At 44.7% G+C, this 115,343-nt stretch carries 105 protein-coding genes, 1 tRNA gene and 4 pseudogenes (1 of these 110 running past the window's edge); 70 read left to right on the top strand and 40 right to left on the bottom strand.

Annotated elements, in window-relative coordinates; genetic code table 11:
* From R7M72_RS08380 to R7M72_RS08400, 5 genes and pseudogenes are all read left to right on the top strand, one after another.
* Nucleotides 1-466 (top strand): annotated as a pseudogene (locus R7M72_RS08380) (hypothetical protein); the annotation flags it as partial.
* Nucleotides 467-470: 4 nt separating this feature from the next.
* Nucleotides 471-1,238, top strand: a complete 768-nt coding sequence (locus tag R7M72_RS08385; protein ID WP_080996661.1) for a CDP-alcohol phosphatidyltransferase family protein — start codon at nt 471-473, stop codon at nt 1,236-1,238.
* Entirely contained in the window at nt 1,231-2,163 is a 933-nt protein-coding gene (locus tag R7M72_RS08390; RefSeq protein ID WP_017635765.1) for a phosphatidate cytidylyltransferase, read from the top strand. The genes R7M72_RS08385 and R7M72_RS08390 overlap by 8 nt, the downstream gene beginning before the upstream one ends.
* A gap of 9 nt (nt 2,164-2,172) precedes the next feature.
* Nucleotides 2,173-2,817, top strand: coding sequence for a lysophospholipid acyltransferase family protein (locus R7M72_RS08395; protein ID WP_017635764.1), 645 nt, complete (start codon nt 2,173-2,175; stop codon nt 2,815-2,817).
* A 545-nt stretch (nt 2,818-3,362) separates the two neighbouring features.
* Nucleotides 3,363-4,613: a DEAD/DEAH box helicase gene (locus R7M72_RS08400; protein ID WP_053303745.1), complete on the top strand. Its 1,251-nt coding sequence runs from the start codon at nt 3,363-3,365 to the stop codon at nt 4,611-4,613.
* 151 nt (nt 4,614-4,764) lie between these two features.
* Here R7M72_RS08400 and R7M72_RS08405 read toward each other — a convergent pair whose 3' ends face one another.
* The gene (locus R7M72_RS08405) at nt 4,765-5,181 is read right to left on the bottom strand and encodes a VF530 family DNA-binding protein (protein WP_005375544.1); all 417 of its coding nucleotides are present in this window, start codon (nt 5,179-5,181) and stop codon (nt 4,765-4,767) included.
* A 418-nt stretch (nt 5,182-5,599) separates the two neighbouring features.
* On the opposite strand from R7M72_RS08405, the gene R7M72_RS08410 reads away from it, so the two are divergent.
* On the top strand, nt 5,600-7,057 hold the full coding sequence (locus R7M72_RS08410) for a DUF3360 domain-containing protein (protein WP_053303744.1): 1,458 nt from the start codon (nt 5,600-5,602) through the stop codon (nt 7,055-7,057).
* A gap of 131 nt (nt 7,058-7,188) precedes the next feature.
* Here the strand turns inward: R7M72_RS08410 and trpB are convergent, their stop codons facing one another.
* From trpB to R7M72_RS08430, 4 genes and pseudogenes are all read right to left on the bottom strand, one after another.
* Nucleotides 7,189-8,412, bottom strand: coding sequence for a tryptophan synthase subunit beta (gene trpB / locus R7M72_RS08415; RefSeq protein WP_053303743.1), 1,224 nt, complete (start codon nt 8,410-8,412; stop codon nt 7,189-7,191).
* A gap of 399 nt (nt 8,413-8,811) precedes the next feature.
* Nucleotides 8,812-9,118: pseudogene (locus R7M72_RS08420) on the bottom strand (S1 RNA-binding domain-containing protein); the annotation flags it as partial.
* Nucleotides 9,119-9,475: 357 nt separating this feature from the next.
* Nucleotides 9,476-9,688, bottom strand: coding sequence for a cold-shock protein (locus R7M72_RS08425; RefSeq protein ID WP_005375644.1), 213 nt, complete (start codon nt 9,686-9,688; stop codon nt 9,476-9,478).
* Between the two features lie 306 nt (nt 9,689-9,994).
* Nucleotides 9,995-10,243: a hypothetical protein gene (locus tag R7M72_RS08430; RefSeq protein WP_005375646.1), complete on the bottom strand. Its 249-nt coding sequence runs from the start codon at nt 10,241-10,243 to the stop codon at nt 9,995-9,997.
* A 288-nt stretch (nt 10,244-10,531) separates the two neighbouring features.
* On the opposite strand from R7M72_RS08430, the gene pcp reads away from it, so the two are divergent.
* The 4 genes from pcp (at nt 10,532) to R7M72_RS08450 (ending at nt 14,145) form a co-directional block, all read left to right on the top strand.
* On the top strand, nt 10,532-11,170 hold the full coding sequence (pcp, locus tag R7M72_RS08435) for a pyroglutamyl-peptidase I (RefSeq protein WP_053303742.1): 639 nt from the start codon (nt 10,532-10,534) through the stop codon (nt 11,168-11,170).
* Nucleotides 11,171-11,368: 198 nt separating this feature from the next.
* The gene (locus R7M72_RS08440; protein ID WP_053303741.1) at nt 11,369-11,632 is read left to right on the top strand and encodes a hypothetical protein; all 264 of its coding nucleotides are present in this window, start codon (nt 11,369-11,371) and stop codon (nt 11,630-11,632) included.
* Between the two features lie 63 nt (nt 11,633-11,695).
* A complete protein-coding gene (locus R7M72_RS08445) occupies nt 11,696-12,682 on the top strand; it encodes a CobW family GTP-binding protein (protein ID WP_017821090.1) in 987 nt (328 codons plus the stop codon).
* A 170-nt stretch (nt 12,683-12,852) separates the two neighbouring features.
* On the top strand, nt 12,853-14,145 hold the full coding sequence (locus tag R7M72_RS08450) for a DEAD/DEAH box helicase (RefSeq protein WP_005375652.1): 1,293 nt from the start codon (nt 12,853-12,855) through the stop codon (nt 14,143-14,145).
* Between the two features lie 65 nt (nt 14,146-14,210).
* On the opposite strand, the gene R7M72_RS08455 is transcribed toward R7M72_RS08450, so the two are convergent.
* The 3 genes from R7M72_RS08455 to R7M72_RS08465 form a co-directional block, all read right to left on the bottom strand.
* A complete protein-coding gene (locus R7M72_RS08455) occupies nt 14,211-17,237 on the bottom strand; it encodes a DUF6701 domain-containing protein (protein WP_315957215.1) in 3,027 nt (1,008 codons plus the stop codon).
* Nucleotides 17,238-17,544: 307 nt separating this feature from the next.
* The gene (locus R7M72_RS08460; protein ID WP_025768977.1) at nt 17,545-18,384 is read right to left on the bottom strand and encodes an arginase family protein; all 840 of its coding nucleotides are present in this window, start codon (nt 18,382-18,384) and stop codon (nt 17,545-17,547) included.
* A 6-nt stretch (nt 18,385-18,390) separates the two neighbouring features.
* Entirely contained in the window at nt 18,391-19,125 is a 735-nt protein-coding gene (locus R7M72_RS08465; protein WP_005386192.1) for an IclR family transcriptional regulator, read from the bottom strand.
* A gap of 348 nt (nt 19,126-19,473) precedes the next feature.
* Between R7M72_RS08465 and R7M72_RS08470 the strand changes: the two genes are divergently transcribed.
* Nucleotides 19,474-20,946 (top strand): EAL domain-containing protein, encoded by a 1,473-nt coding sequence (locus R7M72_RS08470; RefSeq protein WP_315957214.1) that lies wholly within the window; start codon nt 19,474-19,476, stop codon nt 20,944-20,946.
* On the opposite strand, the gene modF is transcribed toward R7M72_RS08470, so the two are convergent.
* Nucleotides 20,934-22,388, bottom strand: coding sequence for a molybdate ABC transporter ATP-binding protein ModF (gene modF / locus R7M72_RS08475; RefSeq protein WP_025768975.1), 1,455 nt, complete (start codon nt 22,386-22,388; stop codon nt 20,934-20,936). The genes R7M72_RS08470 and modF overlap by 13 nt on opposite strands.
* A 285-nt stretch (nt 22,389-22,673) precedes the next feature.
* On the opposite strand from modF, the gene R7M72_RS08480 reads away from it, so the two are divergent.
* A complete protein-coding gene (locus R7M72_RS08480; protein ID WP_165401664.1) occupies nt 22,674-24,224 on the top strand; it encodes a PAS domain-containing methyl-accepting chemotaxis protein in 1,551 nt (516 codons plus the stop codon).
* A 161-nt stretch (nt 24,225-24,385) separates the two neighbouring features.
* Here the strand turns inward: R7M72_RS08480 and R7M72_RS08485 are convergent.
* Nucleotides 24,386-24,476: transfer RNA gene (locus tag R7M72_RS08485), tRNA-Ser, on the bottom strand.
* Nucleotides 24,477-24,805: 329 nt separating this feature from the next.
* Here R7M72_RS08485 and R7M72_RS08490 point away from each other — a divergent pair.
* Nucleotides 24,806-25,486, top strand: a complete 681-nt coding sequence (locus tag R7M72_RS08490; RefSeq protein WP_005375670.1) for a MaoC family dehydratase — start codon at nt 24,806-24,808, stop codon at nt 25,484-25,486.
* Nucleotides 25,487-25,549: 63 nt separating this feature from the next.
* Here the strand turns inward: R7M72_RS08490 and R7M72_RS08495 are convergent, their stop codons facing one another.
* Entirely contained in the window at nt 25,550-26,374 is an 825-nt protein-coding gene (locus R7M72_RS08495) for a phosphate ABC transporter substrate-binding protein (RefSeq protein WP_017635752.1), read from the bottom strand.
* Nucleotides 26,375-26,640: 266 nt separating this feature from the next.
* Here R7M72_RS08495 and R7M72_RS08500 point away from each other — a divergent pair, with 266 nt between their 5' ends.
* A complete protein-coding gene (locus tag R7M72_RS08500; RefSeq protein ID WP_017821084.1) occupies nt 26,641-26,994 on the top strand; it encodes a DUF3024 domain-containing protein in 354 nt (117 codons plus the stop codon).
* Between the two features lie 33 nt (nt 26,995-27,027).
* On the opposite strand, the gene R7M72_RS08505 is transcribed toward R7M72_RS08500, so the two are convergent.
* Both R7M72_RS08505 and rnb read right to left on the bottom strand, forming a co-directional pair.
* On the bottom strand, nt 27,028-27,837 hold the full coding sequence (locus tag R7M72_RS08505) for a helix-turn-helix transcriptional regulator (protein ID WP_017635750.1): 810 nt from the start codon (nt 27,835-27,837) through the stop codon (nt 27,028-27,030).
* Nucleotides 27,838-27,908: 71 nt separating this feature from the next.
* Nucleotides 27,909-29,912: an exoribonuclease II gene (gene rnb, locus R7M72_RS08510; protein ID WP_054579642.1), complete on the bottom strand. Its 2,004-nt coding sequence runs from the start codon at nt 29,910-29,912 to the stop codon at nt 27,909-27,911.
* Nucleotides 29,913-30,325: 413 nt separating this feature from the next.
* Between rnb and R7M72_RS08515 the strand changes: the two genes are divergently transcribed.
* Entirely contained in the window at nt 30,326-32,257 is a 1,932-nt protein-coding gene (locus R7M72_RS08515; protein WP_005375680.1) for a DEAD/DEAH box helicase, read from the top strand.
* Between the two features lie 72 nt (nt 32,258-32,329).
* Here the strand turns inward: R7M72_RS08515 and R7M72_RS26295 are convergent.
* Nucleotides 32,330-32,573, bottom strand: a pseudogene (locus R7M72_RS26295) (EAL domain-containing protein); the annotation flags it as partial.
* 71 nt (nt 32,574-32,644) lie between these two features.
* The gene (locus tag R7M72_RS26300) at nt 32,645-32,875 is read right to left on the bottom strand and encodes a hypothetical protein (RefSeq protein ID WP_224721257.1); all 231 of its coding nucleotides are present in this window, start codon (nt 32,873-32,875) and stop codon (nt 32,645-32,647) included.
* A gap of 468 nt (nt 32,876-33,343) precedes the next feature.
* On the opposite strand from R7M72_RS26300, the gene R7M72_RS08525 reads away from it, so the two are divergent.
* On the top strand, nt 33,344-34,537 hold the full coding sequence (locus R7M72_RS08525) for an acetate/propionate family kinase (RefSeq protein WP_053350660.1): 1,194 nt from the start codon (nt 33,344-33,346) through the stop codon (nt 34,535-34,537).
* A gap of 169 nt (nt 34,538-34,706) precedes the next feature.
* Nucleotides 34,707-35,141, top strand: a complete 435-nt coding sequence (tnpA, locus tag R7M72_RS08530) for an IS200/IS605 family transposase (protein ID WP_017633711.1) — start codon at nt 34,707-34,709, stop codon at nt 35,139-35,141.
* Nucleotides 35,142-35,219: 78 nt separating this feature from the next.
* On the opposite strand, the gene R7M72_RS08535 is transcribed toward tnpA, so the two are convergent.
* Entirely contained in the window at nt 35,220-36,149 is a 930-nt protein-coding gene (locus R7M72_RS08535; protein ID WP_062730945.1) for a LysR family transcriptional regulator, read from the bottom strand.
* A gap of 128 nt (nt 36,150-36,277) precedes the next feature.
* Between R7M72_RS08535 and R7M72_RS08540 the strand changes: the two genes are divergently transcribed.
* The 4 genes from R7M72_RS08540 to R7M72_RS08555 all read left to right on the top strand — a co-directional run bounded on the left by R7M72_RS08540 (nt 36,278) and on the right by R7M72_RS08555 (nt 40,132).
* A complete protein-coding gene (locus R7M72_RS08540) occupies nt 36,278-37,192 on the top strand; it encodes an alpha/beta hydrolase (RefSeq protein ID WP_017821078.1) in 915 nt (304 codons plus the stop codon).
* A 72-nt stretch (nt 37,193-37,264) separates the two neighbouring features.
* On the top strand, nt 37,265-38,203 hold the full coding sequence (locus tag R7M72_RS08545; RefSeq protein ID WP_005375705.1) for an alpha/beta hydrolase: 939 nt from the start codon (nt 37,265-37,267) through the stop codon (nt 38,201-38,203).
* Nucleotides 38,204-38,408: 205 nt separating this feature from the next.
* Nucleotides 38,409-38,711, top strand: coding sequence for a hypothetical protein (locus tag R7M72_RS08550; RefSeq protein WP_005375707.1), 303 nt, complete (start codon nt 38,409-38,411; stop codon nt 38,709-38,711).
* A 401-nt stretch (nt 38,712-39,112) separates the two neighbouring features.
* Nucleotides 39,113-40,132 (top strand): alpha/beta hydrolase family protein, encoded by a 1,020-nt coding sequence (locus R7M72_RS08555; RefSeq protein ID WP_062730946.1) that lies wholly within the window; start codon nt 39,113-39,115, stop codon nt 40,130-40,132.
* A 123-nt stretch (nt 40,133-40,255) separates the two neighbouring features.
* Here the strand turns inward: R7M72_RS08555 and R7M72_RS08560 are convergent, their stop codons facing one another.
* Nucleotides 40,256-41,062, bottom strand: a complete 807-nt coding sequence (locus R7M72_RS08560; protein WP_062730947.1) for a sulfite exporter TauE/SafE family protein — start codon at nt 41,060-41,062, stop codon at nt 40,256-40,258.
* A 122-nt stretch (nt 41,063-41,184) separates the two neighbouring features.
* Between R7M72_RS08560 and R7M72_RS08565 the strand changes: the two genes are divergently transcribed.
* From R7M72_RS08565 to R7M72_RS08590, 6 genes are all read left to right on the top strand, one after another.
* Nucleotides 41,185-41,979 carry an AraC family transcriptional regulator gene (locus tag R7M72_RS08565; protein ID WP_005375710.1) on the top strand — a complete coding sequence of 265 codons (795 nt, stop codon included), beginning with the start codon at nt 41,185-41,187 and terminating at the stop codon, nt 41,977-41,979.
* Nucleotides 41,980-42,318: 339 nt separating this feature from the next.
* Nucleotides 42,319-42,987 carry a DUF1826 domain-containing protein gene (locus R7M72_RS08570; RefSeq protein ID WP_005375711.1) on the top strand — a complete coding sequence of 223 codons (669 nt, stop codon included), beginning with the start codon at nt 42,319-42,321 and terminating at the stop codon, nt 42,985-42,987.
* 4 nt (nt 42,988-42,991) lie between these two features.
* Nucleotides 42,992-43,462 (top strand): Fur family transcriptional regulator, encoded by a 471-nt coding sequence (locus R7M72_RS08575; RefSeq protein WP_017821073.1) that lies wholly within the window; start codon nt 42,992-42,994, stop codon nt 43,460-43,462.
* A gap of 82 nt (nt 43,463-43,544) precedes the next feature.
* Nucleotides 43,545-44,879, top strand: a complete 1,335-nt coding sequence (locus tag R7M72_RS08580; RefSeq protein ID WP_318056128.1) for a dihydroorotase — start codon at nt 43,545-43,547, stop codon at nt 44,877-44,879.
* Nucleotides 44,880-44,923: 44 nt separating this feature from the next.
* Nucleotides 44,924-45,484, top strand: coding sequence for a carbonate dehydratase (locus R7M72_RS08585; protein ID WP_315957213.1), 561 nt, complete (start codon nt 44,924-44,926; stop codon nt 45,482-45,484).
* A complete protein-coding gene (locus tag R7M72_RS08590; RefSeq protein WP_318056129.1) occupies nt 45,474-46,487 on the top strand; it encodes a GTP-binding protein in 1,014 nt (337 codons plus the stop codon). Before R7M72_RS08585 ends, R7M72_RS08590 begins: the two co-directional genes overlap by 11 nt.
* A gap of 207 nt (nt 46,488-46,694) precedes the next feature.
* On the opposite strand, the gene R7M72_RS08595 is transcribed toward R7M72_RS08590, so the two are convergent.
* Nucleotides 46,695-47,567, bottom strand: coding sequence for an aspartoacylase (locus R7M72_RS08595; protein ID WP_054574360.1), 873 nt, complete (start codon nt 47,565-47,567; stop codon nt 46,695-46,697).
* A 147-nt stretch (nt 47,568-47,714) separates the two neighbouring features.
* On the opposite strand from R7M72_RS08595, the gene R7M72_RS08600 reads away from it, so the two are divergent.
* Together R7M72_RS08600 and R7M72_RS08610 are read left to right on the top strand one after the other, a co-directional pair.
* Nucleotides 47,715-48,980 (top strand): peptidoglycan DD-metalloendopeptidase family protein, encoded by a 1,266-nt coding sequence (locus tag R7M72_RS08600; protein WP_318056130.1) that lies wholly within the window; start codon nt 47,715-47,717, stop codon nt 48,978-48,980.
* 523 nt (nt 48,981-49,503) lie between these two features.
* Nucleotides 49,504-50,718: a CobW family GTP-binding protein gene (locus R7M72_RS08610; protein ID WP_062730951.1), complete on the top strand. Its 1,215-nt coding sequence runs from the start codon at nt 49,504-49,506 to the stop codon at nt 50,716-50,718.
* 147 nt (nt 50,719-50,865) lie between these two features.
* On the opposite strand, the gene zigA is transcribed toward R7M72_RS08610, so the two are convergent.
* Nucleotides 50,866-52,065: a zinc metallochaperone GTPase ZigA gene (gene zigA, locus R7M72_RS08615; RefSeq protein ID WP_005375723.1), complete on the bottom strand. Its 1,200-nt coding sequence runs from the start codon at nt 52,063-52,065 to the stop codon at nt 50,866-50,868.
* Between the two features lie 190 nt (nt 52,066-52,255).
* Here zigA and R7M72_RS08620 point away from each other — a divergent pair, with 190 nt between their 5' ends.
* Both R7M72_RS08620 and R7M72_RS08625 read left to right on the top strand, forming a co-directional pair.
* Complete coding sequence (locus R7M72_RS08620) at nt 52,256-52,681, top strand: TraR/DksA C4-type zinc finger protein (protein ID WP_062730953.1); 426 nt, start codon at nt 52,256-52,258, stop codon at nt 52,679-52,681.
* 279 nt (nt 52,682-52,960) lie between these two features.
* Entirely contained in the window at nt 52,961-53,569 is a 609-nt protein-coding gene (locus tag R7M72_RS08625) for a MarC family protein (RefSeq protein WP_054576790.1), read from the top strand.
* Between the two features lie 291 nt (nt 53,570-53,860).
* Here the strand turns inward: R7M72_RS08625 and R7M72_RS08630 are convergent, their stop codons facing one another.
* The gene (locus R7M72_RS08630; protein WP_005375731.1) at nt 53,861-54,301 is read right to left on the bottom strand and encodes a phosphate-starvation-inducible PsiE family protein; all 441 of its coding nucleotides are present in this window, start codon (nt 54,299-54,301) and stop codon (nt 53,861-53,863) included.
* 174 nt (nt 54,302-54,475) lie between these two features.
* Between R7M72_RS08630 and R7M72_RS26305 the strand changes: the two genes are divergently transcribed.
* From R7M72_RS26305 to R7M72_RS08645, 4 genes and pseudogenes are all read left to right on the top strand, one after another.
* Nucleotides 54,476-54,670 carry a hypothetical protein gene (locus tag R7M72_RS26305; protein WP_258508929.1) on the top strand — a complete coding sequence of 65 codons (195 nt, stop codon included), beginning with the start codon at nt 54,476-54,478 and terminating at the stop codon, nt 54,668-54,670.
* A 504-nt stretch (nt 54,671-55,174) separates the two neighbouring features.
* Nucleotides 55,175-55,861: pseudogene (locus tag R7M72_RS26310) on the top strand (PAS domain-containing protein); the annotation flags it as partial.
* Between the two features lie 129 nt (nt 55,862-55,990).
* The gene (locus R7M72_RS26315) at nt 55,991-56,395 is read left to right on the top strand and encodes a methyl-accepting chemotaxis protein (RefSeq protein WP_372059180.1); all 405 of its coding nucleotides are present in this window, start codon (nt 55,991-55,993) and stop codon (nt 56,393-56,395) included.
* A gap of 391 nt (nt 56,396-56,786) precedes the next feature.
* A complete protein-coding gene (locus R7M72_RS08645) occupies nt 56,787-57,665 on the top strand; it encodes a DMT family transporter (protein ID WP_053303726.1) in 879 nt (292 codons plus the stop codon).
* A 46-nt stretch (nt 57,666-57,711) separates the two neighbouring features.
* On the opposite strand, the gene R7M72_RS08650 is transcribed toward R7M72_RS08645, so the two are convergent.
* The 5 genes from R7M72_RS08650 to R7M72_RS08670 form a co-directional block, all read right to left on the bottom strand.
* Nucleotides 57,712-58,620, bottom strand: a complete 909-nt coding sequence (locus tag R7M72_RS08650) for a hydroxymethylglutaryl-CoA lyase (protein WP_315957209.1) — start codon at nt 58,618-58,620, stop codon at nt 57,712-57,714.
* A complete protein-coding gene (locus R7M72_RS08655; protein WP_053303724.1) occupies nt 58,620-59,459 on the bottom strand; it encodes an enoyl-CoA hydratase-related protein in 840 nt (279 codons plus the stop codon). Before R7M72_RS08655 ends, R7M72_RS08650 begins: the two co-directional genes overlap by 1 nt.
* Nucleotides 59,460-59,488: 29 nt before the next feature.
* Nucleotides 59,489-61,093 (bottom strand): carboxyl transferase domain-containing protein, encoded by a 1,605-nt coding sequence (locus R7M72_RS08660; RefSeq protein ID WP_136976445.1) that lies wholly within the window; start codon nt 61,091-61,093, stop codon nt 59,489-59,491.
* Nucleotides 61,094-61,118: 25 nt separating this feature from the next.
* Entirely contained in the window at nt 61,119-62,288 is a 1,170-nt protein-coding gene (locus R7M72_RS08665) for an isovaleryl-CoA dehydrogenase (protein WP_318056132.1), read from the bottom strand.
* 66 nt (nt 62,289-62,354) lie between these two features.
* The gene (locus tag R7M72_RS08670) at nt 62,355-62,729 is read right to left on the bottom strand and encodes a MerR family transcriptional regulator (RefSeq protein WP_017821195.1); all 375 of its coding nucleotides are present in this window, start codon (nt 62,727-62,729) and stop codon (nt 62,355-62,357) included.
* 275 nt (nt 62,730-63,004) lie between these two features.
* Here R7M72_RS08670 and R7M72_RS08675 point away from each other — a divergent pair, with 275 nt between their 5' ends.
* The 13 genes from R7M72_RS08675 (at nt 63,005) to R7M72_RS08735 (ending at nt 77,933) form a co-directional block, all read left to right on the top strand.
* On the top strand, nt 63,005-64,216 hold the full coding sequence (locus R7M72_RS08675; protein WP_053303721.1) for a thiolase family protein: 1,212 nt from the start codon (nt 63,005-63,007) through the stop codon (nt 64,214-64,216).
* A 23-nt stretch (nt 64,217-64,239) separates the two neighbouring features.
* Nucleotides 64,240-65,733 (top strand): CoA-acylating methylmalonate-semialdehyde dehydrogenase, encoded by a 1,494-nt coding sequence (locus R7M72_RS08680; protein WP_315957435.1) that lies wholly within the window; start codon nt 64,240-64,242, stop codon nt 65,731-65,733.
* Nucleotides 65,734-65,752: 19 nt separating this feature from the next.
* A complete protein-coding gene (locus tag R7M72_RS08685; RefSeq protein ID WP_318056133.1) occupies nt 65,753-66,907 on the top strand; it encodes an acyl-CoA dehydrogenase family protein in 1,155 nt (384 codons plus the stop codon).
* A gap of 38 nt (nt 66,908-66,945) precedes the next feature.
* Complete coding sequence (locus R7M72_RS08690) at nt 66,946-67,731, top strand: enoyl-CoA hydratase (protein WP_318056134.1); 786 nt, start codon at nt 66,946-66,948, stop codon at nt 67,729-67,731.
* 8 nt (nt 67,732-67,739) lie between these two features.
* On the top strand, nt 67,740-68,879 hold the full coding sequence (locus tag R7M72_RS08695; RefSeq protein WP_206952832.1) for an enoyl-CoA hydratase/isomerase family protein: 1,140 nt from the start codon (nt 67,740-67,742) through the stop codon (nt 68,877-68,879).
* An 11-nt stretch (nt 68,880-68,890) separates the two neighbouring features.
* Nucleotides 68,891-69,796, top strand: a complete 906-nt coding sequence (gene mmsB / locus R7M72_RS08700; protein ID WP_005375775.1) for a 3-hydroxyisobutyrate dehydrogenase — start codon at nt 68,891-68,893, stop codon at nt 69,794-69,796.
* Between the two features lie 110 nt (nt 69,797-69,906).
* Complete coding sequence (locus tag R7M72_RS08705) at nt 69,907-70,665, top strand: SDR family oxidoreductase (protein ID WP_005375778.1); 759 nt, start codon at nt 69,907-69,909, stop codon at nt 70,663-70,665.
* 798 nt (nt 70,666-71,463) lie between these two features.
* Nucleotides 71,464-72,345 (top strand): ubiquinol oxidase subunit II, encoded by an 882-nt coding sequence (gene cyoA, locus R7M72_RS08710; RefSeq protein ID WP_005388604.1) that lies wholly within the window; start codon nt 71,464-71,466, stop codon nt 72,343-72,345.
* A gap of 5 nt (nt 72,346-72,350) precedes the next feature.
* Nucleotides 72,351-74,387, top strand: coding sequence for a cytochrome o ubiquinol oxidase subunit I (gene cyoB, locus R7M72_RS08715; RefSeq protein WP_258624125.1), 2,037 nt, complete (start codon nt 72,351-72,353; stop codon nt 74,385-74,387).
* On the top strand, nt 74,377-74,979 hold the full coding sequence (gene cyoC / locus R7M72_RS08720) for a cytochrome o ubiquinol oxidase subunit III (RefSeq protein ID WP_318056135.1): 603 nt from the start codon (nt 74,377-74,379) through the stop codon (nt 74,977-74,979). Before cyoB ends, cyoC begins: the two co-directional genes overlap by 11 nt.
* Complete coding sequence (gene cyoD, locus R7M72_RS08725; RefSeq protein ID WP_005375783.1) at nt 74,979-75,290, top strand: cytochrome o ubiquinol oxidase subunit IV; 312 nt, start codon at nt 74,979-74,981, stop codon at nt 75,288-75,290. Before cyoC ends, cyoD begins: the two co-directional genes overlap by 1 nt.
* The gene (gene cyoE, locus R7M72_RS08730; protein ID WP_318056136.1) at nt 75,251-76,165 is read left to right on the top strand and encodes a heme o synthase; all 915 of its coding nucleotides are present in this window, start codon (nt 75,251-75,253) and stop codon (nt 76,163-76,165) included. Before cyoD ends, cyoE begins: the two co-directional genes overlap by 40 nt.
* Before the next feature lie 661 nt (nt 76,166-76,826).
* The gene (locus R7M72_RS08735) at nt 76,827-77,933 is read left to right on the top strand and encodes an NADH:flavin oxidoreductase (RefSeq protein ID WP_033906956.1); all 1,107 of its coding nucleotides are present in this window, start codon (nt 76,827-76,829) and stop codon (nt 77,931-77,933) included.
* Nucleotides 77,934-78,013: 80 nt separating this feature from the next.
* On the opposite strand, the gene R7M72_RS08740 is transcribed toward R7M72_RS08735, so the two are convergent.
* Nucleotides 78,014-78,904, bottom strand: coding sequence for a LysR family transcriptional regulator (locus R7M72_RS08740; protein ID WP_005375788.1), 891 nt, complete (start codon nt 78,902-78,904; stop codon nt 78,014-78,016).
* 155 nt (nt 78,905-79,059) lie between these two features.
* On the opposite strand from R7M72_RS08740, the gene R7M72_RS08745 reads away from it, so the two are divergent.
* The 7 genes from R7M72_RS08745 to R7M72_RS08775 all read left to right on the top strand — a co-directional run bounded on the left by R7M72_RS08745 (nt 79,060) and on the right by R7M72_RS08775 (nt 86,848).
* Nucleotides 79,060-79,458 (top strand): RidA family protein, encoded by a 399-nt coding sequence (locus R7M72_RS08745; protein WP_318056137.1) that lies wholly within the window; start codon nt 79,060-79,062, stop codon nt 79,456-79,458.
* A gap of 73 nt (nt 79,459-79,531) precedes the next feature.
* The gene (locus tag R7M72_RS08750) at nt 79,532-80,992 is read left to right on the top strand and encodes an aldehyde dehydrogenase family protein (RefSeq protein ID WP_025767670.1); all 1,461 of its coding nucleotides are present in this window, start codon (nt 79,532-79,534) and stop codon (nt 80,990-80,992) included.
* Between the two features lie 69 nt (nt 80,993-81,061).
* Nucleotides 81,062-82,051 carry a membrane dipeptidase gene (locus R7M72_RS08755; RefSeq protein ID WP_213876118.1) on the top strand — a complete coding sequence of 330 codons (990 nt, stop codon included), beginning with the start codon at nt 81,062-81,064 and terminating at the stop codon, nt 82,049-82,051.
* Nucleotides 82,052-82,160: 109 nt separating this feature from the next.
* Complete coding sequence (locus R7M72_RS08760; RefSeq protein ID WP_213876120.1) at nt 82,161-83,762, top strand: BCCT family transporter; 1,602 nt, start codon at nt 82,161-82,163, stop codon at nt 83,760-83,762.
* A gap of 101 nt (nt 83,763-83,863) precedes the next feature.
* Nucleotides 83,864-85,600 (top strand): hypothetical protein, encoded by a 1,737-nt coding sequence (locus R7M72_RS08765; protein ID WP_213876122.1) that lies wholly within the window; start codon nt 83,864-83,866, stop codon nt 85,598-85,600.
* Nucleotides 85,597-86,328 carry a DUF3726 domain-containing protein gene (locus R7M72_RS08770; protein ID WP_213907622.1) on the top strand — a complete coding sequence of 244 codons (732 nt, stop codon included), beginning with the start codon at nt 85,597-85,599 and terminating at the stop codon, nt 86,326-86,328. Before R7M72_RS08765 ends, R7M72_RS08770 begins: the two co-directional genes overlap by 4 nt.
* 142 nt (nt 86,329-86,470) lie before the next feature.
* Nucleotides 86,471-86,848, top strand: a complete 378-nt coding sequence (locus R7M72_RS08775; RefSeq protein ID WP_005390944.1) for a nuclear transport factor 2 family protein — start codon at nt 86,471-86,473, stop codon at nt 86,846-86,848.
* Between the two features lie 82 nt (nt 86,849-86,930).
* Here the strand turns inward: R7M72_RS08775 and R7M72_RS08780 are convergent, their stop codons facing one another.
* Both R7M72_RS08780 and R7M72_RS08785 read right to left on the bottom strand, forming a co-directional pair.
* Nucleotides 86,931-87,926, bottom strand: a complete 996-nt coding sequence (locus tag R7M72_RS08780) for an ABC transporter substrate-binding protein (protein ID WP_005375798.1) — start codon at nt 87,924-87,926, stop codon at nt 86,931-86,933.
* 141 nt (nt 87,927-88,067) lie between these two features.
* Nucleotides 88,068-90,302: a hypothetical protein gene (locus tag R7M72_RS08785; protein WP_064354640.1), complete on the bottom strand. Its 2,235-nt coding sequence runs from the start codon at nt 90,300-90,302 to the stop codon at nt 88,068-88,070.
* A 425-nt stretch (nt 90,303-90,727) separates the two neighbouring features.
* Between R7M72_RS08785 and artP the strand changes: the two genes are divergently transcribed.
* The 5 genes from artP to R7M72_RS08810 all read left to right on the top strand — a co-directional run bounded on the left by artP (nt 90,728) and on the right by R7M72_RS08810 (nt 94,355).
* On the top strand, nt 90,728-91,456 hold the full coding sequence (gene artP / locus R7M72_RS08790) for an arginine ABC transporter ATP-binding protein ArtP (protein ID WP_086013014.1): 729 nt from the start codon (nt 90,728-90,730) through the stop codon (nt 91,454-91,456).
* An 88-nt stretch (nt 91,457-91,544) separates the two neighbouring features.
* Complete coding sequence (locus tag R7M72_RS08795) at nt 91,545-92,288, top strand: arginine ABC transporter substrate-binding protein (protein WP_318056138.1); 744 nt, start codon at nt 91,545-91,547, stop codon at nt 92,286-92,288.
* Between the two features lies 1 nt (nt 92,289).
* On the top strand, nt 92,290-92,979 hold the full coding sequence (artQ, locus tag R7M72_RS08800) for an arginine ABC transporter permease ArtQ (protein ID WP_005388570.1): 690 nt from the start codon (nt 92,290-92,292) through the stop codon (nt 92,977-92,979).
* Entirely contained in the window at nt 92,976-93,644 is a 669-nt protein-coding gene (artM, locus tag R7M72_RS08805) for an arginine ABC transporter permease ArtM (RefSeq protein ID WP_238762777.1), read from the top strand. The genes artQ and artM overlap by 4 nt, the downstream gene beginning before the upstream one ends.
* Nucleotides 93,645-93,782: 138 nt before the next feature.
* Nucleotides 93,783-94,355 (top strand): protocatechuate 3,4-dioxygenase, encoded by a 573-nt coding sequence (locus tag R7M72_RS08810; protein WP_193837729.1) that lies wholly within the window; start codon nt 93,783-93,785, stop codon nt 94,353-94,355.
* Nucleotides 94,356-94,364: 9 nt separating this feature from the next.
* On the opposite strand, the gene R7M72_RS08815 is transcribed toward R7M72_RS08810, so the two are convergent.
* Entirely contained in the window at nt 94,365-95,195 is an 831-nt protein-coding gene (locus tag R7M72_RS08815) for a LysR family transcriptional regulator (protein WP_193837728.1), read from the bottom strand.
* A gap of 118 nt (nt 95,196-95,313) precedes the next feature.
* Here R7M72_RS08815 and R7M72_RS08820 point away from each other — a divergent pair, with 118 nt between their 5' ends.
* A complete protein-coding gene (locus tag R7M72_RS08820) occupies nt 95,314-95,961 on the top strand; it encodes a glutathione S-transferase family protein (protein ID WP_193837727.1) in 648 nt (215 codons plus the stop codon).
* 84 nt (nt 95,962-96,045) lie between these two features.
* Here R7M72_RS08820 and R7M72_RS08825 read toward each other — a convergent pair whose 3' ends face one another.
* On the bottom strand, nt 96,046-96,717 hold the full coding sequence (locus R7M72_RS08825; RefSeq protein WP_170893282.1) for a type 1 glutamine amidotransferase domain-containing protein: 672 nt from the start codon (nt 96,715-96,717) through the stop codon (nt 96,046-96,048).
* A 117-nt stretch (nt 96,718-96,834) separates the two neighbouring features.
* Here R7M72_RS08825 and R7M72_RS08830 point away from each other — a divergent pair, with 117 nt between their 5' ends.
* Complete coding sequence (locus tag R7M72_RS08830; RefSeq protein ID WP_042521059.1) at nt 96,835-97,719, top strand: LysR family transcriptional regulator; 885 nt, start codon at nt 96,835-96,837, stop codon at nt 97,717-97,719.
* A gap of 59 nt (nt 97,720-97,778) precedes the next feature.
* On the opposite strand, the gene R7M72_RS08835 is transcribed toward R7M72_RS08830, so the two are convergent.
* A complete protein-coding gene (locus R7M72_RS08835; protein ID WP_318056139.1) occupies nt 97,779-99,440 on the bottom strand; it encodes an electron transfer flavoprotein-ubiquinone oxidoreductase in 1,662 nt (553 codons plus the stop codon).
* Nucleotides 99,441-99,577: 137 nt separating this feature from the next.
* Between R7M72_RS08835 and R7M72_RS08840 the strand changes: the two genes are divergently transcribed.
* Nucleotides 99,578-100,543, top strand: coding sequence for an electron transfer flavoprotein subunit alpha/FixB family protein (locus R7M72_RS08840; protein WP_318056140.1), 966 nt, complete (start codon nt 99,578-99,580; stop codon nt 100,541-100,543).
* Between the two features lie 67 nt (nt 100,544-100,610).
* Here R7M72_RS08840 and R7M72_RS08845 read toward each other — a convergent pair whose 3' ends face one another.
* Genes R7M72_RS08845 through pdhA form a run of 3 tightly spaced genes read right to left on the bottom strand, consistent with a single transcriptional unit; the run spans nt 100,611 to nt 103,826 of the window.
* Nucleotides 100,611-101,759 (bottom strand): dihydrolipoamide acetyltransferase family protein, encoded by a 1,149-nt coding sequence (locus R7M72_RS08845; RefSeq protein WP_005375831.1) that lies wholly within the window; start codon nt 101,757-101,759, stop codon nt 100,611-100,613.
* Nucleotides 101,756-102,739, bottom strand: coding sequence for an alpha-ketoacid dehydrogenase subunit beta (locus R7M72_RS08850; protein WP_042521051.1), 984 nt, complete (start codon nt 102,737-102,739; stop codon nt 101,756-101,758). Before R7M72_RS08850 ends, R7M72_RS08845 begins: the two co-directional genes overlap by 4 nt.
* On the bottom strand, nt 102,732-103,826 hold the full coding sequence (gene pdhA, locus R7M72_RS08855) for a pyruvate dehydrogenase (acetyl-transferring) E1 component subunit alpha (protein ID WP_213967636.1): 1,095 nt from the start codon (nt 103,824-103,826) through the stop codon (nt 102,732-102,734). The genes R7M72_RS08850 and pdhA overlap by 8 nt, the downstream gene beginning before the upstream one ends.
* Before the next feature lie 65 nt (nt 103,827-103,891).
* Here pdhA and R7M72_RS08860 point away from each other — a divergent pair, with 65 nt between their 5' ends.
* From R7M72_RS08860 to yegD, 4 genes are all read left to right on the top strand, one after another.
* Complete coding sequence (locus tag R7M72_RS08860) at nt 103,892-104,086, top strand: hypothetical protein (protein WP_127891143.1); 195 nt, start codon at nt 103,892-103,894, stop codon at nt 104,084-104,086.
* A 396-nt stretch (nt 104,087-104,482) separates the two neighbouring features.
* The gene (locus R7M72_RS08865) at nt 104,483-104,803 is read left to right on the top strand and encodes a DOPA 4,5-dioxygenase family protein (protein WP_005375836.1); all 321 of its coding nucleotides are present in this window, start codon (nt 104,483-104,485) and stop codon (nt 104,801-104,803) included.
* Nucleotides 104,804-105,129: 326 nt separating this feature from the next.
* Nucleotides 105,130-105,753: a hypothetical protein gene (locus R7M72_RS08870; RefSeq protein WP_258470237.1), complete on the top strand. Its 624-nt coding sequence runs from the start codon at nt 105,130-105,132 to the stop codon at nt 105,751-105,753.
* 121 nt (nt 105,754-105,874) lie between these two features.
* A complete protein-coding gene (yegD, locus tag R7M72_RS08875; protein WP_258470236.1) occupies nt 105,875-107,227 on the top strand; it encodes a molecular chaperone in 1,353 nt (450 codons plus the stop codon).
* Between the two features lie 341 nt (nt 107,228-107,568).
* Here yegD and R7M72_RS08880 read toward each other — a convergent pair whose 3' ends face one another.
* Nucleotides 107,569-108,042, bottom strand: a complete 474-nt coding sequence (locus R7M72_RS08880) for a copper chaperone PCu(A)C (RefSeq protein WP_042521048.1) — start codon at nt 108,040-108,042, stop codon at nt 107,569-107,571.
* Between the two features lie 93 nt (nt 108,043-108,135).
* The gene (locus R7M72_RS08885) at nt 108,136-108,597 is read right to left on the bottom strand and encodes a hypothetical protein (protein WP_005388493.1); all 462 of its coding nucleotides are present in this window, start codon (nt 108,595-108,597) and stop codon (nt 108,136-108,138) included.
* Nucleotides 108,598-109,036: 439 nt separating this feature from the next.
* Between R7M72_RS08885 and R7M72_RS08890 the strand changes: the two genes are divergently transcribed.
* Nucleotides 109,037-110,086: a hypothetical protein gene (locus R7M72_RS08890; protein ID WP_017634220.1), complete on the top strand. Its 1,050-nt coding sequence runs from the start codon at nt 109,037-109,039 to the stop codon at nt 110,084-110,086.
* 476 nt (nt 110,087-110,562) lie between these two features.
* Here the strand turns inward: R7M72_RS08890 and R7M72_RS08895 are convergent, their stop codons facing one another.
* The 4 genes from R7M72_RS08895 to R7M72_RS08910 form a co-directional block, all read right to left on the bottom strand.
* Entirely contained in the window at nt 110,563-110,841 is a 279-nt protein-coding gene (locus tag R7M72_RS08895) for a hypothetical protein (RefSeq protein ID WP_033906986.1), read from the bottom strand.
* 3 nt (nt 110,842-110,844) lie between these two features.
* On the bottom strand, nt 110,845-111,426 hold the full coding sequence (locus tag R7M72_RS08900; RefSeq protein WP_318056141.1) for a hypothetical protein: 582 nt from the start codon (nt 111,424-111,426) through the stop codon (nt 110,845-110,847).
* Between the two features lie 309 nt (nt 111,427-111,735).
* The gene (locus R7M72_RS08905; protein ID WP_033906987.1) at nt 111,736-112,032 is read right to left on the bottom strand and encodes a hypothetical protein; all 297 of its coding nucleotides are present in this window, start codon (nt 112,030-112,032) and stop codon (nt 111,736-111,738) included.
* Between the two features lie 149 nt (nt 112,033-112,181).
* Nucleotides 112,182-113,381: a DUF5666 domain-containing protein gene (locus R7M72_RS08910; RefSeq protein ID WP_206952853.1), complete on the bottom strand. Its 1,200-nt coding sequence runs from the start codon at nt 113,379-113,381 to the stop codon at nt 112,182-112,184.
* A gap of 89 nt (nt 113,382-113,470) precedes the next feature.
* Between R7M72_RS08910 and R7M72_RS08915 the strand changes: the two genes are divergently transcribed.
* Nucleotides 113,471-114,139 carry a response regulator transcription factor gene (locus tag R7M72_RS08915; protein ID WP_064369211.1) on the top strand — a complete coding sequence of 223 codons (669 nt, stop codon included), beginning with the start codon at nt 113,471-113,473 and terminating at the stop codon, nt 114,137-114,139.
* On the top strand, nt 114,111-115,343 hold the 5' portion of the coding sequence (locus R7M72_RS08920) for a sensor histidine kinase (protein WP_017634216.1). Its footprint extends 9 nt past the window's final position; only the first 1,233 of its 1,242 coding nucleotides appear in the window; it begins with the start codon at nt 114,111-114,113; its stop codon lies beyond the right edge, outside the window. The genes R7M72_RS08915 and R7M72_RS08920 overlap by 29 nt, the downstream gene beginning before the upstream one ends.

Below are 115,343 nucleotides of genomic sequence, written 5' to 3' on the forward strand. Positions count from 1 at the left end.
CGATGTTTGACGCCGCGTCTATTGCTAAGCAATTCGGGGATATGAACATTAAGGCGGATCTTGTTGAGAGCAGAGGAAAAATCATTGTCGCATTCAATGGGACAGATCAGAACGGGAAAGCACTCAAACATGCGTTTGTGAATGGCGCTCGTATCAACATGAACGGAAAAAATACTCGCTTAACTCATTTAAAGCAATGCAACCGGGTTTTAGCCCGAAATCTAGGGTTGCAAACTTTAAAGGTTCAGGAGCTTTAACGTTTGTTGTATCGGCGAGTATTGCTGCCAGTGACCTAGTGTTTAAAGATGATTACCACCTAGTGTATTGGTTTGGGAATGTTCGCTCTGACATGTTCAAATTTATACTCCAGAGCGCACATGGTGAGGCCGCGTTGTTTGCTGCTGCTTTCTTAGGTCAACCGATAATTATATGTGCAATTGCTGTAACAGCGACAAAACTTATTTAAGGACATGGACTGCATGGAATCCAAAAACGAGTCTAATCGACGCCCTCTTGCAGTGCGTAAAATCTCAGTTATCAAACGAATTGCTATTTGGCTGAGCCAAAAAAACATTACCCCTAACCAAATCTCACTGATGAGCATCCTCTTTGCCGCTATTGGCCTTGCTTTTGCAGCTAGTTATCGCTTCTGGCCTACGCCAATTTGGTTAGTGCTGTTCGCTCTGATGGTTCAAATGCGGTTATTGTGCAATCTATTTGACGGAATGGTCGCTGTAGAAGGTGGGAAGAAAACCCCTGCTGGTGAGTTGTTTAACGATGTTCCAGACCGTATTGCCGATCCGCTGTTGATTATCGCTGCTGGTTTCGTTGCTCATTCAGCATTTTCTATGCCTCTAGCTTGGATTGCGGCACTATTAGCGGTACTCTCAGCTTACATTCGCGTTTTGGGTGTTAGCATGGACTGCTCGGCCGACTTTCGAGGACCAATGGCTAAGCAGCATCGAATGGCCCTACTCACAGTAACTCTTTTAGTAATGGCGATTAACCATTGGTTTACGTTATCACTTGGCATTTATTTGATGGACATATCGCTTGCAATCATGGTAATTGGCTGTGCTGTAACTTGTTGGCGTCGTTTGGTATGTATTTTTAATGCTAAAAAAGAACTCGCTAACTTATTATTGAACCATGAAAAAAATCATCAGGCCAAGCATTCTAAGTCTCTAACAGCCAACGAGACAATCGATAAGGCGGTAGGTGAAACTAACCATGATTAATATCCCTACGCATTCGTTATACATGATGGCCGCCATCACACTCGTACTAGTGATTGGCACTTTGGTTTACCTGTATTTGTCACGCCATAATCTTAATAAGGATTACCACGAGCTTAAACTTCGCATTCGTTCTTGGTGGTGGATGATCGGAATCGTCTTTGTTGTGCTCTATCTGCCCACTCAATACACGCTGATTTCTGTCGCCTTTTTGAGTTTTATGGCGCTGAAAGAGTTTCTCTCTGTAGTACCAACGCGCATGACAGATCGACGTGTGATCTTCTGGGCTTACCTTTCGATCCCGTTTCAATACTACTGGTTATCAATCGGTTGGTATGGCATGTATATCATCTTTATTCCTGTCTTCACCTTCCTCTATCTTCCAATGGTCGCGGTGCTGATTGGTGATACCAAAGGTTTCATTCGCTCAGCAGGTATCATTCACTGGGCGCTAATGCTGACGGTATTTTGTGTTAGTCATATGGCATATTTATTGGTATTGCCCAGCAAGAATCCAGAGACCGGTTCAATGGGAATGCTACTGTTCTTATTGGTATTCACTCAGTTTAGTGATGTTTGTCAATACGTATGGGGTAAGAGCTTCGGTAAACACAAAATCGTACCGAAAGTCAGTCCAAACAAAACATGGGAAGGCTTTATTGGTGGTGCGGCAACCATCATCATCACTAGCTATTTTGTGGCACCTTACCTGACACCATTAACTTCAGTTCAAGGTTTAGTTGCAGGGATGATTATCGCCTTGAGTGGCTTTATTGGCGATTTGGTAATTTCATCGGTTAAACGTGACTTACAAATTAAGGATACCAGCCAGTTTATCCCCGGCCATGGCGGCATTTTAGATCGTATTGATAGCCTGATGTTCACCGCCCCCTTATTCTTCCACTATATTTATTACCTCTACTACTAAGAAGACGATATGAAAATTTTAAAAGTTTTGTTCGTCTTGCTGTTTGTGAAACCACTGGTGTTTGTTGGTTTGGGGCTCAACATCATTAATCGGCAAAATCTGCCAAGCAATGGTCCTATGGTGGTCGCGGCTAACCACAATAGTCATCTCGATACTTTGGTATTACTGGCACTCTTTCCTATCAGTATGGTACATAAGGTGCGTCCTGTGGCAGCAGCCGATTACTTTCTCAAAAACAAAGTATCAGCATGGTTATCACTCAATATTTTGGGCATTATTCCCATCCATCGTTCACCGAGTAAAAGCGAGCGGCATACTGTATTTGATGAGTGCCATAAGGCACTTAATCAAGGAGATATCTTGATTATCTTTCCTGAAGGTAGTCGCGGTGAACCTGAAACTATGAGCGGGTTAAAGAAAGGGATTTATCACTTAGTTAATGAACATAAAACTTGTCCTGTCATTCCGGTGGTGATGCGCGGATTAGGTCGAGCGCTCCCTAAAGGAACAGCGATGCTTGTTCCTTTTAACTGTGATGTTGTATTGGGAGTGCCAATCGCGAGGTTTGAAAATGCAGATGACTTTCTAATAACCATGCAAGTTGAATATCAACAGCTTGCACAAGCATGTATTGTGACTAACCACGAAGAGTAGATACGTTCTAGCTCGACAGTACTCCATTATCGTTTAAAGCAAGAGCCCCAAAAACTTAGGGAATCCGTTTGTCTTACTAGATCCGAACCAGCAATTTTGGACACTGAATTAAGTAATTTTCTATACTTGAAGTTACTCGTACATTACTAATTTAAGTAGAAGTTCTAAGTAACTTTGCCCACCTGCAAGCTATAGTATTTTCTCAAGCTATATTAAGTTCTTAAAACCGCAGAGCTTAAATAGTGTGGTTAAGCCTTTGATTCGGATGTGGCCTGCCTTTGTAATCTCTTTCCCCAAAATACAATGTGTTTTGTTTTACAGGAGTCAGAATGCCTGACTCCTTTTCCCTTTGCTTGTCGTGAGCTCTACCATCTTGGTCGTAGAGTATTGGTTATCGAAATCATTAACTCATGTTAGTGAAAGGAAGTTCCTGAACCCTATAGTGCTTCTTTCACCAATCTTCTGTTTGGGCCATTATCTCTAACATCCAGACGCGAAATAGCATAAGATACACGGCCTTTACTAGCACTGAGCCACTCATCGTAATGACAGATAAAACACAGCAAGCGACATTTGCCGATCTTGGCCTGATTCCAACCTTAGTCGAGCGACTAGAAGCGTTAGAATACAGCCAACCGACGCCCATTCAATCCCGTTCTATTCCTGATATCCTTGAAGGGAAAGATATTATTGGTGGTGCCAATACGGGGTCTGGTAAAACCGCTGCTTTTTCGCTGCCAATCTTGCAAAAAATTGTTCAGCAAGACGAATCAAACAATCGCCGTGGTAACTTCGTTTCTCACCTGATTTTAGTTCCAACTCGTGAGTTGGCATCACAGGTGGCATACAACGTCAAATCTTACTCATACCATCTTCGAGATAAGATCAAAACGGTTGCCGTATTTGGTGGTGTATCGGTGAACCCACAAATGCTGGCGCTTCGTGGTGGCTGTGACATCATTGTTGCAACGCCGGGTCGATTACTTGATCTGGTATCCAGTAACGCGATTAAGTTGGACCAAGTAAAAACGCTCGTGCTCGATGAAGCTGATCGTATGTTGAGTTTAGGATTTACCGAAGAACTGAATAAGATTCTTGCGTTACTCCCAGAGAAGAAACAGACGCTGTTATTTTCTGCAACTTTCCCTGATAAAGTCACGACGCTGGCTCAGCAGTTGCTCCGCGACCCTGTTGAAGTTCAGTTGCAGAGCGCAGAAGCCAGCACTTTGGTGCAGCGCGTGTTTAGTGTAAATAAAGGTGATAAGACGGCGGTACTCGCGCACTTAATCAAACAGCATCAGTGGCGACAGACTTTGATTTTTGTGAATGCTAAGAATGCCTGTAACCATTTAGCTCAAAAGCTATCAAAACGCGGTATTACCGCTGAAGTTTTCCATGGTGATAAAGGGCAGGGCGCTCGTACTCGTGTCCTTGACGGTTTTAAGTCTGGCGAGATTCAAGTTCTTATTGCCACCGATATCGCAGCACGCGGCCTTGATATTGAAAAACTTCCAGTGGTGATTAACTTCGATCTTCCGCGTAGCCCTGCTGATTATATGCATCGAATCGGTCGTAGTGGTCGTGCTGGTGAAGTAGGTTTAGGGTTATCTCTTATCGATTACGACGACTACCACCATTTCAAAGTGATAGAAAAGAAAAATAAGTTCCAACTTGAACGCGAGCAGGTAGTCGGTTTTGAAGTGGAAGACGATCAGAGTGAAGCTTACTTTTTACCAATGAAGCCGCGAGCGAAGCCAGCAGGTACGGGTAAAAAGAAGAAAAAGCGTAATCAATAGAAAACGTAAACTACATGTGAGTTTACTTACGGGAGTTGCTGGAGAAAGGGAATGCTCACTAGCTTGAGTCTTCGCTTCTAGCCATTCCTTTAAAGAACAATAGAGCCCTGCTGGAACTACCAGTAGGGCTCTATTGCTTTTCAAGATAGTGTTATTGGCGACGAGCAGGGCGTCCGCGAGGTGAACGCTTTTTAAATGCAGACGCTGCTTTAGCTTGTGACTTAAGAATAGAGTCAACGGTTAGTGGCATAGGTTCTTTAGGTTCAAGGCCATGAGGGAACGTACGAGCTCTTGGCGGTAAGTTGTATTCTTCTTCGCTCGCGCGTGGCATGCGCTTAAAGCGATAAAGGTAAAAGTTTTCTAATTTTTCTCTCGCCCATTCGGTTTTCTTTAAATACTTCACGCTACTTGCAATCGAAGGCTTAGTGTTAAAGCAATTAAAACGCATTGCTGTATCTAGAATGTCCCAGCCGTAAAAATCTACTAACTCTTGCAACATAGTCTCTAGCTTTAACCCGTGCAGTGGATTGTTCTGTTGCAGCTCGATTCTCTCTTCGTCAGTCATCATTTTTAAGGGCCTTACTCATTAAAGGGCGGAGTTTAACAAAGTATACAATGCAGAGATATCGATAGTTACTTTGCGATGGATGCGAGCACAGTGCTCTCTACCTTGAAAGTATAAATAGGAATTAGCCGTTCTACTTGGATCTCTGCTCAAAAATGACTCAGAAAAGTTCAAGCGTCCTAGCTCGATGTTAAATTATTGTATAATAAGTGAGATTCTTGTTGTTCTTTTACTAATGTCTAATATTCCTACCCATAGCAACACATGCTTAATAAGCTCAAAATCAAAATTGGTTCATGCCGCTTTCTTAGTATGGCCTAGAAGTTTGATGTGGGTGTTGTCTCGTATTGGTCGAAGGTCTGTCTACCAAGCGAAACTCTAGTTGACGTAGTTCAACGTTGAAACATAAAAGGATGACTCAATGTCTGACAAAAGTAAGACTTTTTACAGGGATGTGCGCAAAAAACCGCATGAATTTGAAAGCCGAGAAGACTTTCTAAATCATGATTTAACCGTCATGAGTTTCCGTCGCTGGGGAATTCATTTGCCTTCACGTGATTACAGTATTGAAATCGAAGACTGGGTACCGGCATTAGCAGCAACCATTGGTAAAGTGGTTATGGTCACTGCCATGGTTTCCGCTTTTGCTGCTCAGTTTGGTTTATCTCCGGAATTCATTGCAGAAAACGTGCGTTACGAATTACTTATCGCTGGAGCCCTGTTCGTCATACTGTTTTCTGCCATCCTAAACCCGAATGCAAACTTAGCGGGAACCCATGGCCCAATGATACCGCTGATTCCTATGATTGCAGCTGCAGGAGGGCACCCTCTCGCGCTAGGTTTGATGGTGTGTGTTTTTGGGTTAATTCTCGCCTTAACCAAAGGTGGCTCTAAACTCATGACTCTTACTGGTATCGGGGTTCGAGGAGGGTTGTTGATCTACCTTGGTGCCGTTGGGTTGCTCGGGCAAATTAATAAGACGGAAGCGTGGGCTGCAAGTACGGACCAAGGTTACATTTCGTTTGTGGTCATAGGCCTAACCGTTATGGTTTACGCTTACTTAGCCAAGATCAATAAACGTTGGCTCGCTATCCCATTGTGCTCTGCACTCGCGGGTATTGTTGCTTATTTGATGGGCGCTGAGTTTGCTTTTACCACAGAACCGGGCCTACCTAATTTCAGTCCATTCTACTGGTGGGGGGAAGATACAGGCTGGCAGCTAGGCTGGCCAACCCTAGAGCACTTTATTGCCGTGACTCCATTTGCTCTACTGGCAGTCGCTATGTGGTCCCCTGATTATCTCGGCCATCGTGTGTTTCAAGAACTTAACTACCCAAAAGAAGCGAAAGGTGTACTCATGGATGTCGACGACACGATGGTCGGAGCATCTGTTCGTCAGGGGGTTGGTTCACTCTTAGGGGGCGGAAACCTAGCTTCTTCTTGGGGAACGTACATGATTCCTGCCGCAATTGCCAAGCGTCCTATTCCAGGTGGCGCTCTGTTGACGGGTTTCATGTGTATTGCGGCGGCGGTAATTGGCTACCCAATGGATCTAGCAATGTGGGAACCTGTTCTGCGCGTTGCTTTGATTGTGGGTGTATTCTTACCACTCCTTGAAGCGGGTATGCAGATGATCCATAAGCATAAAGATTCACTCAGTGCAGGTATCTGTATTTTTGCCTGCGCATTCGTTAATCCAGTCTTCGGTTGGGCAATCACGATGCTGTTGGATAACCTCGGGCTTATCGGCGACCATGAGCGTGCTAACGAACTATCGCGCAAAGATAAATATCTGATTCCTGGCACTGCGTTTATCGTTTGTGCAGGCTCCCTTGCTATTGTTGGTCAGCTTCCAGGCATTCCAGCTCTTATCGGTTAATCGAATTATGCTCTAAAGGTATAGTGAGAGCAGTGAGTAAAGGGACTTGCTTCTTAAAATAGTAGACAAAAACAAAAAGCTACCTAGTACCAGGTAGCTTTTTGCATGTAGGGTTAGGCTACGGAGTTAGGCTATATGAGTGATTCAATGCCGTATTTTGCGCCGTAGTGTTCAACGACAAAATCAATGTCTTTGTCACCACGGCCTGATAAGTTGATCAAAATCGAGCCGGTTTCTCCTTGCTGTGCGAGTTTAATTGCGTAAGCGACAGCGTGTGAGGATTCAATAGCAGGGATTATTCCCTCTTCACGAGACAGCTCAAAGAAGGCATCAATCGCTTCGTCATCACTGATTGAGCCGTAATTGACACGGCCAATGTCTTTTAAGTAACTATGCTGAGGCCCAACCGATGGGTAATCCAAGCCACTTGCTACAGAGTACACTTCCTGAGGTTCGCCTTGCGCATCTTTAAGCATGTAAGACTTAAATCCGTGCATGATACCTGGCTCACCGAGTGTGAGTGTTGCAGCATGCTCGCCAACCTTTTGCAAAGAGCGGCCCGCAGGTTCAACGCCGTGAATGGCGACTTGTTCATCCTCTAAGAAAGCAGTAAATAGCCCCATCGCGTTAGAACCACCTCCAACGCATGCGACGAGATTATTGGGTAACTTGCCGGTCATTTCTTTGAATTGAACTTGTGCTTCGTTACCGATAATTGATTGGAAATCTCGTACCATTTTAGGGAATGGGTGAGGGCCAACGACAGAGCCTATCGCATAAAGTTGTGTATCAGGATCTTTCAGATAAGCTTCGAATGCAGAATCTACCGCTTCTTTGAGAGTCTTGCGCCCATGAGTGGCAGGAATGACATTAGCACCAAGGATTCTCATGCGGACGACATTCGGATGCTCTTTGGCGATATCAACTTCACCCATGTAAATATCGCATTTCAAGCCAACCAATGCCGCGGCTGTAGCAAGCGCAACACCGTGTTGCCCTGCGCCAGTTTCAGCAATCAGTTTCTTCTTACCCATCTTTTTAGCGAGAATGGCTTCCCCTAAGCAGTGGTTAATTTTATGTGCGCCTGTATGGTTTAAGTCTTCGCGCTTTAGGTAGATGTCTGCTCCGTATTTTTTAGACAAGTTTTCCGCATGGAAGATTGGGCTAGGTCGTCCAACAAAGTGCTTATATAGGCGAGCGAGTTCCGCTTTAAATTCAGGATCTTTGCTGCATTCCTCATAAGCTGCGTTGATGTCATGCATGATTTGTTCAAGCTCAGGTGGAACAAAGCTACCACCGTATTCACCAAAGTATCCTTCTTCGTTGGGCATAGTGAGATCAAACGAGTTTTTCATTATTTACATCCTAGTTAACGAAAGTATTGATACTTTATACCCAAAATTTGGAAGAGGTTGTGTGATCAGTTGCTTAAATAACAATTGTAGAGCTAGTGAACTAGTTAAAAAGTACAGCTTGGGTAGGGGATAATAGTTGGGATGTAGAATCAGGTGGTTTGAATAGGTGCAAAAAAGCCTCGAGAGATCCTAGGCTGTCATAAGAACCTCTCGAGGCAAACAGAGTGCTGGAAATACACTCTGCGATGGTGTCTGGAAACAAAAATTAGATTCGTTTCCTTTGTCAGATGTTAGGGTTTTAGAATGAGTCGATGTCAGCGAAATGTCACAAGTTAATTGCGGTATTAAAAGCTTATTTTTTATTTTTGATTAATGGATTAGAAAGTAACCTAAAACAGGCTAACCTACCGAGTGTTCCGCGTCTTTTAAGTTGAACATGATCTTTCTTTGTCTCGAATCGGCGTCTTTAACCAACACGTGCACTTTGGTCCCTAAAGTAAACGTGGCGCTCTGGCTGGAAATTTTTTGTTTGACTACATCAAATTCGAACTCACCATTTTGGAAACTTGATAAAGGAATGAGACCTTCGATTCGGTTCCTCTAACTCAACAAATCCCGCGAAGTATGTGACTCCAGACGCTGTCCCTATGAAGTGTTGTCCGATAAATGGCTTCATGTAATGACATTTCAGTGCTGACTCAACCTCTTAGCTAGGGATTATGTGCTCGTAGTTATTAGAATTTATTGATTGAGCAGATATATTTAATTTCATTTTTTCTCTTATATTCGCCAATCGCTTTTATTTTATAAACTTTATTTTTATGAGCAAAGCATGAGGCGAAGTGATTCAGATATAAATGAGATTAATTTAGCCAAACTGGAATTGCAAGGTAGGCTGTGTGATTACCTAAAGATGTATACCAAAGTGACTTTATTGAAAGTAATTAATGATGGTGTGGGAGAGGTAAGTGATTTGGGTATATAAACTTAGATAGAGAATAGTAAGGGCAGTAATAAGTGGAAGGGGATGGTGGCACCAACAACGTTGATGCCACACAAAGAATTACAGTGCAGTTACTTCAGCAGCTTGTAAACCTTTGTTACCTTGTTCAACAACGAACGATACTTTTTGGCCCTCAGTAAGAGTTTTGAAGCCTTCAGAAACAATAGAACGGAAGTGAACGAATACGTCATCACCACCATTGTCTTGAGAAATAAAACCAAAACCTTTAGTTTCGTTGAACCATTTTACTGAACCAGTTAATTTATTAGACATAGATACCTCTATATTTGATTGTTTTAAATATTGAATTTTTAGCTAATATCAAGTGCTACTATATGATTTTAGAGATAACTATTTTGTCGCAGGAACGTAAACGAGGAATTCGATGTGGAACTGAGAGAAACTTTGATCTTTAATTACATTAATAGCTCTTTCCGTAAGAGCTGATGTGCAGTATACCGACAAAATTAATAAAGGCTAGCCTTTTCTTTTTTATTTTTTGAGTACACCAAGCGCATTGCTTTCAAAGCATACGCTTGGTGTATAAGACGGCGTGATGTTATAGGTGGTGTCGAGCGCTTAGTGTTTTCTGGTTGGGCCGTTACGAACGATGTCTTTACCATTGTCATATACGTGCTGCGAAACCCAGCGACCGAGGAGTAATTGGTGCTTTTCTCCTAATACGGCAACAAATGGACGACCATCGGTATTAGAGGTGGCTAGCGCAACGCCAGTGACACCTTCAAGGCCCAGAGCGCCGCTTTCTACTAAATGCAGAAATGCCTCTAACTCTTCAATCGTTTCGATTACATGGTTATCAATATTCATTGTATTCAATCTCTTCGAATTGCATTGCGGTCGCGTACTCTACCTAAGTTAAGCGTGGAAACCAAGTTTCTGCGTGAGTCATGTAATAAGAGAGCTTCGCCCTGCCATTAATCATCGATAGTTAGTCTCGATAGTCCGGAACTTGCCTAGATTTAATAAGTCTGAAAACACTCTCTGGTTAGACATGAGTCACATAATGTTGTCTGGTTTATCTCATCAATACTTTTGCTATTGGATGGGGGGAAGGGGAGTGCAATAATTTGTAAAACTCTTTTCCTAAAGGCTGTTATGAAGAAAGTCCTGATTACCGGTTTTGAACCTTTTGGTGGTGACGCCATTAACCCCGCCTTAGAAGCGGTCAAGCAATTAGAGGCTGCGGCCATAAAAGGCGGTGTGATAGTTACTTGCCCAGTCCCCGTAGTTCGATATGACTCGGTGAAAGTCGTTATTGAAGCAATAGAAGCGCACCAGCCAGACTGTGTAATTACTGTAGGTCAAGCGGCCGGGCGTAGCGCGATAACCCCAGAGCGTGTCGCAATTAATGTCGATGATTTTCGTATTCCAGATAACGCTGGTCATCAGCCGATTGATGAACCCGTGGTGGCTGATGGTCCTGATGCTTACTTCTCGACACTACCGATAAAGCGTGTTGTGCAAACATTGCAAACGCAGGGTATACCTAGCCAGATTTCCAACAGTGCTGGAACATTTGTATGTAACCACCTTTTTTATGGCATCCAACATTACTTGAAAGACAATCCGATTCGTCACGGGTTTGTTCATATTCCATTATTGCCAGAACAAGCAGCAGGTGGCAGTCAGCCTTCTATGTCTCTGGAGATGATAGTCGAAGGGCTAAGGCTGGTGGCGCAAGTTTGTATTGCCAATGAAAACGACATATTGGTCAGCGGCGGGTCGATTTGCTAGTAAGTGTTTTAAAATCCAGTAAGTATATGAAAGATAATAATAAGCTCGTCGTTTGATGTTGTAGTAAATGTTAGCTTTGTCAAATTTCACAAGTAGCGAAAGGAGTAGCATTGAATAGTCAGGTTGGATGTTGTTCAAACTGACATTCCTCTAGTACAGGAGGTGTTAGGGGGCTAACTTTACGAAAGGCGAGTTATTATGAAAAGCAACAAAAGTAAGTCAATCGCACTTATCTCTGTCGTTGTTTTCGCGTTGGCTATTGCTGCGCTTAAATTCGAAAACACGCTCGGAGTTCTTCCCATCGTAGTAGCTATTATCGCGTTTTTTACCTGCGTTATTTATACCGGTAGGTACTTGTCCGATATGAAGCGTTCAGAGTTGATAAGTCAACCCAAACAAGCTCGAAAAATGTGTGCCAACGCATCACGCAATGAGCTTGATGAGTGCGATAAAAAGCGTTGAAGCGAGTCACATTCTCCGTATACTTTGCTGGAGCATTAATGCACTAACGTGTCGGAGATAAGCATGTCAAATCGAGTACCAACCAACATACTGACCGGATTTTTGGGTGTCGGTAAAACGACCACGATTTTAAATCTACTGAAGAACAAACCGGAAAAAGAAAACTGGGCGGTTTTGGTCAATGAATTTGGTGAGATTGGCATCGACGGTGCATTGATGACCGACCAAGGCGCGCTGATTAAAGAAGTGCCAGGTGGTTGTATGTGCTGCACTGCGGGTGTGCCGATGTCGGTAGGTATCACCGCATTATTGCGTCAAAAACCGGACCGTTTATTGATTGAGCCAACAGGCCTTGGTCATCCAAAACAGGTTATCGCGACGCTTACCTCACAGCAGTATGAACCTTACGTTGATCTTAAAGCGACGATTGCCTTGGTTGATCCGCGTAACTTAAGTGATGAAAAGTATCTTTCTAACCAAAACTTCGTGGACCAGTTAGACAGTGCAGATGTGGTTATTGGTAGTAAGGTTGACCTATGTTCCAGCCACGATCTTGATGTGTTTAATGACTGGGTGACGGACCAATCCCCTTCAAAAGTATTCAGTAAGCTTATTCATGACGGTGAGTTACCGATAGAAGTCTTGGATATCGAGCGGGTTTACGGCAGCGCTTCTTCCCATATCGAGTCACATCATCATGACCACGCTCATCAAGAGCCTCAATTCCAGTTGGCGCCTGGTGAAGCCTTTGTGCGCAAAGAGAACAAAGGGCAGGGTTATTTTAGTTGTGGGTGGTTGTTTGGGGCAGAGTATAAGTTTGATTTTGAAAAGCTTTTCTCTATGCTTTCGGACTTGACCGCAGAGCGTGTTAAAGCAGTGGTCAATACGGATCAAGGTTGTTACGCGTTTAATGTTGCCAACCGAGTCGTGTCGGTGAATGAAATCAGCTTAGAAGGGTTTGAATCACGATTAGAAGTGATAGATTCTCAGCTGTTGCCATGGGATGAGCTTGAGCGAATTCTCCTTCAGTTATCTGGCATCAAACATTAAATTGCGCAAAGGTTAAACGAAAACGGTGAACCACTGATATATCTGTGCTCACCGTTTTTTCTTTTGTAGGATTTCAATGAGAAAAGTGAGATAAATCACTCAAATTCGGGTATAGTGCACGGCTAAATTTTTAAAGCTATTTTTAGTGGTTTGTTTAAGGAATACGCTCAATGTCATTTTCATCTCAAGGTTTTGCGCCAGAAGTGGTTAAAGCACTGGCAGAATGCGGTTATGAAAAGTTAACGCCAATTCAACAGAAGGCGATTCCAATGGCTCGCAAAGGCCATGATATTTTCGCTACAGCACAAACAGGTACTGGTAAAACGGCTGCGTTTTCTCTGCCTATGATTCAGCAGCTGCTAGACAGTAACCGTAGCGCTTCTCGTAAGACTGCTCGCGCACTTATCTTGGCTCCAACTCGTGAGCTTGCTGAACAAATTGCTGACAACATCAAAGCTTACACGAAGTACACGAACCTGTCGGTGGCTGCGATTTTCGGTGGCCGTAAAATGTCTTCTCAAGTAACGGCATTAGAAAACGGTGTAGATATCCTAGTGGCTACACCAGGTCGATTGGAAGAGCACATTGAACAAGGTAATGTCTCGGTCGCACACTTAGAGTTTTTAGTGTTTGATGAAGCAGACCGTATCTTGGACATGGGCTTTATTCACGCAGTACGTAAGATCATGCTAGATGTGGATACTGATCCGCAAATTATGATGTTTTCAGCAACGACTTCGAGCCAACTAAATCTGTTAGCAAAAGATATCCTGCGTAAGCCTAAGCGTATTGAAGTTGAGCGAGCGAATACGACAGCACAGACAGTTGCTCACGTGTTATATCCAGTTGATCAAGAGCGAAAAACGGAACTGCTTTCGGAGCTGATTGGTCGTAAGAACTGGAAACAAGTGTTGGTATTTGTGAACTACAAAGAGACCGCAAACGAAGTAGTAAAAGAGCTGAAACTTGATGGTATCAAAGCGGTGGTTTGTCATGGTGACCGTGCTCAAAGTGCTCGTCGTCGTGCGTTAGAAGAGTTCAAGTCCGGTAAAGCACGTGTCATGGTGGCTACCGATGTCGCTGCTCGAGGTCTAGATATTGAAGATTTACCTCACGTTGTGAACTATGACATGCCTTTCCTAGCGGAAGATTACGTTCACCGAATTGGTCGTACAGGCCGTGCAGGTAAACAAGGTCATGCCGTTTCATTTGTAAATCGAGATGAAGAACTCACGGTTGTTCAGGTTGAAAATTTAATCCAGCAGCGAATTCGGCGTATTGAGCTTGCTGGCTATGAACCAAAACAGCGTGAATCTTACATTGAAAAGCTGCACTCAAAACCAGCATTCAAGAATCGTCAAGGTCGTCGTAATAATCCGAACCAGTCGGCAACAGACCAAGGGTCGGCAGAGCGTCGTCTTGCTATGGTGAAGCGCCTGAAAGCGCGTCGTGGCGCAAAGTAAATTACATCAGTTTGTGATGAAAAGAGCCCCTCAATTGAGGGGCTCTTTTTGTTTGCCGTTTCGCGTTAATTTAGGCCAAGCATATTGGGTTCACCACGATAAATAATGCGATCGTTTCCTCGGTGAATACCAAACGTAACTGTAACAGGTGGATTTTCCTCTTCACTTGTAGAGCTATCCCAGTCGTATTTCAGCCAAGGGATGCGATTGCCTGAGCTGTCTAAATCTAGGTGGAATTGTATTTGCTCGCGCGCTGAGTCAATTTGGCTTGCAACGATATCGGTCATTCTGCCAATACTCATCGTTCCAACGCCAGAAAGCAGGGCGTTGTTTGCAGGCGCATGCGACCAAATTGGCGTGCTGAAGTAATATTCACCATTCGCCGTTGTTGAGCTGTCATCGAAGTTAGTCGTAAATCGACCGTTTTGCCAAATTTCCACACCAAGTGGCACTTTGATCACCATGCCTTGGTTGCCACCTACATCTTGAAAGTTCAAACGACCGAATCGAATGTCCGGTTGTTGAGTGAGCATTTCGCTGTTATCAAAGAAATTTACCTCATCAACGGCTTTAGTCGTGACTATACCTATTTGGCTGCTGTCACTATTAGTCTCGGTATTGAATGGACCATCAGGATATTGCTTATCTGTCGTGTTCTTTTTCCAGCATGGGCTATTGTTACAAGTCGCATTGGTCGAGGGCTTCTCTATAACAAACGTTCCAACACTCGCGCTACCCAGTAGTTTCCAGTCTACCTTCTTAGGCTTAGGCGGCAAAAACCGATCGGAGTATGAGCTTAGCTCGCCTAAATCGAAATGTTGTTGAAGGTTAGACGAAAAGTGGACGTAATTCTTCACGTTTTCCTTATTCGCATTGAGTGCGACAACATCGTAAGTGACTTTCTCAAAAGGTTGATTCATGTAAGCAAAAGTTTGGCCATGTGGGTAGTGCCATTCTTGGTCTTGCACTTGAAAATATTTTGGGTAAAAACGACCAACGTAACGATAGCCTTCGTTAACAGTCATACCTAGATATTTACTTTCTAGGTTTGTTTTTACTCTCAAGCTCCCGACTTCTTCCCAATATAATCCATTAAAGACGAATTGATCATTCTTGGCTGAATTATGCGCCTGAGCCAGTGAGTCACTACTTTTTAGCAATTTTGAGGTTTGGTTCGCTGTCTCTGATGGCGTATGTTGCTCACTCGACAAGACAACCGATGCTGCTGGAGCGTCATCAAGCGTAAAATTACGGGTGATAGAAGCATCACAATAGCGTGCTGATTCAACAGACCCACTTACAGAGCCGTCAGGTTGCCAAATGATTGGTTTCACCGTTAGAGAGAAAAGTTCTCCGGCAGCAAGAAACCCTTCTCCTTGTTCAGAGGTGCCAGAAGGCAAAGCACGTTGGTTGTCACAAATAGCGAGTGTCCATGGTCGCGAGTGCACATTAAATGTCCCTTTCACTTCCACTTTGCCTTCTTCTGGACATTCTTCAAATCCCTCACATTCAAAATGATCGGACAATGTCACTTCAAATATGCCGGACTCGTTCGTGATAAGACCATGTTCAGACAAGCCGTCTTTAAATTCCGCTGAATAGCTAAAGTTTCCTTCACTTCCTCCTAATGGTTGAACCAATGGATGAAAAACTTTAGGCGTACCATTGTAGTTGCTTGCTACTACAGGTTCGCCTGTGGAGGCACAAGCCAGCAATCGCGTATGCACGTTTTCTGGTTTACCTGCAATAACGCGTATTTCATTTAAAGTGGCGCTTTTCGTCTTTGAGTAGGCCTCAAACATAAATGGCGTAAACATAAAGCTAACCGTTTGATGCTTGCTGGTGTCTTCTGCCATAGTGAAAGTCAGCGTGTAGTTAGTACCTAACGCGATGGTATCAATATCGTTCGGGACCACTCGAACAACGAGCTCACCATTGTCGTCAGACATAAATTGGTTTGCTTTTAATGTCTGCTGACCTTTGATCACCTCTAAAGTGAATAAGTCAGGGTGTGATAGGACGGCACTGACTTTTGCGCTTACAACTACTCGATTATTGGTTGTTGTTACTGTAAATTGCGGAAGATCGTCGCCGCACATCAGTGCCATGTCGTCCGATGGTGTGACGCTGAGGTTTAAGTCGTTCTCCGATGGAGGCTGCATGCTGCAATTCGGAACATCTTGAGGGGTGATTGGACAGACTTGGGAAGAGTAGTGACAATCAGCCTCGCCCAATCCACAGTATTGCGTGTATTTGTTGTCTTGTGCTTTCGTTTGTGCACTTCCTGGCGTTTGTTGGATTTCACCACAAACTTGACTAGGCTGATTTGGAGCGTTGTTGAAGTTCAATGTTTGGAAGTATTTAATTGCTGCGGTGGAACTATAGAATGAGCCACTTAATGTAGCTGACGATCCTACAGATTCAGCCGTACCATAGATCGACATATCTTTTATAATCAGAGATTTGTGCGCAGAAACATCACCGACGACAAAATGGTCTTGTAAAGGATGGTTTGTTTTTAGGTGTAGTGTTTCGCCTTGTGATTCGACCTTACCACAGATGTTTGTATTAAATATATTGGTCGTGCTGTGAGTCAAAATGTCACCAATAATGGTGTTGTACTCACCATTAATATGAAGGGCCTCACCTGTTAGCTCTATATCCCCATCGATGAGTACGTTATGCAGCTTTGTTGGATAAGCCGATAGAAGATCACCATAGATAACAGTGTGCTTGTTTTGGTAATCGTCGAGGTTTGATGCTTTCTCATTGTTAACCGTTAATCCGGTAGCGAGGGCGTGTAGAGAGATACGTTTATTGGGTTCACCAATTGTATTATTCCCCTCTAACACAATTCCATAATCTGCTTTTAATGTTATCTCTTTTTCCGGTAATGAGGAGACAATTTTATCACCAGCGGGTAGGACTAGTTTCCCTGTACAGCGATAAGTCGTGCCATCGCTTTCGATACTAAAACTCTTGTGTGAGCAAAGTTGACCTAACTCAGATAGATCTTTTACGTCATAAGTGGTGGCGTGTGAGGTTAGCGGTAAAAAAAGAACCGCAGTGAAAATACTGCAAAGACGCATCATCAAATGTCCTAATGAGTGGAACAAGATGGCATCAAGCGAGCGTGAGCAAATGCTCACTGAAATTGGAATAGCTGCGGTACTTTTTTGTTCTGAAGCCGCTTAGTTATTGAACTTTGGTTATTTTTTATTTCGTATGTCATACCAAAGTTTAGCGGCCTTATTACAACGTAAGTGTCAGGTTAGTTCAAGAGGCAAGTGTGATGTGTGTCGATTTATATGTGTAACTATTTGTTAGTTAAGGATAATAAGTAAGCATGTTGGTTCAGAATCAGGAAGGACGCGATCCTGATTCTGAACGTTTATAACGCTAGGCAGCGTGAACGATGAGTGGAGCCATCTGATATAACTCTTCTAGTATGGCTTTCGTTTGTCTCGAATACACCAGACAATCTCGATCGCCAACGAGCTGAATTGCTCTCACTTTACCTGCAACCAAACATTGCCTAATCGTGCGTAGAACCATTTGGATATCAATTTCTGACGCGCCATCAAGGCTGTTTTTGGTTTTTAGAGATCCAAGGTCGATACTAATGATTATTTGGTCGCAGTGGTCTAGGTAATTGCCGATCTGTTGCTTAACATTATTGCGATGACGAAAAGAAAACTCTTTATCGGTTACCCAGTCACAACCTTGATCCTCCGCGTATTCCCACGTTTCTTGCTTTGTATCTTGTTCGCTAACACCAGCAAAAAATAATCGCACGTTTTGATAGCGAGAAAGAGCAAAATGAAATGCCGAGCCTAAACGTGGTTCAAGTGTTGGTTTCAAGTTCATGTCATGTCCAATATTTACCACACCCACTTCGTCTCGATAGGACACGACCACAGGTAACATGGACAAGATTGCCTCGGTACAGTTAGTGACTAAAACAGGAATTGAGTGGCGAGAAAGCGAAAGGCTTAATGCTTCCTGAAACTCGCCATTTTCCAGCTTGTCGTGGTTGAAGTGACCAAAGTTTTCAGCGGTTTCATGATCATGTTGTTGGTAAAGCCAATCACTAGCATTTTCCAAACTTTGATCAGCTAATTCAAACGCGCCCTTAGACATGGGTGGCAAATACTCACACACTGTCATAAAAGAAAAAGGGTAATGTTGCGGCTGTTTCACTGTGTGATGGAGTTTATAGCGTTTGAAAAAGCTTAACATGATGAATTACCTTTCTGGTGGTAGTGCCCTTGCCGCTTGCAGTACATGTAAAATAATGCGCTGCTTATCCTTTTCGACTCGGTGGGCCGGAGCCATCACCGAGACTGCGCCAATCAGTTTGCTTCCTTTCATTACCGGTGCGCTAATACCTGAAACACCAGGGTCAATCTCAGAAGTACTGACGGCATATCCGTGTTTACGGATGGTTGTGAGCTCTTTTTCCCACTCGTCGCGTCGGTGATCTTGATTAAAGTATCTCAAGATTTTCTCGCATCGACTTTGAGGCATAAAAGCGAGCATCACTTTAGATGAGGCACCGCGCAGCAGAGGTTGACTTTGACCCTGGACGAAGCTGCAACGCAGCGCCTGCATACTTTCTTTCTGTCTGACACAAAGCGCACGATAACCCGCTGGTACCATATAAGCGGCCATTTCCCCGGTTTGTTGTACCAACCTAGCCAGTATGGTTTCGACCATGTCGAGCCCATGTTGCGCGGTCTCATAGCTGTGCATGAGTAATAATGCCGCCGGACCAACGACAAATGTCTTGTCGTGAACGCTTTCTTCGATCAAGTTCCACTCTTTAAGCAGTTTTAAGTGTCGGTAAAGGCTGCTTAAAGGAACGTTCAATTGCTCGCTTAGCGTTTTCGCAGAAACTGGGAACGGACTAACTGCAACTTGCATTAACAACTGCAGTGATTTTTCGTTTACCTGGTTAGCATTAGCTTTGTTTGTCGTCATGAGAGTGTTGTAACGTGTTGTAGGAGTTACGACAAATATAATTCTTAATCACTGAGAAAAGAAAAATAATTTTAATGGGTAATTCTTACATGATGAGAAACAGACAGGTAAAGACTTTCGCAAGTACCGATAGACATAACATGGTGTCGAATTAAAGTCTCAGGTTTGAGGCGCTTGATACTAAATTGGAACAGGAGTGAATAAGACATTGTTTAGTTTGCGGTATTACTCAGCGTTTCGCATACTGAGTTAATCCAAACAAATAATGTTAAAAAACGTGAGTTGCTAGCGGGTATCGGAATCGAGGTACCATCTCAGTAAATCGGTTTTATAAAAGGTTACTTTTATATGCTGAATAAGGCGATTTTTAAAAAAGCCATCATTTTTCTTCTGCCTATTCCCTTGGTTATTGGAGAGGTTTTGTATTTAGCTTCTGAAAGCGTGCAAAACAATCTCAATCATTTATTAGAAAAAAATGTGCAAATTGCAGATGAAATTTTATTCCAAATAGAGACAGAAAACCGCACGGCGTTGCTACACCCTGAACGATGTGAAGAGCTCCAGCAAAGCTTAATGTTTGAACGAGATATTGAAGAAATGCTCATTGTGAAAGAGGGAGTCATTACTTGTTCTTCGAAATTAGGAAGTATCTCTAAACCGTTAGCTGAGCACATCACCTTTCCTAAGGGACAAACGTTAGCGTTTGGTAGTGTTGATAGCTTGTACGATCAGTTCTTGCTTGTGGTAACGGAGGGAGAGCGGGGTTATCAAGCCGTAACGATTATCGATCATGACTACTTTAATGCGACAATAGGGTTTAACAACGATTTACGCCTAAAACGTTCTGCGCTGTTTATCCATGAGCAAGTTTCACCTGAAGGAGCATTAAGAGCGGGAAGTAATCCTATCGGTATCAAATCGTCGCAAATGTTTGAGTATGAAGCTTTGAGCGAAGCCAGCGATCTTTTCGTCAAACAGAGAACACTTTCCTATTTTTTGTACTCAATTCCAATTATTTTCGTGATCTACCTTTGCTTGTATGCGTTGAATAAGTTTATTGATCCTCATCGCAATTTGATACTGGATCTTAAAAGAGCGATAAAAAGAGGAGAGTTGACCCTGTATTACCAACCGCAAGTTAACGTTGATACCGGCCAGTTATTCGGGTTTGAAGCGCTAGTGCGATGGGAGCATCAAAGTAAGGGGTTCATTTCTCCGGATGAGTTTGTCCCTGCGGCAGAGCAAAGTGGATTGGTTTTTTTACTTACTGATTTCGTTCTGGATAAAGCGGCAGAGGAGTTCAGTAAATTAGGCTTTGATCAGCCTGTCCACCTTGGTATTAACGTGCCGCCTGGTTATTTAGTCGGACCAAACGCGATCAGAAAAATTCAATTGCTCGACAGACAGTTGAGCCGAAACAAAGTCTCATTAGGGGTAGAGATAACGGAGCGTCAGCTCATTGACTCAGAGGCGAGAAAATGCATTGCAGCACTGCGAGTGCATGGTATTGATGTGCTGATCGATGATTTTGGAACTGGCCAAACCTCGTTAGCATTTCTACAGCACATGCGCATAGATTACTTAAAAATCGATAAGTGCTTTGTCGAAACCATTGGTATTCCTAGCCTTAGTGCTTCTGTCTTAAAAGCGATGGTTCACTTCGCGGAAGAATTACAAGTACAATTGATCGCTGAAGGCGTGGAAACCATAGCGCAAGCTGAACACTTAAAGCAGATGGGAGTGAGATATCATCAGGGATACCTGTACTCCAAACCATTACCTTATGAGCAGCTTGCGCAGCGAAGTCATTATGATTGGTAGACGTTAGCTCTATAACACTGAGCATTTTCATCAAACACAAACTCTAACTCATTTTTGATGCTATCTAAGCGATCTTCTTGGTAGTGAGACACATACAATAGTTGGCTTAAATTCTCTCTAGCGATGAGTTCAAGTGTGTTCTTAACTAACCGTCTACCCAAAAAATCTAACCCTTGATACGGCTCGTCCAAAATCAATAATGTGGGTTGTTTCACGATGGCTCTTGCAATCAGTAACAGTCGCTGCTGGCCGTACTCTAATTGCTTAAATGAGGTTTTTTTGTACTGGCTCATATGTAAGATATCGAGCCACTCGTTTGCAATATCCATCTCTTTGCGAGTTGGCTGGTTATACAACCCGATCGAATCGTAAAATCCTGACAAAATGACTTCTAATGCGCTGCAATTGACTCGATATTGGAGGTGTAGCGCTGAAGACACCATGCCGATATGCTGCTTAATTTCCCAGATTGTCTCGCCAGTACCACGCTTTTTACCAAAAATATCAATGTCATTGCTGTAGCATTGCGGATGATCGCCAAAGATCAATCCAAGTAAGGTACTCTTTCCACAACCATTTGGACCTTTGACCTGCCAATGTTGGCCCTTGTCTATGCGCCAGTTCAAGCCAGTAAAAATCTTCTTATCGGTGTATTCAACAGCCCCATTCTTTAGTTCAAATATTGGGTTGTTGAATGGTGTCGAGTGCTGATGCTGACGTATCAAGCTCATCATTTCTTCACTCTGTTGTTCTGACTGAGATTTAATTTGTCCAATGATTGGATGATTATCCCAACTGGACTTATCCATTGTACTATCAAGCTTTCCTGCACTGAAAAGCGCGATGCTATTGATCCACTCAGGCATGTCAGATTCGCGAGAGAAGGTTATGAGTAGTTGCACATTTTGAGAAAGCGAGTGTAAATAGCGAGCGAGAGCAGCTCGGTGCGCAATATCTAAGCCAGTAAATGGATTATCGAGTAATACTAAGTCAGGTTGTGTGGCTAAAGCTCGGGCGAGCATTACTCTTCTGGTTTCTCCGGTAGAGAGAACACGGAAGCCACTATCTCTAAGATGACTTAGGTCGAGATCATTAACTAGCTGTTCAGTTAAGTTAGTGTCTTGGCTCTGTTCTAGGATTAATGAATAAACAGTGCTTCCTTGGTCGATACGATCAAGAAAATCCGTATCATCTTTTTCTAATTCTCTTTCCAGTAATCGCTGTTGCTCTGATAACGAGACTTGCGCAACGGACAGCCCATTTAGCTCAATTTCCCCACTATTTGGTGACATTTCATCACAAATAAGGTCTCCAAGCAGAGAGCCAATATCTCCATCTGCGCTGAATATCCCCCAAGACTGCTGAGTGTTAATTTTCCAATCGTCAATAAACAAGTGTGTCGTATTTCTCTTAGCGGCAAGCTGACGAAAGTGAATAGTCATTGTGTTTGTCTTCCTTGTTTTCGTTTTAGTGGATTACTTATAACAATTTACGAACTCAGTACGGAAGCGCTTTTGTGTATTAATTTTGAACAGTACTCAGTCTTGTGCATATTAACGAAGCCTTGTATTAGAGGATAAAAATGCGACTAGAGTCATTAAGTAACAAGTAAACTTGTCAATAATTTTGTTTTATTTTTGAATCAACCTATCATTATGCATGTAAATGTTATGCTGATAAATTCATATTTGCCGTTTGTTAATTAATCAATGTAAGGACACATGTTTATGAGTGAAACGGAATACGATTACCCCTCGAGTTACAGCCTAGTTTCCATTACCGATACCTCCAGTTACATCAAATATGCCAGTGAAAACTTTAATGAAGTAGCGGGGTTTGATGAAGGGGAGCTTATCGGTAAACCCCACAATGTTGTGCGTCATCCTGATATGCCAAAACAGGCTTTTAAAGATTTATGGACTCACCTGAAAACTGGCAAACACTGGATGGGAATGGTCAAAAATCGACGTAAAAACGGCGGCTATTATTGGGTTGACGCGTTTGCCTCTCCTATAAAATCTAATGGTGAAGTTGTGGAATACCAATCAGTGAGATTTAAACCTGAGCGTATACACATCCAGCGAGCGGAAAAAGCGTATTCGAAGCTTCGAAATAATCGTAAGCCGTGGAAAATGTATCTTCCTCGTACACGTTTGTGGATGAGATCGGCCTTCTTCCTTTTAATTTCAAACCTTCTTGGCTTACTCACTCTACAAATGAATCAATCACCAATGATAGCGTTTGGCGTTGTTGCGTTACTTTCCGTTTTCTCTATTTATGTATTAACCAGACCAGTTGAGAAGCTCGCTAAACAGGCTAGGCAAGACTTCAACAATCCACTCATGGAATATATTTATTGCGGAAGAATCAACGATCTGGCTGAGATTGAGCTGGGTATGAAGATGCGTAAGCAATTTGCCAATGCGCTATTGGGGCGCGTTGGCGTGTCTGTAAAAGACTCTTGCGAAGAAACGCGCGCAAGTGCTAACAGTGCTGCGACAAATAGCCAGCAAGTGACGGAGAACTTAAGCGCACAGAAAGTGGAGATTGACTCGGTCGCAACAGCGGTCAACGAGATGCAAGCCTCTTCATCTGAGATATCAAATAATGCTCAAGCGACCGCCGAGGCTACGTTAGAAGCGCAAAATACGATGATAGACAGCCGTAGCGTTATCGATAATGTTAACCAATCGGTTTTAGAGTTGGTGGGTGAGCTCGGCGAAATATCTAAAGTGGTCATACGTTTGAACCAACAAACCGAGCAAATTGGAACCGTTGTTGAAGTCATCAATGGTATTGCCGAACAAACTAATTTATTAGCGTTGAACGCTGCAATTGAAGCCGCGAGGGCAGGCGAACAAGGCAGAGGGTTTGCCGTTGTAGCAGATGAAGTGAGAACCTTAGCTAAAAGAACTCAGGAATCGACAACAGAGATTAAATCGGCCATTGAAGGGATTCAAAATGGGAGCAAATCAGCGGTTTCTGCGTTAGAGAAAGGTAATGAAATGTCGACCGGAACGGTAACATTGCTAGGTACTGCTTTGGATAGCATTCAACAACTGGAGTCCCTTGTTCAGGACGTCGTCGAACGAAACCAACAAATTGCGGTCGCGATAGAAGAGCAGGTTTATGTAACGGATGAAATAAATGAAAACATCCAGTCGCTTAATTTAAAGTACAGTGAATCGTATGAACTGATGACTGAAACGAATCATATGAACACCAAAGTGCAAAATTGCACCAATGACCTGTCTGAAATGATTAAGAAGTTTGCTTAAACTTTAGAAAATCGAAGTTAAAAGCCCGCTAAACATTAGCGGGCTTTTAACTGGAATATAGTGAAGTGCTGGATTCGCTTACGAGCGAGGATTTCTAAATCTCGTTTTTGTAAGAGCTAAAACGACGAGAGCTCGCAATAAATGCGAGCTCTCTAAATAAGTGGCGGAGAGATAGGGATTTGAACCCTAGATACGCTATTAACGTATGCCGGTTTTCAAGACCGGTGCTTTCAACCACTCAGCCATCTCTCCGTTGTGGGCGGTATAATAAGGAGCATAGTCCGACTTGTAAAGTGCTGAATTATAATAGAAGTACTGTTTGCTTGTTTTATGATCACTGATGTGATGTTGGACAGTTTGAAAACGGAGTGAAAAAGGGACAAAAAGTACCAATTTATAGAGTTTTTACTTTATATTGGCGCACGTCAATAAAATGGTGTTTTATTGTTATCTTGCTGATATATAAGACATAACATGCTTTTAGGGTACATGTGTTCGCCCGAAAGTATTTGCAAGACTTTGTGAACTAATTCAAAATTAACTGGTATAGCCAGTTGTGCTTAGAATTCTTAAGGGTGTTTATGAAGGTCACAAATCTATTTAAAGACAAAGTTGATGCGATTTCTGCTCATCAATCCGAGTTTATGAATTGGATGTCTCCAACGTTACGCGATTATTGGAGTGACTTTTTGGGGAAAGCTCAAAATAGCTTTCTTTTCTCAAAAGTTCGTGATCACCAGCAGCCAGCCGTCAACGAAGAAGTTGCACCTCAACCTGCACCGATCGTAATGGCACCTGAGGCTCAAAAGCTTTATGACGAGTTAAGTGAAAAAATTGGCGAAGTTATTCACACTGGTGATTGGGTTCATGTGTCTCAAGAACGTATTAACCAATTTGGTGCGGTAACGGAAGACATGCAATGGATTCATACTGATCCAGAGCGTGCTTCAACTGAATCTCCATTTAAGACAACTATCGCTCATGGCTTTTTAACATTAGCATTGCTGCCTAAACTGACGGATTCAGTCGATCCAGACAAGCCAATGTTCCCAACAGCTAAAATGGTAGTTAACTTGGGTTTAAACCAAGTCCGTTTCCCTTACCCTGTCAAAGCAGGCAATAATGTTCGTGCAGTCAGCACGTTAACAAAAGTAACGCCAATCAAAAAAGGTTTGGAGATTGAGCGCGAAATTAAAGTGGAAATTGAAGGTATTCGTCGACCTGGTGCGGTTGTGGTCTCTGTAATTCAACTGCATTTCTAATTCCGAAACCGGATAGAACACGACATAGTAAAAGAGAGCATCAAGGTGCTCTCTTTTTCATTTTTACTGATTAAAGTTTTTTACTGGCGTATAACCGTAATCTGCAATCGCTTTTTGTCCCTGCTCTGAACGAAGGAAAGCGATAAAACCTTTACCTGCATCGCTAATCTTATCTACTTTGTATAGCACTAGGAATGGTCGTGCCAACTTGTACTTATGATTGCTAATGTTTGTCGAGGTTGGGTCAATACCATCTAACTGAATCGCCTTGATCGAGCGATCTACTGACCCTACAGAGATAAAACCAATGGCGCGAGTGTTATGGTTAACAATGGTTTTTACCATGCTGTTGCTGTTTACAACCAAGTTGTTTGGGCTGATATCCGAGACAAGGCGATCATTAACGATTTTGGTCAGTCCCAGCAAGCTTTCGAAGCTGTAACGTGAACCTGAAGACGCTTCTCTAGTAACCACCGCGATAGGCTGATCTGCGCCCCCGACCTCTTTCCAATTCTTAATCTTACCTTTGTAAATATCAAACAGCTGTTGCTGAGAAAGGTTTTCTACAGAGTTGGTACGGTTTACAACAACAGCGAGGCCATCATAAGCGATAGGGTATACATTGAGATCTTCACCTTTTTCGCTTTCAGTCAGATAGCGAGAGCTCATGCCTATTTCGGCTACTCCTTTATTGACCATGGTGATACCAGCACTCGAACCAATGCCCTGAACAGCAACGTAATCGTCTGGGTGTGTTTTGTTGTATTCCTCAGCAAGTACATCCATCACACGAGCAACCGACGTTGAACCCGAGATGTTGATTTCTTTTGCAATGGTAGGGAGGGAGACTGCTATGGCCAATAACGTCGCCACAGTAAAACGTAACATATTAAACTCCATATACGGGATAAAGCAGAGTTTATGATATTGCGTTCAGGTTACACTTTTGTGAACTGTTAGCGCTAAACAGGGGAATTGTTTCTAGTCAAGAGGTGATGGAGCTAGCGTTTCCAAGTGGACTGAGATGATAATCTGGGCAAATGATAATATAGCTATCTTATACTTGAGTTAGGTAGATAACTACCATCGGTGATGATGTAAAGGTTATATACTAGGATCGACAGCTCTAACTATCATCCATCGGGAGAACGTTGATGTCAGTGTCCCAAATGGCGACAAGTCGTTTATACAAATCAGTTCAATCGCTCTGCTCTGCGCGTAATGCTAACTTGCCTGTCGAACAGGGCAAGTGCCTCTATGAGCTAGTAGAAAATGGCGTTGAGCTTCATCGGGCGCATTTTCTCCTCGACTCCCAGCATAGCGAGTATACTTCTCCCGTCGCGAAGATCATGTTTGATGAGGAAAACCAACTTTGGTATTTCTATGTTCCCACATATCACAACGAGCTGTTAAGGTGGGTGCCTTATAAGCCACTTCCATTTAGCCGAATGCTTGAGGACTTACTCAACGAGTTGGAGCGCGATCCTCAAGCGTGTTTTTGGGAATAGGGCGAGCCCAACGGATGCGAATGCCGACATGATTCATACTTTAGGCCTAACAACTTGGTTTCTAAAGTCTTTGGGGGTCATGTTGTAAACGGATTTAAATGCTGTACTGAAATGCGCTGCACTTTTAAAGCCAGACTCAAACGCTATTTCTGTTATTGATTTTTCTGACTTGCGCAGTTGGGTTGCTGCGAAGTTTATCCGTTTCACCTTTAATATCTGAGAAAACGAAAGATCATCTGCGGCGAGGCGACGTTTTAAGGTTGCGATGGACATGCTCATATGAGCCGCTAAGCCTTCTAGCGTGATGTCTTTTTCAATATTACCCTCAATGTACTTAATGGCTTTTTGAGAGTCGCTCAGGCTACTTGCATCATCTATGATAGATAGGATGTTTGGCTCTACCTCAACCATCAACGACAGCAATGCCATTGCGATATGGCTTTGTGTGTAGTCTGGAGCATTGCGACTCGCTAACTTAACCAACATGTCCTTCAATTGTGCTACTTCGCTACTGGATTGCGTTGAAAAAGGATAGAAGCGCCTTTCTTCCGTTTTGGAACGTAGCATCGGGTGCGCTTTCTTAAAGTCACAGAATATATTTGGATTGAAGACTAAAGCCAGTGCTTTAAAGCCTCCGTCACTAGAGACGGCTTCTGCACTGCTCAGATCTGCGGAGTTATAGAGTGTGAAATCTCCGGCTTTAAGTTCAAATTGCTCGCCATTAGGTTGATGAACTAATAGGGCACCTTCTTCAACAATATATAACCCATTATGTGTTGCAGTGTAACGCTCACTTTTGCGCGCAGTGAAGTGATTAAAGCGAATGATCTCAATGTTCGGCATACTCTTTCTTATCGTTTTACATAACAAATAAAAAAGGCGCTCAATAGAGCGCCTTTTAACTTCATTCGGTATTACTCACTTACAGTCTGTTCTGTTTGTGCTGCTGGTTGTTCAGCGAATACCTGGGTTGGCTTTGCAACTAAACTGCGGTTTTCTTGGTTTACGTCCGTAAGGACAATTTCCAATGTATCCCCAAGTTTGTATACGACCTCTTTATCGATAGAGATGGTACCGTTGTCGCCATTGCACTCAATTCTTTCTTTATTATCAAGAATTAGTGCACCAGGAATAAAGGCTGCTGCGCCATTTTCGAGAAGTCGGACACGTGCGCCTGCACGATTAATATCGAAAATCTCACCTGTGAAACAAGTTTTCTTACTCGGCTCATCAGCAAGCGTGCGTGCATATAGCCAATCTGAGACATTTCGCTCAGCGATTTTATGATGTTTACGATGTAGAGCTAGCTCTTCGCCTACTTGGTCATCTGGTTTTTGTACGGGTTCTTTACCAAGGATGACGGCCTTCAACATACGGTGGTTGATCATATCACCGTATTTACGAATTGGTGATGTCCAAGTTGCATAGATGTCTAAACCCATTGCGTAATGAGGCAGAGGCTGATTACCCACCTCACTGTATGCTTGGAACTTACGAATGCGGTTATCTAGATAAGACGTTTCTTGAGCTGCCAACCAGCGGCGCAACGCAGCAAAGCCTTCTAGCGTAGCAATAGACTCCGCTGTGAACTCCAACTGGCCTTCTGGATTGACAAGTTGAACCACTTCTTCAATCTTCTCGTTCTTGATACCTGCATGCGTATTGAAGACACCTGTTTCAAATTTATCGCGTAATGTACGACCTGCACAGATGTTTGCGGTAATCATGGATTCTTCAACAAGACGGTTTGCACTGCGGCGCATGTCTGCGTGGATAGCGATTACATCGTTATCTTCACTGAGCTCAAAACGGTAGTCAGGACGATCAGGGAAGACCACTGCGTTTTTCTCACGCCATTCAGCGCGAGCAAGAGAGAACTCATAAAGATCACGAACGATAGTCGCGATCTCTTCAGATGGCGTCCATGCTTCAGAGCTGCCGTTTTCTAACCAATCAGACACGTGATCGTATGCTAGGCGTGCATGTGATTTGATGTTTGCTGCGAAGAATTTAATATCGTCGCCAATCACACCATCTTTACTTACCGTTACGGTACAGCAAATAGCAGGGCGGGTTTCACCTTCAATCAGAGAGCATAGGTTGTCCGCTAAATCACGAGGTAACATCGGGATGTTGCGGCCTGGAAGATAAATAGTATAGCCACGCTCACGCGCTACTTTATCCATTTCATCTTCAGGTGTGATGTAGGCGGTTGGGTCCGCAATAGCGATGGTGAGTTCGAAATCGCCAGATACGGTTTTCTTCGCGTACAGCGCATCGTCCATATCTTTAGTCGATTCACCGTCGATAGTGACGAATGGAACATGAGTCATGTCTACGCGTTCTAGCTCCGCGTCGTCTTTCAGTTCCCAGTTATCGATGCCTGCTGGCTCAGAGTTTGGTAGATCGTTTTGAGCAAGCGTTACCCACCAAGGCGCAATTTTATCATTCGCGTCAGTGATTTTTTCAGAAATTTCTACGAAGAAGGAATTATCGCCTTTTAGAGGGTGGCGAATAAGATGTGCGACAACCCAATCACCTTCGGCGAACTCGTCAGGTTTTAGACCTTTCTTTAGTTTCGCTTTAAGAGATAGCTTTTTAAGCTGTGGGTGATCAGGTGCTACGTTGAGCTTGCCTTTGAACATTTTTACTCGACCAATAAAGCGAGTCACGGCTTGTTCCAGCAGCTCTTGTGGCTCTGCAACTTCGCGTTCATTTTCGGTGCGGATAATGGCGACGACTTTGTCACCGTGCATGCACTTTTTCATGTACGCAGGCGGGATGAAGAAGCTCGTCTTACTGTCCACTTCCAAAAAGCCAAAGCCTTTATCTGTGGCTTTTATTGAGCCTTCTTTTTTGGGCAGGTTTTCTTGGATTTTCTGCTTAAGCTGAGCGAGTAGTGGGTTATCTTGAAACATCTTTTCTTAAATTACCTATGGAGTTGGGCACACTATAATCATTGCGAGCTATTATTACTACCTGTGGAGCGTAATTTCGCCGTGAATTTTGCCAATTTAACCACGAGAAATTGGCTTAAATATTGATGAAATTCTCATCTGTGAGTTACGCGAATCTACGGGGAATGGTAGGGCTGGTGGAAAAATATGCTAAAAATACCATTGTTGAGAATAAATTGTGATGTAATTCAATTTTTTCTGGATTTTTTTATGCTTTTAAGGAATAATCCGCCTCCCTTAGTCGTCCCTAATGGCTTATCGCGGTTGTGTACTGTGCTGTGTTCCCGTCTGAATGGAATCAGTATCTGGATGGATCAGTATCGAATTGGAAGAGCATATGGGACTGTTTTTTTGTTTAATTAAGTAGGATCCCAATGCAAGATTCTGTTATTCAATTCAGTGATTTATCTCTGAATGATTCTATCCTTTCTGCTCTAGACGGAATGGGTTTCGTGTCACCAACTCCAATTCAGGCTGCGGCAATCCCACACCTATTGGAAGGTGCTGACGCGCTGGGTAAAGCTCAAACAGGTACAGGTAAAACAGCAGCGTTCTCTCTGCCTCTTCTCAACAAACTCGATCTAAACCAACGCAAACCGCAAGCGATTGTACTTGCTCCGACTCGTGAGCTGGCAATTCAGGTTGCAGCGGAAATGAAAAACCTTGGTAAAAATATCAAAGGTTTGAAAGTTCTAGAGATTTACGGTGGCGCATCTATTGTCGACCAAATGCGTGCTCTTAAAAGTGGCGCTCATGTAGTTGTCGGTACTCCAGGCCGTGTTCAAGATCTTATCAATCGCGAACGTCTACACCTAGACGAAGTTAGTACTTTCGTTCTTGATGAAGCAGACGAAATGCTAAACATGGGTTTCGTAGATGACGTAACTGCGATCATGGAGCACGCTCCAGAGTCAGCACAACGCGTTCTGTTTTCTGCAACTATGCCTCCAATGCTGAAGAAGATCGTTGAACGCTTCCTTCGTGACCCTGTAACGGTTGACGTTGCTGGTAAAAACCACACTGTAGACAAAGTTCAACAACAGTTCTGGGTAGTGAAAGGTGTAGAGAAAGATGAAGCGATGTCTCGTCTTCTTGAAACTGAAGAAACTGACGCGTCAATCGTATTCGTACGTACTCGTCAAGATACTGAGCGTCTGGCTGACTGGCTATCTGCACGTGGCTTCAAAGCAGCTGCACTGCACGGTGACATTCCTCAGTCTCTACGTGAACGTACTGTTGATCACATCAAACAAGGTGTTATTGACATCCTAGTTGCAACTGATGTTGTAGCTCGTGGTCTTGACGTTCCACGTATTACGCACGTATTTAACTACGACATCCCATTTGATGTTGAGTCATACATCCACCGTATCGGTCGTACTGGCCGTGCTGGACGTAAGGGTAAAGCGATCCTTCTAGTTCGCACTAACCAAATTCGTATGCTTCGCACTATCGAGCGTGTAACTAAGTCATCTATGGAAGAAATCCAACTTCCTCTACGTGACCAAGTTGCTGAAGCTCGTCTAGCTAAGCTAGGCGCTGAGCTTGAAGCAGAGAAAGAGCACAAAGCACTAGACAAATTTGCTGAGCTGGTAGAGAAACTACAAACTTCTCTAGACATCGACCCAGCAACACTTGCTGCTATGCTTCTTAAGCGTCAGCAAGGCAAACGTCCTCTGTTCTACATTGGCGAAGACCCAATGGTTGAAGCAATTGAGCGTGACAAGCAACGTCGTAAAGAGCGCCGTGAAGGTGGTCGCGACGGCGGTCGTAACTTCAACAACCAAGACTGGGATACTTACCAGCTTCAAGTTGGTCGTGAGCAAGGCGTTCAAGTTAAAGACATCGTTGGCGCTCTAGCAAACGAACTAGGTCTAGGTAAAGGTTCTATCGGTGCGATCAAGCTAGCTCAAGGTCACACATTCGTACAGCTACCTAAAGCAATGACTTCAGACGCGGCGAACAAGCTAAGCAAACTACGTATCCGTCAACAAGATGTTGGTGCTGTAGTATGTGATTTCGATGATTTCCGCGAGTCTCGTGGTGGTCGCCGTGACGGTGGTCGTCGCGATGGTGGTCGTCGTGATGGCGGTGGTTACCGTGGCAACCGCGAAGGCGGCAATCGTGGTGGTGATCGTCGTGAAGGCGGTCGTCGCGAAGGTGGTTTCCGTGGTAACCGTGACGGCAACCGCGATGGTAATCGTGAAGGTGGCGAACGTCGTTTCGATCGCAACCGTGGTGGTGATCACCGTGGTGCACATCGTGGTGAACGTGGTCACGGTCGTGGCCGTCGTACAGACGCATAATCACGAGTGATTAAAGCGACGGTTTAAGTTGCTACAAAAAGAATTGAAAGCCGAGCAAAGCGCTCGGCTTTTTTATGCGCGTCTAATACGGTTTTGCTTTTCATCGTGTTTGTTTACCCAACTTATTACTTCGTCTAAGGGCAGGGCAGAACAAGTAACCCTGAATGATGTCACAGCCTCGACTTCTCAAAAAATGCAGTGTGTCCATGTCTTGAACGCCTTCTGCTACGACCGAATACCCTAATCCATGTGCTAGCGCAATCGTGTTCTCAACGATAGAGCGGGAGCCTTCAGTGCGGCTTGCTGTGAAAAGAAATTAACCAGCTTACCTTGAAACGTATTATCAATCTTTCGACGTTTTTGAGGTTATCTCATAATTTGAATCAGTCATTGGCCTTCAGGTTGTGTCATGTCTTCGATAGACTCAAAGTAGTATTTACGATAAGGGAGCCCAGTAAGAGCGTCATGGACGGCATTGCGCTTCTCTCTTTCAGCAACAGTATGAAGCTTTAATATCGAATCGTTGCTCCACTTAATCACCAGCACGACAAAGATACTGCCGCCAAAAAGTATAAGAGAAACCCCCGTTTCTAAGAGAGAAGTAATAGGTTTTTGCATGATAGCGTGCAAAAAAACGGCATAAGCAAAAATGAAACAGCTGATTAACAATAATAGGAAAGTCCACCCGGTTACGTCAGTTTTCGAGCAGATGTTTTTTGTCATCTGCCATCCCCAGCAGAGCAAAATCAAACCTAAGATCACTAATAGAAATGCAATAGTGGGCACATTATTACCCCGATTTATTGATTGGTTTGTTATTTTTGTTCACCCAATAAACAACGTAGCTTATATATCTGACTTTGTACAAATTGACCTATTCATAAATTATGTTTAACAAGTGATATTTTTTAGTCTTCAAATAAAATCAAAACTTGCTACAGATCAACAAAATTTGTTCAATCAAATCGCTTTTACTAAAAGATTGTTGAAAGATTAAAAAATTATTGAATAATAGAGGGGCAAACAAGAAGTACGCAGCGCACAAGCGCTATTACAACCTCTGCTCTACAACAGGATAACTATTTCATGTCTAATTCGTTTGTACTGGTGATCAACTCTGGTAGCTCTTCATTAAAATTTGCTGTTATTGATTCTGAAACCGGTGAAGCTTTGGTATCAGGTATTGGTGAGTGTTTTGGCTTACCTGAAGCTGAAATCAGTTGGAAATATCAGGGAGAAAAAACCGTTGAAGCAATTCCAGCTGGCGGTAACCATCATCAGTACGCTGTTGAGCGAGTGGTAAAACTACTCGAAACTCTAGGTTTGAGCTCAAAATTTGTCGCTGTAGGCCATCGCATTGTCGCAGGCGGTGAAACCTTTAAAGGAACTGTGAAAGTTGATGAAACAGTTATTCAAGAAGTAGAGCGCCTTGCTGAACTTGCACCACTTCATAACAAAGCGAACGCTGAAGGCATGAGAGCGGCAATGGCGGCGTTCCCTTCACTGCCTCAATTTGCTGTATTTGACACTGCTTTCCACCAAACAATGCCAGCCAAAGCCTTTATGTACGCACTTCCTTACGAGCTTTACGAAGAGCATAAAGTGCGTCGTTACGGTGCTCACGGTACAAGCCACTACTACGTAAGCCGTGAAGCAGCGAAAATGCTAGATAAGCCGGTTGAAGAAAGCAGCTTTATCACTGTGCACTTAGGTAACGGTGCATCAGTGAGTGCGGTTAAAAATGGCGAATGTGTTGATACAAGTATGGGTTTGACGCCGTTAGCTGGCCTAATGATGGGCACTCGCTGTGGTGACCTCGACCCAAGTGTTATCGAGTTCCTTTTCCGTAAAGGCTGGGAAAAAGACGAAGTGTTCGAGATGATGAACAAGAAGTCAGGTTTCTTAGGTGTATCTGGTGTGACAAGTGATGCTCGTGGCGTACTAGAAGCAATGGAAGCGGGGAATTCACGTGCGAAGTTGGCATTTGAGATCTTCACTTACCGCGTTGCGAAATACATTACATCCTACCTCGCGGCTCTGGATTCATTAGACGGCATCATCTTCACTGGTGGTATTGGTGAAAACTCACTACCAATTCGTCGTGAAATCTTGAAAAACCTAAAACTGTTAGGTTTTGTTGAAGATGAGAAAGGTAACGAAGATGCAAGATTTGGTAACGCAGGTGTTATTGCAGCATCTGAGTTGTTAGGTGCCAAAGCTCTTGTTATTCCTACTAACGAGGAATTTGTGATAGCTAAACAATCGGTTGAGCTATTGTAATATATAACGAAAACAGAAAGTTAAAAGCGAGCCTCGTGCTCGCTTTTTTATTTTCAGCCCTAAACCACCTACTTCAGTAGGTGGTTATCATCCGTTTCGGCTTTGCCTGTAAAACTACTCATGCTAAATGCGTCTTTGATTTTTCCAGAAGTCAAAGAGGACAAATAACATGAGTAGATACAATCAAGCTTCCCACGTATTTTGGCGTTGTCAATACCATATAGTGTGGACGCCAAAGTATCGATTTAGGATCTTGAAGAACAATATAGGTAAAGAAGTTTATCGATGTATTTATGTTTACTGTAATCAACTTGGATGTGAAGTCGTAGAGCTAAACGTACAAGTTGACCACGTCCATTTAGTTGTAAAGGTCCCACCAAAGCTTTCGATATCCAAGTTGATGGGGGTATTGAAAGGCAAAATAGCCTTAAAGCTATTTAGCAAGTTTCCTCACCTTAGGAAGAACAGGCTTTGGGGTAATCACTTTTGGCAAAGAGGCTATTTTGTCGATAGTGTTGGAATCAATGAAGAAATAATACGCCGATATGTAAGACATCAAGAGAAGCAAGAGCGAGTAGAGCAGCAGCAATTGGCGCTGGACTAAACAAAGGCCCCCTTTTAGGGGGCTCACACAAAGCCACCTTCTTTAGAAGGTGGTAATTTACTTAAAGCAATTTGGTAATTACTCTTTGAGTTTCAGAGCTTCGCGCTTTTCGATTAAAAAATCCATCAAGACGCGGATTTTTTTCGGCATATGCTCTCGTGAAGGCATATATAAATAAAACCCTGGAAACTCTTTGCACCAAGGTGTCAGAACTCGGGTCAATCTTCCCTCATCTATGTGCTTTTCCACCCATAAATCAATATGCTTCACTAAACCCACACCCTGTATTGCAGCTTGTAACATACTATAGTCATCATTAAAAATAGCATTACCTTTAGGCTCGAAAACGAGGGTGCGCTTTGCAACATCTGGAGAGGTTAGCGACCAATGATCAATTGTTCCGCTAGAGGTAAAACGATAAGCAAGGCAATTGTGATCTTCTAAATCCTCAGGAGTTTGAGGTAGTCCATTTTGCCTAAAGTATTCAGGAGAGCTCACTATTGCCGTTGTTAACGGCGGAGTAATAGGGATCGCAACCATATGTTCATCTAAGCTTAATCCTAAGCGAATGCCAGCGTCAACGCCTTCTGCGACGATGTTAGAAAACCCATCATCCATGATTAGCTCTAGGCGTATTTTAGGATAACGAGAGAGGAACTCACCTAGATAGGGCTCAATAAGCAGCCGAGCAGCGGTTCTTGATACACTGATACGGATTAATCCCGAAGGCTCAAGATGAGAGTCGTTCAATTCGTTAACGACCTGCTCAATGTTCACCAATGAAGGTTGCAAAATATCAAGCAGACGTTGGCCTTCTTCCGTCAGCGACATACTTCTGGTGGTTCGATTAATTAACCGAACTTGTAGCTGTTGTTCTAACGCTTTTAGGTGTTGTGATAAGGCAGCACGGGTTACCCCCATTTCTAAGGCTGCTTTAGTGAAACTGCGATGGCGAGCAATATGTGCAAACCACGTCAGTGATGAAATTAAAGAAGGTTCTATTCTCATTTGTTAAGTATAACTAAACAGTCATGTAGATAAAACGATATTTATCCGAAACAGTGTGTTGACTAATATTACATCGAAGCTTAGGTCAGCCTGAGATGAACAGTTAACCTCTAATGGAGAATGTCGCTATGTCTAAAGTCACTTTCAAAAATCTCAATGGTCAAGGTATTGAGATTTCAGCGGTTATCAACTTCCCTACAGATTTTGATGCAAGTAAACAATATGCGGCGGTTGTTGTTTCACACCCAGGTGGTGGCGTAAAAGAGCAAACCGCAGGCCTATATGCGAGTAAACTTGCAAAAAGCGGCATAATTGCCATTGCGTTTGACCGTTCGTATCAAGGTGAAAGTACAGGTGAGCCTCGCCAAATGGAAAACCCTTACACGAGTACTGAAGACGTGAGCGCAGTCGTCGACTATCTGACAACGTTAGAGTACGTCGATAACGATAAAATTGGCGCAATGGGGATTTGTGCTGGTGCGGGCTATAGTGCAAATGCAGCGATCAATGATCGTCGAATCAAAGCACTGGGTATGGTTAGTGCCGTAAACATTGGCCAAATGTTCCGTAATGGTTGGGATAATTCGGTTAACGATGCTGACGCTGTTGGTTACTTAGAATTTGGTTCGAATGCTCGCACAACCGACACGAATGGTACAGAATTCGCGACTATTCCTCTAGCTCCGATGCGTGAAGAAGATGCCTCAAATGCAGAGCTACGCGAAGCTTGGGAGTATTACCACACACCACGTTGTGAACATCCAAATGCGCCGGGTTTTGCTCTAACTCGTAACTTAAACCAGATCATTACTTACGATGCGTACCACAAAGCGGAAGCATTCCTAACTCAGCCAATTCTTGCTGTCGTTGGTAGTGACGCAGGCAGCAAATGGATGAGTGATGACCTGATAGAACGTGCAGCGAGTTCAGATAAAACCTTGTATGCCATTGATGGTGCAAACCATATGTCGCTTTATGATGTTGCCGAATACGTCGATGACGCAGTATCCCAACTCGCATCTTTCTTCCAACGCACTCTTTAATATTCCCGATGAAAGGCTCAATTGCTTCGAGCCTTTCTGCTCTCAAGGCTTTTTACTCTTAAGGTATTGATTATGAATATGCAAAAAATCACTTTTAGAAATGCTGATATGGCTTGGGATATGTCTGCATTAATTTTATTTCCAGAAGGCTTCAATGAATCGAAACGCTACCCAACAATGATAAGCGTTCATCCTTTTGGTAGTTGTAAAGAACAAACATCCAGCGCTGTCTATGGTAAAGCCCTTGCTGAGTTAGGTTACGTCGTGATCGCATTTGACGCGAGCTTCCAAGGAGAATCGGGAGGATTGCCTCGCTACGTAGAAGACCCAAGTCAACGTGTTGAAGATATCAGTCGCGTTATCGACTATGCAGTAACTTTACCATATGTCGATGAGAATAGAATTGGTGGACTCGGTATCTGCGGCGGTGGTGGTTACATGATCAATTCAGCCCTAACCGAAAAGCGCTTGAAAGCTGTCGTAGGTATTACGCCTGTTAACTTAGGCCGCTTGTTCCGTGAAGGCTTTAGTATGTACGACCCTATCGCCAATCTTGAAGCTATGGCTGCACAGAGAACAGCCGAAGCTCGCGGCTCAGAGCTGAAAATCGATGAACTTCTTCCTCCAAATATTGAATTTGCAAAAGAAAATGGATTAACAGAACGAGACGTGTTCGAAGCTACTGAATACTACAAAACATCACGTGGACAAACCGAAGGTGGTGCAACTCGTATGCTGTTTTCACATGCACAGAAAACACTGAGCTGGGATGCCTTTGCATTTGCCGAAACGTTATTGACTCAGCCTGTTATGGCCGTGGTAGGGCAAAAAGTCGGGGCGTTTGGTGCTTATCGTGATGGGCAGGAAATTTATGGCCGCTCTGTTCAATCAAAAGACCGACAGCTGGTTAATTTGGAAAATTGGTCTCACTATGAACTGTATGACCATCCAGAAGCAGTCGGCATTGCAATGGACAAGGTTTCTGCATTCCTTGAAACACACTTAAAATAATCTAATAAGTTAGAAGCGTTTTGTAGAGTTGCAAAGCGCTTATTTTTAACAGCGTAAGATGTAGTTCGAAGCGAGTAGGTCGGTAAATCTTCGTGCGAATAACCTCATCTACAGGCTATTGACTAAATACCACTGCCAAATACTGTTTAAGACAATGTAGACTGAGACCTAATTAAAGGCGTTAGATAGGAAGGCAGTTTAATTCATGCGCAAATCAGATAAGAAGGTCGAGAATCTAATTAGAGAAGTGTTGACCGAAGTTTGTGAAGATACGCTAAAAGGCTACGATGGCTTTCTTTGGGTGACTCATACCGTCAAATTCTCTTCTTTTCCACAAAGTTTAGAAATAGTCTGTGTATTCGAAACGAAGCAAGATCGAGCTAACTTTTTTGAAGGAGAGGGCCGCCAGCATGTTTCCACAACTATTCAAAAGGCATTTAATAAGGTAGGAGTGCAACTAAAGAACGTCAGTAAGCAAATCAGTTACGATACAAAACAAAAGCATTAGCGCAGGCAGCAATGGTCCGTCATAAAATGGTGCTTGGCTACCTTGCTATAAAAATGCAAAGGGCACTGGATGGGCAATGAAGCTTCAGCTCACTTAGATATACATCGGTGTAACTATGAGTTATGGAGTTATGGATTGTGAATACGGTTGGTTTTCTAATGTTGCCTTAAGAGGCCATGATTAGTCGTTTACAATGAGTAAAGTACAAACTTCTGCATGGTGGATATCCGCAGAAAATTATTGAAAAGAAAGGCTCTAGCTGGAGCGGTCTATCATTTTCTTTGGGTTACCTCGACTATGAATAGCTTAATTGCTATGTTTCGCAAAATATATGGAGAATCTCCTGCGCGTTATTTTTCTAGATGCCGTGCAGAATAATGTGTTGACCGGCTGAGGGAAAAATGAAAACCAAAATAATAATGTCGTTTCTACTCGCTACATTGTGTGTCAGTGCCAGCGCCAGTACGAATGAGCCGAAATACCATTCTGCGCTAACAATCAAAACGGGATTCAGTGAAGACAGAGATAAGCCAGTAGAAGTCTATTATTGGTATCCCACAACGAACGAAAAAAACAATTTCACGTTTGGTAGGGGGAACATTTTTAAATCAGTCGAAACGCAGTTAGATGCCCCTTTAGCAAGTGGAAAATTTCCCGTTGTGCTTTTGTCGCAGGGCGGAACACGGTCAGCGTTTTCCCACAGTGGTTGGATAGCCTCGAGCCTGGCGCAACAAGGTTATGTCGTTGTGGTACCAAAGCCTCCTGCACCGAACGAAATCAATGCAGAAATGGCTGTCGATGAAATCACATTCAGAACCAGTGATTTGGTGCTTGGGCTGAACGAATTAAGTTCGGTCGGGATACTGTCCGGAGGCGTAGATACTGATGCAGTGCAGGGGGTCGGCTTTTTTCTGGGCGGCACATCTATGCTGATGCTCTCCGGAGCGCAAATAAGCCCGGAGAAATATCGAACATCGTGTCACAACGCCACCAATGTAGACTGTCATTGGTTACGTGAAAATAACGTTGATATTACCAGCATCCCGGATCAAAAATTTCCCCGATTTCAGTCTGAAAACAAACTGAAATCGGTCGTCGTTATCAACCCTGAGCTAACGAAAACTTTTGTCCCTGAAACTCTGGCCTTGATGAACAATGCTATCACCGTGGTGGCGCTCTCTGATCGGCTATATCCCGCACTGACACCAGCCGAATCACTTGTTGCTCTTCCCAATGTAACATTTCAAGAGATCCCCAGTGCGAGTCAGTTTAGTGCGTTCGCAGAATGTACTGAGCGTGGCATTAAAATTCTCGCATCAGAAGGGGAGGAAGCACTTTGCCAGGAGCGTGACGAGGTTTCCAGAAAGGACAATCATCAGCACATTTTGGATGTAATTCTGGCCAGGTTAACAAAGTCATAAGAGTGCAACAATGAGGAGCTTTCTTACACATTGTGTGCTTGGACCAGCAAAGCGAGAAGTAAGTTTTTGCAGGCTTATCCTTTCACCATAGTGCAAGGCCTACTAGTGACCGTGTTATTTGCTCTAACTAAGTACTTGTACCAACATTTTGAAACTTAGAAGAACACACAAAATACCAACGATTTTCTTAAGAACTTTATTTGGGAAATACTCTGCACAACGCACGCCGAGGCTAGTAGTTAAGTAGCTACTAATGGAGAAGCTGAGCATTGCAGGAAGGTATATGTATCCTAAGACTAAGTTGTTCCAATCTGTATTTTCCCATCCGTTTAACATGTAACCGAGGCTTCCTGACAGCGCGATAGGGAAACCTATCGCAGCAGAGGTTCCAATAGCACGTTTTACTTCAAAATTTTGCTGGACAAGATAGGGGATGATCAACCCCGCACCGCTTATAGAGACAAGTGCTGATACAGAGCCAATGACCGAGCCTACAGTGATATTACCGATAGCCCCATGTGGGTTAGGGTTGTACTCATTTTCAGTGTTGAGAAACATCTTATAAGCAACATACAACATGAATACGCTGAAAAAGCCTGCCAGATAGACTCCTTGTAGATACGATGCTACGAATGTGGCGCAAAATGTTCCGACTAGAACTCCGCTCAACATTTTTACTACCATTGTCGAGTCTACATTCTCTTTTTTGTAGTGAGCGCGCATGCTGCCCAATGTTGTAACAATCATCGAAGCCATTGATGTCCCCAACGCAAGATGCACTACTTCCGTATCAGCTATTCCCTGTAGTGAAAATAGAAACGCAAAAATAGGGACGGCCATTCCACCACCACCCACACCAACGAGTCCTGCGAGAAAGCCAATGCCCAAGCCTGCCGTAATGTAATAGATAATAAAGATAGGTTCGTTCATGATGGTTCTGCCTTCGATAAAATGGTCGTTGCTAAAATGTTACTCGAACGCTAACTTGCTATGGTAACGTTAAGAGGACAGAAAATAATGAATAATGGCCAAAATGGAATTGAGTAAATAAAGTGACAAACTCTGATTACAGCGAATGGAAAAATGGCGCCGCACTGATCGTTAAGGAGTGGCAGCATGAAAGGAGCGACTTCAACCATTTGGATCAACGGCCACATAATTGGCACAGTCATCATCGAGGCCAGTTACTGTGTATAGATGAAGGGCTAATTCAGGTCAAAACCGATGAAGGAACGTGGATACTACCACCTCACCGAGCTGGTTGGATCCCCCCGGGTGCGATGCACAGTGTTTATTTTTGTGGTTCTCTGAAAGGTCGTTCATTACTGTTTACTCCAGAGAGTTGTGAGCGGTTTCCAATGAGACCTTGTGTTATCCAAATGAGCGATGTGTTGAAAGCCCTATCGGTTAGAGCATCGATATGGAGCAAAACAGACGATCTATCCATACAGTCTTTACGTATTCTTGCCGTAATATCCGATGAAATCGTCAATAGCCCTCATGAGTCACTCCACATCCCGCTGCCCAGAGATCCGAGACTGCAAAAAGTTACTCAAGCAATTTTAATAGACCCAAACAGCAAACATTCTGTGGAGCATTGGGCCAATATTGGGGCAGTCTCATCTCGGACGTTAAGACGATTGATTCGAAGTGAGTTAAACATGAGTTTTAATGAATGGCGGCAACAAGTACTGCTAATACATTCATTAGAAATGATAGCTCGAGGGGAATCTGTAGGAGCGGTTGCACATGCTTTGGGTTATTCGACGCCCAGCAACTTTATCGCGATGTTTCGTCGGGTCTATGGCGATTCACCTACGCGTTACTTTTCTAATCGCGGAATATAATTTCCGTGCTCGCATGCTCATGATGTTCCCCTAATTATTTTTAATCAAAAAAGGTAAATATTGAAAAGATTAATTGTTATGTTATAACATTGCTTTGTTTGGGGCTCTACAATTTGTTGTTTAAAGAATTGATCTCACAACCAGTAGTCTCCTATTGAGAGAGAGTAAACGTTGATTTCTTCACAAGCGTTGTCTGACTTGACTCTACATGGGGTGGGACTGTGTCAATATGTCCGTGAACTAGAGCGAAATCGTAACGATTACTAGGTCTCATAGCCCTAGAAAATCAACGTTATTAAAACCTTTACCTGACCTTTTTAACGCTTGGGAGGAAGATATATGAGCATTGATGTAGTTGAGAACCCGCTTCGTGTCCAAACAACATCATCGTTGGCGATATCGACATCAGCGAACATACTTAGCGACATCTACAAACCAGAGCACAATATTGCCATATGGCAGCGAACGCTCTCGAAAGAGTTGACGAAGGACATTAATCTGATGCTGGCACAGGAGCCTAGATTGGCACTGGTACAAAGTGTCACGCCAGATGATGCTGCACAATGGGTACGAAGCAAGTTAAAGGGCTATGCGTGTGCTGATGCGCTGAGTGAAGATGTTGCTTTAATCGTCGATATGTTCTGCTGTTTGTTTGAGGTTAAAGAAGCAGGTTTGAGGCTAACTCGCCTAGACAGCCCGATGTGCCCGAAATTTCACTTTGATCGTGTGCCTTGCAGACTTGTCATAACTTATACCGGCCGAGCGACCGAATGGTTAACCAACGATACCATTGATCGCACTAAACTCGGTGCCGGTAGTCTTGGTCAACCTGATCACCTATCGGGCTTATACGACTCTGAAAGTGCCATACGACGAATGCAGCCTGGCGATGTTGCCCTGCTCAAAGGAAGTGGTTGGGAAGGCAATGAAGCCACTGGACTTATACATCGCTCTCCACATGTTGCAGACAATGAACGTCGCTTACTACTCACATTGGATTTCATCTAGAGATATGAGAAAGCTCAAAACGGTAGATGACGTCATGAAGCAGGTAGAGAAAATCTGCCTGCTGCGAGGTAAACAACTCACTACTAAACGGAAATTGATACTGACTTCACTGCTATATGCGGAGAAGCCGCTTTCTGCCTACGAACTAGTTGACTACTGCAATCACAACTTTTCTCAAAACATTCAAGCGATGTCGGTTTATCGAATACTCGATTTCCTTGAAGCAGAGCACTTTGTCCATAAGCTCAATACATCTAGTAAATACGTCGTTTGTTCTCAAATCGCGTGCGATCAGGAGCATGGCGTTCCACAGTTTTTGATTTGCTCTCAGTGTGGAAAGGTTAGTGAAATAGCGGTTGAAGCCAATGTTATTTCTAGCGTATGTGCGAAAGCCATACAAGAAGGCTTCACCGTTCTTAGCCCACAATTTGAGATTTCCTGTGTTTGCGATGAATGCGCAAACCGCCCCCTATGAGGCAGACACACGATCTCCCCTTATAGCTTCACAAGGTGACCGAGTATTGGCCACCTTTTCAAATTATCTAAAAGAATGAATTATGTCAGCAACATTGATTAAAAACGCTCGGGTGGTCAACGAAAGAGCCATTACCGAAACAGAGTTACGTATTGTTGATCAAAGAATTGACAAGATTGCTACTAATATATCCGTACAACACGGAGATATTGTAATTGATGCTAAAGGGGCTTACTTACTGCCAGGCATGATTGACGATCAAGTGCATTTCCGAGAACCTGGGCTGACACATAAAGGCACAATTGCAAGTGAGTCGCGGGCAGCGGTGGCCGGCGGTATTACAAGCTACATGGAAATGCCCAATGTTAGTCCGGCTACAACGACTATTGACTCGTTAGAGCGCAAGTTCGCTCTCGCTAAAGAAAGCTCGTTTGCGAATTATTCTTTCTACCTCGGTGCAACCGAAGACAATCTTGAACAGATTAAACAACTTAACCCCAAACAACATTGTGGTGTGAAAGTATTTATGGGGGCATCAACAGGAAATTTGTTAGTCGAAGATCCGCAAGCGTTAGAGTCAATTTTTCGTGACTCTCCAGTACTCATTGTTACTCATTGTGAAAGTGGGACTGTTATTAAACAAAACCAGCAAAAGCAAAGGCTTAAGAAGCCAGGTTTCACTATCGAAGACCATCCCATTTTGCGTGACGAAGAGGCCTGTTACGCTTCATCTTCTTATGCGGTAGAACTTGCCAAAAAGTATCACAGCCAACTGCATGTGCTGCACATCACAACGGCGAAGGAGCTAGCACTTTTTGACGAGGGAGACATTCGAGACAAATCAATCACCGCGGAGGCTTGTGTTCACCATCTTTGGTTCAGCAACAAAGATTATGGCGCTCTTGGTAACTTGATCAAATGTAATCCTTCAATCAAGTTTCCTAGTGACCGCGATGCGTTGTTAAAAGCGTTAAATACGGGGCAAATAGATATCATTGCAACAGACCACGCTCCTCACACTTGGCAAGAAAAACAAGTGCCTTACGAGCAGGCTCCAGCCGGACTGCCGTTAGTTCAGCATGCGTTACTTACTCTCTTCGAGCATGTCCGTTTAGGTCATATGAGTTTGACTCAAGTAGTCGAAAAAACTGCGCACAACCCGGCCATTCGCTATGGCATTCAAGGCCGAGGTTTTATCCGTGAAGGTTACTACGCCGATTTGGTGTTGGTTGATGCTCATACCCCAACACGAGTTAGCAACGAAAACAGTTTATATCATTGTGGTTGGTCGCCTTTTGCTGGACATGAATTTTCAGCTCAAATTCAAAAGACTTGGGTCAATGGCGCGCTAGTTTATGACAATAACAAAGTCATCGATAAACCAGCTGGAGCGATGCGTTTATCCTTCAATCGTTAAGTCGCTGACCGTAAAAAAAGAGCCATAAACAAACTGGAAGCATTATGTTAAGAAGAAACCCAACGGGCCATATGCCACAGGTGTCCTCAACAGCCTTTATCGATCCAACCGCTATTATCTGTGGCAAAGTCATTATTGAGGATAACGTTTTTATTGGACCCTATGCTGTTATTCGAGCTGACGAAGTTAATAACCATGGAGACATGGAAGCTATCGTCATCAAACGTGACACCAATATCCAAGATGGTGTCGTAATTCACTCTAAGGCAGGGGCTGCGGTGACCATTGGTGAGCGCTCATCCATTGCTCATCGTTCGATTATTCATGGTCCTTGTCAGGTTTGTGATGATGTTTTCATTGGCTTCAACTCCGTCGTGTTCAATAGCGTCATCGGTGAGAGGTGTGTTATTCGTCATAACTGTGTCGTCGATGGCCTCGATTTACCCGCTTATTTCCATGTACCACCGATGACCAATATTGGTGTCGGTTTTGATTTAGAGAGTATCTCTAAAGTGCCGCCAGAATATTCAGCTTTTTCCGAATCCGTCGTTTCTGCCAACTATGAACTAGTCCAAGGCTACCGGAGAATTGCCAATGAACTTTAATAAGCCACTGATTTCGCGAGTGCCGACTAACATCATCACTGGCTTTCTCGGGGTGGGGAAAACATCGGCAATGATGCACTTATTGACCCATAAACCGAGTCATGAACGTTGGGCTGTATTGGTCAATGAATTTGGCGAAGTTGGTATTGATGGCAGCTTGTTACAAGGCCAAAAAAAACAACAAGACCAAGTGTTTATTCGAGAGGTCCCCGGGGGATGTATGTGCTGTGCAGCAGGTCTTCCGATGCAAATCGCCTTAAATCAATTATTGTCTGAAGCAAGGCCAGATCGATTGTTGATTGAACCTACAGGCCTTGGTCATCCTAAAGAAGTACTGCAAGTGCTATCGACCGAGTATTATCGTCAAATTCTCGCTTTGCAAAAAAACATTACTTTAGTCGATGCACGTAAACTATCGGATCCTAAGTACACTGAGCATGAAACGTTTAACCAGCAAATCACTATCGCAGATACAGTGGTAGGTAATAAGCGCGATCTCTATCAAGATGAAGATGAGCAAAAGCTGACGGCTTATATAGCAAAGCTCGGTCTGCGGGAAACAAAAGTGATTTTCGCTGAACATGGCGCTATCCCTTTTCATGAATGTGAGGGAGCGACTCGTATTGACGTGCAAAAAACGCCCTCTGTTCTTTATCGTGAAAGAGAGAAAAAGTCACTTGTTCCTGAGTTGCCTATGCCTGAGAGCGGCATTCTAAAAGCAACCAATCAGGGGGAAGGTTTCTACAGTATCGGTTGGCGTATATCCGCTGAAAACGTGTTCGATCATCAAAAGCTGAGATTATTGCTGCTCGACCTCAAGGTCGAACGAATGAAAGCGGTTTTTATCACGGGAAGCGGTATTTTTGGTTACAATCTAACATCAGATGGACTCACAGAGTTTGAGCTAGACGAGTGTTCAGAAAGCCGCCTAGAACTGATCTCTTCCGGTCTAGATGACCAATTTGAAGATAGATTATTTCGATGTTTGGAGAAGGCATCATGATAGAAAAGAGAAAACTCTCCTTTTAACCATAATGTCTTACCTCCTTAAAATTCTAGTGGGGTTTCTTTTAAAGCTGCGCTTAGGGCACTTATGCTGCCGTATTAGGGTGGGGTTAGTACCCGTATTTTCTGCCTATGCGGTTCAGGCACAGTTTTATTCATGGGGTGAGGTATCCACGTTACACGTGGCCTAATTACTTGCTTTAAGTTACACGGAAGAAACACGTCTTTTTTTAGCGAGGGCCATTGCTATATTTGCGGTACTGTAGGCGCTCTCATTGATAAAGTGCGGGTAAATTTCCCCTTTGCCATTCCAATGGATATCATAACCAGCGAAAGTCGCTAATAAAGGTGCTCCTGGTTTGACCGCCTCAAAATCTCTGCCACAAATAGTAGGGTGTACTAGTGCTTGCCGCATACCCTCTTGATCAAGTGGAACCCTGATTTCTTCGGTGTAAAAAAACGCCTCATAATCGCTCAGTAAGCCTATTTGGTTGAGGTTGTGCTTTTCAACATAGTCCAATACTGCGGTAAGCATCTGTTTCATCAACTCCAGCGTACTGTACTCTAGCGCACCATGTGCTTGCGCCCCGACCTCAATCATTATTCCATATTGCCCAGCAGTACAAAGGTAAGGTTGCTCTTGCCATTCTTTTCGCTCTTCGAAAAGGACATGTGCTGATGGCATTCGTTGTTTGACGTACGCGCCCAGTTTCCGATAAAACACATCGTTAGAAAGCAAAATCAACGTCGCTCCCATATTGCTTGTTGTATTGTGCAGGTCAACAATCAACAGTTTTTCTTGGTTTGCATATTTCTCGATAAATTGATGTGCAATCTTGCTTTCATGCAAATCAGGACAATGATTGCTATTCATTGCTGAGAACTCGCGATTTAAGTCTGTATCGATGTATCGGACGTTGTGTTTTACTGCTTCGGAGTTTGCGATGATCGAGCAGGCTGAAAAGGTTGATCTATTGACAGAGTAACGTTTTTCTTTGATTAGTTTATGTAAATAAATACTAGAAAGTTCGTTTCCGTGTGTTCCTGCAACGATAAGTGCTGAATTGAATGTGTTCATTATTGAGCCTTCTCAAAGAGAATGGGTTGAATGACTGGTCTTCTCTTAGCCAATCCAGTGAACTGAATAAACGTTTACTAAACTGAGTAAAAATAATCCTATATATGTTATAACATAACAATCGTTGTTATTGATACTTAGTTTCTCATGAGTCAGTTTAAATTTATTGCTTTAATCGTTGCTGTGTTTTGTTTTTCGGTCGCTTTGCTTCTACCTACAGAGGATGAGCCAAATCAAGATAGTCACAGCACTCAACTGAATCAAAGCAGTGATTCGTCACCACCTCCATCATCAAAGATAGTGGTTCCCTCAGATAGCAGTTTGACTCCGTTGCCTAAACCTAAACCTAAACAAATACACTACATAGTTAAAGTGGGAGATACGCTCAGTGGTATCTTCGCTCAATTGGGTCTCCCTTACGGTATTTTGCAGCAAATTCTCTCAGTTGATCTTGATCACCTCCAGCTAGATATGATTAAGCCCGGAGAAGAGCTTGAATTAGTGATGGATGACATGGGGCAATTGAGTCGACTAATTTATCATATGAGCCTTGTAGAGAAGGCTATCTACACTAGAGAAAACGATGGCTCCTTCTCTTACGAATTTCAGGAAATTTCAGGGGAATGGCGTGAAACCTTATTTTCGGGAGAAATCAAAGGGAGTTTTTCAGTCTCGGCACATCGAGTTGGATTGACATCAGGCCACGTCGCAAATATTACGCAGGTGATGAAAGATAAGATTGATTTTGCGCGATCTCTTAGAGCCGGTGACCGTTTCGATATATTAGTGAAACAGCAATATTTAGGTGAACACAAAACTGGCAATAGTGAGATTAAGGCTATTTCTTTTAACTTAGCGAGGGGCGAAGTCGCTGCATTTCTAGCCGAGGATGGACGGTTCTATGATAGAGCTGGTAACAGTTTGGAGCGAGCGTTTAACCGTTATCCTGTCGATAGGGCATACCGCCGAATCACCTCTGGGTTTAACCCTAAGCGTAAACACCCAGTGACGGGAAGAGTCACCCCGCATAACGGAACGGATTTCGCGACACCAATCGGTGCGCCAGTTTATTCTACTGGGGATGGAAAAGTAATTGCGGTCCGCAAGCACCCTTATGCCGGTAATTATTTAGTGATTGAACATAACAGTGTGTACAAAACTCGTTACCTACACTTGAATAAAATCTTGGTTAAAAAAGGTCAAGTTATAAAGCGTGGGCAAAAAATAGCCCTCTCTGGGAATACTGGTCGTTCAACCGGACCACATTTACATTTTGAAGTTTTAGTTCGTAATCGTCCGGTTGATGCAATGAAAGCCGACTTACCTATCGCGAAGTCGCTTCCTAACATCCAGAAACCTTCGTTTTTGGCGCGAGTATCAGAGTTTGATTATCTAGTAGAAACGAAAAACTGAGTCCCGACAATTTGTTAGGGCTCAGTTATGCTATTTTGTGTTGTGAGGTTGGAGCAATAGGTGAGTGTCAATATGTGTTCCTAGAAGAATAATGACTGCGATTTTTTCTTTTACGTGCGCCCACATCCGCAACATCGGACACTTTGCAACAACCTCCGCCTTTGATCGGCCTACGTGAAAACATCACACCAATCGCGAGCATCGCAATACAACTTAGGAAAATAAGAACGGTAAGAACTAAAGTCATAACACCACCTCCTATAAATCGCTGTATTGTCATCTTTCTCCAATTTTATAAACAAAGCAATGGTCGTTTTGTAACCACTTATTATTTTTATCAATAGTCAGACCTTTGCTGGTGATGAAACGTGATGAGAAACGAAGGAGAGTTCTGAGAAATCAGCCCCTGTGATCTTTACCGATTCTTAAGTTTTGCGTCTAAGACAGCAATTGGATTCCTTCTATAACTCACTAAGCTGTTATGTTATAACATGCGTTCATCCAGAGTTTGTAGGTCAAAAGTATGCCATCAATTCCAGTCACCATTTTGCATGGGTTTCTCGGGTCCGGGAAAACCACGTTTTTACGCAATATTCTTCAACAAGCCGATTCTTCTGGTATTGATCTGTCCGTTATTGTTAATGACATGAGTGAGTTAGACGTCGATGGCGTGCTTATCTTAAATACCGATGCGGTGAGTGAAGAGCAGGGCAACTTTGTTACGATCAGTGGAGACAGCATCAGCAGCCTGAGTGGTGTAAAGCAGCTCGATAAAGCCCTTAAAAAGCTCTGCGCAGAAAAATCGCCAGAATGGGTTGTGATTGAAACGTCGGGCAGTAGTCATCCTTTACCTTTGGTCGAGTACTTCAAAAGTAACGCACAATTCGCACTCAAAGACGTAATTACGTTGGTGGATGCGACTTGGTTGCGAGATGACTATCGACAAGGTTCTGCCTTAATCCCTAAGTGGCAGGAGAACGTGCAGCAGGGTGTTCGCGGCGTTGAAAACTTGTTGGTAGAGCAAATCATGTTCTCAAGCCGTATCATGCTCACCAAGACGGACAAAGTGGACGACAATACCGTTCGCAACATCGCGCAGGCGATTCACCCGCTTAACGTTTACACCGAGATAATCAAAACGTCGTGGGGAAACTTGGATATCCGCATGTTGAAAGGTGAGCAAGACTACAATTTCTTCCTTGTTGAGCAGTTAATCGCAGAACTTCGTGAGACGGTGAATGAGCCGTTGAATCTCTCTGATAAAGACGAACAAAGCCTTGTCGCGAAAGTGATCAAAGATGATCGACCTTTTCATCCTGCGCGTTTGTGGAATACCTGCCACCAGTATTTAACTAAAGGTGTGTTCCGCAGTAAAGGGTTCTTTTGGTTTCCAACTCGAGACGATGTTTCACTGCTTTGGAGCCAAGCAAGCGGCAATGTGGGGCTTGAAATTACAGGCTTTTGGCGCGCTTCGGTAATCAATGACGAATCGCAAAACTTCACTGAGGAACATCGTCAAATCCTGCAAGATAAGATAGACAGTGTTGAAAGCCGCTTTGGTGATCGTCGTTGTCGCTTAACGGTGATTGGGCAGGAAAACGAAGTCGATGCGTTTATTGATGCGCTGGAAAACTGCTTTTTAACGGAAGGGGAATTGGAGCAATGGCAACAAGGGGCAACATTTGAAGATCCTTGGCCAAAGAAAATAGCTAAGTTGAGCCAGAAGAAGACGGTTTGAATGCGCTGGTGAGGATTCCCTCGCTGCATGCTTGAATCTCAGCTTGTTCCAAGACGGACTTGCTGCGTTGGTTCTATATAACAAAATTGGCTCAGTGTAACTAAAAAGCCTCCCGAATGGTGGGAGGCTTTTTTGTATCTCAGTCGTTTACTGTTCCCATTCAGGGAAAGGGTCTTCCAGAGATAACCAATAGTCGAGCCCTTGCTCCATCTCATCTTCTGTTAACAAGCATTCGTTAAGACGAGCAATCAATTTCTCTTGCTCTAATCCCTGACCAATAAACACCAATTCTTGTCGCATATCGCCGTATGGTTCTTGCCAAATGTCGTTTATAGCATCTAGGTAATCTTGATCCGTCGGCCACTCCTCCTTCGGAATCGCTTTCCAAAACATACCCGCAACACCATAACGTGCGATGCCTCCCGCTTGGCTCCATTGGCCGACAAACTCTGGTCTGGTTGCTAGCCAAAAGTAACCTTTGGAACGAATCAGTTTGCCGTAATCTTTCGCATTGTGGAGGAAGTCGTAAAACTTCTCTGGATGGAAAGGGCGTCTCGCATGATAGGCAAAGCTGGAAATGCCGTATTCTTCGGTTTCAGGTATGTGCTCGCCTCGCATTTCCTTCAACCAACCTGGGGCTTGTTGTGCCTTTTCAAAACTGAAGCTTTGTGTGTCGAGTACCGCATCAAGTTCTACTTCACCATTCGAGATAGGAAGAATAGTGGCCGATGTATTGAGAGTTTTAAGAATAGCAAGAAGCCTTTCGATTTCTGATTTCTCAGCGAGGTCGGTTTTACTTATCAAGATAACGTCAGCGAACTCTACTTGATCAACGAGCAAGTCGGCGACGCTGCGTTCATCGTCTTCACCTAAGGATTCGGCTGTCTCTGTTAAGAACTTAGCTTCATCGTAATCACGCAGAAAGTTAATCGCATCAACTACTGTAACCATGGTGTCTAAACGTGCAACGTCTGAAAGTGAGAGCCCGTTTTCATCGGCAAAAGTAAAAGTCTCTGCAACGGGGAGTGGCTCGGCGATGCCAGTGGACTCGATAACTAAGTAATCGAATCTGCCTTCTTGCGCGAGTTTAGTAACTTCTTCAAGTAGATCCTCACGCAGGGTACAACAGATGCAGCCGTTACTCATTTCAACCAACTTTTCTTCACTGTGGTTGAGAGAAACTTCATTCTGAACGGTCGCTGCGTCGATGTTGACTTCGCTCATGTCGTTGACGATGACCGCCACTTTTCTGCCTTGTCTATTGTTAAGAATATGACTTAAAACGGTTGTTTTTCCTGCGCCTAGAAAGCCGGACAAAACCGTAACAGGGAGTTTCTGGGTGTTCATGCTCATGCTCTTTATAGTGTAATGTTATAATATAACAATTAATATAGTCGGTGATCTTAACTCTGGCATCAAGCAGTTTGTGACTGTGTCGAGTACTGCACCTTATTGGCGCATTCATTCGTCGTTAAGTTATACAGATTCAGATGTACGGAATTTAGAGAGCGAACTCTTATCTCGGTGTGGAGGTTCTATGAACGAAGAGAAAAAGCATGTCATGACAGAAGAAGAAATTCTTGCAGCGCCCGAGGCGGATTATATGAATGAAGCTCAGCTCGCATTTTTTGAAAACCGATTATTTGAGCTTTATGAATCGACGTTAGCGCATATTGAACGCGCGAAAGAAGAGATGATTACGCCAATGGAATTCAGTGACGAAAGCGATAGGGCGTCCAGTGAGGAGCAATCTGCAATCGCATTAAGAATCATAGATAGAGAGCAAAAGTTGTTACCTAAGATTCAACAATCGTTGGCTCGCTTGCGCACAGGGGAGTATGGCTATTGTTTAGAGTCCGGAGAACCTATCGGCATTCCAAGGTTATTGGCACGACCTACTGCTGAATATAGTGCAGAAGTAAAAGCTCAAATGGAGTCAAAAGAGCACTGGTATAAACACTAAAGCCTCACTATCTTATGACGTCGATATTCTTCTCGTTCACTTGTTTTTTTTGATGTTCTCTGAGAAGTCTAAAGCGATGGCGACTACCGTTAGGTATGGTAGTCATTACCTTTGAGATATTAATAGTTATCGATAGGATAGAAGTAAGTTCTGTATTGTAAATAACGCACCATTTTTGTTTTTCTGAATGAGCTCTCGCTATGTTAGCGTCAAACATTTTCTCTGCTACTTCAAGCTGATCTTCTATCCTTAAAGCTAAATTGGTACTGGAGAAGTAGCATGATTGACTTTGTGGCAACTTTTATCTTTTTCTTTGCTGTCATCGATCCCATAGGTACTGTGCCCGTTTTTATCGCAACCACAAAAAGCTATGAAGAAGTGGCAAAGCGTAAGGTCGCTCTGTTTGCGACTCTATTCTCCGCTGCTATCCTACTGTTTTTTGTTGTTGCTGGTGAAATCATACTTACAGCAATGCGTATTCCCTTGTCTGCGTTTCAAATCTCGGGCGGTATCGTATTGTTCTTGTTTGCTTTGACTATGATATTTGGTGAGAGTAAACCAGCAGAAGAAATCAGAACGCTCAATAGTCATCATGATACAGCAGTTTTTCCTCTAGCCATTCCATCAATTGCTAGCCCTGGCGCAATATTAGCCGCCGTTTTACTCACAGAGAACGTGCGGTTTAATATTTGGGAGCAAGTCCAGACCGTGGCTATGATGCTGCTGGTACTATTGGTTGTTTATATCTTGCTATTAATGGCCAGCGGCATACACAGGATTATTGGGAATACAGGAGCTAGTGCTGTAAGTCGGATCATGGGGTTGATATTAGCCGCTGTGGCCACGACCAACACTCTGAATGGGATTGAAAGTTACTTTGACCTTTAAGGCTGTTTCGCAAACTGAGCTGAAGGAGTTGAAAGTAAAATGCATAGATGTTGAGGGTATATATCAGATGGGGGAACTGGAGCAACACTTGCCCCCATTGAGCTGTGCCAATACTCAAAGATTAGCTGCTAGAAAACAATATCGATAATTTCTCCGCTTAGGCACTACTCTATAATCTTGTAGTCTCGCAGTATATAGAGCCTAGCATGGAGGAATTTATTAGCTTCAACGTGCCAAGACAAGACTTTTTCATGCCGTGAGAGTATCTGAAAAGTCGGGAGGCTGAGAAGTTTATTCAGTATGGCTCTTATTGGGCAGTTTATGGATCAGCCAGTAACCAAGACTCATACTAAGAACTACAGCCGCAATTCCAATCAGGTACATTGGAGACAAGGTTTCAAAGTCTATAATAATGACCTTTCGGGAGATTGCCATCAGCGCGGTGGCCATGACGATTTTTACATGAATAACATTCTCTCGCAGGTAAATAGTTATATTGATGAAAATTTCAATAGCAATTAAAACGGCCATAAAAGCACCAAAAGTGGCTAGCATATCTGAAATCGTCAGAATGAGTTTAGGTGGCGTGATAAGTTTTTGATATATCGTCCATGCAACATCTATCACACCCATGACGATTACAAACAACATAACTATCGACAATACTCTTACAGACCAATGAATCACTATCTGTAATTTTTTTGTTAACTTATCATTTTTATCGACTTCCATGGCCCTGTTTCCTTCGCTTGTTTATGTTCACTTAACCTTCATATGTTGAAGCTAGACAATTGAATACATGTCGTTTTAAGCATAGTTGTTGTGGTGAGAGATAGAAGCGTCCGAGGGAAGGAAGTTATGAAACTTAGGAGTGGGCACAATGTTGGACACATAATGTAATCTCTGGTGTCATGCGTTATTACCTCATTACCTCATTACCTCATTACCTCATTACCTCATTACCTCATTTCTGATCGTGACGAGTCGACTGGTGAGGTGGTGATTCATCACCTTCACGGCAAACTGAATGAGCGGATACCACAACGTATTGATACTGGGCAAATCGATGCGCTTGTTGCTGGTTCCTCCGTGCGTTGTTAATAGAAATACAAGCGAATAAGGAGTGGATAATCGCTCAAACGGCGGATGGAACAGCGATAAAACGGCAAAAATTATTGGAACTAAGTCAAAGCCCCTTTTTGATGGAAAGGCTTGTTGATCTGAACACACCACTTCTCCATATAAGTATATCCACAAATACAAACCTCAAACTGGCGATAAAGAGCTTTAATATTGATAAATGTATAAACAGCTTGGGCGCTGAAGAAATTTCAGTATACTGCGCTAGGTTACACTGGAGAAAAAATCGCCGTATTCCCAGCAGGGTCCTTTGATGAGAAATAGAAATCGCGTTTGAATATGCAACCAAACGATTTGGCCGCTTGCAGTTTATTCGGTATACAAATAATAAACCTTTGACTAGTCCGAAGGTCGGTCAAATGAGAGAAAGTCATGTTTTTTAATAAGTCGCTTCAACAAGAAAATCAACGATTAAAGCAGGAGTTGCAAATCCTGCAGCAAATCCAAACCAGTTTAGATGAAGAGATGATCCGCTTAACATTGGATAGTAAAGGCATCATTACTTCTGCAAATACTAAGCTACAGCAAGAACTTTTCTTAAATGATGATGAGATCTTAACGAAATCGATTACTGAATTGGTACCGTCAAATTCGCGCAATACAGATCACTTTCATCGAATGAAGAAAGCCGTCCAAGATAAAGTGTTCTGGAATGGGGCATTGCAAGTACAGAAAGGTAATGGTGAGGAAGCCTGGTTAAGAACGATTATCCAGCCTGTTTTAAATGAGCGCAGAGAAGTAGAAAGCTTTTTTGTTTTTGCTTCTGAACTTACGCGAACGATCAAATCATCTCGTGAGCAAGAGGACATGCTAAATGCATTAAGTCGTTCTATGGCGGTAATTGAGTTCACATTAGATGGCCATGTTTTAAAAGCCAACGATAATTTCCTAAACACAATGGGTTATACGCTTGATCAGATTCTAGGGAAGCATCATCGCATGTTTTGTGATCAGGAAGAGTCGAGCTCTCAAGCTTACCGTGAGTTTTGGCAACGTTTAGCAAAAGGGCAATTTTCATCAGAGCGATTCAAACGAGTTAACCGTTATGGTGAAGAGGTGTGGTTAGAGGCTTCATATAACCCAATCCATAACGACAGAGGAGAGCTCTATAAGGTCGTTAAGTTCGCGACAGATATTACCCAGCAGGTGATGCAGGAACAGAAAATGGCCCAGGCTGCGCAATTGGCGAATGAAATCTCGCAAGAAACTGGAACACAAACCCTGCAAGGGCAAGAGGTTATAGGCTCAACGTTAGAAAAGATGCAGATACTTTCCGAGCAAATGCAGCAAGCGAACACCGCGATTGACGAGCTTAAAGCGCACTCATCGCGTATTAGCGAGTTGGTAAATAGCATCAGTGGTATCGCTGACCAAACTAACTTATTGGCGTTAAATGCGGCGATAGAAGCGGCTCGTGCGGGTGAGCATGGTAGAGGTTTTGCCGTTGTTGCTGATGAAGTCAGACAGCTTGCTACAAGAACCAATGCAACCACCGATGAAATTGTCACAATGGTCAGTGAAAACCTACAGCGAACAGATAACGCAGTTAAGCTGATCGCTAAATGCCAAAAAGAAGCACTAGATACGCTAGAGCTCTCTGAAAAAGCAGGCAATGTGATGAATGAAATACAAGATGGCGCTATCCGTGTTGTAGAGGCCGTGGAGCAATTTAACCGCTCGTTGTAGTTAATCAATAAGTTTTCATTGTAGGGGCGATGGGTAAAAAGCAATTCGCCTTATTCAACCTGTATTGAGGAGCGCTGAAGTCGCAATACTACTCCTGCCGCAGTCAAGTTAAGCGTTTTGAAGGGGAGGTAGTTCGACACCTGGTACAGGTTTTAGCCAGTTTGCTTGCTGTATAGAATGCTAAAGTAATTTAGTATGCGAAAAGGCTTGCCTTAAGACTTTGCCTGCATTTAATGTATCTAGCAGCAGAACTTCAATCTGCGTGACAACAATACAGGAGAGGATCGGGCTTTCACTTTTTCGCTCGACACAAACCCCTTTCAAATTTACACAATAGTGCAGTAAAACTCTCTTGCTACGCTATTGTGTGTTCCATATTTTGTGAGTACTTATGTTTAACTCAGAACGCAAAGCGACGGTTATTCTGGTTGCGACGACGATGATCGCGGCACTTGGCTGGATATTCTCTAAGGAAACAATACAGGGTTTACCACCTTTTGGCTTTATTGGGGCGCGATTTACTATCGCTTCGCTCTGCTTACTGCCTCTATGTTACCGACCTTTGCTGAAAGCAAACTTAAAAGATGTGCTTTCTGCTGGTGGTGTCGGGCTCCTGTTAGGCAGTGCCGTTATGACATGGATTTACGCTATTTCTATCAGTGATACTCTCGGGGAAGGCGCATTTATCATGAGCCTTTCCATGCTGTTTGTGCCGATTGTTGCATGGGTTATGTTTCGTCAACGACCACAACGAATTTTCTGGCTTTCTTTGCCTATCGCTGTATTAGGTCTTGCTTGTCTTTCTTTAGTTGGTGGCTGGAAACAATCGGCCAGTCAATTGTGGTTTCTTGGTGCAGCACTGGTTTTGGCGCTTCATTTTAATGTGAACAGCAAATACTCTCAAAAACTACCTGTGCTGCTGCTTACTTGCGTGCAACTTTTTTCAGCAGGTTGTTTAGGTTTGTTGGTTTCATTTTTTATGGAATCTTTCCCGGCAGAGGTGGACTCCTCTATTTGGTGGTGGTTTGCGTTGAGTACCTTATTAGCGACGAGCTTGCGTTACGTAATGCAAACCATGGGGCAAAAATTTGTTCAGGCAGGTAACGCTGCTCTAATTATGATATTAGAACCAGTTTGGACGGTTATTCTGAGCGTGCTGTGGTATGGCGAAGTGCTAACGGCAAATAAATTAGTAGGTTGTGTGCTTATCTTATTTTCTTTAATTATTTACCGTACTGGCGGGCGGTTTCGCTTCACTACTCGAAAGTAGATGGAGCTAGCTTGGGTTGGGAGAATTTGAGGTGCCGGATGGCCTTCTACGAAAGTGATAATACGCGGTTACGCAATGCTAATGACACTTTTGATGTAGGCTGCCGACCCTGCTCTTCGCTGATCATCCAGCCAGCTTTAGCCAGTAGCTCTAAGTCGATCCCCGTTTCTATTCCTAACCCTTGGCATAAATACAGTACATCCTCCGTTGCGACATTTCCTGATGCGCCATGAGCGTATGGGCATCCACCCAGCCCAGCTACACTACTGTCGATGGTATTGATGCCCATACTCAGTGCCTGATAAATGTTGGTGAGAGCTTGTCCCCATGTGTCGTGGAAATGGACAGCCAGCTGGGGAAGAGGTGCAACCAACATGACGGCTTCTAGCATAGCAGCGATACGGTTTGGCGTGCCTGTACCGATTGTGTCGCCTAGAGACACCTCATAACACCCTAAATCGATGAGTGATTTGACCACGCTCGCCACTTGTTTAGGGGCTGTCGGGCCATCGTAAGGGCAGTCGGCAACGCAGGATAGATAGCCACGAACAGGGATGCCGTATTTGGTGGCTAATCGCATTACAGGTTCGAAGCGAGTTAGGCTTTCTGCAATCGAGCAATTGATATTGTGTTGGCAGAATCCTTCTGAGGATGAAGTGAAAATTGCGACCTGATTGGCGTCAGCCTCCAACGCTTGTTCTAAGCCTTTTAGGTTTGGAGTCAGGGCAGAGTAGGTAACATGATTTCGCCGTGTTATTGCTTTCATGACCTCTATTGAGTCCGCCATTTGTGGCACCCATTTGGGTGAGACAAAAGAGCCCGCCTCAATATGCGTTAACCCAGTATCAGAGAGTAAGTTGATCAGCCGGATTTTAGTTTGGGTCGCAACAGGAGATTCATTTTGCAACCCATCTCTAGGACCTACTTCGACAATCTTTACTTTGGAAGGTAGCATTACTTGTCCTGTGACTTGGTGACCCAACTTGGGCTACGTTTTTCAAGAAACGCTTGCAGCCCATCTTGACCTTGGGGTGATACTCTAATGTCCGCAATGAGCTTGCTAGTATAGTGAATCAGTTGTTGATCAATGGGGTTTTGATGACATTGATGGCAGAGCGTTTTTGCTTTACGCATCGCATCTGGGCTATTCAGTAGTAAAGTCTTGATTACGCTACCGACCGCACTTTCAAGCTGTTTGGCTTCTTTTACTTCGTGCACAATACCAAACCGTTCGGCATCTTCGGCTGAAATGACTTCACCACTTAAGATATAGCGTCTAGCTTGTCTATTCCCCATCGCGCGCATGACGTAAGGCGCAATGGTTGCTGGAACTAAACCAAGCCTAACTTCACTTAAGCAAAAGTTGGCACTTTGGCTTGCGATGGCGATATCACTACAACAAATCAACCCTAAAGCACCACCATAAGCGGAACCTTGAACAACTGCGATGGTGGGTTGAGGGAACGAATCTAATGTTTCCATGAGTCTTGCCAAGTTTTGGGCATCAACGAAGTTATCTTGCCTCGTGCTGTCGGCCATCGACTGCATCCAATTCAAATCGGCCCCGGATGAAAAATGCTTACCGTTACTTCTTAATACCAAGCACCGCACATCCGTTCGTAAAGCGAGATAATCTAGGCGGTGGATCAGCAAGTCGATCGTACAAGCGTCAAAAGCATTGTGTTTGGCTGTTCTGTTTAAGGTAATGGTCGCTACGCCATTATCATCGACATGCCAAAGAACATCATCTTGCCTTTGGGCGTTGGGAATAATGCTTGGTTGCATTTCCTGCATACTAACTTCCTTAATTCATCTTTGGATGTTTACATTCTGAAGACGCCAAACTCGCTATCAGGAATGGGGGCGTTTAATGCTGCTATTAACGCTTGACTCAACACCTGACGCGTTTTTTTAGGGTCAATAATTCCGTCATCCCATAGCCGAGCACTCGCAAAATAGGGATGTCCTTGTGTTTCATACAAGTCTATGATCGATTCTCTAAAAATGTGCTCTTCTTGCTCTGACCACGCTTCCCCCTGACGTTCCTTCGCGTCTTTTCGAACTTGTGTTAAAACGCCTGCTGCTTGTTCTCCGCCCATCACAGAAATACGCGCGTTCGGCCACATCCACATCATGGTTGGATCATACGCTCGGCCGCACATGCCGTAATTACCAGCGCCGTACGATCCACCGATGATCACGGTAAACTTCGGCACGTCAGCACAAGCGACGGCCATCACTAGCTTGGCGCCATGTTTTGCGATGCCTTCTTCTTCAACCTTTTTTCCGACCATAAAGCCGGTAATATTTTGGAGAAAAAGAAGCGGTGTTTTCCGTTTGGCGCACAGCTCAATAAAGTGCGCGCCTTTTTGTGCCGATTCAGAAAACAAGATACCGTTGTTTGCCACAATGCCAATCAAGTGTCCTTGAATACGAGCGAAACCACACACTAGCGTTCTGCCGTACAAGGCTTTGAATTCGTCGAAATCAGAATCATCGACGATGCGGGCAATAATTTCTCGAACGTCGAATGACAGTCGTAAGTTGGCATTCACGATTCCGTAGATTTCTTCTGCGTCGTAGCGGGGAGGAAGCACGGTGTTTTCTGGCTTAACAGGTCTTGTTCTATTGGCATTGGCAATGGCTTCTCTCGCAAGCATTAGGGCATGTTCATCATTTTCAGCGTAATAATCTGCGACACCAGATTTTCGACAATGCACGTCTGCACCGCCGAGCTCTTCACCCGTCACGACTTCGCCAGTGGCCGCTTTCACCAAAGGTGGCCCCGCCAAAAAAATGGTGCCTTGCTCTTTAACCATAATGGACACATCCGCCATGGCAGGAACGTACGCGCCCCCAGCAGTGCAAAGCCCCATCACAACAGCAACTTGGGGGATGCCTTTCGCTGACATTCTCGCTTGGTTAAAGAAAATGCGACCAAAGTGTTCTTTGTCGGGGAAGACGTCGGACTGATGAGGGAGATTTGCGCCACCGGAGTCCACCAAATACACGCAGGGGAGTTGGCAACGTTGGGCAATCTCTTGTGCTCTAAGGTGTTTTTTTACCGTGAGTGGGTAGTAGGTTCCGCCTTTTACCGAAGCATCGTTGGCGATGACCATGCATTGAATCCCCTCTATGATACCAATGCCGGCGATAACACCAGCGCAGGGGATCGCTTCGTCATACACTTGCCAGGCGGCAAACTGGCTGATTTCAAGAAAGTCAGTGTTGTCATCAAGCAAGCGCGCGATGCGTTCTCGTGCGGGGAGTTTTCCTTTTTGCCTCTGGTGCTCAATGGCTTTTTCACCGCCGCCCTGTTTGATGGTCTCGATGTGTTGATTAAGTTGAGTGACCAACGTTTCCATCGCAGCTTTATTGGAAAGAAATAACTCGTCAGTTGGCTTAGTTTTACTTTTGATAATGGCCATAATGACTTCCTTGTCGTATGTTCCGTTAGCGAGATTCTTCGAACAGCTCTCGGCCTATTAACATGCGGCGAATCTCAGAGGTACCCGCGCCGATTTCATAAAGCTTTGCATCACGTAGCAAACGACCAGCAGAGTATTCATTGATGTAGCCATTCCCACCGAGCAACTGGATTGCATCGAGTGCCATTTGTGTGGCGAGTTCTGCACTGTACAAAATCGCGCCAGCGGCGTCTTTGCGTGTTGCGTTACCTCGATCACAAGCCGCTGCGACGGTATATGCATACGCTTTTGCTGCACTCATTCGAGAGTACATATCGGCGATCTTGCCCTGAACTAACTGAAACTCGCCAATGGATTTTCCAAACTGCTCTCGTTCATGTACGTACGGGACCACAATGTCCATGCAAGCTTGCATTATCCCGAGTGGTCCGGCAGCGAGGACGACGCGCTCGTAATCCAGCCCACTCATTAATACCTCGACGCCTTGATTCAACTCGCCAAGAATATTCTCTTTTGGCACTACGCAATGGTTAAATACAAGTTCGCAAGTATTCGAGCCTCTCATGCCTAGCTTGTCCAGCTTTTGAGCATGAGTGAAACCTGCGAAGTTACGTTCAATAATGAATGCGGTAATGCCACGTGAACCTGCGCTGACATCTGTTTTAGCGTAAAGCACCACTACGTCAGCATCGGGCCCATTTGTTATCCACATTTTGTTGCCATTCAGTACAAAATGGTCGCCCTTGTTCTCCGCTTTCAGTTGCATGCTTATCACGTCTGAACCGGCATTGGGCTCGCTCATCGCTAGGGCGCCAACGTGCGTACCATCAATGAGTTTTGGAAGGTATTTTTCGCGTTGAGAAGGCGTGCCGTTACGAAAGATTTGGTTGACGCACAGGTTAGAATGAGCGCCGTAGCTTAAAGCGACAGACGCAGAGGCACGGCTGATTTCTTCCATGGCAACAACATGAGCGAGGTATCCCATGCCTGCACCACCAAGCTCTTCATCGACGGTCACACCAAGCAACCCCATTTCTCCCAACAAAGGCCATAAATGATTCGGGAACTGGTTATCGCGGTCTATCTCAGCGGCGATGGGCGCGATATGTTCCGTAGCAAAGGCATTAACGTGTTCTCGGAGCATATCGATGGTATCACCAAGTCCGAAATTGAGTGGGGTATAGGTGCTTTTCATAACGTCTCCCGGTATCAGAGGTAAGGTGGAAAAGCCTGTAGCGGTGTTGCTAATTGAGTATAGCGTTTATGTCTGCTTGCTTTTGAGTGTTTGAATACAACGCTCCTTAGCGGCATTCAACTCTGCCATAACGACGCTGATGTCGTTGAGTTGTTGCTGTAGGACGGCTTGTTTCTCTTCAATGATATTGAGCATTTTCAATAACTGTCCTTCGGTTTGTTGCATGTCGTAGAGCTCGAAAAGTTCACGAATTTCTGCCAACGAAAAACCGAGTCGTTTCCCTCTTAAAATCAGTTTGAGGCGAATTCTATCCCTGCGTTGATAAACGCGCATATTGCCTTTTCGCTCTGGTTCAATCAGACCCACGTCTTCATAAAACCGGATACTGCGAGTAGTAATATCAAACTCCTTGGCGAGGTCACTGATCTTGTATTTTTCCATAACATACTTACCTCGAATAAAAATCCAGTTTCTGGAAATCGAACCTTAAATGGGAAGGCCGAACATCAACTTTGAAATATAAACGTCTGCTTGGTGTGTTTTTTCATCTCATTGTAAAGGCTAGTGCTATGCTTACGTAAACGTCAAGAAATCGCGGAATGAAAGTTTGTTAGTGAAAAAGGCGATAAAGGCTGGTGTGGCGCTTGGTGAGTAATTCTATGTAGGGTGTCATCAGTCTGCCAAGTGTTCACATATACCTTAAGGGAATGCGAATCATGGGAAAAGACATCTGGATTGTCAGCGCGAAAAGAACGCCAATTGGGCGCTTTCAAGGCAAGTTGCAAACTTACTCTGCTCCTCAATTAGGCGCACTGGCGATCAAGGCGGCAATGCACGAAGTGAATGTGACTTCGGTGGATGAAGTGTTCATGGGATGTGTGCTTCCAGCAGGGTGTGGACAAGCTCCTGCGAGGCAAGCATCTATGGGGGCAGATCTTCCTTTGGGTGTAGGGGGCACCACCATTAACAAAGTGTGTGGCTCTGGCATGAAGAGCGTCATGTTAGCGCACGATCTCATTAAAGCTGGAACGATTCGCTCTGCCATTGCTGGTGGTATGGAAAGTATGACCAATGCGCCGTATTTGCTGAGGGAGGCGAGAAAGGGAATGCGTATGGGGCACCAGTCTGCGTATGACCACATGTTTCTCGATGGGCTACAAGATGCTTACGAAGGGCACTTAATGGGTGTTTATGCTCAGCAAGTCGCTGACAGGCTTAAGTTCACCAGAGAGCAAATGGATGAATGGGCCGTGATGTCGGCAAAACGTGCGTTGGAAGCTCAAGAGCGAGGCTTGTTTGCCGATGAACTTTCGCCGGTTTCACTCAATACCAAGTCAGAACAAGCGGTGCTGGACTACGATGAGCACCCACGCTCGATTGACCTTGGTAAAATTCCTCAACTCAAACCTGCATTCGATGAAAAAGGTACGGTGACCGCTGCTAATTCGAGTGCCATTTCAGATGGCGCGGCGGCTCTTGTGCTTATGGATGAAGACACTGCGCGTCATCAGGGGCTTAAACCACTTGCGATCATCAAGGCGCACTCTACACATGCCAGAAAACCTGCAGAATTTACTTTGGCACCCGTCTACGCAATTGAGCAACTGCTGTTCCAGCTAGATTGGTCAATTTATGAAGTGGACCTGTGGGAAATCAATGAAGCCTTTGCCGTCGTGACACAAATAGCGGTGGCGGAACTTGGACTAGATACAAGCAAAGTAAATATTAAAGGTGGAGCCTGTGCACTTGGGCATCCGATAGGGGCTAGTGGCGCACGAATTCTGGTGACATTGATTCACAGTTTGCGTCAGCTACAAGCGCTAGGCACCAATGGTGATCTCGAAGCCAAAAAAGTGATGCGGGGTGTTGCATCACTTTGTATCGGCGGTGGAGAAGCCACGGCGATAGGCATTGAAATACCGCTTTAATTGAAATCAGAAAGGAGTAAATGATGACTCGTTTGGTTCCCTTGTTTATTGGTGGCGAGTTTCGTGAATCTCAAACATCGGATTGGGTTGAGGTAACCAATCCCGCCACTAATGATGTCATTGCGTACGTTCCATGTTCCACAGAGCACGAGATGGAAGCCGCCATTGATAATGCGAAAGAGACATTCCAATCTTGGAAAGAAGTGGCGATACCCGAGCGTGCCCGAGTTATGCTTCGTTATCAGCACTTGCTCAAAGAGCATCATGATGAGCTTGCCACACTGCTTTCTCATGAAACGGGTAAGATTTTAGCGGATGCTAAAGGCGATGTGTGGCGAGGCATAGAGGTTGTTGAGCAGGCGGCAAACATTGCCAGCAACATGATGGGCGAAACCGTCGAAAACGTTGCCACGGATATTGATAGTTACTCAATGATTCAGCCCCTAGGTGTGTGTTGCGGCATTACGCCATTTAACTTTCCTGCCATGATTCCGTTGTGGATGTTCCCAATCGCTATCGCTGCGGGCAATACATTTGTGCTTAAACCCTCCGAACAAGTGCCGTTGACCTCTATTCGTTTAGCTGAACTATTTGAGCAAGCTGGCGCGCCGAAAGGAGTGTTGCAGATCGTTCATGGCCGCAAAGAGCAAGTCGACTTTCTTCTGGCTCATCCTGATATTCGAGCGGTGTCATTTGTTGGCTCGGTTCCCGTTGCCCGTTATATCTACACCACAGGGACTAAACATTTTAAACGGGTTCAAGCTTTTGCTGGTGCAAAGAATCACATGGTGATCATGCCTGATGCAAACAAAGATCAAGTGGTGAATAACCTAATCGGAGCCTCCGTTGGGGCTGCGGGGCAACGCTGTATGGCGATTTCTGTTGCGGTATTTGTCGGCGATTCAAAACAATGGATTGCAGACCTGAAACTGGCGATGGCGAAAGTACACCCAGGGCCTTGGGATGATGAACAGGCTGCTTATGGCCCATTGATCAGTGAGCAAGCCAAGCAACGCGTATTGGACCTAATCGAAGATGGCAAACAACAAGGCGCAGTGTGTGAACTCGATGGCAGTCAGTGTGAAGTGGACGGCTTTCCCGATGGAAACTGGATTGGCCCAACCTTGTTTAGCGGTGTAACAGCGAACATGTCGATTTACACGCAAGAGATATTTGGCCCTGTTTTAGTTTGTATGGAAGTCGAAACGTTGCAAGAGGCCATTGAGTTGGTGAATCGCAACCCTTACGGCAACGGAACTTCTATATTTACCGCTAATGGCGCTGCTGCGAGAAAATATCAGCATGACATTCAAGTCGGTCAAGTGGGGATTAATGTGCCAATTCCAGTCCCTTTACCATTTTTCTCCTTTACTGGTTGGAGAGGCAGTTTCTATGGTGATTTACATGCGTATGGTAAACAAGCAGTGCGTTTTTATACCGAGACCAAAACGGTGACGGCGCGTTGGTTTGATGACGATATTCCAACGGGGCCAAATCTGACCATCCAACTGCGCTGAGTGAATAAAAGGAGCTTTTATGGACTTTGAACTTAATGAAGATCAACGTGCATTTGCCGATACCGCTCAACAATTTGCCGATGAGCGTTTAGCACCGATGGCGGCTGAGTGGGATGAAAAGCAGATCTTCCCCAAAGACGTATTGAGAGAGGCGGGGGAACTGGGGTTTCTCAGTCTCTACACACCAGAAGAACATGGCGGCTTAGGGTTAAGCCGTTTGGATGCGTCAATTATCTTTGAACAACTGGCCATGGGATGTACGTCCACTACGGCGTTTATGACGATTCACAACATGGTCAGTTGGATGATAGCCAGTTTTGCTACCGATGAAGCCAAAACGCAGTTCTGTCCGAAATTAGTTACGGGGGAGTGGTTAGGCTCCTATTGCTTAACCGAACCCAACGCAGGATCAGACGCCGCTGTACTGACCACTTCCGCTACAAAAAAGGGAGATAAGTATGTCATCAACGGCGGCAAAGCCTTTATCTCTGGCGCTGGAGAGACAGATGTTTTGGTCGTGATGGCGAGAACCGGAGAAGCGGATGCCAAAGGCGTGTCTGCATTTGTTGTTCCTGCTCAAACAGATGGTATCAGCTATGGGCGCAAAGAACCCAAAATGGGTTGGAACAGCCAACCAACACGAGCGGTTACTTTTGAAAATGTTGTTATTCCAGCTAGCCATTTACTGGGCGAAGAAGGGCAAGGTTTTGTCTTTGCGATGAAAGGGCTTGATGGAGGGCGTATAAATATTGCGACCTGCTCCGTCGGTACGGCTCAACAGGCCCTTAATCAGGCGGCACGGTACATTCAAGAACGTAAGCAGTTCGGCAAGTCGCTTGCGCAGTTTCAAGCCTTACAATTCAAATTGGCAGACATGGCGACAGAGCTAGTGGCTGCGCGGCAGTTGGTGCGCTATGCCGCCAGTAAACTCGACCGAAATGACCCGGATGCCACGGCTTATTGCGCGATGGCAAAACGGTTCGCAACCGATGTGGGCTTTCAGGTTTGCGACCAAGCGCTGCAGCTTTATGGCGGCTATGGTTACATCAAAGAGTATCCAATGGAGCGTCATTTCAGAGATGTGCGTGTGCATCAAATTCTGGAGGGAACGAACGAAATCATGCGCTTGATCATCGCACGTCGTTTGCTCTCTGAGGAATCGGCCTTGCTGTAGCGAAGTATTGGATTTGCTCATTGAGAAAGGATTCAGATATGCCATTAACCCAAGCAGCCATTCAACATACGATCACTAATCACGTTGCCGTGGTGACAATGAACAACCCGCCAGCCAATACGTGGACAGCAGAGAGCCTCAAGGCACTGAAGTCGCTGATACTCAAACTTAACGATGATAAGCAGGTCTATTCATTGGTTTTAACTGGCAGTGGAGACAAGTTTTTCTCTGCTGGTGCGGATCTCAAGCTATTTTCTGATGGTGACAAAGCGGTTGCGTTAGACATGGCGCGATGCTTTGGTGAAGCGTTTGAAACGCTCTCTGAATTCCGTGGTGTTTCCATTGCCGCCATTAATGGTTACGCCATGGGCGGAGGGTTAGAAGTGGCATTAGCTTGTGACATTCGAGTAGTTGAAGAGCAAGCGGTACTTGCTTTACCAGAAGCCAAAGTCGGACTTTTGCCCTGCGCTGGCGGTACCCAAAACCTCACAGCGTTAGTAGGGGAAGGCTGGGCAAAGCGTATCATTTTATGTGGAGAGCAAGTCAGCGCTGACAAAGCAAAAGAACTAGGCCTAGTTGAGGAGTTGGTTCCCAAAGGTGAAGCTTTAAGTAAAGCGCTGGAACTTGCTGAATCTGTTGCGAACCAGTCACCATCTTCTGTCGCCGCATGTAAGGCGCTCATTCAAAATATGCGCTCTGCGCCACTTAAGCACGGCTTAATGAAAGAGCGAGAGTTGTTTCTGAATCTTTTTGATACGGAAGATCAAGTTGAGGGTGTTCGCGCCTTTTTAGAAAAACGCCCACCGCAATGGAAAAACCGATAGGAGGCCACATGGCAGGGATGGTAACCATTAGTGAAATAGAGTGCTTAGATGGCGTGCACCGCATTGGTATCGCAACGTTAGACAACACCGCTTCATTGAATGCATTGACGTATGACATGTTAGTCCAACTTAACGATCAGCTTATCAAGTGGCAAGATGATCCACATATGGCTTGTGTGGTACTGACTGGCGCTGGAGAAAAAGCATTCTGTGCTGGTGGTGATGTTCGAGCTATGTATCACGTCATGCATAACGAGAGTAAAGAAAAAATCGTAGAGTTCTGTACGAACTATTTCTCGTTAGAGTATGAGTGTGACTATCTCATCCACACTTACAACAAACCCATTATCGGTTGGGGAGAAGGTATTGTCATGGGCGGTGGGATGGGGCTTTTTATGGGAACCAGCCATAAAGTTGTGACAACAACATCACGCCTTGCTATGCCAGAAATCAATATCGGACTGTATCCTGATGTGGGAGGTACGTGGTTTTTAAGCCAGATAGATCCGCAAGTGGGTTTATTCCTCGGATTGACAGGTTCAATGGTAAATTCAAGTGACGCTGTCACTATTGGTTTGGCCGATTGGTTACTGTTGGAAGAGCAGTATCCCACCTTACTGGATGAGCTAAAGCGGCTCCAGTGGGGCAAAGAAGATGCGAAAGAGTTGGTAACTGCGCTACTACAATTAATGGAAGAACAGGTTATTGATAGCAAACCAACCACGCAAATTTGTCCATACTTAGATCAGATAGAGGAAGCGTGCAAAGGCTTTGATCTTAATGCGATAGCACAGCGAATCATGGCTATCGAAGGGAATAGCCAGTGGATAGAAAACGCGAAACAAACGTTCGCATCGGGCAGTGCGATCACCGCGCATATTTGCTTTAGACAAGTGAAAGAGTACCACAGCTTACCGCTTGCAGATTGTTTCCGTTTAGAGTTGAGTTTGTCGGTTCGCAGTGCCTTATTAGGTGAGTTTAAAGAGGGCGTCCGTTCTCGGCTTATTGACCGGGATGGCGAACCTAACTGGATGTTTAACAGTGTCAGTGAAGTCGATGAAGATGTCATCGATACCTTGTTTACCTCACTTTGGCCGGATGACGAACATCCGCTTGCTGATTTGGGTGAACAAACACTAGGTCAATAAGGAGAATGATCATGAGTACCATCGCATTTATCGGTTTAGGAAGAATGGGGCATCCGATGGCGCAAAACTTACTCGCGTCTGGATTTAACGTGCAAGTATTCGATGTCGATAGCGAAGCCGCAAAGCAACTAGTACCTTTTGGTGCGGTGGTGGCGAGCTCTATTGAGGAAGTCGTGGATGGTGCTAGCACAGTCATCACGATGCTACCAGCAGGGTCTCACGTTCGTTCCGTGTATCTTGGTGACTTACATGGTGGCGTAGGTGTCCTCAATCTTGTCTCGCCAAGTACCTTGATGATTGATTGTTCAACCATTGATCCGGACTCTGCGCGATTAGTCGCCAATGAAGCGGCAAATAAACGCGTGTTGTTTGTCGACGCGCCCGTTTCGGGGGGCGTTGCTGGCGCTAAAGCGGCGACATTAACCTTTATTGTTGGTGGTTCGGATCAAGCGTTTTCTAAAGCCAATGCCATTTTGCAGTATATGGGAAAAAATGTTTTCCATGCTGGCAAAGCAGGCGATGGTCAAATGGCGAAAATCTGTAACAACCTTATGCTCGGCATTTTAATGTCTGGTACGTGCGAGGCATTAAACCTAGGTATCGATCATGGACTCGATCCAAAAGTGCTATCAAACATCATGCTGCAAAGCTCTGGCCGAAATTGGGCATTGGAGCTTTACAATCCTTGCCCAGGCGTGATGGACAGTGCGCCAGCCAGTCACGATTACCAACCGGGCTTTATGAGCAAACTCATGCTGAAAGATCTCGGCTTGGGGTTAGATGCGGCGTTACAAACACATTCTTCGGTTCCGATGGGGTCGTTAGCGCGCAACTTATATTCTTTCCACAACGCGAGCGGCCACGGCGAACTCGATTTCTCAAGCTTATTTGAGTTATACAAGAGTAAGAAAGGCTAGACCGAGTTTTGTGACAAACCAGCCCGAGATGGTGACGTAAAACGCGCATCATTTCGGCCAACTTAGACTGGTTGAGATAGAGAACATTACGAGCTATGGAGTGCACCAATATGGACATAAAAAGTAGTGTTATTGCCATTACAGGAGCAGGGCAGGGGCTTGGGCAAATGATGGCCATTACCCTTGCTCAAGCTGGCGCTGATTTAGCGTTGTTGGATGTAAACGCCAGTGGCTTAATGGAAACACAAGAGCAGTGTCGAATGCTGAGTGCGAAAGCGTTGACATATCAAGTGGATGTCACCAACGAAATCGACGTTGAAACCACGTTTGAAGCGATTATCCAAGATTTTGGTCAACTCAATGGGTTAGTCAATAACGCTGGCGTATTAAGAGATGGGTTACTTGTAAAAGCAAAAGATGGCGTGATCAGTAAGATGTCTTTGGATCAATTCAATTTGGTCATGAACGTTAACGTGACAGGAACATTTTTGTGTGGGCGTGAAGCTGCCGTCAAGATGATTGAGAGTGGCTCCCAAGGCGTTATCATCAATATTTCTAGTGTTGCGAGAGCAGGGAATATCGGACAAACCAATTATTCTGCGTCAAAAGCGGCGGTCGCGACCATGGCGACAACATGGGCCCGTGAGCTCGCAAGATACGGTATTCGCGCGGCGGCGGTTGCACCAGGTGTAGTACACACCGCGATGGCAGAGCAAATGAAACCCGAAGCCATAGAGCGATTAGAAAAGATGATCCCAGTTGGCAGGATGGGCGAAACAAGCGAAATCGCGCATGCAGTAAAATACATTATTGAGAGTGATTACTTTACTGGCAGGGTTTTAGAAGTGGATGGCGGTATTCGTATGTAAGTGACTACTGAAATAAGGCTCTGATAGACCTGAATAATAAGTTTCTTTCCATTTCAGCATTTTCTATGTTGTGGAGTGCCAATTCTGCGCAACCCAAATGTATTTACAACTTATGTTTGGATTTACCTTGAGAATGATTTCTCACAATCCAATAAAGAGATGTAAATACCACTCAAATATTAAGTGAAATCATTAATTTGATGTTGATCACACTTTTGGTTTTTTAGTTTCCGCTTCTCATTAAGGCTATCTGCGTAAATGAAGTTGATAGTCAGTCTCATCAATTTTAAGTTTCAACTATTTGTTTTTAAATAATTAATTGTTGAAGCACGAGAAATTCGTGTTGAGGTTAATATTCTATTTAAAGTGTGTAACTTCCATTAATGGAAGGTTAGTTTCCAGTTGTGGCTAATGAGCTTTAACTTTTTACTCCTCATAATGCGCCAAATGTAACATAGTGTTTCAAAGTGTAACAATAAACTCACACTAAGAGTGTGGTTTTGATCTCCACTCAATTCCGTTTTGTTTCGCTCTGAACCCGACGTTACTCATGCTCAACACATAAACATTCTAATGACTATAACAACTGGTTCTTGGCTTGATACCAATCGTATCGTAGCAAATAACGGTTCATTCTAGCTGGTTAAATGCTTGATGACGAAGTTGAAAAATTGTAAGTAGAATAACTACTTATCGAAGTTTCTTCTTGTTCTCATACATTACCTCTGCGCAATTTGTGAGCTCTTATTTACTTTGATTGGCATCTGTTTTGAAACCAGACAACCATCGAGAAAGTTAATGGAAGCCTCAAGATATAAACGCATCTTGTCGAGGGGAAGTTTGGCGTCCGTCATACTTATGCTCTCAGGATGTAATTCAGCTTTACTTGACCCCAAAGGTGCCATTGGTGTGCAAGAAAAAGAGTTAATTATTACTGCTCTTTTGCTGATGTTGATCGTTGTAATCCCTGTGATTTTAATGACGATTTACTTCGCTTACCGATACCGCGCCTCTAATACTGAAGAAGAGTACGCACCCGAGTGGTCACACTCGACCAAAATCGAAGTGGTGGTATGGACAATTCCAATCATCATCATTGCGATTCTTGCGACGATCACATGGCGTTCGACTCATGAACTAGAGCCATCCAAACCTTTGGAAAGTGATGTTAAACCAATGACCATCGAAGTGGTGTCACTCGATTGGAAATGGTTGTTCATCTATCCAGAGGAAAACATTGCGACGGTGAACTATGTGGCGTTCCCGAAAGACGTGCCAGTGCAGTTCAAACTGACTTCGGACAACATCATGAACGCGTTTTTCATCCCTCGCTTAGGTACACAGATCTACGCGATGCCAGGAATGGTAACCAAGCTCAACCTCATAGCGAACCACGAAGGTGACTATAAGGGTTTTGCATCGAACTACAGCGGCGAAGGCTTTTCGCAAATGAAGTTCACAGCTTCAGCAATGTCTGATCGTGCTGCGTTCCTAAATTGGGTGCAGAAAGTGAAGGCGAGCCCTGATCGTATTGAAGATTGGGAGCAATACAGCTCACTGGCAGCGCCAAGTATCGCAGAGCCAGTCACTTTGTTCTCTAGCGTTCCTCCGTTCTTGTTCACCGACGTTGTGACTCAGCATCCTGGTTCAATGAACTGTTTGCCTGAAAACCAAGGATAATCGTAATGTTTGGAAGATTAACTCTTGATTCAGTTCCATTCCACGAACCTATTATCGTCATCACCCTAGCGGTTGTGGCGCTGGTTGGTTTAGCCGTAGTTTACGCGGTGACCAAAGCCGGAAAGTGGCAATATTTGTGGAATGAATGGTTTACTTCAGTAGACCATAAAAAACTTGGCTTCATGTACATCGCAGTAGCGATGGTGATGCTTGTTCGTGGTTTTGCTGACGCAGTCATGATGCGTAGTCAGCAACTCCTTTCTTCTGCGGGTGAAGCAGGTTACTTGCCACCGCATCACTACGATCAAATTTTTACTGCCCACGGCGTGATCATGATCTTTTTTGTAGCGATGCCATTGGTCATTGGTCTGATGAACATCATCGTGCCATTGCAGATTGGTGCGCGTGACGTAGCTTTCCCGTATCTGAATAACTTGAGCTTCTGGCTGTTTGTTGTAGGTGTCATCCTAACAAACATGTCTCTCGGCTTAGGTGAATTTGGTCGTACCGGCTGGTTGGCGTATCCGCCGCTTTCAGGTATTGAGGCTAGCCCAGGAGTCGGGGTCGACTATTGGATTTGGGCGCTGCAGATATCAGGTGTTGGTACGACGTTAACAGGCGTGAACTTCTTCGCGACCATTTTGCGTATGCGTACACCGTCTATGCCAATGATGAAGATGCCAGTTTTCACTTGGGCGTCTCTGTGTGCAAACATTTTGATCATCATTTCATTCCCAATCCTAACGGTGACTATCGCTCTGCTTACGCTGGATAGATACCTAGGCATGCACTTCTTTACCAATGATCTTGGCGGCAACGTAATGATGTACGTCAACCTGATTTGGGCTTGGGGTCACCCAGAAGTGTACATTTTGATCTTGCCAATTTTTGGTGTGTTCTCAGAAGTCACCGCAACCTTCTCACGTAAAAAGTTGTTCGGTTACACATCGCTAGTTTGGGCTACCGTAGTTATCACGATTCTTGCCTTTGTCGTTTGGCTACACCACTTCTTTACGATGGGGTCTGGCGCGAACGTAAATGCCTTCTTCGGTATTGCCACGATGATCATTTCTATCCCAACAGGGGTGAAGATCTTCAACTGGCTATTCACGATGTACAAAGGCCGCATCCGCTTTACGACGCCAATGATGTGGACGGTGGGCTTCCTTATCACCTTTACTGTTGGTGGTATGACGGGCGTACTAATGGCTGTTCCGGGTGCAGATTTCGTTCTGCATAACTCAGTATTCCTTATCGCTCACTTCCACAACGTTATCATCGGTGGTGTGGTGTTTGGATGTTTCGCTGCGATCACTTACTGGTTCCCGAAAGCGACCGGTTTCACCATGAATGAAACTTGGGGCAAACGTGCGTTCTATCTTTGGATTATTGGTTTCTTAATGGCGTTCCTGCCGCTTTACGCGCTGGGCTTTATGGGGATGACTCGTCGTTTAAGCCAAGACATCAACCCAGAATACTTCCCACTGTTGTCGATTGCCGCAGCAGGTACGGTTGTGATTGCGCTGGGCGTATTGTCTCAGTTCATCCAAATTTACGTGAGTATCCGTGACCGCGAGCAAAACCGTGATCTAACTGGTGACCCGTGGGGTGGACGTACTCTTGAGTGGGCAACATCGTCTCCACCGCCGTTCTACAACTTTGCGCACCTACCAAAAGGTGATGTGCTGGATGCCTTCTGGTACCAGAAACAAAGTGGCGAGTTCGATCCAACTAAAGAAGTGGAATACGAACGTATTCATATGCCAAAAAACACGGCAACAGGCATCTACGTGTCGGCTTGGTCGCTCCTATTTGGCTTCGGCATGATTTGGTACATCTGGTGGCTAGCGGCGGCAAGTTTGGTCGGTATTATCGTGACGTGTATTCAGCATAGCTATAACGATGATGTGGATTACTACGTGGAAGTTGAAGAGATCAAAGCAATTGAGGCCAAACGTCGAGCTCAGCTTGAAGAAGCGAAGAAAAACTCAGTGAAAGACAGCGAAAGTAAAGATGATCTGGAGGTGACGTATGCAAACTAATATCGCAGCACATCACGACCATGATCACCACCATGACACGAATGGCAACAAGCTATTTGGCTTCTGGGTTTACCTGATGAGTGACTGTGTATTGTTTGCGACCTTGTTCGCGACTTACGCTGTGCTGTCGAGCAATTCAATTGCGGGCCCAACAGGTAAAGACATTTTCGCACTCCCATTCGTGTTTGTCGAAACCATGCTGCTGCTGTTTAGCAGTATCACATTTGGTTTTGGCATTATCGCGATGAAGCGCAACAACGTTGCTGGTCTCAAACGCTGGATGTTAGTCACGTTCGCGCTTGGTCTTGGCTTTATCTGTATGGAGGTCTATGAGTTCCATCACCTGATTGAAGAAGGCTATGGGCCACAAACAAGTGCATTCCTGTCGGCATTCTTTACGTTGGTTGGTACGCACGGCCTGCACGTAACCTTTGGTCTGATTTGGTTAGCGGTAGCGTATCATCAACTGTCGACGAAAGGTCTGAACGACAATATGGCAATGCGCTTTAACTGCTTAAGCCTATTCTGGCACTTTCTAGATATCGTTTGGATTTGTGTCTTTACCATCGTTTACTTACTGGGGGTAATGTAATGGATCAACATGTAGAAACCAGTTCGTCAGATTACGTGAAAGGCTTTATTGCCTCACTGATTCTGACGGTAATTCCGTTCTACTTTGTTTGGACGAAATCATTACCAGATACAACGACCTATGCGATTCTATTTGGATGTGCATTAGTACAGATATTTGTTCACTTTAAATACTTCTTGCACATGGAAACAAAAACATCCGACGGACGTTGGAATCTTGTATCACTGATGTTTACCGCCATTGTTGTACTTATCCTTATCGCTGGCTCGGTATGGATCATCTACAACATGAACGTCAACATGAAATTGTAGGTCAAGGTATGCTGAAAAGTTATTTGTCTATCACTAAACCGGGCATTATTTTCGGCAACCTGATTTCTGTTGCGGCGGGGTTCTTCCTCGCCGCAAAAACAGAACCAGCCAGTCTAATGCTGTTCGTTACGACGTTAGTTGGTGTTGGGTTAGTCATCGCTTCAGGTTGTGTGGTGAATAATATTTTCGATCGTGATATCGACCAAAAGATGGCACGTACACGAAATCGTGAAACAGTGAAAGGCAACATCAATATCGATATTGCGTTTGTTTATGCACTTGCTTTATTGCTGGTAGGAACCGCACTGTTATTTATCCGAGTGAACCCACTATCCGCTGTCGTCGTGTTGCTTGGCTACGTGTATTACGTGTTCTTTTACACGATGTGGTACAAACGTAACTCGGTGTATGGAACCTTAGTGGGAAGTATCTCAGGCTCAGTTCCGCCATTGGTGGGTTACTTAGCGGTAACAAACTTCATTAGCTTGGAAGCGATTTTACTCTTTACCATGTTCTGTCTCTGGCAAATGCCGCACTCGTATGCCATTGCCATGTTCCGCATGCAAGACTACCGAGAAGCCGGGATTCCCGTATTGCCAGTTAAAGAGGGCATTCATAAAGCTCATCGACACATGAAAGCGTATGTCGTGGCGTTTGGAGCAGCATCATTGGGGTTATTTTTACTAGGTGAAGCCGGGTATGAATACTTAGCGGTTGCAGCGGTTGTTTGCTTTATGTGGACGAAAGTGACCTTTCGCAGCATTGATGACAACAACTATATCGCTTGGTCAAAGTCGGTGTTTAAAGTCTCACTGCTAGTGGTGATGGGGATCAGTGGTGTGCTTGGCGTCGAGTTGATTCCTCTAGCTCTGTAACAACCAGACCTAAGCGTTTGCTACGCGCCAATATCTTTTGCTGCTGAATGCATGAATGACCTTACCTAGAAGTAAGGTCATTTAACTTTCTATTGTCCTTTATTTTCCCTGTTCCTCCTCTAGCTTCACTATCACGTATTCATATCTAAAAGCAAAAACAACCAGTGTGTAAAACATAGTAGATCGCGCGTTTCCGCTGACGCGTAATAATGCCAAGAGATAGCGACGATTAAGCTAAAAGTATAAACAGCGCAATAACTCTACTTACCATATGAGAATTCAATATCGATAGTTTGTAATGTAAACATTTGGGGTAGTGCTAGTTCCCATAGCAGCATACAAACTAACAATGTGAATGTTTAAGTTGAATCACCAGCTAGCGAAATACAAAAGTTTTACGACTGAAAGTGGGTGAGGAAGCATCTTAACTCCAGTGAAATGAACACGATTAAGAATCATCCTTTTACATAATCTAAAAACTCACTAAACCTTAACCCAGATTAAAGTTTTGTCGTCTCCGAGGCATTAAGGTGCGCCTGTAGTTTGCAGGTCTCAAGGATTCAGAGAAGGAACAGCCATACATCGTGTATCGCTGTTCCTTTTTCGTTCTTGTTTACTTGCGAAAAGATAAAACATAAAGACAACTTTAAGAGGACTGGTTTTGAGCATTTTGTTTTCCGAAGCCCGCATTGGCAACATGACCCTAAAGAACCGTTTTGTGAGAAGCGCAACGTGGGAGAACATGGCGACCGAAGATGGTCACATGACGGCAAAGCTTTACGATATTTACGAAACGCTTGCGAAAGGGGAGGTTGGGCTTATTGTCACGGGTTATGCCAATATCGTTGAAGAAGAGAAACCCAACGCAGGTATGATGGGGATCTACAACGACTCTTTTATTGAAGAATACAAAAAGCTAACAGAGCTAGTACATCAACAAGATTCTAAAATCGTGATGCAAATTGCTTACGGTGGCACCAAAACCACCCATAACGTCGGTGAGCGTGTCATCTTCGCTCCGAGTGACGTGCCTGAGCGTGGTACAAATACGCAAGGCAAAGCGATGACAAAGGACGAAATCGACTACATCGTAAAGGCATTCGCATTGGCGAGTAAACGTGCTCAAGACGCTGGTTTTGACGGCGTAGAGATTCATGCGGCGCACACTTATTTAATTAACCAGTTTTTAAGCCCGTACTATAATCGTCGCGAAGACGAATATGGTGGTGACTTAGAAAATCGCATGCGCTTTCTTTTAGAAATTTACTCTGAAACCAGAAAGCTGGTTGGAAGCGAATTTCCGATCCTCGTTAAACTGACGGCAACAGAGTTCTTTGACGGCGGTTTAACGTTCGATGAAACTCGCGTCGTCTGTAAGAAACTTGAAGAAGTAGGCGTTGATGCGATCATCGTATCTGGCAATGTTCACGGCAAAGCAAACGAACTTGTTGGTCAAACGTTCGATGGTTACAGACTACAAGAAGAAGGTTACTTTCACGAATATGGTCACGTGATCAGTCAGGACGTTAGCATACCGGTGATTACTGTCGGCGGGCTGAGCGACATTGATGCGATTGAGAAAATTGCAGAAAACACAGATATCCAATTTTTTGCTGTGTCACGCCCTTTATTGGCTGAGCCGCAGTTGATCAAACGTTGGAAAGAAGGCAATCGCGCACCAGTAGATTGCGAACGTTGCTCAAAGTGTCGTACCAAGCGTGGTAACTTTTGCGTGGTGTATAAGAACCGAAATCGTCGCAAAAAATAGAACGAAGCGAATACACAAATACAAATTAGCCTCCACTCTGAATATGGAGGCTTTTAATTATCCGCATGTTAATCGAACCATTATTTATCTTCTTTTTGATAGTTTAAATAATGCACACAAAGATCGTGAAATGCTTTAGCTTGAGGCGAGATCGTGCGATCGGTTAACGTAAATATACCAATTTGCCTTTCAAGTGGTGGATCGATAAGCGGAATCCAAACCAAGCGTGTTTCATTGGTTGGGAAAGCAAGCTTCGGTAGGGTCGTGACACCAATCCCAAGTTCTAAGACAGAAAACAGCGAAGTAATATTTTCGACCGAATAGAGCGCTTGCTGACTCAGAGCTCTTGCTGGGGTTGGATCGAGAAGTGTACAAGTGCCGTTACGGATAAAGGGTTGTTCCAACAAAGTTTGCCACTCGATTCCTTCTGGATGACTCGCAATAGGGTTGTCCTTTAAACACACCACGCCTATTGGATCGGCTAACAGCGGCGTAAAGTCAATGCCGCCCTCATCGAGGTGAGAGGGGTTACCGAGCGCTAAGTCGACCTCACCGGAGAGTAGGCGAGCCTCGACGCCAGCGGCATTATCGTCTATCAAGCTTACTTCTACATTTGGATACTGTTCGCAAAAGGCGCCCAACACGCTAGGAATGAGCTTCGCTGCAACAGAAGGAACGCTCGCAATTCGCACTCTCCCTTGCTGTCCGGCAGCGGCTGCTTTGAGATCGTTGTCTAGTGCACTGTAGATATTGAGAAACTGAACCACTTTGGGCAGACAAATTTCACCAAACGGGGTCAATTTGGTTTTGTTTCCGGGTTCAAACAGCGTTTGCCCTAGAATTTTTTCAAGCTCTTTTATCGATGTGGACAGTGCCGCCTGAGAACGATTTGCACGATGTGAAGCGGCTCGAAAGCCTCCTTCCTCGACTACCATCACAAAATGCATTAATTGTTGAAGCTTAATACTCATCCCTAATGCCTCTTAATCCCTTTATTTACGTTATTTTAAATAGAGTGATAAGTTTAATTTATCAAATGTCAAAAATTTACCGTTAGATTTATCGCCTGTCAATGTGCATCATTTAACCATATTGAAACAAAGCTGTTACAAAGGTTGAAAGGCACGTGAATACTCCTACTAAAAAACACCCAGTTAAAACCAGTCTATTTGCTTCTAAAGCGCCGCTTGAATGGGCGATAGTCAACAACGGAACCCTGTATACGGCTCAAATTCCTATTGATGACACAGGCGCGGTTGTGGAAGGCGGTATCGAAGCACAAACACGTCAAACCTTTCACAATCTCATTCACACCCTGGAGTGTGCAGGGGAGTCTTTGGACTCGGTGTTGCAGGTCCTGATTTATGTGACCGACAGAGAATACTTAAAGACCGTTAACCAAGTGTACGCGGAATATTTTGAAGCGCCGTACCCAAATCGCGCCGCCATGGTGGTTGCAGGGTTAGCGCGAGAAGAGATGTTGGTGGAGTTTGTCGTCTACGCGTCGGCAAGCCAACCAGAATAAATCCAATAAGAACAATTAGAGATCAGTGAGTGGGTGGCTTGCCATCACAAATCGGAAGAACAAGGAAAGAACCATGACTTTTATTAACAATGTTCAAGCAGAAAAATCCCTCTATATAGCAGGTGAATGGCAATCGGGCATGGACACCATCGCCAATATTAACCCTTCTGATATCAGCGAAAACATTGGCGATTTCGCACAAGCGAGTGTGTCGCAAGTAGAGCAAGCGATTCAAGCGGCTAAATCAGCGCAGCCAGAGTGGGAAAAAACACCAATCGAGCGCAAGCAAGCAGTGCTACAAGCGATTGGTGATGAGCTCATTGCACGATGTGACGAATTGGGCACCTTGCTTTCGCGTGAAGAAGGTAAGCCATTTGCTGAAGGTCGAGGTGAGATTTACCGTGCTGGCCAATTCTTCCAATACTTTGCTGCTGAGGTTCTGCGTCAAATTGGCGATAGCGCTGCTTCCGTCCGTCCAGGTGTCTCCGTTGAAGTTACTCGCGAAGCCGTCGGCGTTATCGCCATTATCTCTCCTTGGAACTTCCCAACAGCAACAGCGGCTTGGAAAATCGCGCCAGCACTTGCGTTTGGCAACAGCGTCGTCTGGAAGCCTGCCAACCTAACCCCAGCAAGTGCCGTTGCGCTGACAGAGATTATCCATCGCCAAGGTTTACCTGCTGGCACGTTTAACCTCGTTTTGGGTAGCGGTTCGCAAGTCGGTAATACCCTTATCAATTCGAAGGATGTGAACGGCGTGAGCTTCACTGGTTCTGTGGACACAGGCCGTAAAGTTGCAGCGGCAACGGCACCAAATTTTGTGCGTTGTCAGCTAGAGATGGGTAGCAAAAATGCGCTCGTAGTGGCAGATGATGCAGACATTCAGATTGCTGTCGAAGCAACAATCGCAGGCTCATTCTCGGGTGCAGGTCAAAAGTGCACCGCGTCTTCTCGTCTTGTGGTTATGGACGGAATTCACGACGCGTATGTTGAAGCGCTAATCAAACGCATGAGCGAACTTAAAGTGGGTCACGCTCTAGAAGAGGGCGTATTCATGGGCCCTGTGGTTGATGGTAACCAGCTGAATGCGAACTTTGAGTGGATCGAAAACGCACGCCAAGCAGGCGCGGAGTTGGCTTTCGGTGGTGAGCGTCTGAGCCTAGAGCATGACGGTTACTACATGTCACCAACTCTGTTTTTAAATACACAGAATGGCTGGGAAGTGAACCAAGAAGAAGTCTTTGCGCCAATGGCGAGCGTGATTCGCGTTTCTGATCTGGATGAGGCAATTGCAGTCGCGAACGATACGCGCTTTGGCCTGACAGGCGGCATTATCACGCAAAGCTTGCGTAATAGCGCGATCTTCAAACAGCAAGTCCAAACGGGCTGCGTCATGGTTAATTTGCCAACTGCGGGTACAGATTATCACGTTCCATTTGGTGGCCGTAAAGAATCTAGCTTTGGTCCTCGTGAGCAAGGTCAGTACGCCAAAGAGTTCTACACCGTAGTGAAAACCGCTTATCAGCGTCCTTACTAAGATCGGCAGGGTAACTGATGGTGTCAGTTGCCCGCACGAAAAGGCTAAGAAATTGTTTAAGGAGTGGTTATGTACCAACAACGGATTGTGATTGACGGATTGCAGTACTGCAATTGGGATCGAGAGTATTTCCAAACGCTTAAGGCGAGTGGCATTACCGCCGTTCATGCCACCATCGTCTACCACGAAACTGCGCGCGAAACCTTAACGCGTTTTGCTGAATGGAACTTGCGCTTCGAGCAAAATGCGGACCTCATCATGCCTATTTATTCAATGGCAGATGTAGAAAAAGCCAAAGCAGAAGGCAAAGTCGGCATCTTCTTCGGCGCGCAGAATTGCTCACCGATTGATGATGAAATTGGTCTGATTGAAGTGATGCGCCGCCAAGGTCTGCTGATCATGCAACTGACCTACAACAACCAAAGCTTACTAGCGACAGGTTGTTACGAACAAAACGATTCAGGTGTAACTCGCTTTGGTAAGCAAGCGATTGAAGAGATGAACCGAGTCGGGATGATCATTGATATGTCCCACAGCGCGGAGCGTTCGACGTTGGAAGCTATCGAGCTCTCTTCGCGTCCAATTTGTATCAGCCATGCTAACCCGACGTTTGCGCATGACGCACTGCGCAACAAGTCCAACACCGTGATCAAAGCACTGACGGAGCGCGGTGGTTTGATCGGATTCAGTTTATATCCGTTCCATTTGCCAAATGGCAGCCAGTGCACGCTGGATGATTTCTGCCAGATGGTTGCGAAAACCGCAGACATGTTTGGCGTTGACCATTTAGGTATCGGTAGCGATTTGTGCCTAAATCAGCCGCAACAAGTGTTGGAGTGGATGCGCAACGGGCGTTGGTCAAAAGCGATGGATTACGGCGAAGGTTCAGCAAGTAACTCGGGATGGCCAGATGCGCTGCCATGGTTCTGCGGCAGCGCAGGGATGGAGAACATCTACAACGGATTAATGGGTCACGGATTCAGTGAATCTGAGGCTGGAAAAATATTGGGTGAAAACTGGTTCAACTTCCTTAAAGAAGGATTAGAGCCTTTTTCATAGCATTCCCCAAAGTAGGAACCGCCTGCCCACATAATAACAATACGGCAGGCGTAAAACTCACATTTGTAGCCAGTCTTTGGCTGCTGCAAAGAACCTCTGGAGCCAGAGTATGTCTGATTTAACCAATAGCATGAAAGCTTCCACGATGAGCGTGTCATCGGGCAAGTCAAAAGCAAAACACAACACATCAACAACAGAAAACACGACGGACAAATTAGGACTGAATAACCCGGCCTTTTGGTATAGCGGTGGTTTCATCGCGTTGTTCGTTGCTATTGCACTTTATGACGGCGAGCTGTTATCTACGATCGTTAACGCCGGTTTTAGCTGGGCAGTTCAGGTGTTTGGTCCATACTGGCAGTTACTGCTGCTTCTCACTTTTCTTATTGGTCTTGGCTTGGCTGCAGGGCGAACAGGCAAGGTGATGTTGGGCGGGATTGCAAAACCAGAAATGGATTCTTTCCGCTGGATGGCGATTATTTTCTGTACCTTATTGGCTGGTGGTGGTGTTTTCTGGGCCGCGGCTGAGCCTATCGCGCATTACGTTAGCCCACCCCCTTTGTACGGCGCGCAAGATAACCCGCAGCAAGGTGCGGTGAATGCGTTGTCGCAATCCTTTATGCACTGGGGCTTTCTGGCTTGGGCGATTGTAGGTAGCTTAACTTCCATCGTGGTGATGCACCTGCATTACGACAAAGGTTTACCACTAAAACCCCGTATTTTGCTTTACCCAGTCTTGGGCGAACGAGCACTTAAAGGCCAACTCGGTGCATTGATTGACGCGTGCTGCATTATCGCGGTAGCCGCGGGCACCATCGGACCAATTGGGTTTTTAGGCTTGCAGGTTAGCTACGCGTTAAATGCGCTGTTTGATATTCCTGATGGCTTTACCACTCAGCTTATCATCATCTTGTTTGCGATTGCTCTTTACACCTTGTCAGCACTCAGTGGATTAAGCAGAGGCATGCAACTGCTTAGTCGTTACAACGTGATTCTGGCAATGGCATTGATGGTTTACATCCTGTTTTTTGGCCCTACGAATTTTATCTTTAACGGATACATTCAAGGTGTAGGGAGTATGCTAGATAACTTTATCCCAATGGCGACCTATCGTGGTGATGAAGGTTGGCTAAGCTGGTGGACAGTATTTTTCTGGGGCTGGTTCCTTGGTTATGGTCCGATGATGGCAATTTTTATTGCGCGTATTTCCCGTGGTCGAACTATCCGCCAAGTCATTTCCACCATCAGTATTGTGGCTCCGTTAACCACCTGTTTTTGGTTCACGATTGTGGGCGGCTCAGGCCTTGCGTTTGAAATTGCTGAACCGGGTAGCGTGAGTGCGGCGTTCGAAGGCTTTAACCTGCCAGGTGCTTTGCTTGCGGTGACTCAGCAACTACCAATGCCAATGTTGACTTCAATTCTATTTCTGATTTTAACCACGATCTTCATCGTCACGACGGGCGACTCAATGACCTACACAATCAGTGTCGTGATCAGTGGTGAAACGGAGCCGAATGCGATCATCCGTACCTTCTGGGGCGTAATGATGGGTGTGACGGCATTGATCCTAATTTCCCTTGGCTCTGGCGGCATTTCTGCACTGCAATCTTTCATTGTGATTACCGCGGTTCCGGTTTCGCTGATTCTGTTGCCGTCACTTTGGAATGCACCGCAAATCGCAATCAAAATGGCGAAAGAGCAAGGGCTATAACAATTATCTAATTCAAACAACGTGGAGCTTGTGCGGGTGTTTTCCTCCTGCATCCGCACAAACCCTAGTATTCTTACAATAACAAATAGGTGGTGAGCAAAATGGATGCACATCGTTCTACTTATACGGAAGCAACTATGCGCGATGCAGCGATTGTCATGGCAGCCGAAAGGCTTGGCGCAATGCACCAAAACCGAATTAGCTTTGTACGCAGTCTGATTCGTAATATGGCAAGCCAAAACTGGCAAGTAACCAAGCATGAGTGGCAGCTTTGTCCTCGTGGTTATGGTCATGTGATTTACAAATTGACCACGCCAGAGCACGTTTATCATTTGGTGGTATTCTGTGATGAAATTGCCGACGACGAGCGTAATGATCGCGTTATTGCAGAAAAGTGGGACGTCACATTTGCACTGGTTCAAGGCGATGTTGATGTTACTTTGTTGGAAAGATTGCGAGAAAATGTACCGCTACAAGAAGCGGGGCGTAATCCAAACAACGTACTTGTTCTTGCTCGCGCAAATAAAAGTGTGCGCGTGTTTGAGCACATTGTTAGCGCGCTTTCTCAAGGCGAGCAGCCTGAGCCGAAAGAGTTAGCGGAAGTGGGTTATATCCTGCGTACCACAGCTGTTTATGGTAACGGAAAGTTTGGTATCGCCGATTTCAAACTGTTAGAGAACAACTCAGATTTCAGCCAGTCTTTTAGTGCGCAAATGTGTGCAGTATATATGTTGCGTGAATTCAGCCTAGATTGGGTGCACTATCTGGCACTTCAACAAGGTGGCGACAACGCGGTGGCTTTGCATCGTGGCTTGCAGCGCTACCTTGGTGTCGGCAATGCGACTGGCTTAGGCATGGCTCCATACTTGATTAATCATCCGTGTATTGTTGACCAATGGATGACCTCTCGTGAACGTGCGGTAGCGCGAGTCTTTGCGATGCCATGTGAAGCGTCGTTCCATGCTCCTTTGCAAGGATTGCTGCAAAAAGCACAGCGTCATTTAGAGCAAGTCATCACCATCAATGAACATCAAGACAGGCTCAATCATCAAGCGATAGCAGACATCAAACAACTGCTATCGAAGCTAACAACGTTAATGGCATTACATCCGAACTGGGCGAGTTTGGTCGAGCATAAGAAAACAATGAGTGTGGAAGCCCAAGAAATCCTCACCTCTTGCTTGATCGAACTCTACCCATCTTTAGTGGATGAATTTGCTAGCCAAATGAATACGGATGAAACGTTATCTATTCCGGGCGGGAAAAAGATCCAAGATTTACTGGAAGTGTTGCAAAGCAAGTACCGCTGGGCGATTGATGCGGATTACTCACTAGCCGAGAACAACTACTGGTTCTGGTATCGCTCACAAGATAAAGAAGAGCCAAGGCTTGGTGTTCGCGGGGAAGAGGCTGGAGAAGAAAAAGAACTGCCGCTTGATATCGGCAGACAAGTGAATCGCTTGTACCAGGCCTTGCTTGACTGTGATGTAGAAATGTCCGTAGCAGAGTTTCTATTGCAAAAACCGGCTTATCGTTCGATCACACGTCGCGTATGGACGCTAGGCAACCGTGCGATGGGGGATATTCAAATGAATGTGCTGCGTAAAGATGCGTTACCAATGCACTTACTGCGCTGTAAATTGGCGATCTTTGGCGCGACTAAGTTTGATCCGCGCTCGGATCGTTGGGTTCGAGTAACTTTCTTCCAAGGTGCGCCGTTGTTAGATGAAATTCACGACCCTAAACTGGCAGACACATGGATTTTCCCTAGCATGCCGCCACGTGACGAAATTGCGCAAAGTGATAATCAAAAAATCAGTGGAGGATTTGCATTATGATCGTCTCTCACAACGAATTGGTGGCCGCGGTTAATAAGGCATTTCTTGGCATGCGCCGTCACTGTGGTGAGGCGGATGTCATTGCGAACATGGTGGCGGACTTGCAAATGGTTGGCTTACATGGAGTTCGTCATTTTAATAACGCCAGTCTGTTTCTTGGGTTAGATTCAGACTGCGCCGTATCGGTGACCAACAGTACGCCGTCAAACATAGAGGTAGAACTGCACAACGGGAGTGTAGCGTGTCATTTACCCGCCGTGTTGGATTTCGCACTTGAGAAAATGATTAACCGTAAGTCGATTGCTATCACGTTGACGCAGTGCCATAACCGTTGGCTAGGTTTTAGTGAGTTGTTGAAGCTCTCTGCAAAAGGCATTGCGTGCCGTGCACAATGGGTCAATGGCTCTAGTCCCAAGCGAACGCTTTATGTGTTAAACCGTGGACGAATCGCGCCAGAAGTCTTTTTCTCGGATCAGTTTGATGGGCATGATACGGATTTGCATAGTATGGTTATCGAGCTCTCCGTGAACGATTTCGATATCGAGAAAAGTGCACAAGGGTATACCACCCACATTGAAGGTGATGAGTTAAGCCGCACGCAACAAGCTTCTTGGCAAAATGGTATCTTTGTCGAAGACCAAGAATGGGAAACACTGAAACAAACCGCAACCGCGTTGCTGGTGGAGAACAGTGAGCGTTCTATGCTCGGTGCTGGCGGTGTGGTTTAAGCGATGAAAGGCGATGATTCCAAGTAGAAGTGATGAAGGCTGCTCTTTAGCGGCCTTTTTTGTGCGCGAAGTTTGGTCACTTCTGAAGTTCAAAGACTATGATTACCGTTATCCGCAAGATGGAGCAACACAGGTAAGAAAAATGGATCTGCAAGAGAATAAAAGAAATGCCATTGCGTTTTACGAAACCGCCTATCGAGGTAATCCAAGAAAAGCGGTTGAAGACTATGTTGGCGATGAGTACATCCAGCACAATCCATTAGTTGGAAATGGCCCCGAGGCTTTTATCGAGTATTTTGAGCGGATGCAAAATGAGTATCCCAATAAAGACATTACGTTTGTACGAGCTATTGCTGAAGGGAACTTAGTGGCACTACACACTCACCAAACATGGCCTAATGATATTGAATACGTGACGATGGATTTCTTTCGTTTTGATCATAATGGGAAGATTGTTGAACATTGGGACGCTCTGCAAGAGATTCCTAAAGAAACATTGAATGGTCACACCATGTATTAACGAGTCGTTGACGAGTCTCCCATGCCGTTTATTCAAACGGTATGGGAGGTTAAATGATTTGTGGCACTTTAAGTATTAATCATCAAAGCGCTTTTTCGATTCTCACCGCGACGTCTTCAGATACCCAGCCTTTCCACAAGTCAGGGTAGGTATTAAAGAAGTAAAACATCGCTTCTTCACCGTCCGCGTAGTTATCTTCCATCCAGGCCAGCATTTCACTCATTTGCTCGTTGGTAAATCCGCGTTTCTGCAAGTACGCGAATGCTTGGGGTTCTTTGCTCGCAAACGCCTCAGTTGTTACTGTGCGAACTGGAGAAGGTGGGTACATTGTTACTTTTGGTGAAGCGCAATCAGGCTGAGTGGTACAGTTGCGATACTCTTCTAAATCTGTTCCGCTACCAAAATCCACTTTGACCATATCATACTTGCCCAATACGGGGGTCGGTGACCAGTAGTAACCAAACCAAGGCATTTTGCGATCATAGGCTTTGGCGATGGTGCCAGCTAATGCTGCGCCAGATCCTGGGTCAACCATCTCAAAGCCGTGCTCACTTAACCCTAATGCATTAAACAAGTGACCGGAGGTGATTTGGCATGTCCAACCAGCAGGGCAGCTATAAAACGCGAACTTGTCATCATCCTCTGGGTGTTCAAATAGTTTGGCGTGCTTGATGACGCCTTCTATCGTCGCGAGTTCTGGATACTGTTTTACCAGATAGGCGGGAACCCAAAACCCTTCTTCACCACCATTGACAAGCGATTCACTAGCGATGCGCAAGCGTTTATCCGCAATCCCTTTATCAAGTGCTTCTTTAATACCGTTTGTCCATAACTCTGGCGCAACGTCAGGCTGTCCCTTTTCAATCATAGAGGTGCCTGTAGGAACGCTATCACCAGGGATCAATTCCGCATCGCACTGGTAGCCTTCATTTAAGACAAATTGGTCGATGTGCGCCATTAAGCTTGCCGAATTCCAATTCATGTCTGCGATGGTTATTTTTCCGCATTCGTCCGCATTTGCATGAGTAGATAATGCTGATAGCAGCAGAACAGAGAGCATTGAAGGTGTCGTCTTCATGTGACTGAATTTCCTTGTCGTTGTCATTTACTTCAGTATATACATCGGTTTATAAAGATTCAGTGAACAAGTTTTTTTCAGTGACGTTAAGCATAAAAACGGCGATTTATGAAGCGTTTGATGAGACGGGTTGAAAGGGAATTAATACAGCAAGAACACCCCTTCGTAGCCGCCAATCTCAATATGAGAAACATAGTCGCCGATGTTACCGTCTTGATCTACAGGTCGCATAGGCTCTGGAAGTGCGATAGTTATCTTCGGTGAGGTGAAATAATCGATATTCTTGCCAAAGAAATCAGTTCGATACAGCACTCGGCCTTTAGTGAATTCGCGGGCTAACACCATCTCCGTAGGACCATGCATCACCACCGTATCGTCTGAGCGATACGCAAAGTACGTATGGGTTGGTAACAAATCGATAGAGCCATTGGGCAAGTCAGGATGAGCCACTTTGCTCATAGAAGCATCTCCAATGACTGTGTAATCGGCAGGATAGGGCGTACTGGTGGACATCATTACCGGAGTCGCCTGATACCCCTCTGGTGTTTGATTGGCAGGCTCTCCCAAATCAACGGCAAGCAAGGTGCTAGGTTGATAAGCAATATTCATTGGTACGCCTGCCTTCCAGAAGTTGTCACCTGTTGTGTTATTACTTCCATATAAATAGCCATTGTTCCACTGATTAAAGTAACTGCGCTCAGGGTGATAGTTTAAGTAGAACACCGCTAGTGCAGAGTATTGGTCCTGTTTCCAATTGTCTTCTGTGTTGCCAAAGTATTGAACGCGACCATAACGCGTTGTCGCTTGATAAATCACTTTCTGGCCAGCTTTGGCGAGTGCAGAGTTATCCCAAAACTTAGCTAACCCAGCATAGCCACTAAAGCCGGTAGAAGGGAAAAGGTAGTGCTCGCGCAAGTACAAGGAGCCAGCGTTAACCAAGTGGTTTTGCCCATTACGACCGAATAAGTTTGCCGTACCTATGTTGAGGCCAATTAACGCATCTTCATCCAGCGTTGCCAGTTTATTCAAGAACGCCGAGAATTGCGCTTTGTACGCATCGTCAGCAGCTTGGCTACCCGCCACCAAACCAAGCTCATCCACTGTGCCTCCGGAATATATGTAGAACTGATTTGCACCGAGTAACTTATTCGTATCGTCGTTGTACGCACCATTTAAACCTTGTTTCGCCCATTCAGCTTGGTAAGAGTGGCGCATTGTATTGGCAAAAAAGGGATTGCCGAGATTGGTCAATGCCCAAGAAGAGGTTTGATTCCACATACGACCAAATGGAATAACGCGTGACTCCCAACGAAATCGTGCGGTTGCATTCTTATTTGAACGGTTTTTGTATTCATTCCAAGAAAGATAATTGTCTTGGTTTCGATCTGCAGATTTGTCGAAGCCACGAATTTTACGCCAGCGTTGAATGGTTTGACCTTCCGGTGTCTCCGTTGGTGCTCCTGAGATATTGACGGCAGGGAAGCTATTTTTGAGTTGAATGTTTTCGAGACGTGGGCGGTTTTCTATGTTGTCGTCATGCCAAGTAATTTTCGCAAAGTAAAGGCGGCCGCCGTCGCGTAAAAAGGTGGAGCCAAAGTACTGACCGCCACCATAAGTTTTTCCGCTACCATCATGCGTTGTAGCGCGAACCCAATCCGAAGGAACAGACCAGTTTACTGTTTGGTTTTTAGTCATGTTCTCAGTTTTGTCTTTTTTAATCGCGAAGCTTTTCCATTCAGTTACCCGACCAAACGAGTCGATAGCAGAAGGGTATTCAATCGTGAAGCTGCCGCCTTGAGCAAACTGAGAGAACGTAAAGGTTAAGCGGTCGAACTTCTCTGAGTGATAGACATAGAGGGCTCCACCATTATTCGCCTGGCCAAATACATCAGCATCCCATGGCGGTGGTTGATATAGCCAAAAACCGGCGTGGTCAGCACTAGCCGTATAACCAACAATCATCGGTTTTCGATTGAGTAATGTATTTTCACCATGGCTTGAGTCGACTTCAGCTAGGATAGTGTCTTCAGAAAAGTGGAGAAAGAAATCTTCGTAGTCAATTCCATTCAGTTCTGCTTGGTTACGTATATCGTTTTCCAGCCAACCTGAGTTAAGTTCCAGCTTTTGGTTGTACATGTAACCAAGTGCTTGTACACGCTCATTATGACTTTTACTTTCGTAAGCGCCGAATAAGATATCAGCATAATCCAGTTCCCATTCACGTGTAGCCGCAGCAGAGATAGGCTTATCTTGAAGATCAATACCCTGTTCATGCAATCCAGGTAACACGATTGCTGTTCTACTCCAAACGCTGGGTATAGAAAGTAAGCTCAGAGAAGCAAGTGCAATGAGAGAAAAACAATGCGACTTCAACATGGGGTTATCTCACTCATACTTAGATGACTCGAATTAAGGGTCAGAATACAAAGAGAAATTATAGTCTATTCACAAAGTCCTAATCAGGAACCCGCCGATAGAAGGCTTTACCGGAAATCGAGGGGGGAAGCCCGGCAAAAATGAGAAGGTCTGCGTCGGGTGTAGTACGTTCAAAGACTCAAAATTCCGTCTACACAAGCACAAAAGTAACCAGAATTTTAACCTTGTTTCGATTGCCATCATATTGTTGGATTTTCATCAACAATTTCAGTTAAAACCAACTGATTAAACCAGTCATATTCTCTGTTGTATTGATTGCTTATCATACAAAAATTTAACAAAATTAATTTTTATACATTTTTATTGCATAAAAAATCCTTTTGAGTAATATAAATGCTAAGTGACAATTAATGCGGTATGTCAGCATGACTATTCAGGTAAGCGGAATCAATAAATCCTACGGTGAGACACAAGTGCTTCACGATGTCAGCTTTAAGTGTGAAAGCGGCGAAACACTGGTGTTACTTGGTCCAAGTGGTGCAGGGAAGAGCTCTCTACTACGTGTTCTTAACCTTCTTGAAGGTGCGGATAACGGCAAGCTAAACATCGCAAATGATGTTTTTGATTTCTCTACTGAAATCAAAGAGAAACAAGGTTTAGCGCTTCGTCGTAAAGTAGGCATGGTGTTCCAGCAGTACAACCTATGGCCACACATGACAGTGATGGAGAACCTGATTGAGGCTCCGGTAAAAGTCGCTGGCATGGATAAAGAAGAAGCGAAGAAGCAGGCAATGCAAATTCTTGCGACGCTGCATTTGGCAGACAAAGCGGATGCATGGCCGATGCAACTTTCTGGTGGTCAGCAACAACGTGTGGCGATTGCTCGTGCATTGATGATGAAACCGGAAGTCTTGCTTTTTGATGAACCGACCGCTGCGCTTGATCCGGAAATTACTAACCAAGTCGTTAAGATTATTAAAAATTTAAGCGAAACCGGAATTACACAAGTAGTTGTGACGCACGAAGTGGATTTCGCCAAGAAAATCGCTAGTCACGTACTGTATTTAGAAAAAGGACACATCGTTGAGCACGGCACAAATGATTCGTTTTCTAACCCGCAAACCGCCCAGTTTGCTGACTACTTAAATCACTAAATTACGTTTTTAAAGTTCAGTCTATTTAACAGATAAGCTCGGCTGTCATTGCGAGTGTCAGCCCACTAAGTACACACGGAGTATTGCAATGAAAAAGATTCTACTAGCTTCACTAATCGGCCTTTCTTCTGCAACTATGGCAGCAAACGCAGCAGCACAAGAAGAGATCAAATTTGCGATGGAAGCGACGTACGCCCCATTCGAGTACATGGATGAAAACAACCAAATCCAAGGTTTTGATGTGGATCTGGCGAACGCACTATGTAAAGAAATGGAAGCAAAATGCACCTTCCACAACCAATCTTTTGACAGCCTGATCCCTGCATTAAAATTCAAGCGCTACGATGCGGCAATCTCTGCAATGGACATTACTGAGGCGCGTTTGGAGCAAGTGAATTTCACGAATGCATACTATGACAACTCAGCAGCGTTTGTTTCTATCAAAGAAAAAGTGACTGCTCAAAAAGCACTAGAAGGTAAGCGTGTTGGTGTTCAAAACGGTTCAACACACCAAAGCTACCTGATTGAGCAAATGCCGGGCGTAACCGCGGTTCCTTACTCAAGCTACCAAGACGCGTTCATCGATATGAAAAATGGCCGTATTGATTCTGTATTCGGTGACACAGCAGTCGTAGCAGAATGGTTCAAGAAAGAAGACAACCTAGCTTACGTGGGTGAGCACATCACTAAACCTAAATACTTCGGTAACGGTTTCGGTATCGCAGTAAATAAAGGTAACGACGAGCTAGTGAACAAGCTGAACACAGCACTGAAAACAGTGAAAGCAAACGGCGAATACGACGTAATCTACAACAAATACTTCGGTAAGTAATATGGCACTAACGGGTTACTCTTTATCGCTTGTTCAAGCTAGTTGGATGACTGTCCAGCTAGCCTTCACAAGCCTCTTAGTCGGTTTGATTCTGGCAGTGGTATTCGCCAGTGGTGAAATGTCTCGCCGCGTTTTCGTTAAATGGCCAATGACGGCGTTTGTGACGATTGTACGTGGCTTGCCAGAAATCCTTGTCGTGTTGTTCATCTATTTTGGTTCGACGCAGGTTCTGTTTTTAATCACCGGCGACTTTATTGAAGTTAGCCCGTTCTTGTCTGGCGTGGTGGCGTTGTCATTGATCTTCGCTTCCTACGCTTCTCAAACTCTACGTGGCGCATTAAAAGCCGTTGGAAGAGGGCAGAGAGAAGCAGCAAGTGCACTCGGCATCAGTCAAGCACACGCTTTCGTTCGCATTGTTTTACCACAAGCAGTAAGACACGCACTACCAGGTTTAACTAACCAATGGTTGGTTCTGCTGAAAGACACCGCGCTTGTATCACTGATTGGCGTAACGGATTTGTTGAAACAAGCGCAGCTAACATCTGCAGCGACGCATGAAGCGTTTACATGGTACGCAACAGCTGCGGCGATTTACTTAGGCATTACTTTGATTACGCAACGTGCCGTAAAACTGATTGATAAGAAGTTCTCAATTCAAGGTATGAGTATGGGACAGGAGGCGACCGCATGAACGAACAACACGTTTGGCAAATGCTGGATGGCTTAGGCACTAGCCTTCAATTGACCGCCGCTTCTTTGGTTGTGGGCTGTCTCTTAGCTTTGATGATGACGCTGACTCTGATCCTACGTACTCCGGGTTTGCATTGGTTAAGTCGTGGCATCATCACCTTGTTTACTGGTACGCCTTTATTGGTGCAGCTCTTCTTGGTGTACTACGGTCCGGGTCAGTTTGATGCTGTAAGAGAAAGTGTATTTTGGACATGGTTAAGCCAACCTTGGTTCTGTGCGATGTTAGCACTAGCACTAAATACCGCTGCATACAGCACTCAGTTGTTCAAAGGAGCGTTTAACGCGATTCCTTCCGGTCAATGGCAAGCGTGTCGTGCGTTAGGCATGAACAAAACCGCAACACTGAAAGTGCTTCTGCCATACGCTATTCGCCGTGCTGTTCCGGCTTACTCGAACGAAGTGATTTTGGTCTTCAAAGGCACGTCACTAGCAAGCACGATTACGATCATGGATCTGATGGGTTACGCGCAGCGCATTAACGCACAAACCTACGATACGTTGACGGTATTTGGTATTGCAGGCGCATTTTATTTAACGGTAAATGGTGTGCTAACTCTCATTTTCCGTCAGGTAGAGAAGAAAGCATTGGCGTTCGAAGCCGCATAAACCTTCAATCAACACTCATCATCTCGTTCCACAGTGCCTTTGCAAATGACTCTCTTGCAGGGGCATTTTTTATATTCGTTATGGCAAATCCCTCAAGTTCCCCCAAACTTAATTCAACGCAATTGTATTGGTGGCACCATGGAAAGAAGACACTTTTTAGTGCTGTGGACATTGTTGTTCGTACCCTCTTTAAAAGCGAAAGCACCAATCCGGCCAACGCCAGCACAAACTGAAGGGCCATTTTATCCAGTAGTGAACATTCCTCTTCGTCAAAACTTGATTCTGCAATCAGAAGGTTTGGTCGGTGAAGCTATCGTGTTGCAAGGTAAAGTCGTAGATACATCGGGAAACCCAGTTTCAGGCATCAAAGTAGAAATCTGGCAATGCGATGGGCAGGGGATTTACGATCACCCTAAGCAGCCAAATAATGATAAGTTTGATACTCACTTTGCAGGTTTTGGCGCGGTAGAAACTCAATCGGATGGTCGCTACTTGTTCCAGACTTTGTACCCCGTGCCTTATGCTTCTCGCCCACCGCACATTCACGTTAAGTTGTGGCGGGATAACCAAGAGCTTCTGACCACTCAGTTGTACTTAAAAGGCAATACTGGTGATGAATGGTGGGGTGGCAAAGCCCGAGATTATCTACAGTTTGAAACCATACGAACCGACGGGCGATTAACTGGCCAATTTAACTTTGTGATTGGCTAGCTAATCCGGTTAAGCCATTAACTCAACCAATTGCGCCAAGCATTCTTTATCCAGTATCGGATGAGGCTCGACGCCCGTGACCAAAACGATATCCACGGAAGGTAGCGATGGCATATCGTCTAAGATCTTAAGATCCTCGCTAACGCTAATACTGCCCATCGCACCGATAGCCATGCCTGAACGTACAATTGCTCGTTGTGCAGAAGCCGTATTGCAACATGCCAGTAGTTGATAAGGAGTGCCACGTTTGGTTAATCCGTCTACTGCTGCCGCATGGTATTTACAGTCGGTTTGGAATAGGGCGAGAGGGAGAGGTTGGGCGTTCTCAATGTCAAAATCAGGATGAGCAATCCATACGCCTTTGTCGCTTGCTAGCCAGTAACCTTCCTCACTGTCCGGTGCTCTTGTCACAATAGCGGCGTCTAGCTTTCCTTCATCGAGTTTTTCTCTCAAAGTGATGCTTGGCTCACTAAAGACTTGAATCGAACATGTGGGCTCAGATTGTTGTAATACGCGAATGACTCTAGGCAGGATATTGTCGTTGTAATCCTCGGGGCAACCTAAGCGAAGAGGGCGCTTGTTTTCATAACGTTTCACTTGTTTCAGCGCTTGATTGTGCAAGCTAACCAATTGCTCTGCGTGAGAGCGCAGTGCCAGTCCCGCTTCACTCAATACTAGGTTGCGACCTTCTTTTTCAAACAAACTGACGCTGAGTTCGTCTTCTAGCTTACGCATTTGAGCACTGAACGCGGATTGGGTGCGATTGATCTGCTTGGCTGCACGAGTGAAACTTCCCGTTTCGACAAAAGCCAGAAAGCTGCGTAACGCATCGATATCCATATCTAAAACTCATCCATCGTTTTTGTTGAAGTGTTCCATCAAAACTATCCGTTAGTCCCCTTAAATACAATCAGATATTGTGAATGGGTACTCAAAACACGAACCGTATGGAGGCGTCATGAAACTGTTTATTGCTAATCAAAACTACTCAAGCTGGTCACTTCGCGCATGGCTGATCTTTTCTCAATTCAAACTGGATGTGAAAGTCACCAAGCTCAAATTATTCACAGAAGATTTTTATAAGACCTTGGAAGATATTACACCAACCGCGAAAGTCCCTACCTTAGTGGATGGTGACGCAACAGTGTGGGATTCATTAGCGATTTTGGAATACGTTAACGAGCAATACTTACAAGGCAAAGCATGGCCAAGTAAGTCTGCAGAACGGGCTAAAGCACGCGCCATCGCATCAGAAATGCATTCGGGTTTCTTTAACTTAAGAAGCGAACTCCCAATGAACATCCGCGCACGCAGAAAAGTCGATTTAACGGAAGGTGCGCGTAAGGATATTGCGCGTATTGATGCCATTTGGGCTGAGCAAGCCAAACTGTATCCCAACGGTTGGCTATTTGGAGAATGGTCGATAGCTGATGCTATGTATGCACCTGTGGCATTGCGTTTCCAAACTTACGGTATCGAGTTATCGGAAGGTGCCAAAGCTTACCAACAAAAGGTGCTAGCAAGTGAATCTTTACAGCAATGGTTGGAAGAGGCGAACCAAGAAACGGATATCGTAGAAGAAGATGAAGCAGGGGTAGAAGTATAAGCGCATCTTGCAATCGCCTGTAGCAAGGGAAAGCATGACAAAGCACGCTTTCCTCTTCTAGGATGGTTGTAGTTTCCGGCGCGTTTAAGCTAGGTGTTCAACAATCGCTCTGCCTACGCCGTGTGCGCTCGTTGGGTTTTGACCTGTGATGACACGATCATCCACAATTACAAACTCTTGCCATGGTTGCACTTTAGAGTAGCGCGCTGCGCTGCGTGCAAGAGATTCTTCCAATAGGAATGGGATATCGTTGATGGTGCCGAAGTCGATCTCTTCTTCGCGAGTGAAACCTGTTACTGATTTAGACGCAAGCAGCTTTTCGCCATTGCTAAGCGTGATAGGAAGAAGAGCGCCCGGACCATGACAAACTGCTGCAACAATACCGCCATCTTCATAGTGTTTTGCAGAAATCTTGGCAAAATCTTCGTTGCTCGCTAGGTCTGAAAGAAGACCAAAACCACCCGGATAGAAGATCGCATCATAGTTGTCACCGTTGATTTGTGACACTGGAATCGTGTTATTGATGCGGTTCTGGAAATCATCATCCGCCAAGATTTTCTCGTTTATTGCGTCACCTTCGATGTCGGTTCCGTACAGTGGTGCTTGCCCGCCTTTGATAGAGGCAATGTCGTAATCGAAGCCTGCACCCAGTAGTTCGCTAAGGGCATGAGTGAGCTCTGGCGCGTAAGTTCCGTTTGCTTGGTCAGTTTCACCAAGGGTCGCATGGTTCGTCACAATGATGAGTACTTTCTTCATGATGGTTTCCTTTTTGGCTTACGTGTATTTGTTGAACACCTTCATACTAATTGCTAAACAAATAAGTGATAATACGATTAATTGGCAAAACATTATTGCTATATAGCAAAGGTAAGTATGGACAGTTTTGAAGGCATCAATGAGTTTGTTACGGTTGCTGAGAGCTTAGGGTTTTCTGCAGCGGCAAAACAGTTAGGTTGCAGTACCAGTCACGTCAGTCGCCAAGTCACAAGACTAGAAGAGCGATTAGGTGTCGCTTTGTTAGCACGTTCGACAAGAATGGTGAGTCTAACGGAAGCGGGGCAAGCGTATTATCAACAGTGTAAAGAGTTGGTGATTGGGCTTCAGCAAGCCAATGAGCAACTCACCACGCAGCAAACTCAATTGAGTGGTACGTTACGTGTGAGTGCCGCTGGTGCGTTTTCTGAGAACCATGTAGCGCCTGCCTTGATGGCGTTTGCCAAGCAACATCCTAATCTCACGGTTGAAATTAACTTCAACACCAGCATGGTCAACTTTATTGAAGATGGTTTCGATTTTGCCATTCGTTACGGCAGGTTGAGTGATTCAGGCTTGGTTGCGAGAAAGCTGGTGGATCGTCCCATGGCAGCGGCAGCCAGTCAGCGTTATCTCGATGAACATGGTTTGCCAACGCACCCAGAGCAACTCAAGCGTCATAGCTGCATTATTGCCAATAAGGACGTTTGGTTGTTTGAAAAAGACGGCAAGCCTTTAGATGGCGTAAAAGTGCAGGGCAGATGGAAGAGCAATAACGCACACACGGTCTTGCAAGCCTGTGCAGAAGGATTAGGTGTGGCGTACTTACCGAAGAGTAGTTTCAACGATGCTATTTCGTCTGGTCGTTTGGTGCCAATACTAGAGCCGTATTGGGGAAGCGGCAACAGCAGCTGGATTGTTTATCAGAATCGTCACTTTCTACCACTACGAGCGCGATTGGCTATCGACTTCTTGCTTGATCATTTTGTCGATTGGCAGGAGTAATGAGGCTCTGCCAATCGGTTTGTTTATCCATTTGTTAGATCGTCAACATACTAACGTATCTACATGTTTTGATAGCTTGGTCCGCCGCCACCTTCTGGTGCTTTCCACGTGATGTTTTGCGAAGGATCTTTGATGTCACAGGTTTTGCAATGAACGCAGTTGGCGGCATTTATCTGAAACTTCAACTTATTGTCCACTTCCACCACTTCGTAAACCCCAGCGGGGCAATAGCGCTGACTCGGTTCGTCATACATACCTAAATTCACATCAATTGGAATGTGAGGGTAAGTCAGAACAAGGTGACAAGGTTGATTCTCTTCGTGCTGTGTTCCCGACAAAAATACCGACGAAGGCTTATCAAAACTGATTTCATCATCTGGTTTTGGGTATGCAATTGGGTGGCACTCTTGTTTAGGTTTTAACTGCTCATGATCGTGCGAATAGTCCTTGATAGACCAAGGTAACGGCTTCTTAACCAGTGGTTGCCACAGGTTGTGTTCAAAAGTCGAAAGAGCACCGCCCAGTATGCTGCCAAACTTATGAATGTTCGCACCAAAGTTACGCGTTTCAGCGAGTTCGTCATACAACCATGATGGTTCAAACAACGACTGGTAGTCTGGCTCAGAAGCTCCAGTTTGTCGGGCCGTATGTACCGCTTCTGCTGCAATGATTCCGGATTTCATTGCTGTGTGGCTGCCTTTAATTTTAGCAACGTTCAAAGTCCCCGCATCACAACCAATCAATAAACCGCCAGGGAATTGCTGTCTCGGCAGAGAGGAAAGTCCACCTTTCGCAATGGCTCTTGCGCCGTAAGCGATGCGCTGAGCACCTTTCAAATGTGGTTCAATAGCAGGATGGTGCTTAAAGCGTTGAAATTCGTCAAACGGACTCAAGTAAGGATTGCTGTAATTCAAGTCGACAATAAGCCCGACGGCGATTTGGTTGTTCTCCATGTGATAGAGAAAACCGCCGCCTGTGGTATTTGTTTCACTCAAGGGCCAGCCAGCGGAGTGGATAACACTGCCAGATACATCCTTACTGTCAGTGGGTAACTCCCATATCTCTTTTAGGCCAAGCGCGTAGTGCTGTGGTTGCTTTCCTGCGTCTAGGTCGAACCTTTGAATAAGTTCTTTACCCAGATGTCCGCGACAACCTTCAGCAAAAAGGGTGTATTTTGCCCTTAGCTCGATACCTGGTTCAAAGTTAGGTTTGGCCTGGCCGTTCTTATCTAGTCCCATATCGCTCGTGTTAATGCCTGTCACGGCGCCAGTCTGATCATAATTGATGCTTGCAGCGGCAAAGCCCGGAAAAACTTCCACCCCAAGATTTTCTGCTTGGTTAGCGAGCCAACGGCAAAGGTTGGCAAGGCTAATTACGTAATTATTCTCGCCATTTATCATTGGACGCGGTGTAAGGATGTGAGGAACTCGAATATGGTTTTGTTCAGTAGTAAGATAAAGGAAATTATCTCGTTGAACCGAGGCTGCTAGCGGGGCCTCCATTTCTTTCCAGTCGGGGAAAAGCTCATCTAAGGCACTAGTTTCAAAAACAGCGCCAGATAAAATATGTGCGCCCACTTCTGAGCCTTTTTCTACAACGCAAATTGAAAGTGCGTCACCTTCACTGTCTTGGTTGAGTTGAGCTAGCCGACAAGCGGCGCTTAAGCCTGCGGGTCCGGCCCCCACGATCACGACATCAAACTCCATGCATTCTCGTTCCATCTTTATGCTTCCTTTCTATTATCGTCATCTGCGTGACAGGTTTTGGTTTCTATACAGAAAACTATAGCTCAGTTGACGTTAACGTGAAGTGGACTAAGCTCAAGTAATGGATCTGACGTGTTATATGAGGCATGACCATGGAAGACCGACCATTAGCAACACTTGTGCTCGCAGAGCATGACAACCAATCGTTGGCTGTAGGGACGCTGTGTGCAATTAAAGCGGCATTTGAGATTAAGGATGATGATAAATCGCTTCCTGTTTCTGTGTTGCTTATTGGTTATCAGTGCCAATCAGTTTTGGATGAGTTGAATTGTGTTCAAGGTGTTGCAGAAATTATCTGGGTTGATGCGAAGGGATATGAACATGGATTAGCGGAAAATATCGCACCTTTGATCTCACAAGTAGCCAAAAACTACTCACACATTCTTTCTCCTGCCAGTACATTTGGTAAGAATGTGATGCCTCGTGTGGCGGCGTTGCTTAATGTTGGTCAACTTTCTGACGTGATGACAATCGAGTCTATCGATACGGTGATTCGTCCAATTTATGCTGGAAATGCATTGGCGAGAGTCACGTCGAATGATCCCTATAAAGTGATGACCATAAGAAGTACGGCTTTTGATGCCGCAGAGCTATCTGACACGCCAGTTGTCCCTAAGCTTACTCAAGTCGACACGGTGATTATCAATAAACTTAGTGAGTTTGTTTCGCAACAAACGCCAGAAAGTGAGCGACCAGAATTGCCAGCGGCTAGAGTAGTAGTGTCGGGTGGTCGTGCATTCGGGAGTAAAGAGAAGTTTGTTTTAGTAGAACAATTGGCTGACAAGCTAGGTGGAGCGGTAGGGGCGTCACGAGCGGCGGTCGATGCGGGCTATGTGTCTAATGACCATCAAGTTGGGCAAACCGGCAAAATTGTTGCACCGGAGTTATACATTGCCGTCGGAATTTCTGGCGCGATCCAGCATTTGGCGGGAATTAAAGATTCCAAGGTGATTGTTGCAATTAATAGCGACCCTGATGCGCCTATTTTTGACATTGCAGATTATGGATTGGTCGACGATTTGTTTGTGGTAATGCCTGAGCTGTTAGAGAAGCTGTAGATATAGTCTTGCTTCCTAAAACAAAAGGCTTCCGGACTGGAAGCCTTTATCATTTGATTTTTATAAGTTACTTTTCGCTCGGACGTTGCAGGTGCTCTGCAAGTACTTTTGTAAACCTTGCAGCTTCACCACCAGTACAAGCGCGATGATCAAACGTTACGGATAGCGGCATTGCTTTCACCGAAATTGCTTGACCATTTCTTATCACAACTCGGTCGAGTATTCGGCCCGCGCCGACAATAGCGACTTGTGGCGGTGTGACGACAGGTGTCGCGTAAATACCGGCAATCGCGCCGAAGTTGGAAAGCGTAATCGTCGCGTGTTGCAATTGCTCACGACCGATTTTTCTCTCTCTGATCCCTTCAACGGTTTGATCGAGCCAACGACGAACATCTTGTGGCTCGTATTCATCTGCGTGGCGCAAGACTGGCACGTACAATCCATGACGGCTATCTACTGCAATTCCTACATTGACCGTTGTGTGTACACAGCGTGTCATGGTTTCGGCATCAAACCAAGCGTTTAAAGCGGGCTCTTCTTGACACGCATGAACAATCGCTTGAACAAGGCGGATACTGATATCTTCGTTTGGCAGCCAATCTTCCAACAATGCTTCTTCCGTAATGGTTACGGCAGCAACATGTTCGTGCGATTCGGTCATAGACGATACCATGGTACGTCGAGCGCCTTTCAAAACTTCGGTGCCTGGACGCTGTTTTCCGGCTTCGTCGTAAATATCGGCATCTACGATAAGTCCGTTCGGGCCACTACCTGACACAAGGTTAAGATCTACCCCAAGTTTTTGTGCCAACAAGCGAGCCGAAGGCAGGGCGGTAACGAGGTTACTTTCTGTCGTGTTGTGGTTGCCACCAATCCAGAAATCATCAACGTTAACATGATGCGCTTGGTGAGAAACGCTACCGACGACGGTTGCGGCGTCAGCAGTGGCTTTTTTCTCTGCCGTTACTTCTCTCCCGGCACCTGTTTCATCAATCTCTAGCAGTAATGCACCAATATTGACGATTTCACCTTCCTCACCATGACGGCTGACCACACGGCCCGAATAGGGGGCAGGGACGTCGACCGTCGCTTTTGCTGTCTCTACGGTTAAGATCACTTGATCTAATTTAACCATGTCACCGACATTAACGTGCCATTTTACAATTTCTGATTCAGCGAGGCCTTCGCCGAGATCGGGTAAGTTAAACGTCTTCATTTCCAATCCTCCACGAGTTCGCGCGCTGCGGTCACAATGTCTTCTTTCTGAACCATGAAATAATCTTCGTTACGGTAATAAGGCATAATGGTGTCCATTCCAGTTACTCGTTTAGGTGGGGCTTTAAGTAAGCACATGGCGTGTTCAGCGGTTCGAGCTAATAGCTCAGATCCCACACCACAAGTTTTACTCGCTTCATGAACAACGAGTAAACGTCCAGTTTTTTCTAGTGAGCTGAAAATCGTCGCGGTATCAATTGGCTTAATACTCGCCAAATCAATCACCTCGACTTCAATTCCCTGACTAGACAAGGTTTGTGCGGCCTGAAGTGACTCTACGACGCATGCGCCCCAAGTAACGAGCGTGATATCTCGCCCCTTACGTAAGGTGAAGCATGTGTCGAGTGGGAGTGCTTCGCCGTTATCAACGACTTCAGATTTAACGGTACGATATATGCGCTTCGGTTCGAAGAACATGACGGGATCATTGCTTCTAATTGCAGCAAGAAGTAAGCCGTATGCGCGTTGTGGAGAAGAAGGAATCACCACTTTAAATCCAGCAGTGTGAGCAAATAGCGCTTCCACGCTTTCTGAGTGGTGTTCCGGAGCGTGGATACCGCCGCCAAATGGCGCACGAAAAACCGCGGGACAAGTGAGCCGACCGCGAGTTCTGTTACGCATTCGAGCTGCGTGGCACATTAAGTGCTCCATCGCAGGAAAAACGAAACCTTGAAACTGAAATTCGGCGACAGGTCGTAATCCTTGCGTTGCCATACCGACCGCAACCCCGCCGATTAAGGCTTCAGCGAGTGGCGTATCGATGACTCGTTTAAGACCAAACTCTTGCTTGAGTCCAACAGTGGCACGAAATACACCACCATTATCGCCCACGTCTTCACCTAGTACGACAACATTGGGGTCTTGTTGCATTTCGTGGTGCAGGGCAAGGTTTACTGCTTCAACCAACGTTAGCTCAGCCATGTCTGCCTCCCTGCATTCTCATTGCCTTGTTGATGAGTTCATCTCTTTGTGCATGAAGCTCTTGAGGTAGCGATTCATACAAATAATCGAAACCGGTTTCTGGTGCTTGTGGCGGTAAGCTCAGATAGCGTTCAACAGCTAACTCTACTTGCTCTTTACAGTAATCTAGCCATTGCTGTTCTTGTTCGTCGCTCCAAGCGCCTTGATTAAGGAGGTACGTTTTAAGACGTGCGATAGGTTCGTATTGCCATGCAGTTTGAACATCATCTTCTTTACGATAACGAGTCGCATCATCGGCCGTAGTGTGGTCACTCAGTCGGTAACTCACCGCTTCGATGAATGTTGCACCTTTCCCTTTTCTTGCTCTCTCAAGGGCGGTTTTAGTTGCATCATAAACGGCGACGACATCGTTACCATCGACAGTAATACCCGGTATACCTGCACCTTGCGCTTTTTCTGATAAGAAATCGGCGGCACATTGGAGACTACGCGGAACTGAAATTGCCCACTGGTTATTGTTTACGACGAAAACAAGTGGAATATTCCAAGTACCTGCGCAGTTTATTGACTCAAGAAAGTCCCCTTTGGATGTACCACCATCGCCGCACATCACTAGCGCAGCTTCATGGTTACCTTGAATTTTTAGCGCGGAAGCCACCCCGACAGCATGCGTACATTGCGTCGCTATGGGTACACAGTAGGGAAGGTCTCGGCTAGGAACCGGACTGCCTTCAGGAGCAAAATCACTCCCGCGCTCATCGCCACCCCAGTATTGAAGGTTCTTTTCCATGCCAATGCCACGACACCACATCGCAGGCATATCGCGGTAGTAAGGAACAAACACATCATCGGCTTTAAGTGCTCTGCCGACCGCAATGCCTATGGCTTCCGCGCCTAAGTGTGAGGGATAGGTCCCTAGCTTACCGGTGCGTTGCAAGGCAACTGCTTTGTTGTCGTAAGTGCGAGTTAATACCATATCTCGGTAAAACCCGACCAATGTTTCAGTGTCAGCCCAGTTGGGTAGTTGGCCGACTAGGTCCCCACGATGGTCGATAAACCGATGCATGGGTAATGCCTGAACGTTCATCTCAAGCTCCTTTTGACGCTGCGGGTCTTTTGGACTGCAGCTGTTCATACAAAACCAGAGTTTGTATGGGTACTCAAACTCTGATATCAGCGCAAAGGCCATACCTAAGGTTGCGTGTGCTTTCGATAGCGGTAGGCATCTGTTCGTCCCTTAAACTATTTGTCGATAACATCGCTGCGACCATTTCACCGCAAGATACAGAGAAAGGCTTTTCTGTATCTAACCCTCTAACTAAATCGTGGTATAGCCAGATACAATAAGTGTAAACAAATTGTTAAATTATGCTTCATTTTGACTTTCGCTCAGTAGTAAAGTTTTGCTTACACCCTGATTTTGCAGAGTAATATGCTGATATTTTGTTGGTGGTATTTTTAAACTCGAATTTAATTACTGGTTAATGAAACATATTTGCAACAAAATTTGGCTGTAAAATTTGACAAAGTGAGTCATTATTAATGAATCAACTCAAACAGTTGCTATATGATGAATTGCAAATTTTTGTTGTGCTCGAAGCCTCGACCTTATGAGAATGCATAACTTCTTCCCAACAGAGTGGAATCAAGGTAGGGTGACGGCATTACAAATGTATACCCTCGGCAGTCCTTGAGCTTATCCAAAGTAGGTGGTGCTCAAGTGGAAGTGATTATGGAGAAGTTATGTACCACGCTCATGTTTATTTTCCCTTAAGAGAACAAGATAAAGCGCAAGCCTTGAACGAGATCATCCGTCAAGAGCGTCAAGATGTGCTGCGTGTGTTTCCATTAGTTGGAAGGTTAGTTGGCCCACACAAAATGCCGATGTTTGAAATTCACCTAGAATCATTGAGTGAAGAGTTCTTGGCGTGGCTTGATACGATTCGAGGCGATTTTTCTGTGCTTATTCACCCAGTAAGCGAAGAAGAGTTACTTGATCACACAGAACGCGCGATTTGGTTGGGCAGAGAGATTGGTGTATTTGAAGAAAAGTTAGAGAAATAGTTGCTCTTCTCGTCCATGCATGGCCGCTTTGAATCCTTCTCTTCTCATTGCGGTCGCAGCTTCTGCTTAACGCCTCATCTTCATTGATGGATGCGGAATCCCTTTCTTACGCTTTGCTGTAGTTATTTTTGTGCTAAACCTAAAAGTAGGCTTTCGAACTTCACGCACAAAGCGTGAAAATGTTGCTGTTTAGCATGCCATTAAATGAATTTTGGTGGTAATAAAATAATAAGTCTTTGATAAATCAAATAGGTATAGCAGGGAAGTGCAGTTTACGACCCCAACGCCATTGGCAGTGGCGCCGATAATTTATGAGGGGGAAGGGTATGTTTTCAATACTCTTGGTTATACTTGCACTCTATATATTTTGGCTGTTGTTTCGCAACGGGCCTGCGTTTGCCGGGCGTACCGCTCAAAAAAAACGTGACTGGGTTGGGCCTACCGCCAACAAAGAAGAGTGGCGAGGATTTTGTACGGATGTATTTCAGCCGTTCAGTTCTCAAACGACTTTCTACGCCATTGCTTATTTTGCCAATTACGTAGCAGCAGCGAACGCAATATCTTGGTCAACGATATACGAAGGCGATTATCCGGTCATCATAAGCCGATTTGGTATCTACTTCATTTTAAGCACGCATGATGCACTGGTCGTAGCTGGGTTTATTGCGCTTGCTTTCTTTATCATTAATTGGCAACTTGCCATGCGCTGCTCTGGTATTCTTAGCCAGTATCTAGTGCGGATTCTTATTATTAATCAAAAGCGCTTTGTCGCGATTAGCTTGGTGTTTTGCAGCTACTTTTCGTACCTACTGACGCTTGGTATATTCTGGCTGTTCCATGATGGGTATTCAATCTGGCATGGATTAATGCTTAGCCCCGTGTTCCTGTTGTTAGCTTTATTGGTAGCGGTTGTTGTGCCATCTGCAAAAAGAGAAAGTAGTGTACCTTAGATAGATTTTCCACGTTAAATTACACTTGATTTTGGGATAGTAATTCTTATGCCATTAAGTTAGCATTGCCAGCTTTTTAACGCTCAAAAGGCCACTAATCAGTGGGACAGTGGGAGAAACAATGTTTATCGGCTTTGACTATGGTACTGCAAACTGTTCAGTGGCTAAAATGGAATCGGGTGATCCAGTACTGCTTAATCTGGAAGGAAACAGCCCTTTTATTCCTTCCACCCTTGCTGCACCGACTCGTGAATCGGTATCCGAGCATTTATTTCGCCATCGAGATATTAAACCATTAGATCAAGTTGGTGAGCAGGTTTTACGCCGGGCAATCAATTTAAACCGAGAAGAAAGTATTGACTTAGAATCCGACGACATCGCGTTTGGTCAGGCTGCACTTAATCTCTATTTGGAAGATCCTCGCGATATCTATTATGTGAAATCGCCGAAGTCTTTTCTTAGTGCATCTGGCTTGCGTGATGTGCAATTGGCTTTTTTCGAAGACCTTGTCTGCGCGATGATGGACAATATTAAGTCGGAAGCCGAAAGCGATGCGCAGCAAAGTATTACCGATGCTGTGATCGGCAGACCAATTAACTTTCATGGGCGTGGCGGTGAAACGGCTAACATTCAGGCTGAACGCATTTTGTTGCGGGCAGCGAAACGTGCGGGCTTCCAAAATGTGGAGTTTCAGTTTGAGCCTGTCGCGGCGGGCCTAGAGTATGAAGCGACACTCAGCGAAGATAAAATCATTCTAGTAGTCGATATTGGCGGTGGTACAACGGACTGTTCGTTGATCCAAATGGGACCGTCTTGGCGCGGCAAAGCAGATAGGACCGCAAGCTTGTTAGCTCACAGTGGCCAGCGTGTCGGCGGGAATGATCTTGATATCGCGTTAGCATTTAAGCAGCTCATGTTCCCTTTTGGCATGGGAAGTAAAATGGAGTCAGGTATTGTGATGCCGACTACCCAATTCTGGAACCCGATAGCAATCAATAATGTAGAAGCGCAGAGTGACTTCTATTCGCGAGAGAACCTATCAGCGTTAAAGTTGCTTCAAAAGCAGGCTCAAGAGCCAGAAAAACTTGCTCGTTTGCTAGAGGTGTATCATGAGTCTTTAGGCTACAACATTGTTCGCCGTGCCGAAGAGGCAAAAGTGGCACTTTCAGAACAAGCTTCTTACCGAACTGGCATCAACTTACTATCAGAAACGATTGAAGTTGATGTACAACGTGACGAAATGATCGAAGCGATCCAGTCGCCAAAGAATAAAATGACGGCGTTGGTGACAGAAGCGGTAGAGCAAGCTGGAGTTAACCCCGATGCTATCTTTATGACTGGAGGTTCGGCACGCTCGCCAATCTTGCGCGATGCGGTTCAAACCGTACTGCCAAGTATTCCGGTTGTCAGTGGAAACTATTTTGGCTCAGTAACTGCGGGCTTAGCTCGTTGGGCTGAGGTTTGTTTCAAGTAGAAAGAAAACTAATTGCGCTATGGGCATTGTTACCAAATTTATGACTTCGCTTAGGCTTATCAAATGATGGTTGGAAGATTTCGCTGAGAGATTGAGTTTCATGCGAGTAGGAAACCTATTTGGGATTCTTAAATCTTTTAACGTCATTCTGAACAGCGAGGAACGAGCGTGATTTAGAATCTCTTGCCCGAGCACGCTGTTATGATATATGACCCCGTTTCGCCAAGTGTTATTTATCACCATTATTCTTAAGAGTCGGGTTATGATCTATCGGAATACTGATTTTTACTAAGCTGAAATAAAAATGCCCGCTAAATCAGCGGGCACTTTTGTTTGCGTCATTAATGATGCATGTGTTTTTCCATGTGGCCTTGTTTTTCAACCGCCATTTCTACTTCAACCTTACCTGCGTTTTTGAAGGTTAATGTCATAGGGAAGCGGTCACCCTCTTTAAGAGTTTGTGTTGGGTTAAAAATCATTAAATGGAAGCTGCCTGGCTTAAACAACACTGAGTCATTGGCTGGAACGCGCACTTCGTCAATCTTAATCATTTTCATCACACCATCTTCTTTCTTATGCGTGTGAATTTCGACATGCCCTGCGATTGGGCTTTCTGCAGCGATCAATGCATCTTCACTGTCACCGTGGTTGGTTAATTGAAAAAAACCACCGATAACAGGTGCGTTTGGTGGCGCTTCGCGGCTCCATGGATGGTCGATATGAATTTTTCCTGCTTCATAATCGTGCGCTAAACTCAGTGGGCTAGCGATGACAGCAATAAGCGCGATAGCGGCGGTTTTAAATGATTTAAGCATGTGCTTTTCCTTTTGAATGAATAGCTTCTCTGAATGGACAACAAACAGAGTCATCGTTATTTTTGAATAAAGTTGTCAATGATTAGATGCCTGTTAGGCAGGAAAAACACTCGGCGGAGAGTGCTTAGGCGCGATGTGTTTGTAAACGAGCTTATCGCATTTTGAAAAATGATAAGTCGTCAGTGCATACTTTACTCGGCGCAGCCAATGGATGGTTGTCAGGTAAAGCCCAATCGCAACCAGAAGAAAGAATTGAACAGCTTGAAGAAGCGGACATTCAAACTGAAAGCCGTCGTGTAAGTTAAGATCTTGGATGAGCTTAGAAGAAGATTGAGCGTTAGCCTCAATCAACGTATTGATATCCACCCATTTGAAACCATCTGCGGTACACAGTAAAACCTTTTCACTTTGGACTTTGTTGAGCCAAGTTGTGCTGTGAACTTGTGTAGGGTTAAGAGCGGCTGTGGACGCTAAATACAACTGAAACAACACCGCGATAATAACCGCAATAGCGTGCAAGCGATGGTGTTTGTGCTGTATTAGAGTGTTTTCCATACAATTGAGTGCTTATCTTCTTCGGCGCGGGATACTAACAAATTAACCAAACAATGTAATTATCAGTTTACTAAAAGGTGATGTAAGTGTGCATTATTTGTTTTGTTGCCTATTTTTAACGCTTTAATGTCTTGATTCGGCTGACATTCACAACCTCCAATTCAACTTGTCAGTCTTGCTTAGTCGCTTCTGAAGATACCGAATTAATCTCTCTTATATGTCACTGAAGCTTCGGTTAGTGGGTGTCGTGGTGGTGTTTTTACGTGCTAGATTTGGCTGATATCGATTCAAAATGCACACCGAATCTTCACTTGTTTTCCATTAACGGAATTATGACAGTAATTTAATAAAGGATACGGTATTCTGCGCTCCTTTGTACATGCCAGAAACGTCCGTCCTACTTAGTCGGAGGGGCGATTAATCTTAAGAAATTTCTCAAATGAAATACGAACAACAGATTGGATATCGATACCCTAAAGGTCGATTTGCCATGGTGAGTGTATATGCATTCACCGGTGCTGCGATTTTAGCATCGACTATTTTTTCTCTATTGCTGTTTTTGTCGATCGACGAAAACCCGATGATGCAAACCTTATTTGGTGGTTTAGCGATCATTTTTGAAGCGGGTAAATTTTACGCTTGGTATGAATACGGTGAGCGCCGAGCCCATCGCAACTACACAGGAGCAGCAACCGCTCTCGTGTTTTATTTAGTTTTAGCTGCGATTTCCATTGGCGGTAGTATTGGTGGGATTAATAGTGCAACCAATAGTGCACAAAGTCATATTTCGGTAGAGCAGGCGAAAGTGGAAGCGTTTAATCGTCAGATTGCGGCAATCGATAAGCAGATTGAGCTCAACAATATGGCAGCGCAGAAATACATCGAGATGGAGCGTATCGCGACTGGTGTAACTCGCATTCAGGATCAAAACAAAACCTTACGTGAAGAGCAGCAACGCTTGGCTATGGAGCGTGATAGTTTACCGCCGGTGACGCAAGGCTCAGTGATTGGTTTGATTGATAGCCTAGCCAATGCATTTGGTACCACCTCTCAACAAGCTCAGCTTGGCTTGGTTGTATTTCTTTCGATTCTTTTGGACTTCTTTGCTGCATTTTTTGTTGGCTTGATTGGTGAAGAGCAACGGTTCCGATATTTCTATCGCAGAAATGAGGGCATGATATTGAAAACAGTTCGCGATATAGACCCAGCGCCTGCGGGTTATCTTCCTCATATAAAAGAGGAAGAAGAGCAAGAAATACCAGCTGCGCCGGAGCCAGAAGAACCAAAGGAACCGAAAACCTTGTTAGAGCAAGTTAGCGATGCACTTAAAACGCATCAAATTACGTGCACCAAAAAAGCCGTTGCTAAACAGTTTAGGCTGTCTGCGGAAGAGGTAGACAAGGTATTTGAAGAATTGGCAGAGCTCGGTTTAGTGGGAAAAAAAGCCAACCACCATTATCATTGGATAGGTGAAGCAGAAACCGCATAATTGGTTATCTATTAGAGTTCGGAAAGAGCGTCAATCGGCGCTCTTTTTTGTATTAGCTACCCATGAACTCGTTTCTATTTGTTAAATAAACTATGAGCAATTGGTCATACAAACTACAACTTCATTTGGATGTAAGTTGAGGCTAGATTTGAGATGTCCGAGACAGCTAGATATTCACGAGCAAGGTATATGTGTTTCAATACAGAAATAATTTTCTATCATGGTACAGCGAATAATTCCGACGTCTCAATGGAGGGTATGAACTATGTGCACTCAGACGATTAAGAGCTCTAATTCCCCGAGTCAAAAGGTTCTCTTTCCTTCATTAAAGAAGTCATGATAGCGGTCTCGTGCTCGAGGGTGAACGTGAGAAGACATTCGAGTCGACCTTACTCGCCAGATCAGTTATTAATACACCAACAATAAAATAGGCACCAATTTGATGCCTTTGTTGATAGCAGTACAACCCGATACCACTAATCTCTTTCTGACTTAAAACGATACTGTTCCGACAAGCAGACCAGAAGGCCAACTAAAGCTGAGACTAAAACTACACACACTTGGTAGCTGGTTTTCTCTACATTAAGATCGTTCAAAATCTCGATAGTCGCAATCATAGGGAGCGTTACCGTGATCAACAAGCTTAATAAGCGAGAAACCCTAGATTTCTTTCCATGTCGCTTGGTATAGAAGTAATGCGCGTAATCCGAGTACATGATAAACAAGGAAACCAAAAGACCCAGTATCCAAAACATAGCTTACAAATCCTCTATTATAAGCATATTACGTCGTAACAACTCTTTCTTTGCAGCTAGCGCATCTGCCTCGTTAAAGCCTTTGAGTACAGTAGTGAGAATAACAGCTACAAAAAATGCTCTCGCGCCAGCTTGTTGTGCAGTTAATGAGAGGCTGAGGTTTTTGAAAGTCTCTTCAGCGATATGCACTGAAGCCATTTCTTTAATCAATGCAGCCCCTTGACCTTTTGATAGTGCGTATATAACAGCTGCCATAAAGCCGACCTCAAGTTTAATATCGATGGTGATAAACCATGTAGAAAGGAAATTTGCAACTGCCTTATGAGTATTAAAATACTGGCGCAGCTCACCATCTGACAGGCTCCAAGGGTTCCACATTGGCTTAGCAATACTTTGCGCTACCAGCATTTGAATCTTACCGAAAAATTTCGAACTCCCTAAAGCCTGTACCTGCTCAAGGACTTTTCTTTGGTCGAGTCTATTGAGCTGTCGATACAAAATGACACCTGTGATTATAGGCAAAACCTTTTCTCTGTTGTTTCTGATGAAGTTCAAATCGGCATCTAAGCCAGTCAGTACCGCCAATTGAACTACAGTTCGGTTTTTAGAGTCTGTTCACTATAACCTCTAACCATCGTTAAACCGATATAGTATGTGTACAATATAGGCAAGCAATCTGTATGCAATGCATTGCGCATTTAGTTAGACTCAAAGTCTCAAAGTTAGGAGAAACTATTACTAGTTTTTGAACTTGTGTAGTAAAAACAGTGTGTGGTCAAATGCAGTTTTTGGAATATGAAAAAACCAAGATTAGACGTGTGCTTCAAACAACAGGTAAATAGCCACTTGATTCTAGGAACATGTTTTTACGCTCAAACATCTATGATGTAGGTGTTAATCTTTATTGAGCTTTTTGGTTACGTCTTTCACCGTTTTCTTCTCTTTTTCCGGTGTCATTGCATCAACAGCTTTACCCGCCATCCCTTCATCTGGCAATTTGTCTTTTCCTGCATCAACTGCGGTATCTTTCAGTGCCTCTTTAGGCGTACAGCGACCACCAACACCAACCACGGCTTTTGTCGCAGCGGCTTTAGCTGCCTTTTCTGCATCGCAGTCAGGATCCATAACGCTAGCTAAGCTCGTGGCTGAACCAAAAAACAAGACTAACAAAATGAGGTTGCGTTTTTTCATAGTTGTCACCAATTTTGTGGAACATAGGTAAAGTGTAACGGAGAGAAAAGGCTTTGGCTGAGAATTTGTTGGTTTGAGCTTGGGAAGCAAAGTAAGGTGAAAAGAAAAAGTGCCATCGAAGTGACACTTTTTCTTAAGCGTAGAAGGGATTAGTTGTCGTAAACGTCTAACTCCACTTCACGGGCAATATTTTGGTTGTTAATGATCACACCTTCGACTTCGACACGAGCACCATTTAGGTTAAGTTCTTCAATGCCTTGGAAGCGTGTTTGTGCATCAATCACAACGGTGGTGTTACTTAGTACTTGATCAGCATCATTCTCACAATGCTCAACTTCAAACACTCTTGAATCAGCATCGTAGTTTGATACATAGCCTTCACATTCAAACTCTTTACCCCGCCATTGGTTGTCATTGTCAAACTCCGACCGCTCAAATTCGATGACGGTAGCTGTGCGTTTGCCATTTTTCATCACAGAGGTCACTTCTACTTCTTGACCTTGTTCTAGATTAGCTTTGCTACCATCCTCAAATCGTGTTGCGTTATCAATGAAGAAGGCTCCTCGATAGTTTAGAGAGAACTCACTATAATCCTTGGCAACCCAAGTCACGATACCTTCCACATCGCTGTCATTTTTTAGATCGTCGTAGTCTTCAACTTGTACCTCATGTGCCATGAAGATACCGTTTTGCATTTCACCTTCTACTTCCACCCATTGGCCGATGCTAAGTTGGCTAATGTTGTCGTAAGATACGGTTATATTTGTACCAAGCTCAAACGTGCCAGCATTTTCATCGGTACTAGTAATGCGACCTTCCAGTTCGTAGTAGCTTCCAAGGGCTGGGTAATCGTTATCTACGTCGATTTCGACCACAGACAACACTCGATAACCCGCATCAGCAGTTGGCAATGATGACACCATCACCCAGTCGTTGACCTCTATATCATCACTTAAACCGTCAAACTGCAGATCTACGCCGTTTACCGTAAATGTTTTCTTCACATGATCAATCGCTGTGACACGTCCTGTAATGGTTGGTTCAAGTGTGACTCGGACGCCATTATTCGAAGCTTGCCGAATATCTGACCCCACGCGAACCACCATTTTTGGTTTTACATCGGCCAGTTGCACTTGTGTGTCGTCATAAACCACCTCAGACACACGATACGTATGTCCATTGACGGTTAACGTGCTTTCTTCAGCGTTGACCGCTTCAACAGAGCCAATCGCTACACTTGGTTTCACTGCTGGTTGAGTTGGTGTGCTATCGCTATTGCTGCCACCACCTGAACCACCACAACCAGACAATGCCAAACCTACTACAGAAATAAGAGCGAGTTTTTTCATTGTATTAACCTCAATTTACGAGCGAGTTTAGGAAATTGCCTGTATCTTATTGGGCATATCGTGAAGAGATCGTGAAGAAATGTGATTTTATGAAAATTTTAATTGTAGATGACAACCATAACGTCTCGGAGACGATTGCAGACTATCTTGAGCTCGAAGGCATGATAATCGATTGTGCGTTTCATGGAGAGGCTGCGATTAAGTTAATCGAGGAAAATCATTACGATGTAATCATCATGGATATCATGATGCCGAAGCTCGATGGCATCAGTACGGTACAGAAGCTTCGACAAGATAAGTTATGTGGAACGCCAATTCTCTTCCTAACGGCAAAAGATACGCTAGATGACAAAATCGCGGCTTTTAAAGCGGGGGGAGATGACTATTTAATGAAGCCATTTGCGATGGAAGAGCTCAGTTTGCGTGCTCATGCTTTGGCTAATCGTGGTCCAAGACAAGATATCGGAACGCTCAAATTTGCAGATATTTGTTTAGATGCGCGTACAGGAAAAGTAACGAGAAAAGACAAAGAAATTAAGCTGAGTCGAATTCAAACTAAAATTTTAAAATTGCTCCTCCAACGTGCTCCAGCAGCGGTCTCGCGCACAGAAGTGATCGATAGTGTATGGGGAGACGAACCACCCGGAAGTGATGCACTTCGTAGCCATATTTACGGTTTAAGAACCGCGCTAGACAAAGGTTTTGAAGAATCACGATTAGAGACTATTCATGGACAAGGTTACCGACTTAAAGCATAACGAATATCCAAGCATTTATCGCAAGATCCGTTGGGGTTTTGGGGTCATGACGTTTGTGATGTTTACTCTTTTTTGGTCGCTGATTTATGTGGCAGAAAACAAACTGGAAGTGCTGAGTTTACATCACTGGCTAGATACTGAAGCTGCGCTTTATAGTGAGAATTTCGAGAAACAGGGCTGGGATGCGCCATTGCCAAACGTATTGGAGTTCAACTCATATTGGAGTGAAGCTCCGACACCGGATTGGTTGCTCTCTTTTACTTCACCTGGTTTTTACGAATACCTGCTTGGTGAAGAAGATAAACACTTTGTTGTATTGAACCATCCCTCAGGGAAGGGGCTTATGTACATTGTATTTCAAGATGACTCAGATGATTACTTGGACGAATACGAAAGCTCGCTGCATCAGTTTACGCTGCTGCTCGGTGGTTTGTTTTCATTTGTCATGGTTGGGTATGGCATTTACATGGTGCGAATATTGTCTCGGCCATTAGCGCAAATTGAAGACAAAATTAGCCAAATGTCACCGGATCAACCCGCTTTCCAAGTTGAAACTAAGTTCAGCGAAACACGCCAGATAGAGCAGACTTTGCTGGATAATAAGAACGATATCGCGGGCTACTTCAAACGAGAACAAGAATTTAGCCGTTTTGCATCGCATGAGTTGAGAACGCCAATCATGGTGATTAAAGGCTCAACAGACATTCTGACGCGTCTTCCTGATCAACCTCGAGTTGCGCAAAAAGCCATCACGAGGATGCAGTCAGCTTGTGACGAGATGCGTGTACTGACAGAAGCGTTTCTCTTACTTGGTAAAGAGAAAATAGAGCCTCAGCATTACGGAGAGCATCAGCTTCTTACTTGTTTACAAAAACAACTGGAAGAGCTGGCTCCTTTATTTGCCAAGCAAGATTCGAACTACGCTTTGCACGAACAACATAGTGGTGTAGTGAAGGCACCGGAGAGTTTTGTGACCATTGTAATCAACAATCTGATTAAAAACGCCTTTAGCTATAGTGTGGGAGATATTGAAATTGAGTTGAAAGGTCATGCGCTTAAGATCCTAAACCGTCACGATGGCAACGAGACGTACAACGCTGGTTATGGTTGTGGGCTTGTTATCGTACAACGAATATGTGAACGGATGGGGTGGGCGTTAGTACTGGACGATGATGGTGTTCGATTTAGTGCAAAAGTGGAGTTC

Source organism: Vibrio sp. YT-18 (assembly GCF_033337345.1).
Taxonomy (GTDB): Bacteria; Pseudomonadota; Gammaproteobacteria; order Enterobacterales; family Vibrionaceae; genus Vibrio; species Vibrio alginolyticus.

Excerpts from the sequence above, each read along its gene's own strand:
- R7M72_RS08455 (WP_315957215.1), bottom strand. The coding sequence starts at position 17,237 with ATGATGCGTCTTTGCAGTATTTTCACTGCGGTTCTTTTTTTACCGCTA.
- R7M72_RS08770 (WP_213907622.1), top strand. The coding sequence starts at position 85,597 with ATGATCGTCTCTCACAACGAATTGGTGGCCGCGGTTAATAAGGCATTT.
- R7M72_RS08600 (WP_318056130.1), top strand. The coding sequence starts at position 47,715 with ATGAGTCAGTTTAAATTTATTGCTTTAATCGTTGCTGTGTTTTGTTTT.
- R7M72_RS08840 (WP_318056140.1), top strand. The coding sequence starts at position 99,578 with ATGGAAGACCGACCATTAGCAACACTTGTGCTCGCAGAGCATGACAAC.
- R7M72_RS08785 (WP_064354640.1), bottom strand. The coding sequence starts at position 90,302 with ATGTTGAAGTCGCATTGTTTTTCTCTCATTGCACTTGCTTCTCTGAGC.
- R7M72_RS08685 (WP_318056133.1), top strand. The coding sequence starts at position 65,753 with ATGGACTTTGAACTTAATGAAGATCAACGTGCATTTGCCGATACCGCT.
- R7M72_RS08645 (WP_053303726.1), top strand. The coding sequence starts at position 56,787 with ATGTTTAACTCAGAACGCAAAGCGACGGTTATTCTGGTTGCGACGACG.
- cyoD (WP_005375783.1), top strand. The coding sequence starts at position 74,979 with ATGGATCAACATGTAGAAACCAGTTCGTCAGATTACGTGAAAGGCTTT.
- R7M72_RS08595 (WP_054574360.1), bottom strand. The coding sequence starts at position 47,567 with ATGAACACATTCAATTCAGCACTTATCGTTGCAGGAACACACGGAAAC.
- R7M72_RS08655 (WP_053303724.1), bottom strand. The coding sequence starts at position 59,459 with ATGCAGGAAATGCAACCAAGCATTATTCCCAACGCCCAAAGGCAAGAT.
- tnpA (WP_017633711.1), top strand. The coding sequence starts at position 34,707 with ATGAGTAGATACAATCAAGCTTCCCACGTATTTTGGCGTTGTCAATAC.
- R7M72_RS08850 (WP_042521051.1), bottom strand. The coding sequence starts at position 102,739 with ATGGCTGAGCTAACGTTGGTTGAAGCAGTAAACCTTGCCCTGCACCAC.
- R7M72_RS08470 (WP_315957214.1), top strand. The coding sequence starts at position 19,474 with ATGCTGAATAAGGCGATTTTTAAAAAAGCCATCATTTTTCTTCTGCCT.
- R7M72_RS08870 (WP_258470237.1), top strand. The coding sequence starts at position 105,130 with ATGTTTTCAATACTCTTGGTTATACTTGCACTCTATATATTTTGGCTG.
- R7M72_RS08610 (WP_062730951.1), top strand. The coding sequence starts at position 49,504 with ATGCCATCAATTCCAGTCACCATTTTGCATGGGTTTCTCGGGTCCGGG.
- R7M72_RS08760 (WP_213876120.1), top strand. The coding sequence starts at position 82,161 with ATGTCTGATTTAACCAATAGCATGAAAGCTTCCACGATGAGCGTGTCA.
- R7M72_RS08830 (WP_042521059.1), top strand. The coding sequence starts at position 96,835 with ATGGACAGTTTTGAAGGCATCAATGAGTTTGTTACGGTTGCTGAGAGC.
- R7M72_RS08505 (WP_017635750.1), bottom strand. The coding sequence starts at position 27,837 with ATGCCGAACATTGAGATCATTCGCTTTAATCACTTCACTGCGCGCAAA.
- R7M72_RS08845 (WP_005375831.1), bottom strand. The coding sequence starts at position 101,759 with ATGAAGACGTTTAACTTACCCGATCTCGGCGAAGGCCTCGCTGAATCA.
- mmsB (WP_005375775.1), top strand. The coding sequence starts at position 68,891 with ATGAGTACCATCGCATTTATCGGTTTAGGAAGAATGGGGCATCCGATG.
- R7M72_RS26315 (WP_372059180.1), top strand. The coding sequence starts at position 55,991 with ATGCAGCAAGCGAACACCGCGATTGACGAGCTTAAAGCGCACTCATCG.
- R7M72_RS08880 (WP_042521048.1), bottom strand. The coding sequence starts at position 108,042 with ATGCTTAAATCATTTAAAACCGCCGCTATCGCGCTTATTGCTGTCATC.
- R7M72_RS08540 (WP_017821078.1), top strand. The coding sequence starts at position 36,278 with ATGTCTAAAGTCACTTTCAAAAATCTCAATGGTCAAGGTATTGAGATT.
- R7M72_RS08665 (WP_318056132.1), bottom strand. The coding sequence starts at position 62,288 with ATGAAAAGCACCTATACCCCACTCAATTTCGGACTTGGTGATACCATC.
- R7M72_RS08740 (WP_005375788.1), bottom strand. The coding sequence starts at position 78,904 with ATGAGTATTAAGCTTCAACAATTAATGCATTTTGTGATGGTAGTCGAG.
- R7M72_RS08440 (WP_053303741.1), top strand. The coding sequence starts at position 11,369 with ATGAAAAGCAACAAAAGTAAGTCAATCGCACTTATCTCTGTCGTTGTT.
- R7M72_RS08445 (WP_017821090.1), top strand. The coding sequence starts at position 11,696 with ATGTCAAATCGAGTACCAACCAACATACTGACCGGATTTTTGGGTGTC.
- R7M72_RS08865 (WP_005375836.1), top strand. The coding sequence starts at position 104,483 with ATGTACCACGCTCATGTTTATTTTCCCTTAAGAGAACAAGATAAAGCG.
- R7M72_RS08775 (WP_005390944.1), top strand. The coding sequence starts at position 86,471 with ATGGATCTGCAAGAGAATAAAAGAAATGCCATTGCGTTTTACGAAACC.
- R7M72_RS08680 (WP_315957435.1), top strand. The coding sequence starts at position 64,240 with ATGACTCGTTTGGTTCCCTTGTTTATTGGTGGCGAGTTTCGTGAATCT.
- R7M72_RS08915 (WP_064369211.1), top strand. The coding sequence starts at position 113,471 with ATGAAAATTTTAATTGTAGATGACAACCATAACGTCTCGGAGACGATT.
- R7M72_RS08820 (WP_193837727.1), top strand. The coding sequence starts at position 95,314 with ATGAAACTGTTTATTGCTAATCAAAACTACTCAAGCTGGTCACTTCGC.
- trpB (WP_053303743.1), bottom strand. The coding sequence starts at position 8,412 with ATGAAAAACTCGTTTGATCTCACTATGCCCAACGAAGAAGGATACTTT.
- R7M72_RS08675 (WP_053303721.1), top strand. The coding sequence starts at position 63,005 with ATGGGAAAAGACATCTGGATTGTCAGCGCGAAAAGAACGCCAATTGGG.
- R7M72_RS08480 (WP_165401664.1), top strand. The coding sequence starts at position 22,674 with ATGAGTGAAACGGAATACGATTACCCCTCGAGTTACAGCCTAGTTTCC.
- pdhA (WP_213967636.1), bottom strand. The coding sequence starts at position 103,826 with ATGAACGTTCAGGCATTACCCATGCATCGGTTTATCGACCATCGTGGG.
- R7M72_RS08460 (WP_025768977.1), bottom strand. The coding sequence starts at position 18,384 with ATGTTAAGCTTTTTCAAACGCTATAAACTCCATCACACAGTGAAACAG.
- pcp (WP_053303742.1), top strand. The coding sequence starts at position 10,532 with ATGAAGAAAGTCCTGATTACCGGTTTTGAACCTTTTGGTGGTGACGCC.
- R7M72_RS08395 (WP_017635764.1), top strand. The coding sequence starts at position 2,173 with ATGAAAATTTTAAAAGTTTTGTTCGTCTTGCTGTTTGTGAAACCACTG.
- cyoA (WP_005388604.1), top strand. The coding sequence starts at position 71,464 with ATGGAAGCCTCAAGATATAAACGCATCTTGTCGAGGGGAAGTTTGGCG.
- R7M72_RS08795 (WP_318056138.1), top strand. The coding sequence starts at position 91,545 with ATGAAAAAGATTCTACTAGCTTCACTAATCGGCCTTTCTTCTGCAACT.
- R7M72_RS08815 (WP_193837728.1), bottom strand. The coding sequence starts at position 95,195 with ATGGATATCGATGCGTTACGCAGCTTTCTGGCTTTTGTCGAAACGGGA.
- R7M72_RS08555 (WP_062730946.1), top strand. The coding sequence starts at position 39,113 with ATGAAAACCAAAATAATAATGTCGTTTCTACTCGCTACATTGTGTGTC.
- R7M72_RS08545 (WP_005375705.1), top strand. The coding sequence starts at position 37,265 with ATGAATATGCAAAAAATCACTTTTAGAAATGCTGATATGGCTTGGGAT.
- R7M72_RS08825 (WP_170893282.1), bottom strand. The coding sequence starts at position 96,717 with ATGAAGAAAGTACTCATCATTGTGACGAACCATGCGACCCTTGGTGAA.
- artP (WP_086013014.1), top strand. The coding sequence starts at position 90,728 with ATGACTATTCAGGTAAGCGGAATCAATAAATCCTACGGTGAGACACAA.
- R7M72_RS08625 (WP_054576790.1), top strand. The coding sequence starts at position 52,961 with ATGATTGACTTTGTGGCAACTTTTATCTTTTTCTTTGCTGTCATCGAT.
- R7M72_RS08780 (WP_005375798.1), bottom strand. The coding sequence starts at position 87,926 with ATGAAGACGACACCTTCAATGCTCTCTGTTCTGCTGCTATCAGCATTA.
- zigA (WP_005375723.1), bottom strand. The coding sequence starts at position 52,065 with ATGAACACCCAGAAACTCCCTGTTACGGTTTTGTCCGGCTTTCTAGGC.
- R7M72_RS08860 (WP_127891143.1), top strand. The coding sequence starts at position 103,892 with ATGGGTACTCAAACTCTGATATCAGCGCAAAGGCCATACCTAAGGTTG.
- R7M72_RS08620 (WP_062730953.1), top strand. The coding sequence starts at position 52,256 with ATGAACGAAGAGAAAAAGCATGTCATGACAGAAGAAGAAATTCTTGCA.
- R7M72_RS08670 (WP_017821195.1), bottom strand. The coding sequence starts at position 62,729 with ATGGAAAAATACAAGATCAGTGACCTCGCCAAGGAGTTTGATATTACT.
- R7M72_RS08515 (WP_005375680.1), top strand. The coding sequence starts at position 30,326 with ATGCAAGATTCTGTTATTCAATTCAGTGATTTATCTCTGAATGATTCT.
- R7M72_RS08490 (WP_005375670.1), top strand. The coding sequence starts at position 24,806 with ATGAAGGTCACAAATCTATTTAAAGACAAAGTTGATGCGATTTCTGCT.
- R7M72_RS08430 (WP_005375646.1), bottom strand. The coding sequence starts at position 10,243 with ATGAATATTGATAACCATGTAATCGAAACGATTGAAGAGTTAGAGGCA.
- R7M72_RS08810 (WP_193837729.1), top strand. The coding sequence starts at position 93,783 with ATGGAAAGAAGACACTTTTTAGTGCTGTGGACATTGTTGTTCGTACCC.
- R7M72_RS08410 (WP_053303744.1), top strand. The coding sequence starts at position 5,600 with ATGTCTGACAAAAGTAAGACTTTTTACAGGGATGTGCGCAAAAAACCG.
- R7M72_RS08585 (WP_315957213.1), top strand. The coding sequence starts at position 44,924 with ATGTTAAGAAGAAACCCAACGGGCCATATGCCACAGGTGTCCTCAACA.
- cyoC (WP_318056135.1), top strand. The coding sequence starts at position 74,377 with ATGCAAACTAATATCGCAGCACATCACGACCATGATCACCACCATGAC.
- R7M72_RS08695 (WP_206952832.1), top strand. The coding sequence starts at position 67,740 with ATGGCAGGGATGGTAACCATTAGTGAAATAGAGTGCTTAGATGGCGTG.
- R7M72_RS08705 (WP_005375778.1), top strand. The coding sequence starts at position 69,907 with ATGGACATAAAAAGTAGTGTTATTGCCATTACAGGAGCAGGGCAGGGG.
- R7M72_RS08885 (WP_005388493.1), bottom strand. The coding sequence starts at position 108,597 with ATGGAAAACACTCTAATACAGCACAAACACCATCGCTTGCACGCTATT.
- R7M72_RS08750 (WP_025767670.1), top strand. The coding sequence starts at position 79,532 with ATGACTTTTATTAACAATGTTCAAGCAGAAAAATCCCTCTATATAGCA.
- R7M72_RS08495 (WP_017635752.1), bottom strand. The coding sequence starts at position 26,374 with ATGTTACGTTTTACTGTGGCGACGTTATTGGCCATAGCAGTCTCCCTC.
- R7M72_RS08500 (WP_017821084.1), top strand. The coding sequence starts at position 26,641 with ATGTCAGTGTCCCAAATGGCGACAAGTCGTTTATACAAATCAGTTCAA.
- rnb (WP_054579642.1), bottom strand. The coding sequence starts at position 29,912 with ATGTTTCAAGATAACCCACTACTCGCTCAGCTTAAGCAGAAAATCCAA.
- R7M72_RS08390 (WP_017635765.1), top strand. The coding sequence starts at position 1,231 with ATGATTAATATCCCTACGCATTCGTTATACATGATGGCCGCCATCACA.
- R7M72_RS08550 (WP_005375707.1), top strand. The coding sequence starts at position 38,409 with ATGCGCAAATCAGATAAGAAGGTCGAGAATCTAATTAGAGAAGTGTTG.
- artQ (WP_005388570.1), top strand. The coding sequence starts at position 92,290 with ATGGCACTAACGGGTTACTCTTTATCGCTTGTTCAAGCTAGTTGGATG.
- R7M72_RS08660 (WP_136976445.1), bottom strand. The coding sequence starts at position 61,093 with ATGGCCATTATCAAAAGTAAAACTAAGCCAACTGACGAGTTATTTCTT.
- R7M72_RS08835 (WP_318056139.1), bottom strand. The coding sequence starts at position 99,440 with ATGGAACGAGAATGCATGGAGTTTGATGTCGTGATCGTGGGGGCCGGA.
- R7M72_RS08400 (WP_053303745.1), top strand. The coding sequence starts at position 3,363 with ATGACAGATAAAACACAGCAAGCGACATTTGCCGATCTTGGCCTGATT.
- R7M72_RS08890 (WP_017634220.1), top strand. The coding sequence starts at position 109,037 with ATGAAATACGAACAACAGATTGGATATCGATACCCTAAAGGTCGATTT.
- R7M72_RS08575 (WP_017821073.1), top strand. The coding sequence starts at position 42,992 with ATGAGAAAGCTCAAAACGGTAGATGACGTCATGAAGCAGGTAGAGAAA.
- R7M72_RS08570 (WP_005375711.1), top strand. The coding sequence starts at position 42,319 with ATGAGCATTGATGTAGTTGAGAACCCGCTTCGTGTCCAAACAACATCA.
- R7M72_RS08535 (WP_062730945.1), bottom strand. The coding sequence starts at position 36,149 with ATGAGAATAGAACCTTCTTTAATTTCATCACTGACGTGGTTTGCACAT.
- R7M72_RS08425 (WP_005375644.1), bottom strand. The coding sequence starts at position 9,688 with ATGTCTAATAAATTAACTGGTTCAGTAAAATGGTTCAACGAAACTAAA.
- R7M72_RS08630 (WP_005375731.1), bottom strand. The coding sequence starts at position 54,301 with ATGGAAGTCGATAAAAATGATAAGTTAACAAAAAAATTACAGATAGTG.
- R7M72_RS08465 (WP_005386192.1), bottom strand. The coding sequence starts at position 19,125 with ATGACGACAAACAAAGCTAATGCTAACCAGGTAAACGAAAAATCACTG.
- R7M72_RS26300 (WP_224721257.1), bottom strand. The coding sequence starts at position 32,875 with ATGCAAAAACCTATTACTTCTCTCTTAGAAACGGGGGTTTCTCTTATA.
- cyoE (WP_318056136.1), top strand. The coding sequence starts at position 75,251 with ATGGATCATCTACAACATGAACGTCAACATGAAATTGTAGGTCAAGGT.
- R7M72_RS08755 (WP_213876118.1), top strand. The coding sequence starts at position 81,062 with ATGTACCAACAACGGATTGTGATTGACGGATTGCAGTACTGCAATTGG.
- cyoB (WP_258624125.1), top strand. The coding sequence starts at position 72,351 with ATGTTTGGAAGATTAACTCTTGATTCAGTTCCATTCCACGAACCTATT.
- R7M72_RS08765 (WP_213876122.1), top strand. The coding sequence starts at position 83,864 with ATGGATGCACATCGTTCTACTTATACGGAAGCAACTATGCGCGATGCA.
- R7M72_RS08525 (WP_053350660.1), top strand. The coding sequence starts at position 33,344 with ATGTCTAATTCGTTTGTACTGGTGATCAACTCTGGTAGCTCTTCATTA.
- R7M72_RS08450 (WP_005375652.1), top strand. The coding sequence starts at position 12,853 with ATGTCATTTTCATCTCAAGGTTTTGCGCCAGAAGTGGTTAAAGCACTG.
- R7M72_RS08910 (WP_206952853.1), bottom strand. The coding sequence starts at position 113,381 with ATGAAAAAACTCGCTCTTATTTCTGTAGTAGGTTTGGCATTGTCTGGT.
- R7M72_RS08905 (WP_033906987.1), bottom strand. The coding sequence starts at position 112,032 with ATGAAAAAACGCAACCTCATTTTGTTAGTCTTGTTTTTTGGTTCAGCC.
- artM (WP_238762777.1), top strand. The coding sequence starts at position 92,976 with ATGAACGAACAACACGTTTGGCAAATGCTGGATGGCTTAGGCACTAGC.
- R7M72_RS08560 (WP_062730947.1), bottom strand. The coding sequence starts at position 41,062 with ATGAACGAACCTATCTTTATTATCTATTACATTACGGCAGGCTTGGGC.
- R7M72_RS08385 (WP_080996661.1), top strand. The coding sequence starts at position 471 with ATGGACTGCATGGAATCCAAAAACGAGTCTAATCGACGCCCTCTTGCA.
- R7M72_RS08895 (WP_033906986.1), bottom strand. The coding sequence starts at position 110,841 with ATGTTTTGGATACTGGGTCTTTTGGTTTCCTTGTTTATCATGTACTCG.
- R7M72_RS08650 (WP_315957209.1), bottom strand. The coding sequence starts at position 58,620 with ATGCTACCTTCCAAAGTAAAGATTGTCGAAGTAGGTCCTAGAGATGGG.
- R7M72_RS08690 (WP_318056134.1), top strand. The coding sequence starts at position 66,946 with ATGCCATTAACCCAAGCAGCCATTCAACATACGATCACTAATCACGTT.
- yegD (WP_258470236.1), top strand. The coding sequence starts at position 105,875 with ATGTTTATCGGCTTTGACTATGGTACTGCAAACTGTTCAGTGGCTAAA.
- modF (WP_025768975.1), bottom strand. The coding sequence starts at position 22,388 with ATGACTATTCACTTTCGTCAGCTTGCCGCTAAGAGAAATACGACACAC.
- R7M72_RS08405 (WP_005375544.1), bottom strand. The coding sequence starts at position 5,181 with ATGATGACTGACGAAGAGAGAATCGAGCTGCAACAGAACAATCCACTG.
- R7M72_RS08590 (WP_318056129.1), top strand. The coding sequence starts at position 45,474 with ATGAACTTTAATAAGCCACTGATTTCGCGAGTGCCGACTAACATCATC.
- R7M72_RS08580 (WP_318056128.1), top strand. The coding sequence starts at position 43,545 with ATGTCAGCAACATTGATTAAAAACGCTCGGGTGGTCAACGAAAGAGCC.